This is a genomic window from Dactylosporangium sp. NPDC051484, assembly GCF_040689395.1.
Taxonomy (GTDB): Bacteria; Actinomycetota; Actinomycetes; order Mycobacteriales; family Micromonosporaceae; genus Dactylosporangium.
Map to the genome: position 1 here is coordinate 228,117 of NZ_JBFAZX010000003.1, position 115,343 is coordinate 343,459.

97 protein-coding genes and 2 pseudogenes (2 of these 99 cut by a window edge) are annotated in these 115,343 nt (G+C 72.7%); 37 read left to right on the forward strand and 62 right to left on the reverse strand.

From position 1 onward, the window contains the following. Positions 1-330: the start of a hypothetical protein gene (locus AB0367_RS07335; protein ID WP_366225334.1), read on the reverse strand. 819 nt of this gene lie to the left of the window's left edge; the window shows 330 of its 1,149 coding nt (coding positions 1-330); the start codon lies at positions 328-330; its stop codon lies beyond the left edge, outside the window. 384 nt (positions 331-714) lie between these two features. Beyond that, positions 715-2,424: a sulfate permease gene (sulP, locus tag AB0367_RS07340; RefSeq protein ID WP_366225335.1), complete on the reverse strand. Its 1,710-nt coding sequence runs from the start codon at positions 2,422-2,424 to the stop codon at positions 715-717. Positions 2,425-2,528: 104 nt separating this feature from the next. On the opposite strand from sulP, the gene AB0367_RS07345 reads away from it, so the two are divergent. Further along, on the forward strand, positions 2,529-2,921 hold the full coding sequence (locus AB0367_RS07345; protein WP_366225336.1) for a hypothetical protein: 393 nt from the start codon (positions 2,529-2,531) through the stop codon (positions 2,919-2,921). Positions 2,922-2,942: 21 nt separating this feature from the next. Here AB0367_RS07345 and AB0367_RS07350 read toward each other — a convergent pair whose 3' ends face one another. From AB0367_RS07350 to AB0367_RS07370, 5 genes and pseudogenes are all read right to left on the reverse strand, one after another. Continuing rightward, the gene (locus AB0367_RS07350; RefSeq protein ID WP_366225337.1) at positions 2,943-3,503 is read right to left on the reverse strand and encodes an alpha/beta hydrolase; all 561 of its coding nucleotides are present in this window, start codon (positions 3,501-3,503) and stop codon (positions 2,943-2,945) included. Between the two features lie 19 nt (positions 3,504-3,522). Further along, positions 3,523-3,684, reverse strand: a pseudogene (locus AB0367_RS07355) (alpha/beta fold hydrolase); the annotation flags it as partial. Positions 3,685-3,692: 8 nt separating this feature from the next. Next, on the reverse strand, positions 3,693-4,610 hold the full coding sequence (locus AB0367_RS07360) for an RNA polymerase subunit sigma-70 (protein WP_366225338.1): 918 nt from the start codon (positions 4,608-4,610) through the stop codon (positions 3,693-3,695). An 80-nt stretch (positions 4,611-4,690) separates the two neighbouring features. Next, positions 4,691-6,037 carry a hypothetical protein gene (locus tag AB0367_RS07365; RefSeq protein ID WP_366225339.1) on the reverse strand — a complete coding sequence of 449 codons (1,347 nt, stop codon included), beginning with the start codon at positions 6,035-6,037 and terminating at the stop codon, positions 4,691-4,693. 76 nt (positions 6,038-6,113) lie between these two features. Further along, on the reverse strand, positions 6,114-7,187 hold the full coding sequence (locus AB0367_RS07370; protein WP_366225340.1) for a BadF/BadG/BcrA/BcrD ATPase family protein: 1,074 nt from the start codon (positions 7,185-7,187) through the stop codon (positions 6,114-6,116). A gap of 15 nt (positions 7,188-7,202) precedes the next feature. On the opposite strand from AB0367_RS07370, the pseudogene AB0367_RS07375 reads away from it, so the two are divergent. Next, a pseudogene (locus AB0367_RS07375) lies at positions 7,203-7,294 on the forward strand (transcriptional regulator HexR); the annotation flags it as partial. A 25-nt stretch (positions 7,295-7,319) separates the two neighbouring features. Here the strand turns inward: AB0367_RS07375 and AB0367_RS07380 are convergent. Beyond that, positions 7,320-8,210 carry an EamA family transporter gene (locus AB0367_RS07380; protein ID WP_366225341.1) on the reverse strand — a complete coding sequence of 297 codons (891 nt, stop codon included), beginning with the start codon at positions 8,208-8,210 and terminating at the stop codon, positions 7,320-7,322. A gap of 53 nt (positions 8,211-8,263) precedes the next feature. On the opposite strand from AB0367_RS07380, the gene AB0367_RS07385 reads away from it, so the two are divergent. Together AB0367_RS07385 and AB0367_RS07390 are read left to right on the forward strand one after the other, a co-directional pair. Next, entirely contained in the window at positions 8,264-8,752 is a 489-nt protein-coding gene (locus AB0367_RS07385) for a MarR family transcriptional regulator (RefSeq protein ID WP_366225342.1), read from the forward strand. 36 nt (positions 8,753-8,788) lie between these two features. Continuing rightward, positions 8,789-9,877 (forward strand): hypothetical protein, encoded by a 1,089-nt coding sequence (locus tag AB0367_RS07390; protein ID WP_366225343.1) that lies wholly within the window; start codon positions 8,789-8,791, stop codon positions 9,875-9,877. A gap of 305 nt (positions 9,878-10,182) precedes the next feature. Here AB0367_RS07390 and AB0367_RS07395 read toward each other — a convergent pair whose 3' ends face one another. After that, a complete protein-coding gene (locus tag AB0367_RS07395; protein ID WP_366225344.1) occupies positions 10,183-10,353 on the reverse strand; it encodes a hypothetical protein in 171 nt (56 codons plus the stop codon). A gap of 253 nt (positions 10,354-10,606) precedes the next feature. Between AB0367_RS07395 and AB0367_RS07400 the strand changes: the two genes are divergently transcribed. Both AB0367_RS07400 and AB0367_RS07405 read left to right on the forward strand, forming a co-directional pair. After that, a complete protein-coding gene (locus AB0367_RS07400; protein WP_366225345.1) occupies positions 10,607-11,410 on the forward strand; it encodes an SGNH/GDSL hydrolase family protein in 804 nt (267 codons plus the stop codon). 223 nt (positions 11,411-11,633) lie between these two features. Continuing rightward, positions 11,634-12,944: a condensation domain-containing protein gene (locus AB0367_RS07405; protein ID WP_366225346.1), complete on the forward strand. Its 1,311-nt coding sequence runs from the start codon at positions 11,634-11,636 to the stop codon at positions 12,942-12,944. Between the two features lie 523 nt (positions 12,945-13,467). On the opposite strand, the gene AB0367_RS07410 is transcribed toward AB0367_RS07405, so the two are convergent. Continuing rightward, positions 13,468-14,586 (reverse strand): putative sulfate exporter family transporter, encoded by a 1,119-nt coding sequence (locus tag AB0367_RS07410; RefSeq protein WP_366225347.1) that lies wholly within the window; start codon positions 14,584-14,586, stop codon positions 13,468-13,470. A gap of 11 nt (positions 14,587-14,597) precedes the next feature. Between AB0367_RS07410 and AB0367_RS07415 the strand changes: the two genes are divergently transcribed. Continuing rightward, positions 14,598-15,548, forward strand: a complete 951-nt coding sequence (locus AB0367_RS07415; protein WP_366225348.1) for a LysR family transcriptional regulator — start codon at positions 14,598-14,600, stop codon at positions 15,546-15,548. On the opposite strand, the gene aceB is transcribed toward AB0367_RS07415, so the two are convergent. Both aceB and aceA read right to left on the reverse strand, forming a co-directional pair. Next, complete coding sequence (aceB, locus tag AB0367_RS07420) at positions 15,545-17,155, reverse strand: malate synthase A (RefSeq protein WP_366225349.1); 1,611 nt, start codon at positions 17,153-17,155, stop codon at positions 15,545-15,547. The genes AB0367_RS07415 and aceB overlap by 4 nt on opposite strands. Then, entirely contained in the window at positions 17,152-18,420 is a 1,269-nt protein-coding gene (gene aceA / locus AB0367_RS07425) for an isocitrate lyase (RefSeq protein WP_366225350.1), read from the reverse strand. Before aceA ends, aceB begins: the two co-directional genes overlap by 4 nt. Before the next feature lie 160 nt (positions 18,421-18,580). Here aceA and AB0367_RS07430 point away from each other — a divergent pair, with 160 nt between their 5' ends. Beyond that, entirely contained in the window at positions 18,581-20,056 is a 1,476-nt protein-coding gene (locus tag AB0367_RS07430; RefSeq protein WP_366225351.1) for a short-chain fatty acyl-CoA regulator family protein, read from the forward strand. 14 nt (positions 20,057-20,070) lie between these two features. Here AB0367_RS07430 and AB0367_RS07435 read toward each other — a convergent pair whose 3' ends face one another. Then, positions 20,071-20,454 carry a metalloregulator ArsR/SmtB family transcription factor gene (locus AB0367_RS07435; RefSeq protein ID WP_366225352.1) on the reverse strand — a complete coding sequence of 128 codons (384 nt, stop codon included), beginning with the start codon at positions 20,452-20,454 and terminating at the stop codon, positions 20,071-20,073. A gap of 383 nt (positions 20,455-20,837) precedes the next feature. On the opposite strand from AB0367_RS07435, the gene AB0367_RS07440 reads away from it, so the two are divergent. Further along, on the forward strand, positions 20,838-22,571 hold the full coding sequence (locus AB0367_RS07440) for an ABC transporter permease subunit (RefSeq protein ID WP_366225353.1): 1,734 nt from the start codon (positions 20,838-20,840) through the stop codon (positions 22,569-22,571). A 66-nt stretch (positions 22,572-22,637) separates the two neighbouring features. After that, positions 22,638-23,963, forward strand: a complete 1,326-nt coding sequence (locus AB0367_RS07445; RefSeq protein ID WP_366225354.1) for a nitrate/sulfonate/bicarbonate ABC transporter ATP-binding protein — start codon at positions 22,638-22,640, stop codon at positions 23,961-23,963. 207 nt (positions 23,964-24,170) lie between these two features. On the opposite strand, the gene AB0367_RS07450 is transcribed toward AB0367_RS07445, so the two are convergent. The 3 genes from AB0367_RS07450 to AB0367_RS07460 form a co-directional block, all read right to left on the reverse strand. After that, positions 24,171-24,986: a pyridoxal-dependent decarboxylase gene (locus AB0367_RS07450; protein ID WP_366225612.1), complete on the reverse strand. Its 816-nt coding sequence runs from the start codon at positions 24,984-24,986 to the stop codon at positions 24,171-24,173. A 121-nt stretch (positions 24,987-25,107) separates the two neighbouring features. Further along, entirely contained in the window at positions 25,108-25,422 is a 315-nt protein-coding gene (locus tag AB0367_RS07455; RefSeq protein ID WP_366225355.1) for a TraR/DksA C4-type zinc finger protein, read from the reverse strand. A 43-nt stretch (positions 25,423-25,465) separates the two neighbouring features. Beyond that, a complete protein-coding gene (locus AB0367_RS07460) occupies positions 25,466-26,254 on the reverse strand; it encodes a rod shape-determining protein (protein ID WP_366225356.1) in 789 nt (262 codons plus the stop codon). 431 nt (positions 26,255-26,685) lie between these two features. Between AB0367_RS07460 and AB0367_RS07465 the strand changes: the two genes are divergently transcribed. Together AB0367_RS07465 and AB0367_RS07470 are read left to right on the forward strand one after the other, a co-directional pair. Next, positions 26,686-27,912 (forward strand): helix-turn-helix domain-containing protein, encoded by a 1,227-nt coding sequence (locus AB0367_RS07465; RefSeq protein WP_366225357.1) that lies wholly within the window; start codon positions 26,686-26,688, stop codon positions 27,910-27,912. Next, the gene (locus AB0367_RS07470) at positions 27,909-28,091 is read left to right on the forward strand and encodes a hypothetical protein (RefSeq protein ID WP_366225358.1); all 183 of its coding nucleotides are present in this window, start codon (positions 27,909-27,911) and stop codon (positions 28,089-28,091) included. Before AB0367_RS07465 ends, AB0367_RS07470 begins: the two co-directional genes overlap by 4 nt. A gap of 169 nt (positions 28,092-28,260) precedes the next feature. On the opposite strand, the gene AB0367_RS07475 is transcribed toward AB0367_RS07470, so the two are convergent. After that, positions 28,261-29,706, reverse strand: coding sequence for a glycosyl hydrolase family 18 protein (locus tag AB0367_RS07475; RefSeq protein WP_366225359.1), 1,446 nt, complete (start codon positions 29,704-29,706; stop codon positions 28,261-28,263). 327 nt (positions 29,707-30,033) lie between these two features. Here AB0367_RS07475 and AB0367_RS07480 point away from each other — a divergent pair, with 327 nt between their 5' ends. Further along, positions 30,034-31,251 carry a ricin-type beta-trefoil lectin domain protein gene (locus tag AB0367_RS07480; protein ID WP_366225360.1) on the forward strand — a complete coding sequence of 406 codons (1,218 nt, stop codon included), beginning with the start codon at positions 30,034-30,036 and terminating at the stop codon, positions 31,249-31,251. A gap of 22 nt (positions 31,252-31,273) precedes the next feature. On the opposite strand, the gene AB0367_RS07485 is transcribed toward AB0367_RS07480, so the two are convergent. From AB0367_RS07485 to AB0367_RS07495, 3 genes are read right to left on the reverse strand one after another with little or no spacing between them, the layout of a single operon-like run. Then, the gene (locus AB0367_RS07485) at positions 31,274-31,594 is read right to left on the reverse strand and encodes a 2-phosphosulfolactate phosphatase (protein ID WP_366225361.1); all 321 of its coding nucleotides are present in this window, start codon (positions 31,592-31,594) and stop codon (positions 31,274-31,276) included. Between the two features lie 39 nt (positions 31,595-31,633). After that, complete coding sequence (locus tag AB0367_RS07490; RefSeq protein WP_366225362.1) at positions 31,634-32,569, reverse strand: alpha/beta hydrolase; 936 nt, start codon at positions 32,567-32,569, stop codon at positions 31,634-31,636. Positions 32,570-32,597: 28 nt separating this feature from the next. After that, positions 32,598-33,266 (reverse strand): GDSL-type esterase/lipase family protein, encoded by a 669-nt coding sequence (locus AB0367_RS07495; protein ID WP_366225363.1) that lies wholly within the window; start codon positions 33,264-33,266, stop codon positions 32,598-32,600. A gap of 49 nt (positions 33,267-33,315) precedes the next feature. Here AB0367_RS07495 and AB0367_RS07500 point away from each other — a divergent pair, with 49 nt between their 5' ends. The 3 genes from AB0367_RS07500 to AB0367_RS07510 are packed head-to-tail and all read left to right on the forward strand — an operon-like array spanning position 33,316 to position 36,281. Continuing rightward, a complete protein-coding gene (locus AB0367_RS07500; RefSeq protein ID WP_366225364.1) occupies positions 33,316-34,437 on the forward strand; it encodes an alpha-hydroxy acid oxidase in 1,122 nt (373 codons plus the stop codon). Beyond that, a complete protein-coding gene (locus tag AB0367_RS07505) occupies positions 34,438-35,709 on the forward strand; it encodes a PLP-dependent aminotransferase family protein (RefSeq protein WP_366225365.1) in 1,272 nt (423 codons plus the stop codon). Next, the gene (locus AB0367_RS07510; protein ID WP_366225366.1) at positions 35,706-36,281 is read left to right on the forward strand and encodes a 4'-phosphopantetheinyl transferase superfamily protein; all 576 of its coding nucleotides are present in this window, start codon (positions 35,706-35,708) and stop codon (positions 36,279-36,281) included. The genes AB0367_RS07505 and AB0367_RS07510 overlap by 4 nt, the downstream gene beginning before the upstream one ends. On the opposite strand, the gene AB0367_RS07515 is transcribed toward AB0367_RS07510, so the two are convergent. The 16 genes from AB0367_RS07515 to AB0367_RS07590 all read right to left on the reverse strand — a co-directional run bounded on the left by AB0367_RS07515 (position 36,265) and on the right by AB0367_RS07590 (position 50,897). Continuing rightward, on the reverse strand, positions 36,265-37,026 hold the full coding sequence (locus AB0367_RS07515; RefSeq protein ID WP_366225367.1) for a 2-hydroxy-acid oxidase: 762 nt from the start codon (positions 37,024-37,026) through the stop codon (positions 36,265-36,267). The two genes, AB0367_RS07510 and AB0367_RS07515, sit on opposite strands and share 17 nt — an antisense overlap. Positions 37,027-37,028: 2 nt before the next feature. Next, entirely contained in the window at positions 37,029-37,313 is a 285-nt protein-coding gene (locus tag AB0367_RS07520) for a phosphopantetheine-binding protein (protein ID WP_366225368.1), read from the reverse strand. Positions 37,314-37,341: 28 nt separating this feature from the next. Continuing rightward, a complete protein-coding gene (locus AB0367_RS07525; RefSeq protein WP_366225369.1) occupies positions 37,342-38,265 on the reverse strand; it encodes a 3-oxoacyl-[acyl-carrier-protein] synthase III C-terminal domain-containing protein in 924 nt (307 codons plus the stop codon). After that, positions 38,262-39,605 carry a condensation domain-containing protein gene (locus AB0367_RS07530; RefSeq protein WP_366225370.1) on the reverse strand — a complete coding sequence of 448 codons (1,344 nt, stop codon included), beginning with the start codon at positions 39,603-39,605 and terminating at the stop codon, positions 38,262-38,264. The genes AB0367_RS07525 and AB0367_RS07530 overlap by 4 nt, the downstream gene beginning before the upstream one ends. After that, entirely contained in the window at positions 39,598-41,229 is a 1,632-nt protein-coding gene (locus AB0367_RS07535) for a class I adenylate-forming enzyme family protein (protein WP_366225371.1), read from the reverse strand. Before AB0367_RS07535 ends, AB0367_RS07530 begins: the two co-directional genes overlap by 8 nt. 11 nt (positions 41,230-41,240) lie before the next feature. Next, positions 41,241-42,008: an SDR family oxidoreductase gene (locus AB0367_RS07540; RefSeq protein ID WP_366225372.1), complete on the reverse strand. Its 768-nt coding sequence runs from the start codon at positions 42,006-42,008 to the stop codon at positions 41,241-41,243. After that, complete coding sequence (locus tag AB0367_RS07545) at positions 42,009-42,989, reverse strand: transketolase C-terminal domain-containing protein (RefSeq protein WP_366225373.1); 981 nt, start codon at positions 42,987-42,989, stop codon at positions 42,009-42,011. It lies immediately after the preceding gene. A gap of 1 nt (position 42,990) precedes the next feature. Further along, the gene (locus tag AB0367_RS07550) at positions 42,991-43,965 is read right to left on the reverse strand and encodes a thiamine pyrophosphate-dependent dehydrogenase E1 component subunit alpha (RefSeq protein WP_366225374.1); all 975 of its coding nucleotides are present in this window, start codon (positions 43,963-43,965) and stop codon (positions 42,991-42,993) included. A 69-nt stretch (positions 43,966-44,034) separates the two neighbouring features. Continuing rightward, positions 44,035-44,952, reverse strand: a complete 918-nt coding sequence (locus AB0367_RS07555; RefSeq protein ID WP_366225613.1) for a phytanoyl-CoA dioxygenase family protein — start codon at positions 44,950-44,952, stop codon at positions 44,035-44,037. Positions 44,953-44,954: 2 nt separating this feature from the next. Then, positions 44,955-46,052: a 4-hydroxyphenylpyruvate dioxygenase gene (gene hppD, locus AB0367_RS07560; protein WP_366225375.1), complete on the reverse strand. Its 1,098-nt coding sequence runs from the start codon at positions 46,050-46,052 to the stop codon at positions 44,955-44,957. Positions 46,053-46,089: 37 nt separating this feature from the next. Further along, the gene (locus AB0367_RS07565) at positions 46,090-47,337 is read right to left on the reverse strand and encodes a beta-ketoacyl-[acyl-carrier-protein] synthase family protein (RefSeq protein WP_366225376.1); all 1,248 of its coding nucleotides are present in this window, start codon (positions 47,335-47,337) and stop codon (positions 46,090-46,092) included. Then, positions 47,334-47,852: a hypothetical protein gene (locus AB0367_RS07570; RefSeq protein ID WP_366225377.1), complete on the reverse strand. Its 519-nt coding sequence runs from the start codon at positions 47,850-47,852 to the stop codon at positions 47,334-47,336. The genes AB0367_RS07565 and AB0367_RS07570 overlap by 4 nt, the downstream gene beginning before the upstream one ends. After that, the gene (locus AB0367_RS07575) at positions 47,849-48,985 is read right to left on the reverse strand and encodes a beta-ketoacyl synthase N-terminal-like domain-containing protein (protein ID WP_366225615.1); all 1,137 of its coding nucleotides are present in this window, start codon (positions 48,983-48,985) and stop codon (positions 47,849-47,851) included. The genes AB0367_RS07570 and AB0367_RS07575 overlap by 4 nt, the downstream gene beginning before the upstream one ends. Positions 48,986-49,007: 22 nt before the next feature. Next, positions 49,008-49,205 (reverse strand): hypothetical protein, encoded by a 198-nt coding sequence (locus tag AB0367_RS07580; protein WP_366225616.1) that lies wholly within the window; start codon positions 49,203-49,205, stop codon positions 49,008-49,010. 37 nt (positions 49,206-49,242) lie between these two features. Continuing rightward, positions 49,243-49,521, reverse strand: a complete 279-nt coding sequence (locus AB0367_RS07585; protein ID WP_366225378.1) for a phosphopantetheine-binding protein — start codon at positions 49,519-49,521, stop codon at positions 49,243-49,245. Continuing rightward, the gene (locus tag AB0367_RS07590) at positions 49,518-50,897 is read right to left on the reverse strand and encodes an AMP-binding protein (RefSeq protein ID WP_366225617.1); all 1,380 of its coding nucleotides are present in this window, start codon (positions 50,895-50,897) and stop codon (positions 49,518-49,520) included. Before AB0367_RS07590 ends, AB0367_RS07585 begins: the two co-directional genes overlap by 4 nt. 773 nt (positions 50,898-51,670) lie before the next feature. Between AB0367_RS07590 and AB0367_RS07595 the strand changes: the two genes are divergently transcribed. The 5 genes from AB0367_RS07595 (at position 51,671) to AB0367_RS07615 (ending at position 55,880) form a co-directional block, all read left to right on the forward strand. Then, positions 51,671-52,588 (forward strand): methyltransferase domain-containing protein, encoded by a 918-nt coding sequence (locus AB0367_RS07595; RefSeq protein ID WP_366225379.1) that lies wholly within the window; start codon positions 51,671-51,673, stop codon positions 52,586-52,588. Between the two features lie 2 nt (positions 52,589-52,590). Beyond that, on the forward strand, positions 52,591-52,875 hold the full coding sequence (locus tag AB0367_RS07600) for a hypothetical protein (RefSeq protein WP_366225380.1): 285 nt from the start codon (positions 52,591-52,593) through the stop codon (positions 52,873-52,875). A 106-nt stretch (positions 52,876-52,981) separates the two neighbouring features. Next, the gene (locus tag AB0367_RS07605) at positions 52,982-54,136 is read left to right on the forward strand and encodes a glycosyltransferase (RefSeq protein ID WP_366225381.1); all 1,155 of its coding nucleotides are present in this window, start codon (positions 52,982-52,984) and stop codon (positions 54,134-54,136) included. 10 nt (positions 54,137-54,146) lie between these two features. Then, positions 54,147-54,911 carry an ABC transporter permease gene (locus tag AB0367_RS07610; RefSeq protein ID WP_366225382.1) on the forward strand — a complete coding sequence of 255 codons (765 nt, stop codon included), beginning with the start codon at positions 54,147-54,149 and terminating at the stop codon, positions 54,909-54,911. 15 nt (positions 54,912-54,926) lie between these two features. Then, the gene (locus AB0367_RS07615; protein ID WP_366225383.1) at positions 54,927-55,880 is read left to right on the forward strand and encodes an ATP-binding cassette domain-containing protein; all 954 of its coding nucleotides are present in this window, start codon (positions 54,927-54,929) and stop codon (positions 55,878-55,880) included. Positions 55,881-56,415: 535 nt separating this feature from the next. On the opposite strand, the gene AB0367_RS07620 is transcribed toward AB0367_RS07615, so the two are convergent. The 10 genes from AB0367_RS07620 to AB0367_RS07665 form a co-directional block, all read right to left on the reverse strand. After that, a complete protein-coding gene (locus tag AB0367_RS07620) occupies positions 56,416-57,660 on the reverse strand; it encodes a condensation domain-containing protein (protein ID WP_366225384.1) in 1,245 nt (414 codons plus the stop codon). Positions 57,661-57,724: 64 nt separating this feature from the next. Beyond that, a complete protein-coding gene (locus AB0367_RS07625; RefSeq protein ID WP_366225385.1) occupies positions 57,725-57,850 on the reverse strand; it encodes a hypothetical protein in 126 nt (41 codons plus the stop codon). A 560-nt stretch (positions 57,851-58,410) separates the two neighbouring features. Continuing rightward, on the reverse strand, positions 58,411-59,808 hold the full coding sequence (locus AB0367_RS07630) for an FAD-binding oxidoreductase (RefSeq protein WP_366225386.1): 1,398 nt from the start codon (positions 59,806-59,808) through the stop codon (positions 58,411-58,413). A gap of 12 nt (positions 59,809-59,820) precedes the next feature. Continuing rightward, a complete protein-coding gene (locus tag AB0367_RS07635; RefSeq protein ID WP_366225387.1) occupies positions 59,821-60,402 on the reverse strand; it encodes an HD domain-containing protein in 582 nt (193 codons plus the stop codon). 11 nt (positions 60,403-60,413) lie between these two features. Then, positions 60,414-61,061, reverse strand: a complete 648-nt coding sequence (locus AB0367_RS07640; protein WP_366225388.1) for a hypothetical protein — start codon at positions 61,059-61,061, stop codon at positions 60,414-60,416. A gap of 203 nt (positions 61,062-61,264) precedes the next feature. Next, positions 61,265-61,606, reverse strand: coding sequence for a hypothetical protein (locus tag AB0367_RS07645; RefSeq protein WP_366225389.1), 342 nt, complete (start codon positions 61,604-61,606; stop codon positions 61,265-61,267). 55 nt (positions 61,607-61,661) lie between these two features. Next, positions 61,662-63,689 (reverse strand): SIR2 family protein, encoded by a 2,028-nt coding sequence (locus AB0367_RS07650; RefSeq protein WP_366225390.1) that lies wholly within the window; start codon positions 63,687-63,689, stop codon positions 61,662-61,664. Further along, positions 63,690-64,958 carry a YqgE/AlgH family protein gene (locus tag AB0367_RS07655; RefSeq protein WP_366225391.1) on the reverse strand — a complete coding sequence of 423 codons (1,269 nt, stop codon included), beginning with the start codon at positions 64,956-64,958 and terminating at the stop codon, positions 63,690-63,692. Between the two features lie 3 nt (positions 64,959-64,961). After that, positions 64,962-65,318, reverse strand: coding sequence for a hypothetical protein (locus AB0367_RS07660; protein ID WP_366225392.1), 357 nt, complete (start codon positions 65,316-65,318; stop codon positions 64,962-64,964). A gap of 72 nt (positions 65,319-65,390) precedes the next feature. Next, positions 65,391-66,971 (reverse strand): CYTH and CHAD domain-containing protein, encoded by a 1,581-nt coding sequence (locus AB0367_RS07665; RefSeq protein ID WP_366225393.1) that lies wholly within the window; start codon positions 66,969-66,971, stop codon positions 65,391-65,393. Between the two features lie 161 nt (positions 66,972-67,132). On the opposite strand from AB0367_RS07665, the gene AB0367_RS07670 reads away from it, so the two are divergent. Both AB0367_RS07670 and AB0367_RS07675 read left to right on the forward strand, forming a co-directional pair. Continuing rightward, on the forward strand, positions 67,133-69,205 hold the full coding sequence (locus AB0367_RS07670) for an alkaline phosphatase family protein (RefSeq protein ID WP_366225394.1): 2,073 nt from the start codon (positions 67,133-67,135) through the stop codon (positions 69,203-69,205). Positions 69,206-69,249: 44 nt separating this feature from the next. After that, positions 69,250-70,029 (forward strand): methyltransferase domain-containing protein, encoded by a 780-nt coding sequence (locus AB0367_RS07675; RefSeq protein ID WP_366225395.1) that lies wholly within the window; start codon positions 69,250-69,252, stop codon positions 70,027-70,029. Here the strand turns inward: AB0367_RS07675 and AB0367_RS07680 are convergent. From AB0367_RS07680 to AB0367_RS07695, 4 genes are all read right to left on the reverse strand, one after another. Beyond that, positions 70,019-70,630 carry a VTT domain-containing protein gene (locus AB0367_RS07680; RefSeq protein ID WP_366225396.1) on the reverse strand — a complete coding sequence of 204 codons (612 nt, stop codon included), beginning with the start codon at positions 70,628-70,630 and terminating at the stop codon, positions 70,019-70,021. The two genes, AB0367_RS07675 and AB0367_RS07680, sit on opposite strands and share 11 nt — an antisense overlap. Beyond that, on the reverse strand, positions 70,627-71,373 hold the full coding sequence (locus tag AB0367_RS07685; protein WP_366225397.1) for an MBL fold metallo-hydrolase: 747 nt from the start codon (positions 71,371-71,373) through the stop codon (positions 70,627-70,629). The genes AB0367_RS07680 and AB0367_RS07685 overlap by 4 nt, the downstream gene beginning before the upstream one ends. Positions 71,374-71,406: 33 nt before the next feature. Next, positions 71,407-72,729, reverse strand: a complete 1,323-nt coding sequence (locus AB0367_RS07690; RefSeq protein ID WP_366225398.1) for a condensation domain-containing protein — start codon at positions 72,727-72,729, stop codon at positions 71,407-71,409. 127 nt (positions 72,730-72,856) lie between these two features. Further along, positions 72,857-73,813 (reverse strand): Lrp/AsnC family transcriptional regulator, encoded by a 957-nt coding sequence (locus tag AB0367_RS07695; RefSeq protein ID WP_366225399.1) that lies wholly within the window; start codon positions 73,811-73,813, stop codon positions 72,857-72,859. Positions 73,814-73,898: 85 nt separating this feature from the next. Between AB0367_RS07695 and AB0367_RS07700 the strand changes: the two genes are divergently transcribed. Beyond that, entirely contained in the window at positions 73,899-75,353 is a 1,455-nt protein-coding gene (locus tag AB0367_RS07700; RefSeq protein ID WP_366225400.1) for an MFS transporter, read from the forward strand. Positions 75,354-75,385: 32 nt separating this feature from the next. On the opposite strand, the gene AB0367_RS07705 is transcribed toward AB0367_RS07700, so the two are convergent. Next, positions 75,386-75,595, reverse strand: a complete 210-nt coding sequence (locus AB0367_RS07705) for a hypothetical protein (RefSeq protein ID WP_366225401.1) — start codon at positions 75,593-75,595, stop codon at positions 75,386-75,388. A 157-nt stretch (positions 75,596-75,752) separates the two neighbouring features. On the opposite strand from AB0367_RS07705, the gene AB0367_RS07710 reads away from it, so the two are divergent. Both AB0367_RS07710 and AB0367_RS07715 read left to right on the forward strand, forming a co-directional pair. Then, complete coding sequence (locus AB0367_RS07710) at positions 75,753-76,082, forward strand: helix-turn-helix domain-containing protein (protein ID WP_366225402.1); 330 nt, start codon at positions 75,753-75,755, stop codon at positions 76,080-76,082. 397 nt (positions 76,083-76,479) lie between these two features. Beyond that, positions 76,480-77,850: a DHA2 family efflux MFS transporter permease subunit gene (locus AB0367_RS07715; protein WP_366225403.1), complete on the forward strand. Its 1,371-nt coding sequence runs from the start codon at positions 76,480-76,482 to the stop codon at positions 77,848-77,850. A 147-nt stretch (positions 77,851-77,997) separates the two neighbouring features. On the opposite strand, the gene AB0367_RS07720 is transcribed toward AB0367_RS07715, so the two are convergent. The 5 genes from AB0367_RS07720 to AB0367_RS07740 all read right to left on the reverse strand — a co-directional run bounded on the left by AB0367_RS07720 (position 77,998) and on the right by AB0367_RS07740 (position 82,116). Then, a complete protein-coding gene (locus tag AB0367_RS07720; protein ID WP_366225404.1) occupies positions 77,998-78,471 on the reverse strand; it encodes a hypothetical protein in 474 nt (157 codons plus the stop codon). Between the two features lie 122 nt (positions 78,472-78,593). Continuing rightward, the gene (locus AB0367_RS07725; RefSeq protein WP_366225405.1) at positions 78,594-79,916 is read right to left on the reverse strand and encodes a hypothetical protein; all 1,323 of its coding nucleotides are present in this window, start codon (positions 79,914-79,916) and stop codon (positions 78,594-78,596) included. Next, entirely contained in the window at positions 79,913-80,713 is an 801-nt protein-coding gene (locus AB0367_RS07730) for an ABC transporter ATP-binding protein (RefSeq protein WP_366225406.1), read from the reverse strand. Before AB0367_RS07730 ends, AB0367_RS07725 begins: the two co-directional genes overlap by 4 nt. Positions 80,714-80,746: 33 nt before the next feature. Next, a complete protein-coding gene (locus AB0367_RS07735) occupies positions 80,747-81,550 on the reverse strand; it encodes a hypothetical protein (protein WP_366225407.1) in 804 nt (267 codons plus the stop codon). Continuing rightward, positions 81,547-82,116, reverse strand: coding sequence for an RNA polymerase sigma factor (locus AB0367_RS07740; protein WP_366225408.1), 570 nt, complete (start codon positions 82,114-82,116; stop codon positions 81,547-81,549). The genes AB0367_RS07735 and AB0367_RS07740 overlap by 4 nt, the downstream gene beginning before the upstream one ends. 197 nt (positions 82,117-82,313) lie before the next feature. On the opposite strand from AB0367_RS07740, the gene AB0367_RS07745 reads away from it, so the two are divergent. Further along, a complete protein-coding gene (locus tag AB0367_RS07745; RefSeq protein WP_366225409.1) occupies positions 82,314-83,372 on the forward strand; it encodes a PQQ-dependent sugar dehydrogenase in 1,059 nt (352 codons plus the stop codon). A gap of 72 nt (positions 83,373-83,444) precedes the next feature. Here the strand turns inward: AB0367_RS07745 and AB0367_RS07750 are convergent, their stop codons facing one another. Next, on the reverse strand, positions 83,445-84,215 hold the full coding sequence (locus AB0367_RS07750; RefSeq protein WP_366225618.1) for an alpha/beta hydrolase family protein: 771 nt from the start codon (positions 84,213-84,215) through the stop codon (positions 83,445-83,447). A 57-nt stretch (positions 84,216-84,272) separates the two neighbouring features. Between AB0367_RS07750 and AB0367_RS07755 the strand changes: the two genes are divergently transcribed. Further along, entirely contained in the window at positions 84,273-85,535 is a 1,263-nt protein-coding gene (locus tag AB0367_RS07755; protein ID WP_366225410.1) for an MFS transporter, read from the forward strand. Between the two features lie 111 nt (positions 85,536-85,646). Beyond that, positions 85,647-87,353 carry a tetratricopeptide repeat protein gene (locus AB0367_RS07760; protein ID WP_366225411.1) on the forward strand — a complete coding sequence of 569 codons (1,707 nt, stop codon included), beginning with the start codon at positions 85,647-85,649 and terminating at the stop codon, positions 87,351-87,353. Positions 87,354-87,427: 74 nt separating this feature from the next. On the opposite strand, the gene AB0367_RS07765 is transcribed toward AB0367_RS07760, so the two are convergent. Both AB0367_RS07765 and AB0367_RS07770 read right to left on the reverse strand, forming a co-directional pair. Further along, positions 87,428-88,579: a hypothetical protein gene (locus AB0367_RS07765; RefSeq protein WP_366225413.1), complete on the reverse strand. Its 1,152-nt coding sequence runs from the start codon at positions 88,577-88,579 to the stop codon at positions 87,428-87,430. 209 nt (positions 88,580-88,788) lie between these two features. Next, positions 88,789-91,827, reverse strand: a complete 3,039-nt coding sequence (locus tag AB0367_RS07770; protein WP_366225414.1) for an ExeM/NucH family extracellular endonuclease — start codon at positions 91,825-91,827, stop codon at positions 88,789-88,791. 472 nt (positions 91,828-92,299) lie between these two features. Between AB0367_RS07770 and AB0367_RS07775 the strand changes: the two genes are divergently transcribed. Beyond that, positions 92,300-93,895, forward strand: a complete 1,596-nt coding sequence (locus AB0367_RS07775) for an LPXTG cell wall anchor domain-containing protein (protein ID WP_366225415.1) — start codon at positions 92,300-92,302, stop codon at positions 93,893-93,895. Between the two features lie 62 nt (positions 93,896-93,957). On the opposite strand, the gene AB0367_RS07780 is transcribed toward AB0367_RS07775, so the two are convergent. Next, positions 93,958-94,932, reverse strand: a complete 975-nt coding sequence (locus tag AB0367_RS07780; RefSeq protein ID WP_366225416.1) for a PHB depolymerase family esterase — start codon at positions 94,930-94,932, stop codon at positions 93,958-93,960. Positions 94,933-95,101: 169 nt separating this feature from the next. Then, positions 95,102-96,874 (reverse strand): hypothetical protein, encoded by a 1,773-nt coding sequence (locus tag AB0367_RS07785; RefSeq protein WP_366225417.1) that lies wholly within the window; start codon positions 96,872-96,874, stop codon positions 95,102-95,104. Between the two features lie 597 nt (positions 96,875-97,471). On the opposite strand from AB0367_RS07785, the gene AB0367_RS07790 reads away from it, so the two are divergent. From AB0367_RS07790 to AB0367_RS07820, 7 genes are read left to right on the forward strand one after another with little or no spacing between them, the layout of a single operon-like run. Continuing rightward, positions 97,472-104,854, forward strand: coding sequence for an SDR family NAD(P)-dependent oxidoreductase (locus AB0367_RS07790; protein WP_366225418.1), 7,383 nt, complete (start codon positions 97,472-97,474; stop codon positions 104,852-104,854). Next, the gene (locus AB0367_RS07795; protein ID WP_366225419.1) at positions 104,851-109,578 is read left to right on the forward strand and encodes a beta-ketoacyl synthase N-terminal-like domain-containing protein; all 4,728 of its coding nucleotides are present in this window, start codon (positions 104,851-104,853) and stop codon (positions 109,576-109,578) included. Before AB0367_RS07790 ends, AB0367_RS07795 begins: the two co-directional genes overlap by 4 nt. 28 nt (positions 109,579-109,606) lie before the next feature. Continuing rightward, a complete protein-coding gene (locus AB0367_RS07800) occupies positions 109,607-109,903 on the forward strand; it encodes a phosphopantetheine-binding protein (protein ID WP_366225420.1) in 297 nt (98 codons plus the stop codon). After that, positions 109,900-110,739, forward strand: coding sequence for an alpha/beta hydrolase (locus AB0367_RS07805; RefSeq protein WP_366225421.1), 840 nt, complete (start codon positions 109,900-109,902; stop codon positions 110,737-110,739). The genes AB0367_RS07800 and AB0367_RS07805 overlap by 4 nt, the downstream gene beginning before the upstream one ends. Positions 110,740-110,747: 8 nt before the next feature. Beyond that, a complete protein-coding gene (locus tag AB0367_RS07810) occupies positions 110,748-111,764 on the forward strand; it encodes a sulfotransferase domain-containing protein (RefSeq protein ID WP_366225423.1) in 1,017 nt (338 codons plus the stop codon). Further along, positions 111,761-112,516: an SDR family NAD(P)-dependent oxidoreductase gene (locus tag AB0367_RS07815; RefSeq protein ID WP_366225424.1), complete on the forward strand. Its 756-nt coding sequence runs from the start codon at positions 111,761-111,763 to the stop codon at positions 112,514-112,516. Before AB0367_RS07810 ends, AB0367_RS07815 begins: the two co-directional genes overlap by 4 nt. A gap of 9 nt (positions 112,517-112,525) precedes the next feature. Next, positions 112,526-113,557 carry an alpha/beta hydrolase gene (locus AB0367_RS07820; RefSeq protein ID WP_366225425.1) on the forward strand — a complete coding sequence of 344 codons (1,032 nt, stop codon included), beginning with the start codon at positions 112,526-112,528 and terminating at the stop codon, positions 113,555-113,557. On the opposite strand, the gene AB0367_RS07825 is transcribed toward AB0367_RS07820, so the two are convergent. Then, a protein-coding gene (locus AB0367_RS07825) for an NAD(P)/FAD-dependent oxidoreductase (RefSeq protein WP_366225426.1) crosses the window boundary here: on the reverse strand, positions 113,454-115,343 show its 3' portion. The gene runs 9 nt beyond the window's last position; the window shows 1,890 of its 1,899 coding nt (coding positions 10-1,899); its start codon lies beyond the right edge, outside the window; its stop codon occupies positions 113,454-113,456. The two genes, AB0367_RS07820 and AB0367_RS07825, sit on opposite strands and share 104 nt — an antisense overlap.

Below are 115,343 nucleotides of genomic sequence, written 5' to 3' on the forward strand. Positions count from 1 at the left end.
ACCCCGGCGATGAGCGATCAGTTCCTCGATCAGGGTCAGTCCGGCATGGAGCACGGCCGCCGCGTGTGCGGGATGTCGACAAGCTCGCCGTCGTGCCGGTGCGGCTGAGCGGTCACCGAGACGTAGCCATGGGGCTGCGGCACGGCGGCGCAGCCGATGGCGGGATTCGGGTTCGGTCGCCCCGGTCGGCGTCGAGGCGTGGTGGTGCCGTGCACGATGTCTTGGCGGGTGGCCGTCCAGGCCGTCGACGCTGCGACGGATGCGGACGACCTGTTCGGCTTGGGAGACGTTGATTTCGGCGGCGTCGGCGGCCCGGATCTCGCGGATCACAAGTCATGGCCTGCGGTCATGACTGGACCGAGGCCGTCTGCCTGTCCGCCGAAACGGTCTTCATCGCCGCCTCCTCGCCGCAGGTAACCGCAGAACGCATCGTCGAGACCGCCGAAGCTCAGCCGCGGTCAGTCCGGCGCGATCGTGGCGTGGTCTGGCCGCCGGCACGCATGCGTCGTCCGCCTGGCGGCTGTGCGGGTGGCAGGGCCGCGGGTGGCAGGGCCGCGGGTGGCAGGGCCGGTAGGACCGCGGGTGGCAGGGACCGCGCGTGACAGGGACCGCGGGTGACAGGGACTGCGGGTGACAGGGCCCGTAGGACTGCGGGTGACAGGGCCCGTAGGACTGCGGGTGGCAGGGCCTCGGGTGAGGGTCCCGGGCGGAGCCCTACTCGTGGTCACCCTGGTCTTGGTCGCGCTGCCACTGCCGGTAGGCGGCGACGGCGGTCGGCAGGGTCGGGAAGATGCGGTCCGCGCCGACCGAGGCGGTGAGTCCGAACGCGTCGAGTTCGTCCTGTAGGTCGCGCTTGACGCGGGCCATCGCGAACACCACCCCGCGGGCGGTCAGCTCCCTGCGGACGCCGTCGAGTGCCTCCAGTGCGGTGATGTCGACCTCGACGTTGGCCTCGGCGTTGAGCACGAACCAGCGGGTCGGGGCGCTGTCGGCCGCGGCGAGCGCCCGCCGCCGGAAGTCCTCCGCGTTGGCGAAGAAGAGCGGGGAGTCGTACCGGTACACCAGCAGCCCCGGGATCGTGGTCGCCTGCGGGTAGTCGTCGATGTCGTGCATACCGGCCAGGTTGGGCACGAGCCCCTGGATGGCGTCGTGCGGCCGGGCCACCCGGCGCAGCAGGTCGGCCACGGACAGGCCGATGGCCAGCAGCACGCCGTACAGGATGTCGAACACGAGGACGCCGGCGAAGGTGGCGAGGGCGAGCAACAGCTCGCTGCGGCGGAACGCGGCCAGCCGCCGGAAGCCCGCGATGTCGATCAGCTGGACCGCGGCGTAGACCACGAGGGCGCCGAGCGCCGCGACCGGGAACATCGCGAGCAGCGGCCCGGCGAACAGCAGCACCGCGACGACCGCGACCAGCGAGACGAGCGAGCCGAGCTGGGTGCGTCCGCCGGCGGCGAAGCCGATCGCGGTACGGCTGCCGCTGCTGCTGATCGGGAAGCCCCGCAGGAAGCCGGTGGCCACGTTCGCCGCGCCGAGGGCGAGCAGTTCCTGATTGACGTCGATGCGGTAGCCGCCGCGCGCGGCGAACGAGCGCGCGGTGAGCACGGTGTCGGTGTACCCCACGACCATCACCCCGACCGCCGGCAGCACCAGGTCCGTGAGATCGCCGAGGCCGGGCAGCGACGGCTCGGGCAAGCCCTGCGGGATCGGGCCGACGACGGCGATGCCGTGCTCCCGCAGGCCGAACACGGCCACCGCCACCGTGGCGAGGAGCACGGCCAGCAGGGGTCCCGGCAGCCTCGGCCACCGCCACTTCACGACGAACAGGAAGCACAGCACGGCGAGCGAGAACAGCAGCGTCGTCGGCTGGGCCCGGCCGAACTGCCGCGCGGCGGAGAGTACCTGCTCGACGAGCGTGTCGCCGGTCACCGGTATCCCGGTCAGCTTGCCCAGCTGGCTGATGATCATGATGACCGCGACGCCGGCCAGGTAGCCCACCAGGATGGGCTTCGACAGCAGGTCCGCGAGGAAGCCCAGGCGAGCGGCCCACGCGACCAGGCACAGCAGCCCGACGACCACGGCGAGCGTGGCGGCCAGCGCCGCGTACCGCGCCGGGTCGCCGCCGGCGAGCGGGGCGATCACCGTGGCGGTCATCAGCGCGGTGGTCGACTCCGGCCCGACCGACAGGTGGCGGGAGGTGCCGAGCAGGGCATAGACGGCCAGGGGCGCGATCATCGCCCAGAGCCCCGTCACCGGCGGCAGGCCGGCCACGGTGGCGTACGCCATCACCTGCGGCACCAGGTAGGCGGCGACGGTCACGCCGGCCAGCACGTCCCCGCGCCACCAGGATCGGTGGTACCCGCGTATCGCCGCGACGCCCGGCAGCAGCGTGACCCCGCGCCGCCCCGCTGGTCCTGTGATCATCCGATCACGATAGGACCAGCGGTTTCCGCGTCGCTGGGGGTCTGCCGTTCGTGGCGTTCCAGGCGCGCGCCGGGCCGCTGTGGCGGGTCGGGCAGAATGGCGGCATGAATGATCAGCGGTACTGCCGGCTGCGCGTGATCGGCGACAACCTCGACCTCGCCGGGTCACCCGCCGCGCTGCGCGCGCTCGCCGCGGTGCTGCGCGGCGCCGGACCGGCGATCGAGGTGCCGATCCGCAACGGGGCCGTGGCGCAGGAGCGCGCCGCCGGGCCCCTCGCCATCGCCCTGCGTGGCGCGCCCACGCTGCACTTCAGCGGCGATGACGACGGCCTAGCGGCGGTGTGGGCGGCGCTGGAGGCCGTCGCGGACGAGACCGAGACCGCGCAGCCCGGCGGCACGGCGCCGCACCGGCACGTGGAGCCGGACGGCAGCCGGTCGCTCGTCGTCACGGGCGAACGCGAGGACTCGCCCGGGCTCGAGGACCCGCTCGGGCTGTAGCGCCGCCGGCGCCGATGCTCGTCATCGACGGCCGGAACGCCGTATGGGCATCATCGGGGCCGCCTCGCGCCCGGCCAGGAAGTCCCGGACCAGGGCGGTGACCCGGTCCGGGGCCTCCAGCAGCAACAGGTGCGAGGTGCCCGGCAGCACCGCCAGCCGCGCGTCGGGCAGGGCGGCCAGGAGCGTGGCCGTGTGCTCAAGGGTCACCAGGTCGTCGTCGGCGGCCACGATGAGCGTGCGGCAGCCGATCCGCGCGAGGTCTGCCGGGGTGAGGCCGGGCTCGGTCGCGACCGACTCGGCGAGTTTCGCCTGCACCACCGGCAGGTGGCCGGGGCCGTCGGGGGAGACTTCGGCGTAGCGCGCGACGACCGGCGGGGGCAGCGGCGCGTCGGCGCTGGGCGCGAACAGCAGGCCGTCGATCGCGTACGCGGTGCTGATGAGCACCAGCGTCCGCACCAGGTCGGGCCGGCGCAGCGCGGCGTGCAGGGCGACCGCGCCGCCCGCGCTGTACCCGCACAGCACCGCCGGCCCGCCGACCACGCCGGTCAGGAACTCGATCGCGTCGCCGGCCAGCACCGACATGGTGATCGGGCCCTCGACGTCGGGGGGTGCGGCCGTGGCCGCGGCGGTCGTACGCGTACACGCGGTGGGCGTCGGCGAGCGCGGCCAGACTGGTGTCGAAGTCGCGGCTGTCGCTGAAGCCGCCGTGCAGCAGCACGAGCGGGTCGCCGGAGCCGGACGCGGTGTGCCAGAAGTTCGTCATACCCGGTACTACGCCGGGGCGGCCGCCGGCTCATCGGCGTAGCGGGAGAAGACTTCCAGGAGCCGCGGCGCCTGCAGGAACGTCTGGATATGTCCGATCTTTCCGTCGAGGGCCTCGAGGACGACCACGGCGAACGGCAGGCCCTCGCGGTACTGGATGAAGGACGAACGACCGCAGCGGACCAGGGAGGCGCCCGTGCAGGCCCCGGACGCGGACATCGCGCGCAGCAGCGGCCCGCGGCCGCGCAGCCAGAACGGCAGCGGCGGCATCGACATCGTGGCGTCCTCGTGCAGCACCTCGACCAGCGCGTCGATGTCGTTGTCGGTGAACGCCCGCACGTAGCGGCGCAGCAGCCCCTCGTCGACCGGCTGGGCCCGCACCGGCGCGGCGAGACCCGCCCGCGCCCGCTGCAGCGCGCTGTTCACCGCGGCCACCGACGTCGACAGCAGCGCCGCGACCTCGGCCGCGGACCAGGCGAGCACGTCGCGCAGGATCAGCACCGCGCGCTGGCGCGGTGGCAGCAGCTGCAGCGCCGCGACGAACGCGAGCCGGACCGAGTCACGCTGCACGGCCAGCTCGGCGGGGTCGCCCCCGGGCGGCACGACGAGCCCTTCCGGCGCCGGAAAGACAAGATCAAAATCCGGATACGGTACCCCGAGAGCCGCGCCCGGCTCGGCCGCCGGAGCGAGGTCGACGGTGCGGGCGCGCCGGCGGGCGGTGCGCAGGGCGTCGAGGCACACGTTGGTGGCGATCGCGAAGAGCCAGCCGCGCAGTGGTGCCCGGCCGGGGTCGAAGCGGTCGGCGTTGCGCCACGCCCGCAGCAGCGTCTCCTGCACCGCGTCCTCGGCGTCGAACGGCGAGCCGAGCATCCGGTAGCAGTATCCGAGCAGTGCGGTGCGGTGCTCGTCGAGCTCAGCCCCCCGCACGGCGCTCCCCGGCGGCGGTGTCCAGCGCGAAGTACAGCATCGCGATCAACAGTAGGCGGACCGGGCGGATGGATCTACTGTCAGTGAGATGTGGTGGATGGTTCGGCTGACCGGCTGATCGATCCGCTACTCACCGACGCTGCTGGGGTCGCGCCGCCCTCCTCGCCCCGTTCGGCCCGCCGCCCGCGCAAGCGGCTCCGCAACACGCCCCCGCGCCGCAGGAGGCGCAGTGCCCGGGGTAGCCAGGGCGCGGTGGCCAGCAGGACCAGGACCAGGGTCAGCGGTGCCTTCCACAGCGGGCCGACGACCGCCGGTGGCCGGCCCGGCGGCGCGGCCACCCACGGCTCGGCGGTGCGCGCCCAGACCAGGAACGCGTCGCCGATCGGCAGCAGCCCGAGCGCGTAGCGCTTGGTGTGCGGGGTGTCCAGCGGCACGCCGGCCAGCTCGCCGTAGCTCGACAACGCCGCGGCCAGGGCATCGTCGCCCTCGACCCGTGCCGCGCCGATCGTCACCACCGTCGCCGACAGCGAGACGCCGAGCGGCAGCGGCCCGCTGTCGACGTCGCCGGGCCCGTCCGTGCCCAGCGGGTACTCGCGCACCGCCGGCCCGATACCCAGCGGCCGCACCACGAACAGCTCCCGGAAGCGCAGGTACTGCTGCCGGGCGAACACCGGGTCGACGTCGGCGAGGAAGCGCTGGATGACGCTCTGCGAGGTGGCCCGCGCGCCCTCCAGCGGTGTCCCGGTGCGCGGGTCGGTCACGTGTGGCAGCAGCCCGGTGGCCGGGTCGAGCCGCTCCCGGGCGCCGTCGAGCCAGCGCCGCACGGTGTCGCCGTAGCGCGCCGGCAGTAGCGCGTCGTGCAGCCGCAGCGAGGCGATCGCGACCGTCGAGTCGACCGGCCACGACTGCTCCGGATACGCCTGCAGGAACGGCGTCGCCGACGCGTCGAACGCCGCGGCGAGGTCCCGCGAATCCCGCTCGAACCGCTCGACCTCCGCCGGGTCGCGCGCCGCGGCGTCCCGCAGGCTCAGGATCCCGCCGCGCAGCCAGTTGGTCCACCCGGCGTAGAAGACCCCGTATCGCGGCGTGAGCCCGGCGCTGAACGGTGCCGTCCCCTGTGGAGCGTCCAGTTTGGACAGTGCCCACCGCGCCTCGCGCAGTGCCTCGGCCCGATCCGTGCGGTGCCGCCCGACGTCGACCCAGGCGAGCCCGTAGAGGGCGTGCAGGAAGAAGTATCCCTCGGGGAACATCGCCTGTGCCCCGTCGCCGGCCCCGCCGTCGAGCTCCGCGCGCAGGAACCCCAGCTGCCGCACCGCCGCACCGCCGGGGCCGAGGGTGGGGGAGTGAAGCCGGGCCAGCCCGCCCAGCGCGCACACCGTGACCACGGCGGCGAGGACGAGCCGCAGCACCCGCATGACCCGCCGCACGGCCGCGAGCCTACCCCACCGGCGCTACCTCAGCCGGCCGTCGGTGCGGCCGCTGGCGCACCCGGCGCTTGGGAATTCACGGGGTGCCCCGCAGCCCCGCCCGGGTCAGCCGCGCGTGCGTCGCGGCGTCCCCGGGCGCGCCGCCGACCTGCGAGATCGCCAGCCACGCCGCGCCCGCCGCGCCGTCGCGGGCCTCCACCGGCTCCCTGCCGAAGCGCTCCCGCACCCCGGCCCGGACGCGCTCCGCGACCGGCCCGGACGACAGCAGGACCGAGCCGGCGAGCACGACGGCGGGCTCGACCCCGATCTCGCCCGGGCCGGCGGGCTCGACCCTGATCTCCGGACCGGCGGGTTCGACCCCGATCTCGTCCGGGCCGGCGCGCCGGGCGACGGTCGCCAGGGCGTGCAGGAGGTGCCCGGCGGCCTCCGCCGCGAGCCCACGCGCGACCGGGTCGCCGGCCGCGGCGAGGTCGCTCACCACCGGCGCGAGCGCGCCGAGGGCGGCCGGCGGCCGGTCGAACGCGGCGCGCAGCAGGCGCTGGGCGTGCCCCTCGGGGTCCGCCGCGAGCCCGGGGCCGGCCGGCACGCCGAGCGCCGTGCTCAGTGGCTCGGCGAGGTCCGTGCGCGGCCCGCGGCCGTCCAGCGCGCGCATGACGGCGCGCAGCCCCTTCCGGCCGAGCCAGACCGCGGAGCCCTCGTCGCCGAGCAGCCAGCCGTATCCGTCGCAGCGGTGGGTGAGCACCCCGCCCGCGAACGCGGCGGCCACGGCGCCGGTGCCGGCGAGCAGGAGCAGGCCGTCGGGCGCGGGGGTGCCGGCCGCGAACCCCACCTCCAGGTCGGTCACGGCGAGCAATCGGCCGGACAGCCCGGCGGTGCGCCAGGCCTCCAGCGCGGCCGCCCGCGCCGCCTCCCGCCCGCCCGTGCCCGCGCCGGCGGCGCCGATGACGCCCAGCGCCACCCGGGCCGGGTCGGTCGCGGCGATGGCCTCGCGCAGTGCGGACGCCAGGGCCACGCCGGGCGGTGCGCCGCTGGAGTTCTGGTTCGCGCCGCCCGCCGAACCGCGCGCGAGAATGTTTCCATCGAGGTCGCTCAGCACGCAGCGGGTCGTCGTGGCGCCGGCGTCGACGCCGATGACCAGGGAATCGCGCATTCCGGACACCCGCACTCCATTGATGAACCGAGACCACGGTCATCCGATTCTGCCGGGCCGTCGGCGTGTCCGGCTATCCGGAGCTGCGCCTGCGCTCAGCGCGATCCGCACGCCCGTCCGCGTCGACCAGGGCTACGGCGCGGTGGCGGCCTTCAGCGGCGTCGGCTTGCCGATCTTGGCGCCGCCCACGCCCACGACCACCGCGGCGAGGACGAGGGCGGCCCCGGCGAGCTGGCCCACCGACAGCGCCTGGCCCAGCACCAGCCAGCCCACGCCCGCGGCCACGACCACGCTGAGCAGCCCGAGCAGCGTCACCTGGGCCGGCGGCAGCGTGGTGACGCCGCGGAACCACAGGAAGTACGCCCCGGCGGTGCCGAACAGCGAAAGGTAGGCGAACCCGGCCGCGTTGGCCCAGTCCAGGGGCGGCGGCGGCCCCTCCGCGAGCAGTGCGGCCGGGGCGAGCAGCAGCCCGCCGGCGGTGAGTTGCCAGCCGGTCAGCGCGAGCAGGGCGGTGCGCCGCTCGGTGAAGCCCTCGGGCACGCCCCAACGCGACCCGAGCACGGTGGCCAGCGACACCGACAGCATGCCGCCGGCCGCGGCGGCGAGCCCGATCGGGTCCAGTGCGGTGGCCGAGCGCAGCACGACCAGGGCGACTCCGGCCAGCCCGGCGACTCCGGCCCCGAGCACCCGTGCCGCGGGCCGCTGCTTGAGCAGGCCGAACGCCAGCCCGGAGACGACGAACGGCCCGAGTGCCCCGAGCACGGCGGCCAGCCCACCGGGCAGCCGGTATGCCGCCACGAACAGCAGGGCGAAGAACAGCCCGATGTTGAGCGTGCCGAGGACCGCGGTGCGCCACCACCAAGCGCCGCGGGGCAGCGCCCGGGCGGCGGCGACGAGCAGCAGCCCGGCGGGCAGCGCGCGCAGGGCCCCGGCCAGCAGCGGCCGGTCGGGCGGCAGCAGCTCGGTGGTCACCACGTACGTGGTCCCCCACAGCATTGGGGCGATCGCCGTAAGGTTCCTCATGTCTAAGTAGCTTACCATTAAGCTACTCACTGGCGAGGGTGTTAGGATGTGGCGTGGACGACGTCGACCGGATCGTGGCGCAGTGGGCCCGGGAGCGCCCGGAGCTGCGGACCGAGGCGATGGCGGTGTTCGGCCGGATCTACCGCCTGGCCCGGGTGATCGGGGACCGCCAGGAGAAGGTGTGTTCCGAGCTGGGCATCAACCGCGGCGAGTTCGACGTGCTGGCTGCCCTGCGTCGCGCGGGCGAGCCGTTCCAGCTCTCCCCGAAGTCGCTCAGCGCGTCGCTGATGCTCACCACCGGCGGGATGACGGGCCGGCTCGACCGCCTGGAGCGCGCCGGCCTGGTGACCCGGTCCCCGGACCCCGACGACCGTCGTGGCCTGGTCATCACCCTGACCGCACGGGGCCGCGAGATCATCGACGAGGCGGTGGTGGCCGGCCTCGACGTCCAGCGCGAGGTCTTCGAGCGCCTCCCGGAGGCCGCCCGCTCCCAGCTGGCGTCCCTGCTGCGCGACCTCCTGGCCGCGACCGAGCCCGAGTGAGCCGCCCCGCGTCACGGCGGCGCCTACTGTGTGTCCGTGAGCGTGACGGAGACGCAGTGGCTGCGGACGCGCCGGTATCTGGAGCGCAACCGGTTCGAGCTCGGCGTGGCGGCGGCCGGCGACTACGGCGATGACGAGCGGTTCTTCGGCACGCCGCTGCTGACGCGGTCGTCGTTCGTGCCGCCGGACCCGATACCGCTCGACGCGATCGAGCTGACCCTCGACGCGCGGCCGGCCGCGCGGCCCACCAGCCGGGAGTACGGGGCGGTGCTGCCGGCCGGCGAGCGGTACCGCAACTACTCGGACGCCTACCGGGAACTGGCCGTGCCCGCGCGGGTGCTCGACAACCGTGAGACCTACCGGCTGACGAGCGCAGACCTGGCCACCGCGCCGGCCCGGCTCGGCTTCGGCCTCGGCCGCTACTTCGACGGTATCGACACCGGCGAGGCCGCCGCGCACGCGTTCGCGGCCCGCCGCCGCGGCGAGGATCCGGGCCGGATCCGCGACCGCATCGCCGATCCCCGCGACCTGTCCGCCCGGCCGGTCAACATGGCGGTGAGCGCCCTGACGCTGCGGCGCGACGCCTCGACCGGCGACGCCGAGTTCTTCCTGCACTGGCGCGACCCCGAGAAGGTCGCTCACGCGGGCGGGCTGTTCCAGGTCGTGCCCTCCGGCGTGTTCCAGGCCTCCGGCGAGGACGCGTGCAACCGCGACAACGACTTCTCGCTCGCGCGCTTCCTCGCCCGCGAGTACGCCGAGGAGCTGGGCGGCCGGGCGGAGGCGTACGACAACGACGACCGCGGGATCGACTACACCGCGTGGCCGTTCGCCCGGGACTTCCTCGCCCACCTGTCCGGCGGCGCGATCCGGGCCTGGTGCGTCGGGCTCGGGGTGGACCCGCTCACGTACGCCACCGATCTGATCGCGGTGCTGGTCTTCGACGCCGGCGTGTTCGACTCGCTCTTCGGCCAGGTCGTGACCGAGAACGACGAGGGCCGGGTGCTGGCCGGCCGGCCGTTCACGGAGGCGGAGGTCGCCCGGCTGGTGGCGCGGGAGCGGATGCAGGCCGCCGGCGCTGGCCTGCTGGCCGCGGCGTGGCACCACCGCTCGTTCATCCTGGCGTGAGCGCGCGGGATGCACCTTCCGGCAGCTTGATCAACGAGCCGCGGCGAGCGGCGAGGCGCTGCCGCGCAGCACCATCGCTGACGTCCTGCGCAGACCTGCGCTGCCCCGCGCCGAGGTCCTCGCCGCGGTTGTCCGCGCCTGCGGCGGCGACCGGCAGGAAGTCGACGCCTGGCTGCGGGCGCGCGATCGGCTCGCCGCCGCGACCGCGCCGGAGCTGTCGTCCCGCGCGACGCCCGATCCGGTCGACGGCGCGGGGGCCGGGACCGGCGGGTCACGACGACGCCTGACACTCGGCCCGTTCAGCATCATCGGCGTGGTGGCCCGCTCGTGGTGGGGGTGTGGTCGCTACGGCCGGACCGGGGCGGGTCCTTGCGGACGCCGACGGCGGCCACCGTCGAGATGACCATGACCATGACCATGACCATGACCATGACCGTGCACGCGAACGGCGACGGCGTCCTCTCGGGCGCGACCATCAGCATCACGCTGACCGGCGCCGAGCCGGCGACCCGGGTTGAGCTGCCCTGCAAAGTCACCGGCCCCGAACTGAGCTGCGGCGTTGGCGTTCGGCGGCGGCCTCGCATCCACCCGTCAACTGATCGGCCGTACGTTTCGAGGGTTTCGTACCAATAGATCCCTATGAGCATTTGACGAATGTGGATCTTCCGTTCGGCATTCATAGCTTGATATCAATCTCCGGACACACATCCTCCACAACAGGAGTGCGACGTGCGGAGATCCCGACTCGTTACCCTCACCCTGAGCCTGGCGGCCGCCCTCGGCGCCACGTTCGCGGCCGCGGCGCCTGCCAACGCCGCCGCCACCGACCGCTACGTCGCCCTCGGCGACTCGTATGCCGCCGGTGTCGGCGCCGACAGCTACACCGCCGAGAGCGGCTCGTGCCAGCGCAGCACCAACGCCTACTCCGCCCTGTACAACGCCAACGTCAAGCCCGCCTCGTACCGCTCGGTCGCCTGCACCGGTGCCACGACGACCGACGTGATCAACACCCAGCTCTCGGCCCTGTCGTCGAGCACCACCCTGGTCAGCGTCACCATCGGCGGCAACGACATCGGGTTCACCAGCATCATGACCAGCTGTGTGCTCTACGGCGAGACCGACTGTGTCGCCGCCGTGCAGGCCGCCGAGAACAAGGTGCGCGGCCAGCTGCCCGCGAAGCTCGCCGACGTCTACAACGGTATCAAGGGCCGGTCGCCTTCGGCCCGCGTCGTGGTCGTCGGCTACCCGGTCTTCTACCAGCTCGGTACGGTCTGCCTCGGCCTGAGCGCGAACTCCCGCGCGAAGATCAACGAGGGTATCAACCTGCTCGACGACGTCACCAAGACGGCCGCCACGGCGGCCGGGTTCAAGTTCGCCGACGTGCGGTCGGTCTTCGTCGGCCACCAGCTCTGCAGCTTCGGCGAGAAGTGGCTGCACGCGCTCAACTACGCCAGCCTCAATATCTCCTACCACCCGACCGCCGCCGGCCAGTCCGGTGGCCTCTACCCGGTCTTCCGCTCCGCCGCCGGCTGACCGGCGCCCTTGTCCGGGCGGGTCCGGCCCGCCCGGACAAGGACTGTCAACTTCTACCCGTCCCGGCGCATCGATCGTTTGGGCGCAAACGAGGACTGTTCGGTCGGGAATGAGCCGGTCGACGCGACGGTACTATCTACGTCCGCAGGCCGACCGACCCGCCGACAGGGGGAACGGGATGATCGATACGATGCCGCCGGCCGGGTCGGCGGCGGGTGGAACCGTGACCCGGATCTCCGTCGCGTTCGCCGGCGAGGGGTCGGGGGAGGACGAGCTGTCCTGGGGCCAGCGTGAGATCTGGGAGGCGCTGGTCGCACAGCGCGGCTGGATGCCGATGGGCGGCACGCTGCCCCTGCCGCCCGGGCACGCTGTCGAGGACACCGTCGAGCGGCTGCGCTATCTGATGTCCCGATACCAGTCGATGCGCACCCGGCTGCGGTTCGCGGCGGACGGCACGCCACGGCAGGTGGTGCACGACTCCGGCGAGATCACCCTGGAGGTCGTCGAGGCCGGCCCGGCGGACCCCTACGAGGTCGCCCTGGCCGTACAGCTGCGGTATGAGCAGACCGAATACGACTTCACCAGCGAGTGGCCGATGCGGATGGCCGTGGTGCAGCGGGACGGCACGCCGACGCACCTGGTGGCCATCATGACCCACTTCGTCATGGACGGCGGCGGCGCGGCGATCATGCTGGCCGAGGAGGAGCGGCACGAGACCGCCCCGGTGCAAGGGATGCAGGCCCTGGAGCAGGTCCAATGGCAGCGCTCGCCGGCCGGGCAGCGGCTGAGCGGCGCGGCGATTCGCTACTGGGAGTCCACGCTGCGGACCATCCCGGCGCGCCGGATCGCCGGGGCGGGAGATCCGCAGACGCCGCGATACTGGCGGGGCGAGTTCAGCTCGGCAGCACTCCCGCTCGCCGTGCAGTCGATCGCGGCCCGGACGCAGGTGGACGCGACCACGGTGATGCTGACCGCCTGCGCGGTGGCGTCGGTGCGCATCTGCGGCGTCAACCCGGTAGTGACCCGGCTGGTTTCGAGCAACCGCTTCCGCCCGGGCCTGGCCGAGGTCGTGGGACCGGTGTCGCAGAGCGCGCTGTGTGCGATGGACGTGGCCGACCTGCCGTTCGACGAGGCTTTGGAGCGGGTCCGGCGGGCGTCGGTGCTGGCATACAAGCACGGGTACTACGACCGGGCCCGGCTGGAGGAGATCACCGCGGCGATCGCGCGTGAGCGGGGCCCGGAGTTCGACCTCGACTGGTTCTACAACAACCGCCGGGGCCCGGTCGACCCGAGCCCGGTCGACCCGTCGCTGGTGCTGGCGGCGCTGCCGCGCTCGGTGCTGCGCTGGACGATCAAACGCGACGAGGTTTATGCGCGGATGTTTCTCAACGTCGACGACGAGTCGGCGGAGACGGTACGACTGCGTATCGAGATCGACACCCACCATGTGTCGCCCGCGGCGGCCGAGGCGCTGCTGCGCGCCATGGAGGAGGTAGCGGTCGAGGCGGCGATCGGCGAAGTCGCCACGGCGTGACTCCGGATCGACGTGTGACTGAAGGGTCACCCGCCGTGCAGGCCGGTGGGCAGACCGCCTGGCGTCGCTTGGCACGCCCGGCGCCGCGGCGACCAGCTCCAAGGCGCCGGAGCCGAAGGACGTACTCCTGGGTTCGTTGTCGGAGTATGAGAAGGGCGTGGTCGCGGCGGAGTTCTCCGGGCTCGACGGCTCCGGGCACGCCACGATCGACGCATCCAAGAAGCAGGCGCACCTCAAGTTGACCTCCATCACCCCCGAGGTGAAGGTGACGTTGGAGGTGCTGGTGATCGAGCCGGCTCACCGAACTGCTCATCGACGTTCCGGCCGCGGGCGACAAGAAGGCACACCAGCTCAAGCTGACCGTGACCGGGTACGGGACCGTGACGGTGCCGGCCAAGCCCACCGGTAAGGCAGTGATCGAGGCTCCGGCCAACGTGTACGAGTTCCTCAACGGCTGATTCCACCGGCCCGGCGGCGCCCGCATCCAAGTGCGAGCGCCGCCGGCCGTCATCGGGACCGCGGGTCAGCCGATCAGGACGAGCCCGGTGAGCGACACGCCCGCCAGCACCACCGTGCCGAGCACCCCGGCGCTGAGCGCGCGCCAACCGCCCCGGGCGACGCTGCTCAGGTCGACCGCGGTACCGAGGGCGAACATCGCCGCGGCGAGCATGAGGCCCGACGCGGTCGCCGCGTCGTGGAGGACCGCGTCCGGCAACAGGCCGGTGCTGCGTACCGCGACCATGGCCATGAAGCCGACGACGAACCAGGGCAGGACCGGCGGGCGCGCGCCGGCGGCGTCGCGACGAGTCGCGGCGACCACGGCGACGAGCGGCGCGAGCAGCAGGACCCGGCACAGCTTCGCCACGACCGCGACGGTCAGCGCCGCCGCGCCGGCCATGCCACCGATCGCCACCACCTGGCCGACCTCGTGCACGCTCGTGCCGGCCCACAGGCCGAGCGTCGTCTCGTCCAGCCCGAGCAGCATCCCGAGCGCCGGCAGCGCGGCCAGGCAGAGCGTGCCGAGCACGGTCACCACCGCGACGGCGGTGACCACGTCCTCCTCGTCACCGTCGCTCACCTGCTTCATCGCGGCCACGGCCGAGGCGCCGCAGATGGAGACGCCGGTGGCGATCAGCAGGGCGCGCGCCGGGCTCAGGCCCAGCAGCCGCCCGCACCAGCGGGTGACCACGAAGGCGGTGCCGACGCTGAGCAGGATGACGGCGACGGCGCCGACGCCGAGCTGCCGGACGTCCGACACGGCCAGCTGCAGGCCGAGCGGGACCACCCCGGCTCGCAGCAGGGTCCGTGACGCGAACGTGAGCCCGTCCCGCAGCCGGGCGTGGTAGCCGCCGAGGCCGCGGACGAGAATGCCGAGTACGACCGCCACCACCACCGGGCTGGCCGCGCTGCCGGCGACGCGGTTGACGGCGTAGCCGGCCACCGCAGCGGCCGCCGCGGCGAGCAGACCAGGGGCCGCGGCGCGGATGTGGCGCGCCCGGTCGGTGGCCCGGCTCGTCCGGTCCTCGATGTACACCTGGCGCCCCTCTTCCCAAGTCCGCCCGAGTCCGTCTGCCGCGGGTGGTGTTCTCAGGGTGTACCCGCCGGGGCGGGGCGGGTAGCCGCCGGTCGCGCGCCACCTCATAGCCTGTGGCTATGAGTGGACTTCCCGATCTGGAGTCACTGCGGCTGCTGGTGCGGGTGGCGGAGTTGGGCAGTCTCGGCCAGGCCGCCCGGGCACTGGGGATGACCCAGCCGTCGGCGACGAAGCGACTCGCCTCGCTGGAACGCCGGGCGGGCCTGCCGCTGCTGGTGCGCACGCCCCGCGGCTCGGGGCTGACGAACGACGGCCGGGTGGTGGTGGACTGGTCCGTACGGCTGCTGGAGGCCGCCGACGAGTTCCAGGCCAGCCTGACCGCGCTCCGGGAGGCGCGGGCGGCCCAGTTGCGCGTCGCCGCGAGCATGACGGTCGCCGAGGCGCTGCTGCCGGGCTGGCTGCACAAGCTGGGGTTGCGCGAGCCGGACGTGCGGGTCGGCCTGACCGTCGTCAACTCCACGGAGGTGGCCCGGCTGCTGCTGGCCGGCGAGACCATCGACATCGGCTTCGTGGAGGGTCCGTCGGTTCCGGCCGGGCTCGGGCAGCGGCCCGTGGGCTACGACGAGCTCATCGTGGTGGTGGCTCCGCGGCATCCGTGGGCGCGCCGCCGCCGGTCGTTGCAGGCGAGCGAACTGGCCGCCACCCGGCTGGTCGTGCGGGAGGTCGGCTCCGGCACGCGGGACACGCTCGAGCTGGCCCTGCGCCGGCTCGACCCGGTGCCCGCGCAGCTGGCGCTCGGCTCCAACGCGGCGGTGAAGGGCGCGGCCATGGCGGGCAGCGCACCGGCGGTGCTCAGCCGGTACGCGGTCGAGGCCGAACTGGCCGCGGGGCAGTTGGTGGCCGTGCCCGTGGTGGACCTGTCGCTGGTGCGCACCCTGCGCGCCGTCTGGCCGCGCGGTCGTCGACTGACCGGCGCGGCCACGGCGTTGTTGCAGGTGATCGAGGTGTCGGGCGGGCCGCAGCGGGTGCGGCGGGGAGGCCGTGGTGACCGGACCGGACCTCCGGCCTAGTGACCGCCGCTTCCGGATCGGCTGGACGGCGCGAGGTGCAGGGCATACGCGTCCGTGGTGAAGAACGGCGGAAGGTACTCCCCGAGCGCGGTGCGCTCGAAGATACCGGCCGCCGCCACCGCACGGTCGCGGTCCGGCCCCTCACGTCCGGCGAGCAGCTCGGCCAGGGACTCGGCCAGCAGCGATCGGACCAGATCGTCGGTGACGCAGCCGCCGTCGGCGAGCGGCGTGCGGTGGTGCAGCCACTGCCACACCTGGCAGCGGGCGATCTCGGCGGTCGCCGCGTCCTCCATCAGGTTCCACAGCGCCACCGCGCCGGTGCCGCCGAGCCAGGCGTCGATGTACCGCAGCGCCACGGCGACGTTGGACCGCACTCCATCGGCGGTGACCTTTCCCGGGGTCTTGTTGACGGCGAGCAGGTCGGTGGCGGTGACCGTGACGTCGTCTCGAAGCCGGTCGAGCTGGTTCGGACGGTCGCCCAGGACCGCGTCGAACACGTCCCGGCACACCTCGACCAGGCCCGGGTGCGCGACCCAGGACCCGTCGAACCCGTCGCCGGCCTCGCGCTGCTTGTCCGCCCGCACCCGGGAGACGGCCGCCTCGTTGACCTCCGGCGACCGGCTCGGGATGAACGCGGCCATGCCGCCGATGGCGTGCGCGCCGCGCTTGTGGCAGGTGCGCACCAGTAGTTCGGTGTAGGCGCGCATGAACGGCACGGTCATGGTGACGTCGGCACGGTCGGGCAGGACGAAGTCCGACCACTGCCCGAAGTTCTTGATGATGCTGAAGATGTAGTCCCAGCGGCCCGCGTTCAGCCCGGCCGAGTGCTCACGCAGCTCGTACAGGATCTCCTCCATCTCGAACGCGGCGGTGATGGTCTCGATCAGCGTCGTGGCGCGGATGGTGCCCTGCGGCAGGCCCAGATACTGCTGGGCGAAGACGAAGATGTCGTTCCACAGCCGGGCCTCTCGGTGGTCCTCGAGTTTCGGCAGGTAGAAGTACGGCCCGGAACCGGCGTCGAGCTGCCGCTTTCCGCAGTGGAAGAGATACAGGCCGAAGTCGACCAGGCTGGCCGAGATCGGCCGTCCGTCCACCGAGATCCACTTCTCCGCCAGATGCCAGCCGCGCGGCCGTACGACGATCGTGGCCAGGTCGCCGCCGAGGACGTAGTGCTTACCGCGCTCGTCGGTGAAGTCGATCCGCCGATCCAGCGCGTCGATCAGGTTGAGCTGGCCTGCGATGATGTTGTGCCAGGTCGGTGCGGTGGCATCCTCGAAGTCGGCCAGCCACACCCGCGCGCCGGAGTTGAGGGCGTTGACGGTCATCTTGCGGTCGGTCGGGCCGGTGATCTCGACCCGCCGGTCGGTCAGCCCGGGTGCTGGTGGCGCCACCCGCCAGGTGGGATCCTCGCGGATCCGGGCGGTCTCCGGTAGGAATTCGGGCAGCTGACCGGCGGCGAACCGGGCGCGGCGGGCCCGCCGGGTGTCCAGCAGCGCCACCCGCCGGGCGGCGAAGCGATCGTCGAGGGCGACCAGGAAGTCCAGCGCCTCGGGAGTGAGGACCTCGTCGTACCGTTCGGCCAGCGGACCGATGATCTTGTACCTCATCCGAACTGCTCCGTCTCCGTGGACCCGCGAAGGGCGGTCGTCTCGGCCGCCGGGTTGAGCACGGTGCTGATCAGGTCGAAGTAGCCCGTGCCGACCTCGCGCTGATGCTTGACCGCGGTGTAGCCGTCGGCCTCAGCGGCGAACTCGCGCTCCTGCAGCGCGACGTAGGCGGGCATGCCGTCGGCGGCATAGCCGCGGGCCAGGTCGAACATCGAGTAGTTGAGGGAGTGGAAGCCGGCCAGGGTGATGAACTGGAACTTGTACCCCATGTGCCCGAGCTCCCGCTGGAACTTCTCGATGGTCGCGTCGTCGAGGTGCTTGCGCCAGTTGAACGACGGGGAGCAGTTGTAGGCGAGCATCTGGTCCGGGTACCGCTGCTTGATCGCGTCGGCGAACCGGCGGGCGACCTCGAGGTCCGGCGTGCTGGTCTCCATCCAGAGCAGGTCCGCGGACGGCGCGTAGGCCAGACCGCGGGCGATGCACGCCTCGACACCGTTGCGGAACCGGTAGAACCCGTCGGCGGTGCGCTCACCGGTGACGAACGGCTGATCCCGCTCGTCGACGTCGGTGGTCAGCAGCACCGCGGCCTGCGCGTCGGTACGGGCGATGATCAGCGACGGCACGCCGGCCACGTCGGCGGCCAGCCGGGCCGCCTGCAGGGTCCGGATGTGCTGACCGGTCGGGATGAGCACCTTGCCGCCGAGGTGGCCGCACTTCTTCTCGGAGGCGAGCTGGTCCTCCCAGTGCACCCCGGCCGCGCCCGCCACGATCATCGCGGTCATCAGCTCGTACGCGTTGAGCACGCCACCGAACCCGGCCTCGGCGTCGGCGACGATCGGGGCCAGCCAGTCGATCTGCTGGTCGGCGCCCTCGGCCGTGCTGATCTGCCCGGCGCGGATCAGGGCGTTGTTGATCCGGCGGACGACCGCGGGCACCGAGTTGGCGGGATACAGGCTCTGGTCGGGGTAGGTATTGCCAGAGAGGTTGGCATCCGCGGCGACCTGCCAGCCGGAGAGGTAGATGGCTTTGAGACCGGCGCGGACCATCTGCACGGCCTGGTTGCCGGTGAGCGCGCCGAGCGCGTGGATGTAGTCCTCGTCGTGCAGCAGCCGCCACAGGCGCTCAGCGCCGTGCCGCGCCAGGGTGTGCTCCTCCTGGATCGCACCACGCAGCCGCACCACGTCCTGCGGAGTGTAGCTGCGATGCACCCCCTGCCATCGCGGGTCGGTCTGCCATTGCTGCCGCAAGCGCTCCGCTGCGTCCATCGTGTGCCCCCTCGATCGCTGGTGGTTACACCCCCACGGTCACACGGTCACGATCGGCCGGTCGAGAGACGCAAACAGCCAAGTCCTGCGAAGTTGTGCAGCCAGTTCGCTAATTTGCGAAGCCCTGGATTGACATCGGTGTTATATCTGGACTCAGCGGATGCAACTGGAGGTGGGAGCGATCGCCAAAATCTTCGCCGGCGCGCGCCTGCGGCGGCTGCGGGAGCAACGCGGACTGAGCCAGACGGACCTCGCCCGCCACCTGAGCATCTCGCCCAGCTATCTCAACCAGATCGAGCATGACATCCGGCCGCTGACCGCGCCGGTGCTCATCCGGGTCACTGAGCTCTTCGGCGTCGAGCCGACCGTCTTCGCTCCCCACGACACTCTGCACCTGGTTGCCGGCCTGCGGGAGGCGCTCGCCGGCACGAGCGGCATCGCGGATCTCACCGAGTTCGCCTCCCGGCTGCCGGAACTCGCCGAATCGGTGATCGAGCTGCACCGCCGGTATCGTCAGGTCGCCGATCAGCTCACCGAGCTCGTCGGCGACCGCGGCCAGCTGGGCCGCAGCCCGCACGACCAGGTGACCGATTTCTTCTACCGGCGGCAGAACTACGTGCCGCACCTGGACGAGGCGGCCGAGGCGCTCGCGGCGCGCATGCGGCTGCGCCGCGGCGAGGTCCGCGCCGGACTCGAGGAACGGCTGGTCGGGCGGCACGGCGTGCGGGTCTCGCCCGAGGACGCCGAATCGCTGGGCGGCGACCTGCATCGGTATCAGCCGTTCAGCCGGACACTGCACCTGTCCACGTCCCTGCGTGCCGGACAGGAAGCGATGCGGATGGCCGCGCAGCTGGCCCTGCTGGAGTACGCGGACGTGATCGACGAGCTCGTCGAGGAGGAGCACTTCGACGACGTGCAGACGCAGATCCTCACCCGGGTCGGCCTTGCGAACTACTTCGCCGCCGCGCTGATCCTGCCGTACGAGCAGTTCCTGAGCGCCGCGGAAGCCCGCCGGTACGACATCGATCTGCTCACCGAGCACTTCGCGATGGGCTGGGAGACGGTCTGCCACCGCCTCAGCACGCTGCAACGCCCACGGGCGCGCGGCGTGCCGTTCTCCTTCGTCCGCGTCGACCGGGCCGGCAACATGTCCAAGCGCCAGTCGGCCACCGGCTTCCCGTTCTCCCGCACCGGTGGCACCTGTCCACTGTGGAACGTCTACGAGGCGTTCAGCTCTCCCGGCCGCGCGGTGACCCAGATCGCGGCGATGCCCGACGGGCAGCGATACCTGTGGATCGCCCGCACGGTCACCCGGCACCACGGCGGCTACGGCCAGCCCGGCAAGGTCTACGCGATCGCGCTCGGTTGCGAGATCAAGCACGCCGGCCGCCTGGTCTACTCGACCGGCATGGACCTGCACGACGCCGAGGCCGCCATGCCGATCGGGCCCGGCTGCAAGACCTGCGAACGGTCGAACTGCCCGCAGCGAGCCGCCGCACCGATCAGCCGGCAGCTCGATCTGGACGAGAACCGCAGCACCTTCATCCCGTACCCGTTGAAGGGCCCACCGGCGGGACGACCGGAGGCGAAATCGGAGACGGGCAGGTCAGCGGGGCCGCCGGCGCCGGCGGCATAGCCGCCGCGAGCCGGTCACGTCTCGGCGGTACGCGGGCGGCTACCCGCCGGCCTGGCCCGCGACAGCCCGGTCCGCCGCGCCGCCGTCGCCGGCGCGGCCGCCACCGGGGTCGCCGCCCGCGGCAGGTCCAGCTCGCCCGACACGTGTCCGCCCACCACGACGAGCTGGTCCAGCAGGTCCGCCAGGTGCGGCGTCGCGGCGCGGTAGAAGATCCGGGTGCCGTCACGGCGGGAGTCGACGATGCCCGCCTCGCGCAGCCTCGCCAGATGCTGTGACACCGCGGCCACGTTCGCGCCGATCAACTCGGCCAGTTCACCCACCGAGTGCTCACGTGCGGCCAATGCCCACACCAGCCGTAGCCGGGTCGGCTCGGCCAGCGCCCGCAGCACATCCATCATCGGCCCGAATTGTTCTTGCCCCACCACGCGACAAAACCTAGCGCCGTCGGATCGTCACGTCATCCGTACCGGCTCGCGATGGCATACTTGCGTGTTGACGCAAGTATGTGGCACACTCCATGACGGCCCTTGCTGGATCGGCTGGAGGAGGTGACTGGACATGCGCAGTTGTGACCCTCCCTCCAGTCGTCGTCCCCGGCCGCGAAGCGCCGTCTGACATTCGGCGCACCGCCGGGGATGCCCTCGACCTGACGTGACCGCGTCCGTTATCGCGCCGTCATGTCGTCACGTCGCGTGCTGGTCGGGCGGGCTGCCCGATTTCGCCGCCTCCGGGCGGTCTCCGGTGTTTGAATCCTCCCCATAGGGGGCTGTTCATGCTGTCCATGAAGCGCAAACCACGCGCGGCGTCGACGCTGCCGTGGCTGCGTACCCAGTTCGGCTGGGTCGACTGGGTCGTCGCCGCCGCGGTGCTGGTGCTGTTCTACGTGGTGTTCCGGATCGCCGAGGGCACCACGGTGTCGTTCACCCCCGAGCACGTGGCTCTGGACACCGACCCGGCCCGGCTGCCCTACTACGCCGGGCGGAGCCTGCTGCGCATGTTCGTCGCGCTCGGCGTCTCGACCGTCTTCACGTTCGTCTACGCGTATGCGGCGGCCCGGTCGCGGCGGCTGGAGAAGATCCTCATCCCCGCGCTGGACATTCTGCAGTCGGTGCCGGTGCTGGCCTTCCTCACCGTCGCGATCGGCGCGTTCATCGCCCTGTTCCCGCACTCGTTCATCGGCCTGGAGTTCGCCTCCATCTTCGCGATCTTCACGTCGCAGGCGTGGAACATGACGTTCAGCTTCTACCACTCGCTGATCACCCTCCCGCGTGAGCTCGACGAGCTGTCACGCAGCCTGCGGCTGACCCGGTGGATGCGCTTCTGGAAGATCGAAGTCCCCAACGGAGCCATCGGCCTGATCTGGAACGGCATGATGTCCTTCGGCGGCGGATGGTTCTTCCTGGTCGCCTCCGAGGCGGTCACCGTGGCCAACTTCGAGTACACCCTGCCCGGCGTGGGCGCCTACGCGGGGGCCGCGATCGTGCGGGGTGACCTGCGCGACGTGTTCCTGGCCATCGTCACCATGGCGATCATGGTGATCGGCGTCAACTTCTTCTTCTGGCGGCCGATGACCGCGTGGGCGGAGAAGTTCAAGCAGGAGCAGTCCGAGGCCACCGAGGTCCAGCGTTCCGTGGTACTGAACTTCCTGCGCCGCTCCCACTGGCCCCAGATCCTCGCCCCGGCCCGGCGCGCGATCACCGGCTGGTTCGCGCGGGCAGGGCGTGTCTTCGGCACCGACGACCGGCCGCTGCAGGTCAGCGACACCCGCCGCCGTGCCGGCGACATCGGCTTCGCCGCCGTGACGATCGCGTTGATCGGCTGGGGCCTGTACAGCCTGCTGCGCTACCTGCGCACCACTGCCGGACTCGGCGTGTTCCTGGAACCGTTCCTGCTCGGCCTGCTCACCTTCGGCCGGGTGATCGTGCTCGTGGCGATCGCCACGGTCGTCTGGGTGCCGATCGGCGTGCGCATCGGGTCAAGCCCCCGGCTGGCCCGCATCGCTCAGCCCGTCGTGCAGATCCTCGCCTCGTTCCCGGCCAACTTCCTGTTCCCCCTCGCGACGTGGCTGTTCGTCCGGACCGGCCTGACCATCGACGTCGGGGGCATCCTGCTGATGGGCCTGGGCGCGCAGTGGTACATCCTGTTCAACTCGATCGCGGGGGCCATGGCCATCCCCACCGATCTGCGTGAGGCCATGGACAACCTGGGCGTACACGGCTGGCAGCGATGGCGGCGGTTGATCATCCCGGCGATCTTCCCGTACTACGTCACCGGCGGCATCACCGCCTCCGGCGGCGCCTGGAACGCCAGCATCGTGGCGGAGGTCGTCGGCTTCGGCGGCACCACGCTGACCGCGCACGGCCTCGGCGCCTACATCGCGCAGGCCACCGAAGCCGGTCACTACCCGCAGCTCATCGCCGGCATCGCCGTGATGTCGCTGTATGTGGTCGGGCTCAACCGGCTGTTCTGGCGCCGGCTGTACCGGCTGGCCGAAGCCCGCTACTCGCTGGCGTAGACAGCCCGGAGCGATCCCGACCCGTCCCAGACTTGAAGCCGCAGAGCTGTGAAGGACGCGACCACCATGACGACGCAGAAGACGAACGAGGTGCTGCTGGCCACCGACCGGCTGACCAAGTCCTACGCCGGGGCCGACGGGGAACTGCCGGTGCTCGCCGGCATCGATCTGCAGATCCGCGCGGGCGAGATCGTCGGCCTGCTCGGGCGGTCCGGCTCGGGCAAGTCCACGCTGCTGCGCTGCCTGGCCGGTCTCATCCCGCCCAGCGCGGGCACGGTCAGTTACAAGGGCGCCATGCTGACGGGCTCCAATCCCGGCACGGCCATGGTGTTTCAGACCTTCGCGCTGCTGCCCTGGCTGACCGTGCAACAGAACGTCGAGCTCGGCCTGGAGGCACGCGGCGTGCCCGAGGCCGAACGGGCCCGGGCCGCGTTGAAGGCCATCGACCTCATCGGCCTGGACGGCTTCGAATCCGCCTACCCCAAGGAGCTGTCCGGCGGTATGCGCCAGCGCGTCGGCTTCGCCCGGGCCCTGGTCGTCGAGCCGGACGTCCTGCTCATGGACGAGCCGTTCTCCGCACTCGACGTCCTGACCGCCGAGAACCTGCGCGGCGAGCTGCTCGAGCTGTGGTCCTCCGGCCAGTTTCCCACCAAGGCCGTCGTCGTGGTGACCCACAACATCGAAGAGGCCGTCATGCTGGCCGACCGCGTGATCGTTCTCGGCTCCCGGCCCGGCGTCATCAAGGCCGAGTACCGCGTGGACCTGGCCCGGCCGCGCGCCCGCGACGGCAAGGAGTTCGACGATCTCGTCTCCACCATCTACGCCACCATGACCGGACGCGAGCGCGAGCTCACGCCGGCCGCACCCGCGACGCGGCGCACCCCCGCCAACACGCCACTGCCGCCGGCCAGCGTCGACGGGCTGTCCGGCCTGGCCGAGATCCTGGCCAAGCACGACGAGCCGGTCGACCTGGCCGATCTGGCCGACGAACTCGGCCTGGACGTCGACGACCTGTTCCCGCTCGTCGACGCCCTGGACCTGCTCGGATTCGTCGTGCTCGACGCCGAAGGCGTCGCGCTCACCGACGTGGGCACCGAGTTCGCCGGCGCCGACGTGCAGACCAGCAAGGAGATCTTCGCCGCCACCGCCAGCGAGATTCCCCTCGTGCGCACCATGCTCACGAGCCTGCAACGAACCGACGGCGGAACCCTGCGGCTCGGGTTCTTCCGCGACCTGCTCGCCCACCACTACACCAGCGAACAAGTCGCACAACAGCTCGACGTGGCCACCGACTGGGGCCGCTACGCGGAGCTGTACTCCTACAACGCCATCGACGAGGAATACGAACTCGACCCCGCCCAGCGAACCGTCCGCCGGCCAGCGCCGGAGTAGGGTTTGTCGTAGGTGACTGAGGTGGTACTCACCGGCGTCCTCGTCCTCGCCGTGCTCTCGCTCGCTTGCGTCGTGGCGTCACTGTTCGTTGCCTCGCGCCTGGCCCGGGATCGCGCCAAGCGCATGAGGCATGACCAGCGACGCCACCACAAGCCATACCGGGGCGCACACGAGAGGCGAGCCGGCCGGCATTGAGGTCAACCCCGCTCAGACGGGTCGCGCGGCTCCGGCGCCGGATGTCCGCCGCAGCTGCCGAGCCAGCTCGCCGACGCGGTCGGCGACCGCGTCGATGTCGGCAAGCCCGGTGCGGTAGTTCGTGACGCAGGCCCGCAGCCCGTGGCGGCCGTCGAGCAGGGCCGGGCCGAGCAGCGCGGTGCCTTCGCCGGCAAGCGTGGCGAGGGCGGCGGTGTGCTCGGCCTCGGTCGCCCCCTTCATCCGGAAGCAGACCGCGGTCAGCGTGACGGGCGCCATCAGCTCGAGGTTCGGGTCCGCCTCGACGCGCTGCCCGAGGTGGTCGGCGAGCCGCAGCAGGTGGTCGACGACGGTGCGGTACGCGCCGACGCCGAAGGCCTGCAGGGCGCTCCACACCTTCAGCGCCTTGAAGCCGCGCGACAGCTGCGGGCCGTAGTCCATGTAGTCGACCATCAGCGGGTCCTCCTCGACGGTGAGGTAGGCCGACTTGAACGCGTAGGCCCGCGCGAGCCTGGTGCGGTCCCGCACCAGCAGGCAGCCGGCCTCCAGCGGGGCGAACAGCAGCTTGTGCGGGTCCAGCGCGATCGAGTCGGCGCGCCGGCAGGCGTCGAGGGCCGCGCGGCGGCGGTCGGCGAGCACGAACAGGCCACCGTACGCGCCGTCGACGTGCAGCCACAGTCCCTCACGCTCGCACAGGTCGGCGATGGGGCCGATCGGGTCGATGGCCCCGGACATGACCGTGCCGGCGGTGGCGACGACGCAGAACGGCTCCCGGCCCGCGGCGCCGTCGCCCGCACCAACTCGCAGTTCACCATGAAGGTCGTCAAACAGGCCGTCGGCCTCGGCGAATAATCGCCCGCAACAGCATGACGCCGGTCGCCGTCGACGCGATCACCGCGGCGGGTGGGTGCGGGTGCCCTGGTCCACCCACCCGCCGGGACTCCTCCGTCGCTTAGCCGCGTGCCTGGCAGGGAACGCAGCGCCGGGCGCGGGGGAGGATCGCCAGCCGGGCCGCGGGGATGACGCCGGAACAGCGCTCGCAGCGGCCGTAGGTGCCCTCGGCGATCCGGGCGAGCGCGGCCGTGGTGTCGGCGACGGCTTGGCTGGCGGCGGTGATGCGCTCGGTGACGGTCTGCGGATCCTCGCCGGCGTCCGCCGGGTCGGCGCCGGCGGCCGTCAAGGTGGAGAGCTCATCGGTGTGCAGCTGTAGCTGGGCCTCCAGCAGCTGCCGCAGTTCATCGATCTCAGGGTCGACGTTGACACTCATCGGGTACTCCATCGGATTGGGGAAGCATGCGGACAACGGGCGATCAGCCGCGCAGGACGGCGCTGCGCAAAGCGGCCAGCGCGGCCAGCCCGGCTCCTCGCACGGCGACCAGGTGCGGTGCCGCGGGCCGGCGCACCGGCACGTCCACGGCGGCGGCGATGCTGGCGGCCAGCCGTGGCCGGTTCGCGCCGCCGCCAACGAGCAGCAACCCGCCGCGCGCCGCGGCCGCGGCGGCCTGCCGGTGCTGCGGTGCCCGGCGCAGCCGCCCGAGAAGGTCGACGACCGCCGCGACCATCGTTGCCTCGGCGCCCGGTCCGGTCACGTCGTCGATGCCCACCTCATGGCGTGCCGCGTCGAGCACACCGCCGCCGGCGAGCACCGCCGCCTCGGTGACCTGGGCGCCCAGATCGACGACCAGCAGCGGGCCGGGCGCCGCGCCCGCACCGATGGCGGCGGCCCGGATCGAGTCGATGAACAGCAGTCGGCCCGGGGCGAGCGCGGCGTTGAGCGTCTGGCGAAGGGCCTGCTGCTCGTTCTCGCCGGTGCGGACGGGGCGGCAGGCGACCACGGTGGCGCCGGACGGTACCGGCCGGTCGTACCCTCCGAAGAGCGTGGCCAGCATCGACCGCGCGGCGGCCGGGTCGGTGATCCGCCCGCGTCGCACCACCGCCCGCGTTCCCGTGGCGAGGTCGCGGCTGCGCGCGTGCACCAGCGGCCGGCCCGAGGTCCAGATCCGTGTGTACGCGCCGCCGATGTCCACGCCGACCGCCGTGGGCTCCACCGCGGCGTCCGCGGCGGGCCCCGGCGCAGGGGCGATCACGTCGGTGAACACGATGTCTCCTTTCGGCTGGGTACAGAGGGTGAGTTCGGCCGGGCAGCCCCGAGAACAGGGCCGTGCCGCAGGCCAGGCGCATCGCCTGAGGGGCCGCGAAGCAGATGGCTACGTCAGCCCGTGAATGCCCGGGGCGCACGTCGGCTGCACCGACGGCGCTCTACCGGGCCGGCATCCGGCGGTGACGCCATGCCGACGGTGTCGCGCCAGGTCGGCTTCGTGCCAGTCGTCATCGTCACCGCCTTCTTCCCTCTCGTCGCCGGGTGAATCTCCAGGGTCGGCCGAGGACCGGCGGTCCGCATCGGCGGTGACCGGCAACCTGGTCGTATGGTGGTTGCCGGTCACCGGCAATCACGATTCGCGTGAGACGGTGCGCCGAGCAGGGTTCGGCGCACCGGTGCGCGGCCGGGGCGGCAATGGAGGTGGAGAGCGTGGCGGGTGGTGAGATGCGGCGTCGCCGGGCCGGGGCGGTCGGCCCGGAGGGCTGGCTGCAGGCGGTGGGGCAGGCCGCCAGCCGTGACGCCGGCGCGCCCGCCGAACTGCTGGGCGACTACCTGCAGCTGCTGGCCGAGGCGGCGGTCACCGGCCGCCGGCCTCGCCGCGCCGACCTGGACGCGGTCGGCGAGCTGGGCCGTCGCGCCGCGAGGCAGGGTGTCTCGGCCGGCCGGGCGGTGCAGCTGTACCTGTCCGCGGCGCGGCGCTTGTGGCAGGACCTGCCCGCAGTGGTGCGCTCCGACGACAGCGAGGTGGTCCGGGCCGCCGCCGCGGCGGTGCTGCAGGCCGTCGACGAGGCGGTGGCCACCCTCGCCGAGGGCTACGCCCAGGCCCGCCGGGACCTCGTTCGCCGCGAGGAGGCGCTGCGTCGGGAACTGGTCGACGACCTGCTGCGCGGCGACTCCGACCCCGGTGCGCTGGTGCAGCGGGCCGAGCCGTTCGGCGTCGACCCGGCCCGTGGCCACCAGGTCGCCCTCGCCGCCCCGGGCCGGCGGCTGCCCGACACGCAGGCGACGATCAACGCGCTGGAGGCGGTCATCTTCGACCGGCTCGGCGACCGCGACGTACTGGTCGCCACGAAGGACGGCTTGCTGGTGGTGATCGCCCCCGCGGAGCCCGTCCCGGCCGGTCCGGCGGCCGGCGATCCGCGACAAGACCTCGGACACCTGGTGCACACCCAACTAAGCCGCCCACGGTACGGCCGGCCCTGGCAGGTGAGCGTCGGCCGCGCCCATCCCGGCCTCTACGGCATCGCCCGCTCCTACGAGGAGGCCCGCGAAGCACTGGCCATGGTGAAACGGCTGCGCCTGGACGTGCCGGTCGCCAACGCCCACGACCTGTTGGTCCACCGGGTGCTGCTGCGCGACCAGCCGGCCATCGTCGACCTGGTCGGCGCCGTGCTCGGCCCGCTGACCGGCGCCCGCGGCGGCGCCGAGCCGCTCCTGAACACCCTGCGGGCGTACTTCGCCACCGGCGAGGTCGCGACCGAGGCGGCGAAACAGCTGCAGATTTCGGTCCGGACGGTCACCTATCGGCTGGCCCGGATCAGGACGCTGACCGGATACGACCCCGCCGACCCGGACCACCGCTTCACCCTGCAGGCCGCGGTTCGCGGCGCCGCGGCCCTGAACTGGCCCGCCAACCCGCTGCCGACGATCACGTGACCGGTCCGTCCCACCTTCCCGGTTGCATCAGGTGGATCGGCTGGTTCATTTTCGAGGTGCGCTACGCCGCCACGACCGGCCGGCCGTTCCGCCAGTACGGCCCGGCCGGCGCGGCGGCACAGCGACGCCCGCCGCTCGTGGACGGCCGGCAGGGCCTGGCCCACCACGGCCATGCTTGAGGCGGCCGAACGCTCGGCCCGGGACGCGGCGGCGGCGCCCACCACCCTGGCCCCGGTCACCGCGACAGGCTGACCAGCGTTCGGATCAGGTGCCCGTCGTGGCGAGCGTCCAGCCGCCGAAATGAGGCGGCGGCCGTCCGGGTAGGACGGCCGCCGCTGGGAGCATTCGTTACGGGAGGGTCCAGCGCTGGTTGGCGCTGGCGAAGCAGTCCCAGATCTGCAGACGTGCGCCGTCGGCAGAGCTGTTGTCGGTGACGTCCAGGCACTTGTTCGACACCGGGTTACGCAGCGTGCTGTTGGCGGTGTTGTACTGCCAAACCTGCGCGGCGGTGCCGTTGCAGTCCCAGAGCTGGATCTTCGTGCCGTTCGCCGTGCCGGCCGACGTGATGTCCAAGCACTTGCCCAGGGCGCGCAGCGTGCTGTCCGACGCCACCGTCCAGTTCTGTGCGGTGGTGCCGTTGCAGGTGTACAGCTGGATCGCTGCCCCGTTCGCCGTCGACGCTCCGGCCACGTCGACGCACTTGCCGGCCAGGCCAGTGATGCGGCCCGTGCGGCCGGTCGGCGGCTGACCGGTCGGCGGCTGCGAGGTCGGCGGGGTCGTGCCGCCCGTCGCCGTGGTGTAGATCGCGTTCACCAGCGAGTTGGCGCCGGTGGCGTCCTGGGACATCTCCCAGTACATGATGCCGCCGGCGTTCGCCATGGCCCACTGGGTCTTGCGGCGCACCGTCGGCAGGCCGTTGTAGCACTCGTTGGAGCCGTTGATCGTGACGCAGTCCCGGTTGGCGTTGGCCGGGTCGCGGGCGACCAGGTCGGCATACGTGAGGTAGCCGGGACGTGAGTAGAAGGGCACGCCGATGACGGCCTTGCTCGCGGGCAGGCCGCGACCCTTCCAGAAGTTGACCGCGTTGACGGACCAGTCGTAGTTCGAGTGCGGGCTGCCGCCGTCGTACGTCATGATGTTGAGCCAGTCGACGTAGCCGAAGACGGCCGGCTGGACGCCGTTGGCGGTGCCGCCCTCGGAGACCACGGCGGCGGTGAGCAGCTTGCCCCGGCTGTGCATCGCGGTGCTCAGCTGGGACATCAGCGCCGTGTAGTTGTTACCGGAGGCACCCGGGTCCGGGTACTCCCAGTCGATGTCGACGCCGTCGAGGTTGTACTGGTTGACGAAGTTGACGACGTTGTTGACGAACGCCGTCCGCGCGGTGGCGTTGGCGGCCAGGCTCTCGAACGCGGAGTCGTTGCCGTCGTTCCAGCCGCCGATCGAGATCGACACCTTGACGCCCTGGGCGTGGCCCTGCGACACGATCGACTGCAGCTTCGCCGCGTTGTCCAGCCCCTGCAGGCTGCCGTTGGCGTTGGGCAGGATGAACGCGTAGTTGATGTGGGTCAGCTTGCTGTACTGGATGGAGTTGGCGCTGCCGGCCCACGACGGCATGTAGCCGATGCTCTTGAAGTTGTTGGGCAGTACGGCCGCGTTGGCGGCGGGCTGGACGGCCAGGGTGACGGCCGCGCCGGCGGCGACCGTCACGGCCGCGACGGCCGCGGCGGTGAAGGCCGACCGGCGCGCCCGGTGATGTCCGGGTCGGGCGGACCCGGACTCCGACTGGGGGGACATGATGCTCCTTCGGGTGGGGTCGACCGGCGTGGCGGGCAGGGTGGGCGGGCCCGCCGTCGACTCCGCCATGTCCGGCGGGTCGTCCTGTGCGCCGGTGCGATGACAGGTGCTGAGACGATAGGAAAGTTAACTATTAGTTGTCAATGCACCGCGACCTGCGGCTGTGGCTTAATTTAAGTCCCGTATTGACTCCGCGCCAGCCCCGCAATAGCCTCCTATAGATCTGTTAAGGAACCTCACAGATCCCTTGGCGCCCCGGACCCTGCCGCCTCAGGGTCCGTGTGTGCGCTCCGCCCCAGAAGGGACCCGCCCATGGGAGGTATTCAGATGCGAAGACTCAAGTCGTTGGCGTCCGCCGCGCTGGTCGCGTCGATGGTCGCTACCGGCCTTGTTGTCGTGTCAGCGCAAAGCGCCGCGCAGGCCGCGGTCGTGTGGAGCGAGGAGTTCAACGGCGCGTCGGGCCAAGGCGTCGACACGTCGAGGTGGAACTTCGACACCGGCGGTGGCGGCTTCGGCAACCAGGAGCTCGAGTACTACAACAGCGGCACCAGCAACGTCTACCAGGACGGCCAGGGTCACCTGGTGATCGAGGCGCGCCGGGAAAGCGGTGGGCGCAGCTGCTGGTACGGCACCTGCCAGTGGACGTCCGGCCGGATCCACACCGCCGGCAAGTTCACCCAGCAGTATGGTCACGTCGAGGCGAGGATTCAGGTCCCGAAGGGAAACGGTCTCTGGCCGGCCTTCTGGATGCTCGGCGGCGGCACCTGGCCGAACGGCGGCGAGATCGACATCATGGAGAACGTCGGGCGCGACCCGAACACCGTGTTTGGCACGATCCACGGCCCGGGCTACTCGGGCGGCAACGCGGTGGGCGGCACCCGTAACATCGGCCAGGCCCTCGGCAACGCCTACCACGTCTTCGCGATCGACTGGTCCCCGAACCTCATCATCTGGACCCTGGACGGCTCGGAGTACTTCCGCGCGACCCCGGCCAGCGTTCGCGGCAACAGCTGGGTGTTCGACCACCCCTTCTACATCATTCTGAACCTCGCGGTCGGCGGCAACTTCCCCGGCAGCCCGGACGGCAGCACGCCGTCGGTCAACCGCATGCTCATCGACTACGTCCGCGTCAGCACGGCCGACAACCCGCCGCCGGCCGGCGGCGGCAACGCACTGCGCGGGGCCGAAAGCGGTCGCTGCATCGATGTGCCCGGCGCCAATGCCGCGGACGGGGTTCGGCTGTCGGTCTACGACTGCAACGGCACGGGTGCGCAGCAGTGGACGATCGGGTCGGACGGCACCGTCCGCGCGCTCGGCAAGTGCATGGACGCCGCCGCGGCCGGCACCGCGAACGGCACGGCGATACAGCTGTACACGTGCAACGGCACCAACGCCCAGAAGTTCACTCTTTCGGCGGCCGGCGAACTGAGGAACACCGCCGCCAACAAGTGTGTCGACGTGGCCAACCACGGCACCGCGAACGGTTCGCAACTGCAGTTGTGGGACTGCTCCGGCGGCGCGAACCAGCGCTGGACCAGGGTCTGATCGCGTCACGGTTGTGATCCCGTCATCCCCCGGTTCGCATGCGGACCGGGGGATGACGGCATCCGCCCTTCAGCACGGCACCCGTGCGAGCGCGACGTGATCCTGGCGGATCTCGCCGACCATGGCGAATTCGGACCGATCGACGTCGCAGCAAAAGGGACCCACCGGTCTCGCCGACCAGGAGGCGATCCGGGTACCGCCGCCGGAGATCTCGACCGACCTCGACCGACGGCGCGCAGACGATTTCCGTCGCGCCGCGCTCAAAGGCAATCGCTGCCGTGGTGAAGGCACGAATGACATCGATGGCGATGACGACAGTGCCGGACGGGACCTTGGCATCCATACCTACGATCGCCACGGGACACGACTCTTCACCGGTGGGTCACACCTCGAACCACGTCCGCAGCTGCTTCGCGGCCTGGTCGAGGGCGGACTTGCCCGCGTCCAGGGTGCCCGACATGGCGAAGAACCCGTGGATCATGCCCTCGTAGCGGGTCACGGTGACGGGAACGCCGTCCTCGGCGAGCCGGGCCGCGTAGCGTTCGCCCTGGTCGCGCAGCGGGTCGTATTCGGCGGTGATGACCAGCGCCGGCGGCAGGCCCACCAGGGACTCGGCCCGCAGCGGCGAGGCGAGCGGGTTGCGGGCGTCGTCGGGGTCGGTGAGGTAGTGCGAGCGATACCACGCGACCGAGTGATGGTTGAACAGGTAGGGGTCGTCGTTGGTGCGCATCGACTCGTCGTCGGCGGCCTGGTCGGTGTTGGGGTAGACGAGCAGCTGGCCGGCCAGGCGCGGGCCGCCGGTCCGCTGCGCCATCAGGGTCACTCCGGCCGCCAGGTTGCCGCCGGCGCTGTCGCCGCCGACGGCGATCCGCCCCGGGTCGGCGCCCAGCGCCTCCGCGTTGCCGGCGACCCACTCGGTGGCCGCCCAGCAGTCCTCGATCGCGGCCGGGAACGGGTGCTCGGGCGCGAGCCGGTAGCCGGGCACGGCCACGATGCAGCCGGTCGCGTTGGCGAGGTTGCGGGCGATGCCGTCGGCGGTGTCGATGGTGCCGAGCACCCAGCCGCCGCCGTAGAAATACATGAGCACGGGCAGCGCCGGCTCGGCGCTGGGCCGGTAGACGCGCAGCGGCAGCTTGCCGTCGGGGCCGGGCAGCCAGTGGTCGGTGACCTCGTGCACCTTCTCGGGGCTGCCGCCGGCGGCCCGGATCGAGGCGAGGTCGGCCGCGCGGGCCTCCTCGAGGCTCATCGTATACAGCGGGGCGACCCGGTCACGCTCCTTGCGGTCGCGCATCGCCTGCACCTGCGGGTCGAACGGCATCGAAGCATCCCCCTTTGTCAGTGTCAGCCTACAGCTCGGCGCTCAGCCGCTGGATCACGGCCGCAGCGGCGATCCTATGGCTGTGCGCGTTTCCGTGCAGCCCATCCTCACCCGTGAGGGCCTCCCCGGCGCCGATCGCCGGGTGATCCGACAGATCGACGTGGACGGTGCCCAGCGCCGCGGCGAGCGCGTTGGTGCGCCGCGCGAGCAGCGCCATCCGCCGCGCGAAGCCCGGTCCCAGCCAGGCGGGCAGCCGCGGATACTCGCGCATCACGAACACCGAGACCGTGATCACGCGCGCCCCGGCCTCCTGCAGCGGCCGGATGATCCCGGCCAGTTCGGCGTCGACGGCGTCGGCGCGCGCCTCGTATCCGGGCCGCATCGCGTCGTTGGCGCCGCAGATCACGAGCGCGAGGTCGGGCGCGAACGCGAGCGCCGGTGCGAGCTGCGTGGCGCGGACCTCGGCGGCGCGCAGGTTGCGCCGGCCCAGATTGAGAAACGCCAGGCCCGGCTCCGCGCCGACCGACCCGGACCGGGCGGCGGCGAGCTCGTCGCGCACCAGCTCGGCGAAGCCGCCCGGCTCCTGCACGACGCTGTCGCCGAGCATGGCGTAGCGGCGCCACGGATGGCCGGCGAGCGGCCCGCCGACGGCGCAGTGAAGCGCATATTCCGTTGCCATGTAGGCCTTTCGGCTCATGCGGAAGGCGAGAGGGTACCGATAGGCTAGCGCCTATGGTGGTCCTGCGGTGACACAACTGGAGACCAGACCGATCCTCCTCACCGCATCGGACTTCCGCCGTCATGCGGAAGGGCTCGTCGAGCCGGGCGTGTGGGACTTCATCGAAGGCGGCGCCGAGGACGAGCGCACACTCGCGGCCAACCTGCGCGCCTTCGACCGGGTCCGGCTGCGCCCGCGCGTGCTCGCCGGCGTCTCGGACGTCGACACCTCGGTCTCACTTTTCGGCACGCGCTATGCCACGCCGATCGGGGTCGCGCCGACCGCCTACCAGCGGCTCATCGACGCCGAGGGCGAGGTCGCCACGGCGCGGGGCGCGGGCGCGGCCGGCGCGCTGTTCGTCGCGGCCATGTTCGCCAGCCGCACGATCGAGGACATCGCCGAGGCGTCCTCGACCGGGCCATGGCTGCAGCTGTACTGGCTGCGCCGCCGCGACGTGATGCGGTCCCTGGCGCAGCGCGCGGAGCAGGCCGGCTTCGGCGCCATCATGCTCACCGTCGACGTGCCGCGGATGGGCCGGCGCTGGCGCGACATGCGAAACGGCTTCGCGATCGGCGGCGGCGTCGCCGCGGTCAACATCGACCCGGCCGTGATGGCCTCGGCGCACGAGCGCGACGCCGGGAGCTCCGCCCTCGCCCGGCACGCCAGCGACTCCTTCGACTCCTCGCTGACCTGGGGCGACCTCGCCTGGCTGCGCGGCTGCACCCGGTTGCCGCTGGTGCTCAAGGGCATCCTGACCGCCGAGGACGCGGCCCTGGCGGTCGAGCACGGCGCCGACGCGATCGTGGTGTCCAACCACGGCGGGCGCCAGCTCGACGGCGCGGTGGCGAGCCTCGACGCCCTCACTGAGGTCGTCGACGCGGTCGGCGGCGCCTGCCCGGTGCTGTTCGACGGCGGGGTGCGCCGCGGCGCCGACGTCCTCGCCGCGCTCGCTCTCGGCGCGCACATGGTGCTGCTCGGCCGCCCGCCGCTGTGGGGGCTGGCCGCCGGGGGAGCGGACGGTGTGGCGGGCGTGCTGTGCACCGCCACGCAGGAGCTGGCCCACGCGATGGCGCTGGCCGGGCGGCCGACGCTGGCCGCGCTGGACCGCACCGCGCTTCGGACGACGTCGTTGACGGGAGGCGATGCCTGAATGGTGACGTTGTCGCGCGAGGAGTTGCACGTGTCGGTCGTCGACCCCGTGTCGGCGTCGATGAACTTCCTCAATGAGATCGCCGGGCGGTTTCCGGCCGCCATCTCGCTGGCCGCGGGGCGCCCGTTCGACGAGTTCCACTCGGTCGGCGACATCGACAAGCACATCCAGGCGTATCTCACGCACCTGCGCGAGCGCGGGCTGACCCAGGCCCAGAGCCGGCAGCTGCTGACCCAGTATGGCCGCACCAACGGCCACGTCGGCGACCTCATCGCCCGGATGCTCGACGTGGACGAGAACATCCAGGTCCCCGCGGCCGCGGTGATGGTGACCACCGGCTGCCAGGAGGCGATGGTCATCGCCCTGCGCGGCCTGTGCGCCGGCCCCGACGACGTGGTGCTGGCCGCCGAGCCGTGCTACGTCGGGCTCACCGGTGCTGCGCGCATCCTCGGCGTCGAGGTCGTCGGCGTGCCCGAGTCCGCCGACGGGCTGCGCCCCGAGACGGTGCGCGAGGTCGCCGCCGCCACCCGGGCGCGTGGCAAGCGGCCCCGCGCGCTGTACCTCGTGCCGAACTTCGCCAACCCGTCCGGGGTGTCGCTGCCGGTCCCGGTGCGCCGGGCGCTGCTGGCCGCCGCCGCCGACGAGGACCTGCTGATCCTCGAGGACGACCCCTACGGCCTGTTCGGCCTCGACGACGAGCCCCGCCCCACGCTCAAGTCGCTCGACGCCGACCAGCGGGTCATCTACCTCGGCTCGTTCGCCAAGTCGTACTTCCCCGGCGCCCGCGTCGGCTACCTCGTCGCCGACCAGCCCGTCGTCGACGCCGCCGGCCGGCAAACCCTGCTCGCCGAGGAACTGTCCACGGTCAAGAGCATGCTGACCGTCAACACCTCGGCGCTCTCCCAGGCCGTCGTCGGCGGCATGCTCATCGACTGCGGGTTCAGCCTGCGCACGGCCAACCAGGCGAAGATCGCGTTCTACCGGCACAACCTCGCCAGGCTGCTGGCCGCGCTGCACCGGCACTTCGACGGCACCCCCGTGCGCTGGAACCGCCCCAGCGGCGGCTTCTTCGTCGTCGTCGACGTGCCCGTGGACGCGAGCGAGGAGCTGCTGGAGGTCTCCGCCCGTGAGCACGGCGTGCTGTGGACGCCGATGCGCTTCTTCTACGTCGGCGGCGGCGGGACGCACGCGATCCGGCTGTCGTGCAGCGCCCTGGAGCCGGAGCGGATCGACGAGGGCGTGCGCCGCCTGGCCGGCCTGCTGTCGCGGTGAGCACGGTCGACGTCTGGCACGTCGACACCCGCGAGGTCGACACCGGCGAGCTGCCCGGTGGGGCGGACCGAGCCCGGTTCGCCGCGCGCGTGGCCCTGCGCCGCATCGTGACGCGGCGCCTGGGCGGCCGTGAGGGGTGCTGGGTCCGCGGCCCGAACGGCAAACCCGCCCTCGACGGGGAGCGCCTGCAGTTCAACCTCTCCCACGCCGGCGATCTCGCGCTGATCGCCGTCACGGACGATCGGCCCGTCGGCGTCGACCTGCAGGACCTGGTGCCCGGGCTAGACTTCGCGGCCATGGCCCGCCGCTTCTTCCCGCCGGCCGAGGCGGACCTGGTGGCACGGCGGGGTGCGGGGGAGTTCGCGCGGCTGTGGGCCCGCAAGGAGGCCGTGGTGAAGGCGGCCGGCGACCGGCTCACCCGCGGCCTGTCCCTGCCGGTGGCCGGCGACCCGCCGCCGCCCGTCGAGCACGACGGCGTCGTCTACGCCGTGGCCGACCTCGCGGCGCCGGACGGCTTCCGGGCCGCGGTCGCCCTCGCCGGCCCGGCGCCGTTCGTCATCCGAACGAGCTGACGCACAGGTATCGCAGCGCCGGGTCGTAGTCGGCGAGCACCACGGGACCCTCGACCGACGCCAGCGCCTCCCAGACGCCGGTCATCGGCTGCGCGGGGTCGGCGCGCACGATCGTGTCGGCCTTCGCGTCCAGATCGGCCAGGTGGCCGCCGAGCACCAGCGTCGCCGGGCCGACGTCGCCCAGCAGCCCGGCGATGTCCTGCGGCTCGACGCCGGGGAGGATCCGCGGCACCGCGGCCTGCAGGGTGGACGGTCCGAGGTGGACGGCGACGGCGCAGTGCGCGGCCGGCACCTCCACCGGCACGCCCGGGTCGTACGGCAGCGACGCCTGCTCCACGACGATCAGCAGCCCGCGCGGGTACGTGCCGGACCGGGCGTAGTCGTGCAGCAGCCGCAGCGCCGTGTGCGCGCCGGCGCGGCCCTGGTCCGACACCGCGAACGACATCGGGTCGCCCGGGCAGAGGTGGCTGAGGTACGTCGCCGTCGCCCGCCCGGGCGCGATGTCGGGGATGTCGTAGGCGAGGACCAGCGCGTCCACCGGCTCGTCCGGCAACAGCGTGGCCGCCATCTCGGCGTACGACTGCCCGTCGCCCATCCCGTCGGCGGGGCCCAGGCCGTACGGCTCCAGCAGGTCGGTCAGGTACGTCGCCAGCCGCGCGGCGTGCGCGGTGTCGACGGCCTGCGCGGCCGGCCCCTCGAAGCGCCGCGCCACCGCGCGGCGCAGGCCCCATGGCGCCCCTGGCACCGTCACTCCTCCGGCAGCAGGTTGCCGGCGACGTAGCTGGCGAGGGTGCCGACCGTCTCGAAGTCGTCGCGGCCCAGGTCCTCGACGCTGATCTCCCGCTCCAGGCGGTCCTCCAGCTCCAGCACCAGTTCCAGGCCGGTGGTCGAGCTCATCCCGAGGTCGTCCATCAGCGTCGTGCTCTCGGAAGCGTCGGGCACCTCCCGCTTGAGCACGCGGGGGAGCAGGGCGCAGATGGTTTCCACGACGTGCTCGCGCAGCGCCGGGTCGATGGTCGCGGTGTCGGACACGGTAGATCCTCCGGATTTCAGTGCTGAGTCAGTGCTCGAAGACCATGGCGGAGAACGTGGCGCCGCGCCCGGCCCCGGCGGCGGCGATGACGTAGCGGTCCCCGGGCCGCAGCAGTCCGCGCTCGATCGCGGTCCGGTGGTTGATGAACGCGTCGGCGCAGAATACGTGGCCGTAATCGGCGACGTGGTCGAGCAGCACCCGCTCGAGCGGGAAGTCGATCCGCTTGCAGGTGCGCTGCCACGCGATGTTGTTGACGTTGTGCGGCAGGATCACCGCCACGTCCTGCAGCGCGATTCCGGCCTCGGCGACCGCGGCGGTGACCGCCTCGCCGAGCGCGTCGTGATAGATGCGCTGGAACTCCGAGGCCACCTCCTCCTGATCGCCGTCGAACTCGCCGCGCAGCCGCGCCACGTAGGACAGCAGCCGGTCGCGCCCGCCCGCGGCGGACACGAGGCACGCGGCGGCGCCCTCGCCGAACATCGAGGTCTCCGGCACGAACCGCGTCTCGCCGGTGAACGCCTTCTCCCCGGCCAGCACCACGGCGAGACCGTCGTCGCCGTCCGCGGCGAGCAGCCGCCCGGCCAGGTCGATCGCCAGCAGCCCGGACGCACACGCCTGCTGCCCGATCGCGAACGCCTGCGCGTGCCCGAGCCCGGCTTCGGCCAGCACCTCGTGCAGCGGGTTGTGCGGATACGGCACGACCACCGGGAAGCTGCGCGCATACAGCACGTACCGCACCCGCGCCGCCAGTTCCGGCGTCAGCGCCAGGTCGGCGAGCGCCAGGCGCAGCAGGCCGGTCAGCGGCTGTTCGGACCGCGCCGCCGAGCCGATCTTGTGGTAGCGGCGGAACACGCGCACCTGCATCGGGCTCAGGTCGAACGCGTCCGCGTAGGACTCGATCGGGACCCGGTCGGCTGGCACGAACGTGCCCACCGCGGCCATTGAGGTCATACGTCCTCGCTCTCCAGAAGCCGGATCGCCTCTTGTACCGCGCGTGCCTCCACCGAGCGCACCAGCGCCTCGGCGCCCGCCGGGGCGAGCCGGCTCGCGTCGGTGAAGACGGTCAGCAAAAACCCCTCCGGCACGTCGTCCACGTCGACGCTGAGCGGGTCGAACGGGTCGTCCTGCGCCACCGTCCAGCGGAAGGCTCCCGGCGGCGCGGCGCGCAGCTCGCCGGCCGTGGGCAGCGGCCCGGCGAAGCCCTGCCGAGTGCCGACGCGGCGGTCATTGAACCACACGCCCGCCTCCGGGTCGACACCCATGCGCGCGAAGAGCCCGGCCACCGCGTCCGGGTCGAGGTACGCGTACTTGTAGGCGGCCATCGCGCTCGCGCCGACCCGTCGCAGGGCCTCGGCGAACGGCTCCCCGGCCACGTCCACCGCGCAGATCCCGCGCTGGGCGACCATCGCCACCACCGTGGCGAACCCGCGCCGGAACCGGTTGCTCACCATGGGCCGCAGCACCGCATCCCCGTCATCGGCGCAGGCCGCCTGGGCGAGCAGCGTCATGAGCACCTGCGAGGAGTCCGCGTCGGCGCGCTCGGACAGCACGTGCAGGGCCGCCGGCAGCGCCTGGGTCGTCAGCTCGCCCCGGTAGAACCGCGGACCGTCCACATCGGATGCCGGCCGAGCCGCCGGCAGCCGGTGCAGGGTCCGCTCCCAGTGCCGCAGCGCGGACCCGCTCTGCCGCAGCCCGGCCGGGCCGCCCTGCCAGTGGGCCTGCTCCAGCGGCGGCATGCCGGTGTCCGGCGCCGCGGCGCCCCGGTCGGCGATCTCGGTCAGGAAGATCCGCCCGCCGAGCCCGTCGGTGACCAGGTGGGTCATCACCGTGGACAGGTGCGTCGGCGCGCCGCGGTGGCGGACCACGCCCATGCGCACCGGCCACTCCTCGACGAAGTCGTACGCGCGGGCCCGGTCCCGGGCGTCGAGCGCGACGACGAACGCCTCCGGGTCGGCGTCGTCCGGGCAGTCGTACACGTCCAGGCCGATCGTGCCGCGGTCGGCGACGCTCTGCAGTGGCCGGCCGTCGTCGGTGAAGCGCAGCCGGGTGCGCATCGGCTGGTACCGCGCCATGATCCAGCGCAGTTCGTCGGCCACGCCGGCGAGGGTGGTGCCCGGGGCAAGCCGCGACCAGCCGCCGATGGGCAGCCAGGAGCGCTGCCGCAGCATCGTCAGCCAGATCTCGCGCTGGCCCCAGGAAAGCTCCCCGAGCCCCGCACCCTCGCCGGCGAAGCGCACCGGGATGCGCGCGGCCGGCCGGAGCTCGAGGGGCGGCGCCTTGAGGCTAGGCATTCGCCATCGCGGCGAGGTGCCGCTGGCGCATGAGGAACTTGCGTACCTTGCCGGTCGGGCCGAGCACAATGTCGTCGTCGGAGAAGACGACGACCCGCCGCAGCGTCGCCCCGGCGGCCGGGGTGAGCGCGCCGCGGACCTTCTCGGTGTGGTCCAGCGACGGGTCGGCGCCCGTGTGCAGGGACAGCAGCACATCGGTGACGACCTTGCCCTCGGCGGTGCGCGCCGACACGACCGTGCAGTCGCGCACGTCGGGCACCGCCCGCAGGATCCGCTCCTCCGACATGGCGGTGTAGAGCCACTCGCCGCCGCCGAGGTCGACGGAGTCCACGGCCCGGTCGACGTGGTAGTAGTAGCCCTCCTCGTCGCGGTACATGAGGTCGCCCGTGAGGTAGTAGCCGGCGAGGCGGTTGCGGTAGGTGTTGACGTGGTCGTTCCAGTAGCCGGGGGCGAGCGTCGGCGACTTGAGGCCGAAGTGCCCGACGGCGCCGACCGGCACCTCCTGGCCGGTCTCGGTGTCCAGCAGCGCGACGTCGGCGAAGACGTGCGGGACGCCGACGCAGCGGCCGTAGCGCTCGGTGTCGTTGCGGTGCGTGATGTGGAAGGCGGAGTGGCCCATCTCGGTGGAGCCGAGCCCGTCGACGAAGCTGGAGCCCTTGACTCGGGTCACGCCCTCGCGGGTGACCACGTTGCGGCTGCCCACGTTCACCAGGTTGCGGATGTGCGGCTCGTGCGCGCAGTCGCCGGTGTTGAACCACAGCGACACCGAGTCCAGCTCGTGCGCGTCGAGGTCGAAGCGGGCAAGCTCCGCCCAGGTGACCGCGAAGCCGAAGACGCCGGTGGGCTTCCACTGCTCGATCGCGTCCAGCACCGCCGCGCCGTCGCTCTGCCGGGACAGGAACAGCAGCTCCGAGCGGTTGCTCAGGGCGTGGTTGATGGTCATGATGCCGGCCGCGTGCGGCGCGGGCAGCGCGCTGAGGATGCGCTCGGTGCCCTGCGCGCGGGGGCCGCTGAGCCGGATCCGCCGGGTGGCGTGGAACAGGCTGGCGTGCGAGTGCACGACCGCGGTCGGCATGCGGGTGGTGCCCGAGGAGTGGGTGATGGCGATCGGGTCGTCGGGGTGGTGCCGGAACGCGACCGGGGCCGCGGCCGGGTCGCCGGAGCCGGTCTCGGCCACGTCGTGCACGGGGATGCCGCCGAGGTCCTGCCCGTCCAGCCGGTCGCGGTGCTCGGCGTCGGCGAGCAGGGCGACCCCGCGCAGCTTGCGGATGTACTCGGCGGCGATCTCGCCCGGGATGTTCGGGTTCATCAGCGCCGGGATGGCGCCGAGCCAGGTCAGGCCCATCCAGTTGAGGAAGCAGTCCGCGGCGTTGGTGACGTAGACGGCCACCGGGTCGCGGCGGCGGATGCCGGCGGCATGCAGCCACGCGGCCCGCGCGGCGGCCCGGGTGTAGAGCTCGCCGAGCGTCAGGCCCTGCCACGCCGGGATGCCGTCGACCGGGGTGTCGAACGTCATGCCGGGACCGTCCAGCGGGGCACCGTGCTCGATGAGCTTGTGCAGCACGTTGCCGGCACCGACGCTCGGGTCGCCGGCCAGCGCCGCCCGGATGCTCGTTGACGCCATGGTCTGTCTCCTTATTTCGCCGACATGAAGGGCTTCAAGATGATCTCGGTGCCGTCGGCGCGCAGGCCGGCCGGCACGTCGGGAAACTCGTAGCGCTGCGCGGGCCGGCCGGGCACCAGCGCCCAGGCCTCGCCGGTGCCGGAGCCGGTGACGACCGTCTGGACGGCGGCGGCGACCTCGTCCGGGCTCAGCATCGGGATCTTCTGCTTGCGCAGCAGGCGGCCGGTGATACCGAGGAACGGGGTGTCGGTGAAGCCGGGGCAGAGCGCGTTGATGCGCACGCCGCGCGGGGTCAGCGACGTCGACATCGCCCGCACGTAGGCGACGGCGGCGGCCTTGGTCAGCGCGTACACCGGGTTGGCCTGTTCCGGCCCGAGCGCGGCGAGCGAGGCGAGCACGACGACCTGACCGCCGGCCGGCAGGGCCGGCAGCGCGGCGTCGACGCCGAACACCACCCCGTCGAGATTCACCCCGAGGGCGCGGCGGTACCGGGCGGGGTCGATGCCGGGGTCGGGCGGCACGTCGGACTGGATACCGGCGCCGAGCACGAGGATGTCCAGCGACCCGTGCGCGGCGACCGCGTGCGCCACCATGGCGGCGTTGTCCGCCGGGTCGGCGACGTCGGCGCGCACCGCGGTGCCGCCGACCTCCTTCGCGACCCGCTCCGCGCCCTCGGCGTCAAGGTCGGCGACGACGACGGTGTGCCCGAGCGCGGCGAGCCGCGCGCAGATCGCCGCGCCGATCCCGCCGCCACCCCCGGTGACCAGTGCGACGCTCATTCAGCCCTCCTGACCCAGCTTGGCGACGTCCTCGACCGCGGCGCGGATCTGGGCACGGCTGGGCTGCAGCGCCAGGTCCAGGTCGCGGGCGAAGGGCAGCACCGCGGCGTCCGGGCGGGTGACCCGCCGCGGCGGCGCGATGAGCCGCATGCCCTCCGCGGCGGAGGCGAGGATCTCCCCGGCGATGCCGCAGGAGCGGTTCGAGTCGTCCACGACCACGAGCCGGCCGGTGCGCTCCAGCGACGCGGCCAGCCCGGCCCAGTCGAACGGGTGCAGGGTCCGCGGGTCGAAGACCTCCACGGAGACGGTGCCGGCGAGCTCCTCGGCGACGGCGAGCGCGTCGTGGACGAGGTGGCCGACGGCGACCACGGTCACGTCGTCGCCACTGCGGTGCACCCGGCCGACACCGAGCGGGATCGGGGCGAGCGAGGCGAGGTCGACGTCGGCGCGCACCCCCACCGCGCCGGCCGGGGCGAACACCACGACCGGGTCGTCGTCGCGGATCGCGGAGACGAGCAGCCCGTAGGCGTCGGCGGGGGTGGACGGCACGACGGTCTTCACGCCGACGTGGGCGAAGAGGCTGTACGGGTGGTCGGAGTGCTGCCCGGCCCACCCGCCCCGGGAGCCGGAGCTCGGCAGCAGGTAGGTGACCGGCACGGCGGCCTGCCCGCCGGTCATCAGCGAGAACTTGTGCGCCTGGTTGGCGATCTGCTCGAAGGCCAGGAACAGCAGCGCCGGGATCTGGAACTCGATCAGGGGCCGCTGTCCGCACAGCGCCGCGCCGGTGGCGAAGCTCGTGAACGCCTGCTCCGAGATCGGCATGTCCACGACCCGTTCGGAACCGAACTTCTTGTGCAGGCCGGTGGTCACGTTGCTGACCGCGACGCGCACGTCCTCGCCGAACACGCACACCGCGGGATCGCGCTCCATCTCCGCGGCGATGGCCCGGTTGAGCGCCTTGAGGTACGACAGGATCGTCATGTCACGCCCCCGCTCTGGCCCGCAGGCCGTCCGCGTACAGGTGGTCGAGCGCACCGGCCGGGTCCGGGTGCGGGCTCTGCCGGGCGAAGTCGACCGCCTGGTCCAGCGTCGACTCGATCTCGGCGTCGATGCGGGCCCGCTCGTCCGGCGCGACCCGCGCGCCCTGGATCTCCACCGGGTCCCGGGACGTGCCGGCCGACACCTCATCGTCGGTGCGGTAGCGCGGCCGGGCCGCGTGCTCCCAGGTGTGGTGGGCGTCGAAGCGGTACGCGACGCACTCCACCAGCGACGGCCCGCCGCCGGAGCGGGCGCGCTCGACGGCCGTCGCGGTCTCGTGCAGTACCGCCTCCGGGTCCGAACCGTCCACGGTGGACGCCGGGATGCCGAACGCGTGCGCGCGCCCGGTGATGGTGCCGGCGACCGCCTCCGACACCCGGGTGGTGGTGGCGAACCCGTTGTTCTCGCACACGAACACGACCGGGAGCCGCCACAGCGCCGCCAGGTTGAAGGTCTCCAGCACCACGCCCTGGCTGACCGCGCCGTCGCCGAAGTAGGTGACGGCGACGCGGTCCAGGCCGGCCCGGCGCGCGGCCCAGGCCGCGCCCGTGGCGATCGGCACGGCGGCGCCGACGATCGCGTTTGCGCCGAGGATGCCCAGCGAGAAGTCGGCGGCGTGCATCGAGCCGCCGCGGCCGCGGTTGAGCCCGGTCGCCCGGCCGGCCAGTTCGGCCATCGCGCGGGCCGGGTCCGCGCCCTTGGCCAGCACGTGGCCGTGGCCGCGGTGGGTGCTGGTGATGACGTCGCCGGTCCGCAGCGCGGCGCAGGTGCCGGCCGCGATGGCCTCCTGGCCGACGTACGGATGGATGCCGCCGACGATCGTGCCGTCGCGGACGAGCTCGATGGCCCGCTCCTCGAAGCGGCGGATCAGGCGGACCGTCCGGTACAGCCCGGCGGCGTCCACCCGTACTTGCGTCACGTCACGTCCCCCTTACGCCGCAACGGCTTCGACGCCGGTGCGGGCCTTGATCTCTGCATGTGACTTCGCTCAGCGCTCGGTGTCGCGCCACAACACGGGGCAGAACTCGGGGTCCGCGTAGTCCGGCCGGCCGTCGGCCGTACGGCGCACGAGCACGTCGTGGTTGTAGGTCACGACGTCCCCGGTGGACAGCTCGAAGCGGCGGTACTCGTTCGTGCCCGGCTGGAGGTGGAACGAGATCGCCCGGCGCGGGCCGTCGCTGACGTTGGCGCCGCTGCCGTGGTACGTGCGGCAGTGGTGGAAGCTCATGTGCCCCTTGGGGATGATCATCGGGATCTTGTTGATCTCGGCCCCGTTGTGCGCCGCGTTCTGCTCGAGCATGACCTCCAGGTCGTCCCAGCTGCGCTGGGCGAAGTGCCGGGTGGTCGTGTCGTCGGCGCCGATCTCGACCCAGCGGTTGCTGCCGTCGACCATCGTGATGGTGCCCAGCTCGACGCCGCAGTCGTGGAAGGGGATGAACGCGGTGAGCATGTCGTCGGACGTGCTCGTCTGCCAGTAGTGCCGGTCGAAGTGCCAGGGCACGAGGTTGGAGGGCTCGCCGGCGATCGGCGGCTTGTAGATGAGCGTCGACTGGAAGATGCGGATCTCCGCCGCCTGCGCCAGCCGGGCCGCGACCGCGCCGATGAGCGGCTTGCGCAGGATACGCGCGATGTCGTCGCTCTCGTAGTGGATGTAGTCGTTGTGCCGCTGCACCGGCCCGTGCTCCGGCTGCCAGTAGGCCAGCCGCGGCGGGTGCGCGGGTAGGGTCCGCGAACGCTCGCCGGCGTAGAAGCGCTCGCTGGCCGCCGTCAGCTCGTCGACTTCCTCATCGGTGAAGAGCTTGCGGGTGAGGTACCACCCGTTGCGCGCGTACGCCTCGACCTCCTCGTCGGTGGGCAGCAACGCCAGTTCCTGCTCCGTCAACACGAAGTCCTGGGTCACCGGAATGGTCACAGTGCGTTCCCTTCAGAATGAGTGATGTCGCGCACCGCAGCCAGCTCTCGCTCCTTCGCCGCGTACAGCGCGGGGATGTTGCTCGTGCCGAACGTCCGCGCGCCGTGGCGGTCGATGAGTTCGTTGAAGTACGTGCGCCGGATGTGCGTCGACTTCGCGAAGATCTGGTACATCTGGCCCCAGTGGTCGCGGTCGACGAGGATGCCGAGCGGCCGCAGTTCGTCGACGGGCACGTCCACGTCTCCGAGGCGGGCCGAGAGCATGTCGTAGTAGCTGCCCGGGGTCTGCGCGAACTCGACGCCCCGGGCGCTGAGCGCCTGCACCGCGGCGACGATGTCGTGGGTGCTGAAGGCGACGTGCTGCACGCCGGCGCCCTCGTGCCAGGCGAGGAAGTCGTCGATCTGCCCGGCGCGGCGGCTGATGTCCGGCTGGATGAGCGTGAACGTCACGCCACCGGACGGGCTCTGCACCACCTTGGACTGCATGCCCTGGTCGCCGACCTCGATGTACTCCTGGAAGATCATTTCGAAGCCGAACGCCCGCTGGTAGTAGGCGACGGCCGTGTCGAGCTCCCCGGCCGGCAGGCACACCGCGGCGTGGTCGATCGTGTGCAGCAGGTCCCCGGCGTCCGGCCCCTCCGGCGCCATCGACGTGTCGAGCAGGCCCGGCAGGAACTGCGCCTCGCCGTCGCGCTGCACGAGCCGGTGCGTCACGTCGCCGAAGCCGGACACCTCGGCCACGACGACCGACGCGCCGCCGTGCGCGATGCGCCGCGGCGCCTCGACCGGGGTCGCGCCGGCCGCGACCGCCTCGGCGAAGGTCGCCTCCGCGTCGGTGCAGCCGAACGCGACGACCGCGATGCCGTCACCGTGCTGTGCCACGTACCGGCTGGCCCGGTGCCCGCTGCTGAGGCCGGAGGTGAGCAGGATCCGGATGTCACGCTGCCCCAGCAGCACGCTGCGCTGGCCGGCCAGGCCGGTCTCCGGGCCGCCCTGCCCGTAGACGTGGAAGCCGTACGATGCGCACAGCTGTTCGGCCGCCACGCGCGCGTCGCCGACGTACAACTCGATGTGGTCCGTGTCGAGGATCTGCATTGCCTGCTTCCCTTTCGGGGTTTGTGGTTCGGGCGGATCAGGCCTTGGCCCACGGCGAGCTCGGCGGGCCGAGCACGAGGCTCACGTTGTGGCCACCGAAGCCGAAGGAGTTCGACAGCGCGTGGGTCACCGGCGCTTGCCGGGGCTCGCGCAGGTGGTCCAGGTCGCAGGCCGGGTCGGGCTCGTCGAGGTTGTGCGTCGGTGGCAGCACCCCGCGGCGCAGCGCCTCCACCGTCACCGCGGCCTCGGCCACCCCGGAGGCGCCGAGCATGTGCCCGGTGACGCCCTTGGTGGAGCTGACCGGCGGCGCCTGGGGCCCGAACACGGAGCGGATCGCGAGCGCCTCGGCGACGTCGCCGAGCTTCGTGGAGGTGCCGTGCGCGTTGACGTAGCCGATGTCGGCCGGGGTGAGCCCGGCGTCGGCTACGGCGCGGCGCATGCACTCGGCGGCGGCGGAGCCGTCGGGACGGGGCGTCGTCGGGTGGTGCGCGTCGTTGGTCGCGCCCCAGCCGAGCAGGTCGGCGTGGCGGGCGGCGCGGCGGGCGTCGGCGTGCTCGGGCCGCTCCAGGACGAACACGCCGGCGCCCTCGCCGAGCACCAGGCCGTTGCGGCGCCGGTCGAAGGGCCGGCTCGCCTCGGTCGGGTCGGCCCAGCCGCGGGCCAGCGCGCGTGCGTTGCCGAACGTGTTGGCGAGCGTGGGGAACAGCGGCGCCTCGCTGCACCCGCAGACCACGACGTCGGCCTCGCCGGCGCGCAGCAGCCGCAGCCCCTCGCCGATCGACTGGGCACCGGCGGCGCAGGCGGTGCCGACCGAGGAGCTGAAGCCCTGCAGGCCGTACTTCATGGCGACCCGGGCCGCGCCCATGTTCGGCAGCATCCCGGGCAGCAGGTAGGGGCTGACGCCGGCCCGGCCCTTCTTCTCGCGCTGCACCGCCTGGGCGTCGAGCGTGGCGAGGCCGCCGGTGCCGGACAGGATCACCGCGACCCGGTACGGGTCCACGTCCCGGCCGACCTCGATCCCGGCGTCGGCGAGCGCGATCTCGGCGGCCCGCAGCGCCATCACGATGTACCGGTCGACGAGGCGCGCGTCCGGCCCGGGCAGCACCTCGAGCGGGTCGATCGGCGGGCCGAACGCGGCCACGTCGACCGAGCCGGCGAGGGGGTGGTCCGCCGGCGGGCTGGACAGCCCGGAACGGCCCTCGCACATGGCGTCGAAGACCTCGGCGCCGGTACTCCCGACCGGCGTCACCAGACCGATACCGGTGACCGCCGCGTGAGCGTTCATGATGCGCCTCCGTGTGCGACGAGCACCGCGGCCGCGGTCTCGCCGGTTTCGTCATGGTCGAGTTCGATGAGCAGCACCCGGCCGGCGTCGCCGTCGGCGAGCAGCCCCCGGGTCACGTCCAGCCCTGACGCGGCGTCGCACACGCAGGCGACCGGACCGGTCAGCGCGTGGCGTGCCGCGACGTGGCCGAGCACGGCGTTGGGCACGGACTGGAAGAAGAACAGCGGCCCGACCCGGGCGCCGGTGTCGACGGCCCGCGCGACGTGCGCCGCGCTCTCGACGTCGCCGAGGTCGCTGACCAGCACGATGGCGGTGCCCGCGCCGTCGCCGTCCGGGTGAGCGCTCTCCGGCAACTCCGCGAGACAGCGGCCGGCGACGGCCGCGACGATCGGGTTGAAGTTCGAGTGGACGAAGCCGGCCAGCCGCGGCGGTTCGGTGTCGCCGGGACCGGGCCATCCCGCGGCGGCGAGCACGTCCAGCCCGGCCGCCGTCGCGCGTGCCCCTAACCCGCTCATGCTTCCGCGCCCAGCAACAGCGCGGTGTTGGCGCCGCCGAAGGCGGCGTTCAGCGTCAGCGCGTAGGCGGGCGCGGCGGTCCGCGCGCCGTCGAGCACGAGGTTGAGCGTGCACTGCTCGTCGGGGGCGAGGTAGCCGGCGTTGACCGGCAGCCGCCCGCCGCGCAGCGCGTGCAGCGTCACCGCGAGCTCCAGCACGCCCGAGGCCTCCAGGGCCTGGCCGTGCAGGGCTTTCGTGGACGACACCGGCACGTCGGCGGCGTGCCCGCCCAGCGCCGTGTGCAGCGCCTGGGCCTCCGCCGCGTCACTCTGCGCGGTGCCGGAGCCGTGTGCGTTGACGTAGCCGACCTCTTGCGGCCCGATCCCGCCGCGGCGCAGTGCCGCGGCGATCGCCCGAGCCATCCCGCGCCCCTGCGGGTGCGGCTGGCACGGGTGGTGGGCGTCCCCGGCCCGGCCCCAGCCGGCCAGGGTCGCCAACGGCGCGACGGTGCGCTCGCGGGCCGCGGCGGCCGACTCGAGGACCACGGCACCGGCGCCGTCGCCGAGCAGCAGGCCGCGCCGGTGCGCGCTGAACGGGCGGATCGCCCCGTCAGCGGCGAACGCGCGGCCGGCGTCGAAGAGCGCGAACTGGTCGGCGTCGACGAGGTAGCCCCCGGCGACGACGACCCGCGCGGCCTCCCCACGGGTGATGATCCCGGCCGCGTCGGCGATCGCGGTGCTCGCCGCGACGCAGGCGGAGGTGTACGCGCGGGGCGCGCCGAGCCCGGTGTTCGTGGCGAGGGCGGCCACGAACGCGGCGCCGCCGTGGCGGGGCCGGTCCGCGGGCGCCGAGCGGGCCAGTCGCGGGTCGCCGTGCATCGCCAGGAACAGCGGCGTGGCGGCCCGCTCGGCCGTGCTCAGCTTCGCCTCGTCGCACGCCTCGTCGACGAGCGCGGCCAGCTCGGCGGCGAGGTCCGGCGAGCCCGGCAGGGTCGCGGCCACGCCGACCCGCCGGCCGGTCACGTCGAAGCGGTCGACGGGCGCGAACGCCGGCACGCCGGCGTCCAGCCCGGCGGCGAGCGCGCCCATGCCCCGGCCGAACGCGCTGAGCACGGCAACGCCGGTGATCAGCACGTCCGCGGTACCCCGGGTCATCACGTTCATCACGACCTCACCGTTAGCCTGTCTCGACCTTCAGCCCGGCCAGCACCTCGACGGCACCGCCGACGGTGGACATCCCGGCCAGTTCCTCGTCGGACAGGTCGAGCGCGGCGCCGTAGTGCTGCTCCAGCTGGTGGATCAGCCACGCCAGCTCCAGCGAGTCGATCCCCTCGGCGACGTCCTCGGGCCGCCGGTCACCGTAGGTGGCCAGCATGGCGACGACCTCGTCGCGGGACGGTGCAGCGGTCACGTCAGCTGCCCGTGGTCGCCGCGGCGGCCCGGCGCTCGGCGACGGCGGCGATGAACTCGCCGACCGTCATGCCGGCGAGCTTCTCGGCCTCGTCGTCGTCGAAGCGCACCCCGAAGCGGTCCTCGACGCGCACCGCGAGCTCGGCCAGCGACAGCGACTCCAGGTCGGCGCCGGCCGGGCCGAGCGCCGTGTCGTCGTCGACGTCGTCGGTGCTGTAGTTCATCTCGGTCAGCGAGTCCAGCAGGAACTGGCGGATCTCGGTGGTGGTCTCGTCGCTCATATCTGGGCGTTTCCTTCCTTCACGGACGCCGCGACCAGCAGGGCGCGGTCGCGGACGAGCTTGCCGGTGGCCGTGCGGGGCAGCTGCTCGACGGCGCGCAGCACGCGCGGGCGCTTGAAGGCGGCCAGCCGCTGCGCGAGCAGCGCCTGTACCTGCTCCACGGTGGTGTCGTCGCGCAGCATCACGTAGGCCTCAATTGCCTTGTCGTACGTCACGACCGCGGACGCCACCCCGGGCAGCGCCGCGAGGGTGTGCTCGACCTCGGTGAGGTCGACCTTGAGCCCGCCGACGGAGACCTGCGAGTCGTTGCGGCCGTGGATGCGGAACCGGCCGGTGGCGGGGTCGACCGTGCCGGCGTCGCGGGTGTGCAGCCAGCCGTCGGCCCAGCGGGTCGGGTCGACCAGGCCCAGGTACGGCGACTCGGCCAGCGACACCAGCAGCTCGCCGCCCTCCTCGCGCACCTGGAGGCCGGGCGCGGGGGTGAGGGCGGGGCGGTGCTCGCCGAAGAGGTCGGTCGCGATGACCCCGACCTCGGTCATGCCGTACATGTTGCCCAGGCGGATGCCGAAGCGGTCCGTGAACGTCTCGTGCACCTCGGCGCGCACCAGCTCGCCGCCGGTGGTCATCCCGGTCAGCTGCGGCAGGTGCGGCGGCCGCGGCCCGGAGGAGAGCAGATCGATGTGGAAGGGCACGCCGAGCAGCGTGGTCGGCTCGGGTCCGGCCGCGACGGCGGCGAGGATCCCGTCGGCCGTCATCCGCGCCGGCACGATCAGCTGCGCGCCGGCGTGCAGCCCGTACAGCAGGCCGCCGACGAGCCCGAGCACGTGCACCATCGAGGCCAGGCAGACGATGCGCTCGCCCGGCTGGGGCACGCCGGCGCCGATGGCCACGTATCGCTCCAGTTCCGCGACGAGGTTGGCCGCGGTGCGCGCGATGACCTTCGACGGACCGGTCGAGCCGGAGCTGAGCTGCACCAGCGCGTGCGGGGTGCCGGCCGGGCGGCCGGGGTAGGTGGTGACCTGCTCCTGCACGTCCTGGAACCCGCGCAGCGGCCCGCCGGTGGCGTGCTTGGCGGACACCACCGCCTGCGGGGCCAGCCGCTGCAGGGCCGCGTCGATCTCGAACGGGGTGAGCCGGTGATCCAGCAGGGCGGCCCGCGCGCCGAGGCGCCAGCAGGCGAGCAGGTTGGCGACGAAGGCCAGCGAAGGGGCCAGGCACAGCGCCACGGAGTCGCCCGGGCCGTTTCGGCCGATGCCGGCCTCGGCCAGCACCGCCTGCTTCTGCTCGACGAGGCGACGCAGCTCCGCGCGGGTCACGGGGGCGTCGAAGACGAGCGCCGGCCGGTCGGCGGGACGGCCGGCGGCATCCGCCAGCAGCACCTCGTCGACCCAGCTCGGGTCGAGGGCCGGTGCGGTCAACGGACAACCCCCTAATTCCTTGTGCGGGCGCGCCACATCGGCGGACCGGGGGCGCCGTCACCGCCGCACGGCGGAGCGGCGCGCCAGGGCCCGCTTCCGGGCACGCGCGCAGGGTCGTACGCACCGACCGGACCGGCCGACTCTGGCCGTCGATCAGCGTGCACAACCCCCGAATGAACACACTGCGAAGGGCCGAGGGGCTGTGGCGCCTGGTTCGGCCAACGTTGCCCGAACACTAGTACCCAGCTGCTTAACGCAGGAATAGGCACCTCGACTAGGCATAGACCTTACGCAATCGGACCCGTTTTACAAGGGTGGGCAACCTGAGCATGCGACAGGATGTCCGTTCTGTCATACGACCTCCCGGGAAAAATCGTTTGGATCGATACCGTCGGCATTTCGGTGAAAGCCGAGGTCAGGCCGGGTCACGGCCACATGTGAGCCCTGCACAATCGGGCATTCGCCGCAGGTCGGGACGCTATGGGTCGAGATCCCCGCTACCGTCAGCAACGGGGCGTCGAACGGTCGTTAGGTTGTTGCACTGCGGATATACCGACTGCGCGGGTATCCGGTTGAACACAGTGTGCCGGTCGCGCACACGTGAGAGCGCGTTCAGCAAACTTCGTCGGGTCATTGACAAGGCTCGGCGCAGGGTTCATACAATGGCCGGGCTCGCCGCCTTTCCGGCCGCGTACCCATTCTCGGTGCTGCCCATTCGGAGATTTGCGACTGTGAAAGCCGATACCGGTTCTGCATACCCGTCCGCGCCCGCTGGGCAGGGGCTCAACGCCGCGGTTGAGCGCTATTACGACACCACGCTGGACCTGTACGAAGACCTGTGGGGCGAGCACGTCCACCACGGCTTCTGGGACGCCGGCGAGAGCCCCGGCAGCGACGAGGAGCGGCACGCCGCGACCGACCGGCTGGTGCGCGAGCTCGTCGAGTTCGCGGGCATCCCGTCCGGCGCGCACCTGCTCGACGTCGGCTGCGGCATCGGCGGCCCCGCGCTGTACCTCGCCGGGCCCCACGGCTGCAGCGTCGAGGGCGTCACGCTCAGCGCCGCGCAGGCCGCGCGCGCCAACGAGAAGGCGGCCGCCGCCGGCCTCGGCGAGCGGGCGCGGTTCCACCAGCGCGACGCGCTGGACAACGGCTTCCCGGACGCGTCGTTCGACGCGCTGTGGGCCGTCGAGAGCCTCATGCACATCGCCGACCGCGCCGCGTTCTTCGCCGAGGCCATGCGGCTGCTGCGCCCGGGCGGCGTGCTCGCCATCGCCACCTGGTCGGTGCGCGACGGCGAGCTCAGCCCCGAGGAGCACCGCGTCGTCGACCAGATCCTGCGCCACCAGGTGATGCCCAGCTTCTCCTCGCTGGAGGAGCACGAGCGGCTGGCCCGCGCGGCCGGCTTCGACGACGTGTCCATCGTGGACTGGAGCGCCAACGTGGCCAACTCCTGGGAGCCAACCTTCGCGCAGGTGCGCGAGCTGGACAACGGCCGCGCCATGATGCGCGACCTGGCCCGCGACCGCGGCGTCGACGTGCTCGGCTTCTTCTACGCGGGACCGCTGATGCTCAAGGGCTTCAGCACCGGCGCGGTGACGTATGGCGCGGTCCGCGCGGTGAAGCCCGCGGCGTTACCGGCCGGAGACTGAGCATGACGACGCCGACGCCGACGCAGCTGGCGGTCGCCGAGCTGCTGCGCCAGGTGACCGGCGAGGACGCGGAGTGGTTGGCCGGCATCGGCCCGCAGACCCGGCTCGATGGCGACCTGTTCCTCGACAGCATCGAGCTCGTCGCGCTCGGCGAGGGACTGGCCGCCCGGTTCGGGTCCGGCGTCGACCTCGCCGGGTGGGTGTCCGGGCTGGACCTGGAGGCGCTGCTGACCCTGAGCGTCGCGGACGTCGCGTCCTATGTGGACGTCTGCGGTGGTACACCATGACCGGTCCGCGGCGAAGCGGCGTCTGGTCCGGGTCGATCAGCGGGGCCGCTTGTCGCAAGCGCGGGTTCGACTCATGCCGCTGCCGCGGTGAAGCGGAGGTTCCGGCATGAGTCGGTTCTTGTTCCTGTCCCTGCCCCTGACCGGGCACGTCAATCCGATGGCGGCGGTCGCCACGGCCCTGCGACGCCGGGGCCACGAGGTGCTGTGGGCCGGATCCGAGTCGTTCCTGCGGCCGCTGGTCGGGGAGGACGAGCGGATCCACCCGATCCCGCTGCGGGCGCATCGGGGGCAGGCCGAGCGCGGGCTCGACGCGACCCGCTCGCGGTGGGAGGGCTACATCGTCCCGCACGCCAAGAGCACCCGCAAGGGCGTCGAGGCCGCCGTCGCGGACTTCGCCCCGGACGTGCTCGTCGTCGACCAGCACGCGATCGCCGGCGCGATCGTCGCGCAGGCGCACGGGCTGCGGTGGGTCTCCGTCGCTCCCACCACCATGGAGCTGACCCGCCCGTTCCGCCGCGCGCTGCCCCGCGTCGAGGCGTGGATCGGCGAGCAGATGGCGGGTGCGTGGAGCGCCGCCGGCATGCCCGGGGCACCGCCGCACGACCTGCGCTTCTCCCCGCACGGCGTCATCGCGTTCACCGCCGGCGCGCTCGCCGGTGACCCGGCCGACCTGCCGTCCGATGTGGGCCTCGTCGGCCCGGCGATCGCCGCCCGCGCGCCCGATCCGGACTTCCCGTTCGACTGGCTCGACCCGGGCCGCCGGCACGTGCTGGTCACCATGGGCACGCTGTCGATGGACCTGGCGAAGGGCTTTTACCAGCGCGTCGCCGAGGCCCTCGCGCCGCTGGGCGACCGGCTGCAGGCCATCGTCGTCGCCCCCGACGGCACCCTCACCGAACCGGCCGGCCACGTGCTCGTGCGCCGCCGCGTGCCGGTGCTGGACCTGCTGCCGCACCTGCACGCGGTCGTCGCGCACGGCGGTCTCAACACCCTCTCTGAAGCGCTGGTGCACGGCGTGCCGCTCGTCGTCGCGCCGATCAAGGGCGATCAGGCGCTCAACGCCAACGCCGTGCAGGCCGCCGGCGCCGGGCTGCGGGTCTCCTTCGACCACACCCGCCCGGACGCGTTGCGGGCCGCCCTGCTGCGCCTGCTCGACGAGCCGGCCTACGCCGCGGCCGCCCGGGCGGAGGGCGACCGGCTCACGGCAGGCGGGGGAGCCGAAGCGGCCGCGGACATCCTCGAGGCACACCACAACGATTGAGGCGATACGAGTGAAAGTACTTCGCGACACCTGGCTCATCTTCCAGCGTCACATCCTGCTCATGGTCCGCTCGCCGCTGTGGGTCTTCCTCGGCATCGCGCAGCCGGTGGTGTACCTCGTCCTGTTCGCCCCGCTGCTCAAGCCGGCCCTGCAGTCGATGGGCGCCACGTCGATGCTCGACGCCTACCGCGTCTACGTCCCGGGCATGCTCGTCGCCCTCGCCATCGGCGGCGGCCTCTACGTCGGCTTCGGCCTGCTCGGCGACCTCGCCAACGGCGTCATCGAACGCTCCCGGGTCACCACGGTCAGCCGGGTCGCGCTGCTGCTCGGCCGGGCGCTGCGCGACGTGGTCACGGTCGTCGTGCAGTCGCTGGTCATCACCGTGCTGTCGCTGCCGTTCGGCCTCATCACGAACATCGGCAACATCCTGCTGGGCTACGCGATCCTGGCGCTGATCAGCCTGGCGGCGGCGGCCATCTCGTACGGCATCGCCATCAAGGTGAACAACCCCAACGTGCTCGGTCAGGTCATCAACAACGTGGCCCAGCCGCTGATGCTGCTCTCCGGCACCCTGCTGCCGCTCGCGCTCGCCCCGCTGTGGCTGCGCACCATCGCCGACTACAACCCGTTCAACTGGGCCGTCACCGGCATGCGGGCTCTCTACGCCGGCAACCCCGGCGACACGCACGTGTGGGGCAGCCTCGTGTTCTGCGGCGCGGTCGTCATCGCGGCGGTCGCCTGGTCGGCCAGCCTCTTCGCGCGCTCGGTCAAGTAGGTTAGGGGACACTTGATGATCAAGACCAAGGGGCTCAAGAAGTCCTACAAGACCCGGCAGAAGCGGAAGACCACCAGCGTCGACGCCGTGAAGGGCATCGACCTGGACGTCGCCGAGGGCGAGATCTTCGGCTTCCTCGGCCCCAACGGCGCCGGCAAGACCACGACCCTGCGCATGCTCGCCACGCTCATCCCGGTCGACGAGGGCGAGGCCACCATCGCCGGTGCGAACCTGCGCACCGACCAGGCCCAGGTGCGGCGCAGCATCGGCTTCGTGGCGCAGGGCGGCGGTACCACCGACGACGTCACCGCCCGCGAGGAGCTGATCCTGCAGGCCCGTATGTACGGCTTGAGCCGCACCGAGGCCGCCACGCGTGCGGAGGAGGCGATCGCCGCCTTCGACCTCACCGAGTTCGCCGACCGCAAGTGCAAGACGTACTCCGGCGGCCAGCGCCGCCGCGTCGACATCGCCCTCGGCATCATCCACCGCCCGAAGGTGCTGTTCCTCGACGAGCCGACCACGGGCCTGGACCCGCAGAGCCGCGCCCACATGTGGGACGAGATCCGCCGGCTGCGGGCCAACGGCATGACGGTCTTCATCACCACGCACTACCTCGACGAGGCCGACGCGCTCTGCGACCGCATCGCCATCGTCGACCACGGCGAGATCGTCGCCGAGGGCACGCCCGACGAGCTCAAGCGCGAGATCTCCGGCGACGTGGTGACCGTCGGCGTCGGCGAGCTCTCGGAGAAGGCCGCCGAGGTGCTCAAGGACCAGCCCTTCGCCCGCGGCGTCGAGGTTCGTGACGACGGCGAGCTGCGCCTCAACGTCGACGCCGGTGACACCGCGATCCCGCAGATCATGCGCACTCTCGAAGGCGCCGGGGTGCCGCTGTCCACGATCGAGCTGCACCGCCCGACTCTCGACGACGTGTTCCTCACCAAGACCGGCCGCTCGCTGCGCGACTGAGGCTGATGTGCGGCGGGGCTCGGCTTTTACGGCCCTGCCTCGCCGCACCTCGCTCGGTGGGGCGGCTCAGGTGCCGTCTGCCGGTGCCGGCCGTGACGACCGGGTGCGCGGTGTGTGCTCTGCGGGCCCGGGGTGACCTCGTCGCCCGTCATGCGTGACACGCGAGGGAGCGCGGCCGCGGCTCTCGGTGCGTTGACGAAATATCGGATAAGTCCGGACGCGTCCGCGTCTGGACTTATCCGCGTCCCCGGCGGCCGGTCCGAACCGCGCCCGGCGTGAGACCGTGCGCGCCCGGCTGCCGGGCCGATTGAAAGGCGACTTCCGCGCATTCGCATGCACGCGAGGATGCCTGGCCGTCCATTCAGCCGCACTCGAATCGACGGCCGAAGGAAGCATCGCCCTCGCCTGTGCCGAAGTCAACCACCAGTATTTCAATGAACTGGAGGCCCGAAGCCCTTGCGGGGCAAAGGGTCCGGGCGCCCTATCCGCAACCCTGCGGTCGCGCGGATTGCTTCGGCGAATTTCCGGGCGGCAATCAAATGGGCGGCGAATCGACACCGATCGAGGACAGTTCGCCCGCGATCGCGTGCAGAAACGCCGCCACGCGCGGGTGGTCCCAGCCGGGGCGGTTCACACGCAGGATCAGGTCGAGAGACGTCAGGCCCCGGGCGATCATGTAGAAGCCGGGGCCGGTCGCGCGGGCCGGGTCGTACCACTCCACCGTCGCCGGCGCCGGGGTGTCCCCGGACGGGAAGCCGGGCGGGGCCAGGATCGGGTTGTAGTAGTAGCCGGGGTCGGCGTCGGCATGCTCCGCGCGGATCGCCACGATCGCGTCAGGCGAGCAGACACCGTTCTTCAGCGCGTTGAACGACTTCCAGTGCGTCTTGCCCGCCGCGGCGTCGAACGGCTCGGCGGGGTCGAGGTCCAGCAGCAGCGGTGCCCACTGGTTCAGGCTCGTCACCACCCCCGCGTGCCGCTCGTCGTAGCGGTTGGCCGACATCGGGAAGAACAGGTGCGCTCCCTCGCCGGTCGCCGCGCACAGCGCCCGGTGGTACGCCGCGAGGAGCACGCTGGCCAGGCTCACGCCGATCTTGGCGGCGGCGTCGTGGGCGTCCGGCATGGGCAGGCCGGTGTGCAGCGTGGCGCCGACCCGCTCGGGTTCGCGGGCGCCGTCCGCGAGCCGGGGCGCCGCCGCGAGCGTGCGCCGCCAGTACCGCTCGGCGGTGCGCAGCCGCCCGCCGCCGTCGGCCTGCTGCTCCAGCGCCATCTCCAGCGGCCCCGGGGCCGGTGGCAGCTGCTCGCCGCCGAGCAGGCGCAGGAAGTCATCCCGCATCACGAGCGCCGCGGCGCCGTCGGCGGCCATGTGGTTGACGATGACCAGCACCTGAGCCGGCCGCCCGGCGTCGAGCAGCAGCCAGGCCCGCCAGGGCAGCTCGCGGGTGACGTCGATGGAGCGCTGCAGCTCCCGCTGCTCGAGTTCGGCCCGCTCGGCGGCGTCGGCGCTACCCTGCCGGATCCGCTCGAGGATCTCCGCCGCCCCGTCCTCGGACGGCCACTGGCGCGGCATCCCGGCGTCGTCCACGACGAACCGGGTGCGCAGGGATCCGTGGCGCAGCGCGAGCCGGGCCAGCGCGCGCCAGACGGCCGGCTCGTCCGCCGGTGTGTCCACGGGCAGGTCCCAGACGAAGGTGAGGTTCGCCTCCCAGGTCCGCCCGGCCGGCATCTTCTCGATGTCGCGCCAGACCGACAGCTGGCCGACGGTGGCCGGATAGGTCTTCACGCCGCCTCCACGGTGCACGCCAGGTCGGGTGCGGGCGGCCGGGGGAGGCCGCCCGCGGGGTGGATCAGCCCGAGACGACCTTGCGGCCCGAGACGACGCTGCGGCCTGAGACGACGCTGCGGCCTGAGACCACGCTGCGCCCCGAGACCACGCTGCGGCCCGAGACGACCTTGTGCTTCGTGTCCGACATGTTCACCTCCTGGGACGGGCGCGCACACCGGCGGCGCCGGCCCGCGCGCATGCGGCGGCGGCGATTCCCACCGACGTATCGGAGGTAATCGCGGCACACCAGAAAAGACAACCATTCACTGAAGCGACCATTTTCGATGGCCTAAACAAAGCATCGCCCGACTTTCAGACCGTGTCAACCGGCACGTCGTGGCTTCGTCACTATTCAATGATTTCGGCGGGAATCGGGCATACCGTTCGGGACTTGACGATAAATGAGCTGGGAAAATCCCGGATCTTCTCGTGTTGCCCGGCAGGCCATAGGCTTCGGGACGGATGCCCGCGAGTGTGCCCTACGGCTCGCGATCGCAACCCTTTCCCGTACCCTTTGAATTGTCATCCCGTTGGTGAACGTCAATGTCGGCCGGTATCGTGACCCACACCCGTGACGGGGCGCGGAGCCGGGCCGCGTTGCCGTGCGGGGAGGGGCGACGACACGGCGCAGCCGGGCGCCCGCGCCGGCGCCCGACATCACCCCAGCCGGCGTCGAGCGCTTCGCCCGCGAGCCGGAGGCCGTCGTGGTTACGGCAGCTTGATCGACTGCGGCGTGTGGAAGACGTCGCCCGGGTCGTACGCCTGCTTGACCGCCTGCAGCCGCGGGTAGTTCGCGCCGTAGTACGCCGCGGGCCAGTCCCGCAGGTCACGGTCGGCGTAGTTCTGGTACACCTCGCCGGTCAGATGCGGACGGAGCGCCTCGGTGAAGTCGTCGATCCACGTCACGTTGGCCTCGGTCTCCTCGTCGCCGGACCACTGCGCGAGGATCGAGACGTAGTGCAGCGCCGAGCGGTGCACGAACGCCGTCGCGTCGGCGGGCACGCGGGCGATCGCGCCGCCGCCGAGCAGGTCGAAGCGCACCATCGAGAAGCCCGACGGCGCCTGCCGGAAGCGCTCCACGAGCACCTCGAACGCGTCCTCGTCGAACCCCGTCTCCGAGAAGTACCCCCCGAGCCACTTCGACTGCAACCCGTACACGATCTCCTCGCCCAAGACCGTCATCATGTCGAGGTAGCTCGTCTCGCCGATGGTGCTGAACAGCGGCTCGCCGAGCGCGTGGATCGGGGCGAAGGCCTCCTCGGCCTCGGCGGGCGGCCCGACGTACATGCCGTACATGGCGATGACCGGATCGCCGTCCGGGTAGGGCTCGGTGGTCAGCACCAGGCACAGCGCGAGCCGGTCGTCGGTGCGGCCGGCGTAGAGGTCGCGGTAGGCGCGGAAGATGTCCTGGGCCCGCTCGTACGGCCAGGCGATGATCCCGCCCACGACCGTCTTCGGCAGCGGGTTGAGCCGGTACGTGAGGCTCGTCACCACGCCGAACCCGGCCCCGCCCGCGCCGCGCAGCGCCCAGAACAGGTCCGGGTGCTCGGTCTCGCTGGCCCGCAGCAGGTTGCCCTCCGCGTCGACCAGCTCGGCCTCGAGGATGTGGTCGCAGCCGAGGCCGTAGGTGCGCCCGAGCGGCCCGTACCCACCGCCGAGGCTGTAGCCGGCGTTGCTCACCGTCGGACACTCGCCGCCGGGGCCGGCCAGCCCGTATTCCAGGCCGTCGGGCCCGGTGAAGGAGTGCCCGGCGTAGGTGATCTGGTCGACGTCGCGCCAGCCGATGCCGGGGCCGACCTTCACGGTGCCGCCGGCAGGATCGAACACCACGTCGCGCATGGTGCCGACGTCGACGACCACGCCACCCTCCACAAGGGACAGCCCGCTGGCGTGGTGCCCGCCGCCGCGCACCGACAGCGGCAGCCCGTTGGCACGCGCGAACCGGATCGCGGCGGCCACGTCGCCGGCGTCCGCGCACCGCGCGATCAGCGCCGGCCGGGTCCGGACCCGGGTGTTGAACAGAACCCGCGCGCTCTCGTAGTCGGGGTCGTAGGGCGTGATGAGCGAGCCGTGGAAGGACGAAAGCGCCGAGAGGTCAAGCCGCACCGAACGATCTTGTCACCGCCGCGGATCAACGGCAAGCGCCGTGAACTGCTCGACCAGGCGGCGCAGGCGGGCCACGACCGGCCGGTCGCCGAGACGGCGCTCGAGCACGCCGAGGACCTCCCGGTAGTTCCACAGCAGCTCGTCCGCGGTGCGCGCGCTGTGCTCGAACAACATCGGGCCGAATCGGTGCAGATCGTCCACCAGGGATTGCAGGCTGCACACCTTGTCGGCGGCGATGACGAGCAGCGACTCCGGGCCGGCCTGCGAGCTCATCCGGCCCAGGTGCTCCCGCTTACGCTCCCACCAGGTCAGGTGCGGCCGCCGCGCGGCGTCCGCGTCGGTGCAGTCGTCGACGATTCGGTACACCTCGTCGCCGAACGCCTCGCGCAGCGCCCCGCGCTCGGTCGGCTGGTCCTCGAGCACGTCGTGCAGCAGCGCGCCGATCGCGGCCGTCTCGCCCCCGCCCTCCTCGAGCACGATCGCGCACGTCGCGAGGAGGTGGGAGACGTACGGCGTGCCGGTGTTGTGCCGGACCTGCCCGCCGTGGTGCCGCGCCGCGAACGCGAGCGCCTCCTCGAACCGTGGCGACAGCACCGGCACGCCTCCTACGCGATCATGGCCGCCATGTCCGCGAGCTGGCGGACCACCTCGGCGCGGTCCAGGCGGCGGCCCAGTTGCAGGCCGCCGCGCGGCGGTGGCTCGCCGGGCTGGTAGTAGACCTGCGAGCGGAGCCGTTCCCGGGGTCCACGCAGGACCAGTGTGGCGCACGCCTGCCGCCGGTCGGTGACGGCCTGATGCACGATGGTGGATGTCGTGACGTACTGGCCGTCGAGCGGCGCCCGCTCGACGAGCCGGAACGGACGTAACGCTATCGCTCCGGAATAGCTGACATGGGCGATTCTCCCGCCGGCGTACGGCCGGTAGGTGAAGCGTCGCCACTGGGTGCTCTCCGCCGTCCCGATCGGCGCCTCGTCGAGCTCGATGAAGTGCTGGCGACCGCCGAGCAGGATCGAGCTGAACGGGAACCGGTGGTCGTGCGGCCGGGAGACGTCCTCGCCGGCGCGCGGTTCGGCCGGCCAGTAGTGCAGGGTGAGCCGGCTGCCGTCGCCGTACTCCGCGGCGACGATCTTCGTGAACCCGTTCACGTGCCGGTAGGGCGCCCCGGCCGGCGGGCGCCCGGCGCGCACGTCGGCGGCGAGCCGATCGAGCAGCCCGGCGATGTCGAGACGGTGCGGGAGCAGCGTGTCGCCCACGGCGCGTCCTTCGCAGCTTGTCGCGGTAACCACCCGGAAAGTACATATACAGCCTCCCGCGCACCGGTAGTGCGGCGGGGTGTCATGACCGAGTGAAACCTCCGCACCGCCGCCGAGGCCCTACCGGCCCGGGGTGAACCGCAACGGGTCAGGTCATGGCGCCGGCGTGAGAGACCGGACCGCGGGCGGTGAGCGCCGGGCCGTCAGCGGCGGGTGAACCGCTCGGCGGCGTCGACCACGCACTTGAGCGTGTCCCCGGTCGCGTCGCGCAGCAGCCGGGCGGGTGAGCGCCCTTCGACCCCGGCCGCCCCGATCTCCCGCAGCCATCCCGCGGCCGCCCCGAGCCGGTTGGCCCGCGCGAACGCATCGGCCACCTCGACGGCGCCGTGCAGCCGCCCGGCCATCTCGGCCCGCCGGTGACGATCGGCACGCCAACGGTTGAACTCGCTCACGGTGGCGGCGCCGGCGATGTACGCGGTCAGCTCCTCGCCCAGCAGCGCCACGCAGCGGTCGATGCCGCTCGTCGACAGGACCCCCACGGTCATACTGGAGACGCTACCCGCGCCCGCCCGGCCCGGCGAGCCCACCAACGTGCCACGCTCAGGACGCCGCGGGCAGGTAGAACGCCGAGACGTCCTCGGCCAGCAGGTCGAGGACGGGCACGCCGCGCTCGAGGGCGGCGGCGAACGCCGCCCAGGAGTCCAGGCGATACCCGCCCGCCTCCGGGAAGTCGGCGCCGGTCAGGTAGCGCGGCAGCAGGAAGGCGTTCTGGACCAGCCAGTGGACGTAGCCGCCCTCCTCGCCCCAGCCCGGCAGGCCCCGCGTCGAGGTCAGGTAGGCGCGCAGCTCCGCCGCGGTGGTCCAGCGGACCATGCGTGACTCGTTCGTGAGGTGCTTGATGTAGGGGTTGTAGAGCAGCGTGCCGCCCAGGCCGAAGTGCTCCCGGAACTGCTCCCACAGCAGGCGCTCGTCGCCGCCCGCGTAGGCCACGACCTCGGCGGCCGGCTCGGTCTCCAGGAGGTGGTGCAGGTAGGACCATGTGGTGAGCGGGGTGAGCAGGCGGTTGGCGTCCTTGCTGAGCAGGGTCTGCACGATCGCGCCGGCGTTGCGCTCCAGGTCGTGCAGGGCGAGGTGCGGCACGACCTTGATCGCGGCCAGGACGCTGTACAGCGAGGGGTTGCGCTCGCCGTAGAAGATGCGCGCCACCGACCACGGGTCGGTCGGGCGTAGCAGCGACTCCGCGGAGCGGGCCGGCAGCGAGTCGACGTAGTCCTGCAGCGACGCCACCTGCGGCGCGGCGGCAGGGTCGACGCGGTGCATCCAGCGACGCAGGTCGGCGACGTAGGCGGCCATGAGCTCGTCGCGGCCGGTGACGCCGAAGTCGTCGAGGCAGATCGCCACGCGCACGCCGCGGGCGCTGAGCGCGGCGGCGGTGAGGGCCTGCACGGCGTTGATGAGCGACGCGCGGGCGCGCAGCCGGACCGGCCAGAAGAGCAGGCGGGGCCGCTGTGGCTCGTTGGCCCAGTCCACGCCCCAGCCGTAGCGGCGTTCGAGCTGGCGCAGCAGGGGGAGCACGCCCTCCGGGGCGGTGTTGCCGGGCTGGGAGAACAGCTCGCGCTCCCACTCCAGGTGCCGCACCCGGCGGCGCGGGTCCACGCGCGGGCCGGCCGGCGGGACCTCGAGCCGGTCGGCGAGGCCGTTGAACAGCCGGTCGCCGTCGATGTCGGTGTAGAACGTGACGAGCCCGGCCAGCCGGTCGGGCAGCCGAAGCGGGGCGGCGTCGTGCAGCGCCCACAACACCCGCACCGGGCGGGCCGCGCCGACCGCGCGCAGGGCGCCGGTGACGACGTCGTCCCAGCCGGCGTACCCCACGACGAGCACCACGTCGCCGGTGATGAGCTCGGCCAGGGCCTGGGACGTGGCCTCCGGCACGGTCGCGTCGGGGGCGGGGTCGTGCAGCAGCGGCGAGCGGGTCTCCTCGCTGACCGGGCGCCAGAACCCGTGCAGGTGGAACACCTGGACGGCGCCGTCGCCCTCGGGCCGGCGGTCCGGGCGCCCGCCGGGGGAGACCGGGATGCTGACCGCCTGCCGGCCGGTGTGCCGGACCGCGACCTCGAAGAGCGGGTCGAAGTTGGTGGTGAGCAGGCCGTTGCCGAACTCCTCGGGGCGCCCGGCCAGCAGCCGGCCCACGGCGCGTATCCCGGCCGGCAGCTCCCACCAGTCCAGGCTGTTCTCGACCCGTTCGCCGAGGCGCAGGTCGACGCGCTGCCAGATGCCGTGCGTGGCGAGGGGAGAGGAGGCAAGGTCAGGCACGCGGTAGCCGGCCAGGACCGCCTGCTGCGCCACGACGTCGAACTCGCCGGGGGAGCGGCGGGCGGTGAAGACGCGCCGGTACGCGAGGTACACCTCGATCGGCAGCGCGTGCGGCGGCAGCGACTCCCGGGCCTGGCGCAGCGCCTGGGTCAGCTCACCGTCGTCGCCGAGCCCGGCGGCGTAGCGCTCGGCCAGCTCGATGAGCCCCTCCAGTCCGGGCACCGCGGGCATGGTCATCCCGGAGCCCAGCATCAGGGTGATCGTCCCTCCGTGGCGGATGGCGGAGACGATCTCGTCGATCAACCTGCCCTCCATCTACTCCCCTCCGGCCCGGGCGTGCAGGGTCGTCCACAGCTCGCGCGGCCGGCTCGACAGCGCCTCGCGCACCTCGGCGTCGCTGAGCAGCAGCAGCCCCCCGTCGATGTCGGCCTCCAGCTGCTCGGGTCCCCAGCCGAGGTAGCCGCAGAACAGCCGCAGCCCGGCGATCACCGGGGCGAGCGGCTCCGGGTCGGCGGACAGCGCGATCACGCCGAGCCGGTCGCGGACCGGCCGGAAGCGCAGCGGCGGTTCCGCGTCGGGGCGCAACCGGGCGACGGCGATGAACCCCTCGTCGCGGCTCAGCGGGCCCGCGTCGAACAGCACCGCCGGCGTGGTCAGCAGCCGTCGCCAGCCCTGCGGGATGTCGGCCGGCAGCGGGTCGGTGGTCGGCCGGTTGATCCGCACGCCGACGGCGCCGCGGGCGCGGTCGTGGCGCAGGATCAGTACCGCCGCCTGGCGCAGGTCGCGGTCCTCGACGGCGGCGGTGGCGACCACGATCCGGCCGACGAGGTCGCGGTGGTGCCGCGCGGCGTTGCGCACCAACGGCAGCTCGTCGCCGGCCGAGCGCAGCTCGGGCAGCTCGAACCCGCGCTCGCGCAGCCGGTTGGTGACCTCCCGCCAGACGGTGCGCACGTCCAGCACCGCGGGCCGGTCGGCCAGGCCGCCGCGCAGCACCCGCAGCAGCTCGCCGGTGAAGGCCGTGTACGGCTCGCCGGGCGGGGCCTGTGCGGTGCGGTTGCGCGGCGCCGAGACCAGCAGGCATGTCTCGTCGGTGCCGGCCTGGTCGGCGACCACCCGCGTGCCGGTCTCGTCGGCGGCGAGGTGGCCGGTGGCCCGGCCCGAGTAGCAGCAGTCCAGGATCACCAGCCGGCGCCGCGCCCGGCTGCCGGCCACCGCCCGGCGGATGTGCTCGAAGGGCAGGCCGGCCTCGTATGGTACCGCCGGATCCGTGTCCCGAAGACCCAGCACCAGGCTTGCGTCGACCGGGTCGACCAGGCCGTGGCCGGCGAAGTAGACGACGAGCATCCCCTCCGCGGTGGTCTCGTCGGCGGCCCGCCGCAGCACCCGGCCGACCTCCCGGGCGTCGTCGGGGTCGGCCAGCACGGTGCAGTGCTCGGGCGCCAGCCCCCACAGGTCGGGGTCTTGCAGCGCCCCGGCGAGCCCGTTGAGGTTCCGGGTGATCGCCGGCACCTCCGGCAGCGACCCGTATCGCGCCACACCGACGAGCACTGCCCGCGACCCGCGCGGGTCGGCCAGCTCCGCCACGGCTCAGCCGTCGAGCGCCCGGGCCGCTGCGGCGACGGCCGCCGGGTCGGCGGACTCGATGCGCACCGACACGCCGTCGGGGCCGGTCCGGGTCAGCACGACCGCCGGCGCGGACGGCCGGGTGCGCCGCCAGTTGGACACCGCCAGCAGCAACTGCCCGACCGACAGCGTGGTGCCGAGCACGAGGCTGATGATCTCGACGGCGGCGCCGAGCTCGCCGGGCCGGTCGGCCGCCGGCAGCCCGATCTCGGATCGCGCGATGTCGTGCTCGCCGGTCAGCCACTGTCGCAGGCTGAGCAGGGTGTCGATGTCGGGTGCCGGACCGTCGCCGAGCGCTTCGAGGTGAATCTGCAGCTGCACTGGTCAACCCGGGGTGTGGAGGGAGCGGACTTCGAACCCTATCGAACCCGCGCACCTCCTGTCACCCGGTGCTCACCCGAACAGAGCCCGCTCCGCGCGCCGGGCCCGGCGGCTGGTCGCGGGCAGCGCGCTCAGGGCCTGCCGGCCGTGCTCGTCGGTGCGGGCGTGCAGCAGGCCGTAGGTGAAGGCGTTCTCCCCGGCCGCGTGGGCGCGTAGCGCGTAGCCGCGCAGCAGGTCGCAGGTGACCAGCGCGTCCTGGTGGGCGCCGAGCACGTCCTGCATCCCGGTGAGCCGGCCGGCGAGCCTCGTGGCGCGCTTGCCGGCCAGCGGGACCACCAGCTCCACCGCGTACCTGGCCCGCTTGTAGGCCTTGCGCGCCGCGTGCAGCCGCTCGTCGGCGGTCGGCTCGCCCGGCGCCGGCGGCCGCTCGGCGGCACGGGCCCGCGCGCGGCCGGCCGAGGCGAGGCGGGCGTCAGCGCGGCGCACGGCCCGGCGGGCGCAGCGCATCAGCGCCTTGGCCGGGCCGGCTCCTGCGCAGCGCGCCGGGCCGGCCTTGGCGAGGCGGCGCGAGATGCGGCGGGGGCTCGTCATCGGCTCGGCCGTGCGTGCCACGAGCGCGTCGATGTCGCCCAGCAGCGTGGTGTACCGCCGGCTGTCCAGGCCCACGGTGAGCGCCTCGCGCGCCTCGGCGGCCCGCTTGGCCAGCAGCGAGGTGATGCGCGCCGGCACCGGGCCGACGACCAGTTCGGCCGGCTCGTCGGCGACGAGGCCGGCCAGGCGCTCGGCCATCACGTCGCAGTCGCGGACCTCGCCGAGCAGGCCGGTGACCCACTTGATCTCGTCGTGCAGGGCGTCGAGGTCCCCGGACAGGACCGGGGCGAACGAGCGCAGGGTGGAGCGCAGCCGCCGGGTCGCCACGCGCATCTTGTGCACCGCCTCGGCGTCGCCGTCGCGCACGTGCGGGTCCTGCTCGACGAGCGCGTCGCGCTGCGTGGCCAGGTATGCGGCCAGCACGCGGTGGGCCTTGGAACCGCGCGGGCGGGAGCGCTGCGGCGCCGGGTAGTCCCGGCCGAGGGCCTCGGCGAGCTTCGACGGGCTCTTCGCCGGGCGGGCGCCGGCCTCGCGCAGCGCCGCGTCGAGCCGGTCGAGGGCCTCGCTGGGGCCGTCGACGAGCTCGATCTCCAGCTCGTGCCACTTGCGGGCGGCGCCGCCGCGCAGCGACTCGGTGCGCACCCGGTCGTCGGCGACGAGCGCGACGGTGCTGCCGTCGGCGGCGCGCAGGGCCCGCTCCACGCGATGCGTGCGGATCCGCGCCACGGGGATCAGCTCCTCGCCGCGGGTGAGCGCGCGGACCTGGTCGGCCACCGCGCGCGGCGGGGTGTGGTGCCGGCTCGTCGCCGGAACCTGCAGCTCGCTGCGCTCCCCGCCGGCCGGGCGCTTGAGGTGCCACCCGGCATCGTTGCCGCCGCTGCGGCGGCGCAGCGTCACCCGGCCCCGGGCCAGGCGCAGGCTCTCGGTGTCGTAGTACACGGCGTCGAGCCGCTGGTCATCGGGCTCGCCGACGGTCGCGACGCCCCCGATCCCGGTCAGGTCGGGTAGCGCGAAGCCGCCCGGCAGCCGGTACTTGCGTTCCACCTCGAGCTTTCCGTCCACGATCCCTATTCTCGCAGCTCGACGCGCATCCGGCCGAGCTCGCCGACGCTTCTCGGCGCGGTTCGGCGCCCGTCTTGTGCCGGTCTGATCGGATGCGGTGCGACCGGGGTCACTCCGACCGGTTATCGGGCCGCGGCCCCCGGCGGCCGTAACCTGGGGACGTGGGGGTCGTCAGGCAGCGGGTGCGTTTCGCGATCCGGCTGCTGCGGGACTGGCGGCTCACGATCGCGTGGGGCAAGTCGCTGCTGCGCTCCGGCGTGACCAGCTTCATCGTCCTGGCCGTCACCTTCTGGCTGCTGCCCGGCGTGCACGCCAGTGGCCCGGCGGCCCTCGTCGAGCTCACGATCCTGCTCGCGCTCATCGGCACGCTGATGCGCCTGGCGCTGCTGGGCATCGCGGTCGTCGTCGGTGGCGTGGGCGTGCTCGCCCTGGGCGTGGTCATCCAGGCCGTCGTGATGTTCGCCGCGCTGCGCCTGGGCAAGGGGGTCAGCGTCGACTCGTTCGCCGACGCCTGGGTCGCGAGCTGGCTCGCCGCCGCACTCACCGCGCTGGTCAACTGGCTCGCCGACGCCGGCAGCGAGGACGTCTTCCTCGGCCAGGCGCTGCGGCAGATGGCACGGCGGCACCGCGGCGTCCCCGCCACCGAGCCCGGCCTGCTCATCGTCCAGATCGACGGCCTCTCGGCGCCGCTGCTGTCGTGGGCGGTCAAGGCCGGCAACCTGCCCAACCTCGGCAAGTGGCTACGCACCGGCACGCACGCGATGGTGCCCTGGCACACCGGCATGCCGGCGACCACCCCGGCCAGCCAGGCCGGCATCATGCACGGCGACTTCGCGCAGATCCCGGCGTTTCGGTGGTATGAGAAGGATGGCGCCCGGCTGGTCGTGACCAACCGCCCGCGCGACGCCGCCGACGTGCAGGCGCGCATCTCCAACGGCCGAGGCCTGCTCGCCGACGGCGGGGTGAGCATCAGCAACATGTTCTCGGGAGATGCTCCAACCAGCCTGCTGACGTTCAGCAACTCGGCGCTGCCCGGCCGCTCCGCCCGCGGCTATCTCGCCTTCGTGGCCAGCCCCTACGGCTTCGCCCGCGCGATCGTGCTGTCGCTCGGCGAGATGCTCAAGGAGATCCAGCAGGCGCGCCGGCAGCGGTTCCGCGACGTGTACCCCAGAGTGCCGCGCACGGCCGCCTACGTGGCCCTGCGCGCGGTCACCAACGTCCTGCTGCGCGACCTCAACGTCTCGCTCATCGCCGAGCAGATGAGCCGCGGCGCGCCGGTCGTCTACTGCGACTTCGTCGACTACGACGAGGTCGCGCACCACGCCGGGCCGCTGCGCCCCGAGGCCCTGCAGACTCTCGAAGGGCTCGACCGGGTGCTGGGCACCCTGCACAAGCTGGCAAGGGTGGCCGGCCGCGACTACCGGATCGTCGTGCTCTCCGACCACGGGCAGAGCCAGGGTGCGACGTTCAGCCAGCGGCACGGTGTGACGCTCGAACGCCTCGTGGCCGACCTGGCCGGCAACGGCGGCGAGGCCGCGACGACGGTGACCGGTGGCCCCGACGACGAGGACTGGGGCCGGGCCAACACGCTGCTCGCCGGGGTGTCGAACCAGACCCGCTCGTGCGGGCCGGTAACGCACCGCCCGCGCGGCGAGGTGGTCACGGTCGCCTCGGGGAACCTGGCCATGCTGTACCTCACCGACGTGCCCGGCCGCGCCGACCTGGCCACCGTCGAGGCGCTGCGCCCCGGCCTCGTCGACGGCCTGGCCAAGCACCCCGGCATCGGCCTGGTCGTCGCCGAAGGCCCGCACGGCCCGGTCGCCATCGGCCCGGCCGGCCGGCACGTGCTGCGCGACGGGCGCGTCGAGGGCGAGGACCCGCTGGTGCCCTACGGCCCGTCCGCCGCCGCCGACCTGCTCGCCCACCAGGCCATGGCGCACGTCGGCGACCTGGTGGTGCTCAGCCGGATCGACCCCGGCACCGAGGAGGTCGCCGCGTTCGAGGAGCTCGTCGGCTCGCACGGCGGGATCGGCGGCTGGCAGACCGAGGCGGTGCTGGTCCACCCGGCCGACTGGTCGCTGCTGTCGGCCGAGCCCCGCGGCCCGGTCGCGATCCACCACCAGCTGGTCGCCTGGCTCGACGAACTCGGGCTGCGCGCGCCGCAGCGGCGGCCCGAGGCGCTCCGGCCGCTTGACCAGGACACTCCCTTGTCCAGCAGGGTTCGAGGTGTTTAGATCATCTGACTTTTCGTCCCCGTGCCTCAGGAGGACCCGGTCAGATGGCTGACGACGCCTTACGGCCCTGGAATTGGGAGGACCCGCAGGAACTCGAGACCACGGTCGACGGGTTCACCGAGGACCTCGCCCGCGTCGGGAAGCTGTCGCCGGAGCTGAGCGCGACGGTGCTGGACCGCTCGCACTTCGACCAGCTCGGCCTGACCGGTCTCGAGTTCGCCGCGTTCAAGAGCGCTCACCCGCAGGCCCTGGGCACCGACCTCGTCTCACTGACCGCGGTGGACGGCACCCGCTCCGGGCCCGGGCAGGTCTACCGGGTCGACGACGCGGCCTATTTCTTCGAGATGGACATCACCCGGCCGCTGCCGGTCACCGACGACACCGTCGACTGGGTCTACGCCGAGCACCTCATCGAGCACGTGACACTGCGCGCCGGCATCGCCTGGCTGACCGAGGTCCGGCGCATCCTGCGCCCCGGCGGCCTGCTCCGGATCACCACGCCCGACCTGCGGGTGTACGCCGAGAGCTACGTCAACGGCGACGGCTTCTTCGGCAAGCACCGCCGGCGCATGAACCGCGCGCTGAGCGGGATCGCGCCCGCCATGCCGGAGCGCGGGGCGTTCATGTTCAACCAGCTCTTCTACGTCTACGGCCACCGCTGGCTCTACGACCTCGGGGAACTGCGCCACGCGCTGACGTCGGCCGGCTTCGCCGAGGACGCGATCGTCGTGCGGGCCTTCCGCGAGGGTGCCCGCCCCGACGTCGCCGACCTCGACCAGGTGCTGCGCAACGACGAGACCATCTACGTCGAGGTCACGGCGTGACGTCGGCCCCGCTGCCGTTGCCGACGCCGGCCCGGCTCTGCCGGCGTCGCTCGACCCACCCGGCGATCTGACCGGCGGCGAGGACGATCACGATCGCGGCGACCACGCCCTGCCACGGCTGCGGGAACACGTTGCGGCTGAGCAGGCCGATCGCGGAGTACGTGGCGGCCCACAGCGCGCACGCGGCGATGTTGGAGACGATGAAGCTGCGCCAGGACAGCCCCACGATCGCCGCCGTGAGCAGCACCGGGATCCGGCCGCCGGGCACCAGCCGGGACACCAGCAGGGCGGTCACCGGCCGCCGCCGCAGCCGCTCCCGCACCGCGCCGGCGAGCCGCCACGGCTGGCGCAGCAGCCGCAGCCGCCGGGTGAGCGCCTCGCCGCCCGCGCGGCAGGCGGCGAAGGTGGCGGCGTCGCCGAGGTACGCCCCGAGCCCGCCCACGGCGACGACGACGGGCACCGCGAGCGGGTTGTAGTGCGCGGCCAGGACGGCGGTCCCGCTGACCGCCGCGCCGGTCGGCAGCACCGGCAGCGTCGAGCCGATCGCCACCACCGCGAAGGTCACCGCGAGTGCGGCGACCAGCCCCTCGAACGTGATCACGAAAGCGTCAGGCTCTCGCCGGGCGCGAGCACGCGCACGTCGGTCGCCGGCGAGGTCGTGCGGGTGTGCGCGGCGAACTCGTCGCCGGGCCGCACGAACCGGTCCGGCCGTACCCTGCGACAGCCGACCGGCCACAGGGTGCCCCAGTGGATCGGCACCGCCGCCGCCGGCCCGACGAGCCGCATCGCCTGAGCGGCGCCGGCCGGGTCGAGGTGGCCGGGCCCGAGCGTCCAGCCCCAGCCCCACACCGGTACCAGCGCCAGGTCGACCGGCCCGATCTCCTTCATCTCGTCGAACAGCCCGGTGTCGCCGCCGAACCACGCCGACCGCTCGCCGCCGACCACGTAGCCGAGCGCCACCGCGCGGATGCGGGACTTCGGCGTGCGCCCGCCGTCGTGCGCGGCCGGCACCGCCCGCACCGTCAGCGCGCCGACCGAGGTCTCCTCCCCGGCGCGCAGCTCGGTGAAGTCGCGCTCGCCGAGGCGGGCGCGCAGGAAGGCGGCCGCCCCGCGGGGCACGATGAGCCGGGTGGCGCGCGGCAGCATCCGCAGCGACGGCAGGTCGCAGTGGTCGGAGTGCAGGTGCGACACGACGACCGCGTCCGGCGGGTGGGCCAGCAGCGGGCGAGGCCCGCGCCGCCGGTACAGGTGCGCCAGCCGGTTGCGCAGCACCGGATCGGTCAGGATCGTGACCCCGCGCTCACGGAGCGCCACGGTCGCATGGCCCCACCAGGTGACTTCCATGCAGCCATCTTCCCCTGCGGACGGATGCGCACGTCAGACGGTCGGCGCCCCCGGGTCGAGGGCGGCGGCGACGGTGAAGTCCTCCATCTGCCACAGCAGTCGGCGCAGGTCCTCGATCGGCAGATAGGCGGTGTCGACCTCGGTGGTGATCTGGACCGTGCCCGGGACGTCGTCGATGTTGATCATCAGTTTCTCGTTGAAGAACGACATCGAGGTCTCCGAGACCAGCTCGGTGGCGGGCCGCGCGGCCAGGGTCGCGGCCTCGTCCGGCGCCTCGGCGGGCGGCCGGACGCTGATCCGCCGGTCGTTGTAGAACACCGCCAGGTCGATCGGCTCGCCGCGCTCCTTGCCGATGCGATCGATGAGCGCCAAGCGGGTGCCGGGGTCGTAGTAGGCGTACTTCGACGCGCTCATCGACGCCTGGCGGGCCTGGGACACCGCCTCGGCCGCAGTGATGCCCCGCGCGTCGAGGACCACCAGGCCGTTCTGGGCGAGCGGGGAGACCACGTCGGCCAGGCCGGGGCGGAACCGGTTGCTCACGATGACCTGCGAGGCGAGCGGGCCGCCGCCGACGACGCGGGCGAAGGCGACGCCGTACGCGGCCAGCAGCACCGGCGCGGCGTCGACCGACAACTCGGCGGCCAGTCGCTCGCTCGCCAGGTACATCGCGGGGGAGCGCCACACCACCTGGCGGAACCGCGCGCCCTCCGGCTCGGCGTACCCGGCGAAGCGCTGGGGCTCGATCACGCGCAGCTGCGCCTCCCAGTACCGCATCGCGTTGTCGGTGTGCCGCCCGGCGGCGCGCTGCGTGGCGGCCAGCTCCAGCGGGCCCGTCGCCGGGTGCGGGCCGATCGTGTCACGCTCGGCCAGCTCGCGGACCATCGTGGCCAGCCCGCTGCCGTCCGCGGCGATGTGGCAGATCATGACGACCACGTGCGTGACCGGGCCGCCCTCGCCGGCGCGGACCACGGCCATGCGGATCGGCCACTCGTGCGCATAGTCGAAGTTGCGCGCCTTCCAGCCCGCGTACACCTCGGCGGCGAGCGCCCCGGCGGCGTCGGCGGACGCGGCCGTGTGCACCTCCAGGAAGGCCTCGCCCGAGCCGAGGACCTCCTGGGTCGTCGCGCCGCCGGGGGCGATGCGCAGCAGGCTGCGCATCGCGGGGTACCGGCTCATGAAGAACCGCAGCTCGCCGGCGAAGTCCTCGACGGTACGCGCGTCGAGGACCGGCACGACGCCGCCCATGCTCATCGACGTGTCCACCTCGACCATGGCCCGCCAGACCTGTTGCTGACCCCAGGTCAGTTCGCCACGCCCGGCGCCGTCGCCGGTGAAGGGTACCGTGATGCGTTCCATGGGAGGTGATCGTGCCACGATCATCGACAAAGGCAAGCAGACGTATGGTTCAGGACGCGTGCCGCACGGCCGAACCCGCCTGCGCGGCCGGCAGACGCATCGTGGATGGATCGCCCTGGGCCTGGGACTAGGGGAGCAGCGCGCCGACCTGTTTGACGTGCCGAAGCGACGGCACCGACTCCAGCCGGTCCACCCCCGGCAGCGGCCCGACCCGATGCGTGACGTATTCGTACAACCCCGCCATGTCGTGGCAGATCACCGTGGCCACGAGGTTGGTGTCGCCCGTCGTCGCGGCGGCGAAGACCACCTCGGGGTGCGTGGCCATCGCCCGGCCCACCGCCTCCAGGTGCGCCGGGGCGACGCTGAGCCACAAGAGGAACCGTGCTCTGTACCCGACCAGCGACGGGTCCACCTCCACGTCGAAGAACACCGCGCCCGTCGTGCACAGGTGCTCCAGCCGGCGGCGGACCGTCGACTCGGACCAGCCGGTCGCCGTGGCCAGTTGCGGGTAGCCGAGCCGCCCGTCGCGGCTCAGCGCGGCCAGTAGTGGCCGGTCGGCGTCGCTCAGTGCCGGCACCGCGTCCGGGGGCGCAGGCGCCGGCCGCAGCCGGTTCGTCTGTTCGGCCGTCAGCCGGGTCATCCGCGTGTCACCCTCGGCCCCGCCGGTGAACTGGTGCATCAGGCAGTGTGCGCGCACCGACACCACCCGCGGGGTGCGCGGCAGCTTCTGCAGCAGCAGCGCGTCGCGGTCGGCGGTGCCCGGGTTCTGCACGACGCAGGTCACCTCCGTGCCGCCCGAGGCGAGCGTCACCCACGTCGTGTCGGGCCGGCGGGCGAGGGCCTCGGCGATCGCGGCCGCGCTGTCGGGCGTGGTCTGCAGCCGGATGAGCCACCTGTCGTATCCGAGCCGCGCCCCGTCGGGCAGCCCCGCGACACGCAGGCCGGCCTCGACGCGCAGCCGCCGATATCGCCGGGCGACCGTCTGGTCGGAGACCCCCAGCACCTCGGCGAGCGTGCTGAACGGCACCCGCCCGTCCATCCGCAGCCCGTCGACGATACTCAGGTCGAGCGTGTCGAGTTCCACCACTACACCCTATCGCCTGTCGGAATCCGCCAGATTGACCAGCCGTGAGTACCGGAAACCGGGCGCCCGACCCACATTCGACGGCATGCGAAAGTGGTCCGCCCTGATCGCCGTGTCCATCGGCACCTTCATGCTCCTCGTCGACGTCACGATCGTGACCGTCGCCCTGCCCGCCATCGCCCGCGACCTGGACGCCACCCTCGGCGGCCTGCAGTGGGTCCTCGACGGCTATGCCCTGGCGCTCGCCGCCGTGCTCCTGGCCTCCGGCGCGCTGGCCGACCGGCGTGGCCGCCGCCGCGTCTACCTCGTCGGTACCGTCGTCTTCGCCCTCGCCTCGCTGCTGTGCGCGGCCGCCCCCAACGCCGAGTTCCTGGTCGCCGCCCGCTTCCTGCAGGGTCTCGGCGGCGCCGCGATGCTGGCCACGACGGTGGCGATCCTCAGCGTCGCCTACACCGGCCGCGACCGCGGCGTGGCCTTCGGCATCTGGGGCGCCGTCAACGGCGCCGCCGCCGCGGCCGGCCCGATCGCCGGCGGCCTGCTCACCGAGCACCTGGGCTGGCGCTGGATCTTCCTGGTCAACCTCCCGGTCAGCGTCCTGGCCCTGTGGTTCACGCTCCGCGGCGTCACCGAGTCCCGCGGCCGCGCCGACGCCCGCCTGGACCTCCCCGGCACCGTCACCTTCACCATCAGCGCCGCCGCCGTGACGTTCGCCCTCATCCGCGGCGGCGACGCCGGCTGGACCTCCGCGTCGACCCTGATCTCGTTCGGCGTCGCCGCCGCGGCCCTGGTCGCCTTCGTCGCCGTCGAGCGCCGCACCGCCCACCCCATGCTCGACCTGCGGCTGTTCTCCCTGGCGCGGCCGTCTTTCGCCGTGCTCATGACGGCCGCCGTACTCGCACAGGCCGCCGCGTTCGCCTACCTTCCCTTCACCACCGTCTGGCTGCAGCAGTTCCTGGGCAGGGGCCCGGTGGACGCCGGTCTCCTGGGCGCCCTACCGATGTCCGCGGCCTCCTTCGTCGCCGGCTTCGCCGGCGGCCGCCTCTTCCAGCGGATCGCCCCGCGCTGGACGATCGGCCTCGGCCTCATCCTCATCGCAGCCGGCGCCTTCCTGCAGGCCCGCCTCACGCCCACCAGCACCGGCACCGCCCTGATTCCCGGCCTCGTGGTCGTAGGCCTGGGCGTGGCCGCGGTCCTGCCGACAATGGCCTCGGCCTCCCTGGCCGCCGTCCCCCACGAACGCAGCGGCATGGCCGGCGGCGCGATGAACACGTTCCGCCAACTCGGCTTCGCGCTCGGCGTGGCGGTCTTCGGCTCGATCTTCACCAACCGCCTGACCTCCCACCACCCAACCACCCCGGCCTCCGCAAACGCCGCCGCCGCGGACGCGGTGAACCACGTGCTGACCGTGGCCGGCTGGATAGCCCTGGCCGGCGCCGCACTGGTGCTGCTGCTGGTCCGCACGGGCCGCCCCGCCTGGGAAGCCCAGCCGGCCACCACCACGAAGCCCGCCCCCACCTCCGCGGTGCACGAAGCCGCGTAGCCGGCACGGGGCCGCCCGCTGGGAGGCGGCCCTCACGGTGTGGGCGGATGCGCTGCGTCCGGCGGGCGCTGACCCCGCTGGTCGTACAGCACGTCGGCGTGCGGCGCAAGCGGTACACCATCCCCGGCTTCGGCATCCGTGATCTCCTCCGGCAGCCAGGGGCCGTCGCGGTCGCGGACCTGGCGCAGGACCCAGGCCGCCGCGGCCTCGCCCAGTTCGCGATACGTCGCAGCATCGGCCATGGGCGAATCGTAGCCGCGGCCACAGGTGTTGCATCCCGTCTCGACGTCGATGTATGGGGTGCGCCCTTCGTCGTGTGCGTAAGGTGCCCGGCTACCGGGGGAGAAGGTTATTGTTCGATAGTCCCGAACGATCGAATTGTGTGCTACGGTCATCGACATGAGGCCGCTGCCCGAGCCGGCATCCGAGGAACTGTCCCTCGCGTCGGTGCTGTATGCGCTTGGCGATCCGGTGCGTCTGGAGCTGGTGTCGCGCGTCTTCGCCAGCCCCGGGATGATCTGTTCGGACGCCGACCTGGAAGTGCCGAAGTCGACACTGACCAATCACTGGCGCATCCTGCGTGAGGCGGGTGTGGTCAGGATGGCCGTCGACGGCCGCTGTCGTCGCATCTGGCTGCGCACCGACGTGCTCAGCACTCAGTTCCCGGGCCTGCTCGACGTCGTCCTGCGCCTCGGTGGGAACGAATCCATACCCACCGCCGTGCACTGACGGCGACGCGTAACGCTCCTGCCTACCCACAAGGCTTGACGGGGGTCTTGCCATGGATTTCGCAGTGATCTCAGCCGCGTCGCGACGGACATCGATGACGCACACCTCGCCGCGAACTACCGCAGTGCCCGCGATCCCCGGCTGAACCCGGAGCGGGCTTCCTACCTGGCCCGACCGGTGGGTGAACCGCTGCTGCACCGGGACTCCGCTCTGCTCAGCTCTCGTCGGGCTACCCGCTTCCCGCGAGCGCCCGGCCGAGAGCCTGCGTCAATGCCGCGCGGCTGGAACCTCAGCTCCCGCTCATGGCGGGATTCATCGATCTCGGAAGTGCCCGAAGGGGTTAGCTGTGTCCGTAGAAGCTCGATCAAACCGATCGGTCGTGCTCGCCATGGCCTGCGTGGGGCAGTTCATGGTGCTGCTCGACAGCACCATCGTGGGCGCGGCGCTCCCCGACATGCAGAATCGACTGCATACCGATTTGCCCGGACTGCAATGGATCGTGGACGCGTACGTCCTGCTGGTCGCGATGCTGTTGCTGTCCGGCGGCGTCTTCGCCGACCGCTTCGGCCGCAAGCGGATCTACCTGTCCGGCGTGGTCGTGTTCACTCTCGCGTCCGTGGTGTGCGCCGTCGCGCCCTCGCTCGGCTGGCTGATCACCGGGCGCGTGCTGCAGGGCATCGGAGCCGCGGCCCTGAGCCCGGGCTCGCTGGCCCTGCTCGCCGCCGCCTATCCCGTTGCGCAGGAGCGGGTCAAGGCGATCGGCCTATGGGCCGGTATCAGCGGAATCGGCCTGGCAGCCGGACCGCTGGCTGGCGGCATCCTGGTGAATGCCTTCGACTGGCGTGCCATCTTCCTGGTCAACGTGCCTATCGGCGTAGTGCTGGTCCTGGTGGCCCTGCCCACCCTGGGCGAGTCCCGCAACACCAACGCCCCGGCCATCGACGTCCCCGGAACGATCCTTTCCATCCTGGGTGTCGGGGCGCTGACCTACGGGCTGATCGAAGGCGGTGCCAAGGGCTGGACCTCGGGGATCATCCTGGGCAGCTTCGCCGCCGCGGTAGTGATCACCATCGCGTTCCTCGCGGTCGAAGGACGTACGCCGACGCCGATGATGCCGCTGCGGCTGTTCCGGAACCCATTGTTCACGGTGGCCAACTCAGCCATGGTCATGGTCGGTTTCGGGCTCATGGGCTCGGTCTTCTTCTTCTCGCAGTTCTTCGTCACCGTACAGGGCGCCTCGGTCCTGGTGGCCGGCCTGCAGACCCTGCCCACCTCGCTCGGCATGGCGATCGTCAGCCCGTACGCGGGCCGGCTGGCGGCCAAGTACGGCTTCCGGGTCGTGGTCACCAGCGGCCTGGTGCTTGCCGGGCTGGGGCTGCTGACCCTGGGCGTCGTCCACGCGGACACCGGCTACGTGAACGTCTGGTGGCGACTGGCGATCATCGGCGCCGGCTTCGCCCTGACCATGTCGCCGCTGACCGGTGCGGCCATCCAGTCGGTCAACCCGCAGGAGGGCGGTCTCGCGTCGGGCATCAGCAGCACCACACGGCAGATCGGGGCCGTGCTCGGCGTGGCGGTGCTCGGTGCCATCGTCACCGCCCGGGAGTCCAGCGGCGCGTCCTTCGGAGCCGGCCTCGACAGCGCCTTCCTCACCGCCGGGGCCGCCTGCCTGCTCACCGCCGTCGGCACCGGCCTGTGGCTGGTGAAGTCCAGGCCCGCAGCAGTGGCTGCCCCGCAGCCGCAACCGCAGACGCAGACCATCGACTGACCCCTGTGCCGATGCATCACGACGAGATGTAGTCCGGACGTGTTCCTGCCGATCTGCGGGACGCGGCGAGTGACCAGCCGCCGGCCCCGGAGGAGCGGCGGCCGGACCGCGACCACAGTCGGAGCACATCCGGGTCGACCACCTTTTTCAGAGGGCGGCCTCGGCGCGTGCGTGCCTGGCCGGGCCGGCCACCGCGTATGCGATCAGGCCGCCGCAAGCCAGCGTCGCGGCCGTCACCGCGGCCGGCACGTTGCCCGGCGCCTGGGACTGCCAGGTCAGAATCTGCCCGAGCATGTGCCCGGCCGCTGGATAGATCGTCGCGGCAAGCGTCCAGCCCAGCGGTACGAACCAGGCCCGGCCCGCGCCGAGCAGCGGCGCGCTCAGCGCGGTCAGACCGAGCAGGCCGGCAGCGTCCCTGATCACCAACGCGGCCGGCCCGAAGCCGGTTGGGGTGAGCTGGGTCAGCAACGGTAGGCCGGCCACCACGGCCACGGCGGCGAGCAGATGGGCGACCCGGCGCGGCGCCCAGGGCAGTGCGGCGGTCCGGTCCAGCTCCTCGTCGGGGCCGCCCAGGGTGGCGGTGAGCACCCCGGTCAGCAGCAGGACGGTGAGTACGACCATCCAGAGGCCTGGGGCGCTATCGCTGATGGCAGTGCCGAGCACCCACATCACCGCAATGCCTGCGGCGGCTGCGGCCAGAGCCGCAGGAACCCGGCGCGACCGAAGATAGAGTGTCAGCCACCTCATGTGTCGCTCAGCATCCCCTCGAGGTCGGCGCATCGCAGGGCGCCCTCGCGCACTGCCGCGACCCGGGCCAGCGCCCGCGCCTCGGGCAGCTTCAGCAGTCCCTGCCACAGTTGGCGGACGTGGTCGTTCCGCCGGTCGTCGTCGACGCGGGGTTCGTCCGGTGGTTCGGTGCCGACCAGCCAGTACGTGGCCGCCCGTAGGACCGACGAGTCCAGCCCGCCGGGGCACCGGCCCACATTGGCCAGCACCCGGCCGACGATCCGCGGCACGAGGTCGTTCGGGAAGGCCAGGTGGCCGCGGTCGTCGACCGTGATGGTCATCAGCGCGACCCCGGCCGGATCGGGGCCTAGCTCGGGCACACCGCTACCCCAGGTGGTGGTGGTGTCCTCGTACGCCTCGGCCGGCGGCTGCGGCAACCGCGCAAGCAAGGCGAGCGCCTGCCGCGCCTGGGGCGTGACCTCGGGCAGCAGGGCGGAGTGGACCCGGGCAACGCAGACCTTCGGGGCATCGGTCGTGCAGACGAGTTCCCGCGCGACCGGGTCGATGGCATGTGCGACGGAGCGGTCGTGCGGCACCACCGTGATCGCCACGGCCACGCCGAGCACCAGCGGCAGCGACGCCGCTAGCCGCGCCCGGCGGCCCTCGACCCCGTGCAAGATGTACACGGCGACAACAAGCGCCACCAGCCACACCGTCTGGGCGGCGGTGAGCCGGCCGGACACCGTCTCGTAGTCGCTGAACCGGCTCATCCCGTACATCGGGGAGAACAGCATGCCCAGCCACTGCTGGCCGCGGATTGCCGCGGGGAACCCCATCAGCCAGCCGATGCCGGCGCACGCGAGCACCGGACCGGCGGCGATCGACGGCCACAGGCGACCGACCGCGACACCCAGCCAGGCCGCCGCCGCCACGGTGAGGGCGCCGACGGTCACCACGGCGAATGCCGCTGCGGGCAGATACCGGGCGGTGCCGGCGATCCACGGCGCGGTCACCGCCAGGACCGCCAGGTAGCCGCCGATCACGGCGAGGCCGAGCGCGCCGAGGACCGGTAGGACCCGCTGCAGGCGTGGCCGGGGTGTGCTCTCGAGGAGTTCGGACAGGCCGGCCCGGGATTCCCGGCGGCTCTGCCAGGCTCCGGCCGCCAGCGCCAGCGGGGCCATCAGCATGAGGTACTCCCGCTCGATCATTGCCAGCGCCATCCAGCCGGACGACCAGCGCTGCGGGCCGACATAACACATGACCACACCGGCAAGCAGCAGGATCAAGCCGGCCCAGAGGGCGGCGGAGCGGCGCAGTTCGATGCGCAGTATGCGGCTCATCGGCCCGCCTCCGCCCGGTGGCGGCGCAGCAGGGCGGAATAGCCCCGCTCGGCCGGGCTGTCCCCGGCGTCGCTGGAACCGCCCTCAGCGATCAGCGAGGCGGTGGCGCCCCGGTGTACCAGCCGCCCCTCATTGAGCAGGACGACGTCGGTGCATGCGGCCACCACGTCCTCGACCAGGTGGGTGGAGACCAGGACGCAGCTGTCGACGCCGAGGTCGCGCAGCAGTTCGCGGAAGTCCAGGCGCTGCTCGGGGTCGAGGCCGACGGTGGGCTCGTCGAGCAGCAGCAGTTCCGGGTCGTTCACGATCGCCTGGGCGATGCCGGCCCGGCGCAGCATGCCGCCGGACAGCGTCTTCATCCGCGTATCGGCCTTGGCGGTAAGCCCGACCCGGTCGATCGCCCGCTGCACCGCGGCCGGCACCTCGGATCTGGGCATCTCCTTGAGCCAGGCCACGTATTCCACGAACTCGCGCACCGTGAATCGCGGGTAGAACCCGAAATGCTGCGGCAGATAGCCCAGGGCGCGGCGCACCCGCCGCAGTTCGGCGCGGCCGTGGACAGGCGCGCCGAGTACGGTCAACGTGCCGCCGGCCGGTCTCACCACGGTGGCCAGGGCGCGCATCAGCGTGGTCTTGCCCGCGCCGTTGGGCCCGAGCAGGGCGTGCACGCCGGTGCCGAGTGCCAGGTCGAGTCCGTCGACGGCCAGGTGGGTGCCGGCCTTCACCTGCAGGCCGTCGGCATGCACGATCCAGGGATAAGCGGTGGGGGCCGTCTCGGCCGCGCGCACCATATGCATGGTGATGCCTTTCGTCGCAGGAACTGGGAACGCTCAGTAATGGCTGGTCAGTCGGCGGAAGTCGTCGGCGCGGCGCACCGCGGCGCCGGCCAGCACCGCGGTGGCCAGCGCCCAGACGGCGGCGCTGCCGGGCCGCAGCACGACCGGCAGGTCCTCAGTGATCAAGGTCGGCACGACCACGGCCAGGGTCCACAGCGCGCCGAGGCCGGCGGCGGCGCGTGGCACGCCGATCAGCGCGCCGAACGCGAGGGTGCCGGCGGTGAACGCCAAGCACGGCAGCAGCATCAGCGCCAGCGACGTCCCGGTACCGGCACCGATCAGGGCGAGCACCGGAACGATCACGGCGAGCACCCCCAGCGTGCGCCGCAGCAACATGGTCAGGCCGGCCACGGGGGTACTGGATATCAGTTCCCCGGCCGGGTCGAGGCGACGGCTCCAGGCGGCTGCCACCGCGGGCAGCGGAGCGACCGGGGCGAGCAGCAGCACTAGCGACGGCAGATCGGGCAGCAGCCGGGTCAGCACCGACGCGCAGAGCAGCACCGCGACAGTCATGGTGGCCCACGGCGCCAGCGCGACGACCAGCCAGCGGCGCCGCGGCGCCGCCCAGCGGCGGGCACGCTGGACCGGGGCAGGCCCGGCGGCGATCTCCCGGTCGAGTGCGGCAGCAACCCGGTCGAGCAGGACGAGGGTGTCCCCGGCGGCCCGGTCGGCCAGCCGGGCGCGGCACTGCTCGCATGCCTCCAGGTGGATCTCGACCGACCAGACAGCGGCCTCGTCCAAGCCTCGGCCGCCGGCGGCATACTCCGCGATCGCGGCGGAGCTCGGGTGAATGGTCATGACAGCGCCTCCCGCAGGGCGATCCGGGCCCGCCGCGCGCGGGACCTCACCGTGTTCTCCGGCACGCCGAGCAGCACGGCCGTCTCGCGGGCGCTGAGCCCGTCGAGCGCCATGGCGCGCAACACCTCGCGCATCTCGGGCGGCAGCGCCAGCAGCGCCCGCTCGAGGTCCTGGCCGACCCGGCCGGCCATCACCTCGTCCTCGGCTGCCGGAACAACCGCCTCGGCGAGCGGCACGGCCGACACCTGCGGCTGCCGGGCCCGCCTCCGGAACGCGTCGACCAGCCGGTTGGCGGCGATCGTCCAGAGCCAGCCGACCGCGCTGCCGGAGGTGGCAGTGCCGACGAAACTCCCAGCCGCCCGCCAGACCGCGAGATAGGTCTCCTGCATCACGTCGGCGACCACGTCGTCGTCGGCGCACCGTCGGCGCAGTCGCAAGGCGAGCCAAGGCGACGTACGCCGGTACAACTCGTCGAAGGCCCGCCGGTCGCCCGCCGCCGTACGGCGCACGAGTTCCGCCTCGTCGACCGCGTCCAAACTTCGTCCCACATCAGGCAAGACGACCATCCTGTCCGATCCGGTGCATCGCCGAGAGTGTCCCGCGTCACAGGCGGCGGATCACGCGTGCGGGCTCATCGGGTGACGAGCTGCTCGATCCGGGCCGCCACGTCGCGGGGGGCTGGGTAGCGTCACCCCGCCGGGCGTCCGGATCATTTCCGGCGGGTGGGGCGGCGTTTGGTCGCATCCGGAATCGTGGTGGGGTGGTGAGCCTCCGTTGGTGGACCGTCGTCGCAGCGGTCGCCGTCTCGGCTTCCATCGGCGTTTCGGCGGCAGCCGTCTGGCTCGGCGTTGGTGTTGCCGGGCCGCCGAAGAACGACCTCCGGCCAGGTGAGGTCCGCACGCTGGTCACCGGCCTGCAGATCCCGTGGGGCCTCGCCTTCCTCCCGGACGGCTCGGCCTTGGTCACGGAACGGAACACCGCACGGGTCCTGGCGGTGAGCAAGCGCGGTGCGGTCAAGGAAGTCCAACGGTTCGCCGACGTGCACGCGACCGGCGAAGGGGGTCTGCTCGGCATCGCGGTGTCGCCGTCGTACCGGACCGACCAATGGGTGTACGCGTACTATTCGACCGCGGTCGACAACCGCATCGTCCGGTTCCACCTCGGCGGCACCCCCGTTCCGGTGCTCACCGGCATCCCACACGCCGACCAGCACAACGGAGGCCGGCTCGCGTTCGGCCCGGACGGGATGCTGTACGCCAGTACCGGCGACACCGCCAACGGCGAGAACGCCCAGAACCGTCACACCCTCGCCGGCAAGATCCTCCGCATCACCCCCGACGGCAAGCCGGGGCCCGGCAATCCGTTCGGCAACAGCGCCGTCTTCAGCCTGGGCCATCGCAACGTGGAGGGTCTCGCCTTCGACCCTCACGGCACGCTGTACGCATCTGAGTTGGGCTTGGAGCGCTTCGACGAACTCAACCGCATCGAGGCCGGAAAGAACTACGGCTGGCCGGTGGTTGAGGGCAAGGGCAGCGGCACCCGGTTCGCGAACCCGATCGACGTCTGGGCACCCGAATACGCATCGCCGAGCGGCATCGCGGTCGCCGGTGGCCACGTGTACGTGGCATGCCTGCGCGGCAAGCGACTGTGGAAGGTCAGGCTGAACGGACAGCAGCCACAGGCGCTGCTCGCCGGCTCGTACGGGCGGCTACGCACCGTCGCCTCCGCGCCCGACGGGACGCTGTGGGTGATGACGTCCAATCGGGACGGCAGCGGCGCACCGATCAGCACCGATGATCGCATCCTGCAACTGCTGCCGTAGGCCCGTTACTCCTCTGCGCCCGGCCGGCCCGGGCGCCGGCATCGATGTCCACTCGATGCGCCAGCGTCCGGATCACGGCAGCGGGAGCCAGGCGAGGACGTCGCGGATCTTGTCGTCCCAGAAGGCCCAGTCGTGCACTCCGGGGGAGAAGTCCGTCGTCAGCGGGATGCCGCGCTCGGCACACGCGTCGCGGAACCGCACGTTCGACGAATACAGGACGTCTTCGGTGCCGCAGGTGACATACAGCGGGGGCGGTTCGGCGACCTTGCCGAGCAGGTGCAACAGGTCGTCGTCGGTCCCCTCGATGGCCGGCGGGTCGCCGAAGATGCGCTGCCACATCCGCGGGTCCTCGGGCCTGTTCAGGACGCGCATCCGGTCGGCGAGATCGAGCACGCCGGAGAGGCTGGCGGCGGCGCCGAACCTGTCGGGGTGGCGCAGCGCGAGCTTGAACGCGCCATACCCACCCATGGAAAGGCCGGCGACGAACGTCTTCGCCGGGTCGTCGGAGAGCCGGAAGAAGCTGCGCGCCACACGCGGCAGTTCCTCGGCCACGAACGTCCAATACGGACGGCCCCACGCCTCGTCGGTGTAGAAGCTGCGCTGCACCTGCGGCATGACCACGGCGAGGCCCATCTCGGCCACGTATCGCTCGAGCGCGGTGCGGCGCGTCCAGATCGTGTCGTCGTCGCTGAGGCCGTGCAGGAGATAGAGGGTCGGGAACTCGCCGGTGCGACCGCTGCCTGCCATGCCGATCTGCCCGGTCGTCGATTCCGGCAGCAGCACGGTCATCGACGTGCCGAACCCGAGTGTGTCGGAGAAGAAGTCGCAGCGGACGAGTGCCATGCTCATGATCCCATCGTTCGACAGTTGGTCGGAAACATTCTCGGATATGGAGCGGTCATGCTCGATCACCGACGTGCCAACCTGGCCCTGGCCGCCCTGTCCATCGCGACGTTCACGTTCGTCACCACGGAGGTCCTGCCCGTCGGGCTGCTCACCCTCATGGCCGACGACCTACACCGGTCCAGATCACAGGTCGGCCTGTTGATGACGGGCTATGCCGTGGTGGTCATGCTCACGTCGCTGCCCCTGGCCCGGATCACCCAGCGGGTCCCGCGCCGCCTCCTGCTCGGCGTGACACTCGGCGTGTTCTCCGCCGGGACGCTGGTCACCGCGCTCGCCGCCGACTACGGCGTGCTGCTCGCCGTGCGACTCGTCGTCGGACTCACCCAGGCGCTGTTCTGGTCCGTCGTCGGCTCCACCGCCACCGGCCTGTTCCCGCCGTCGCGGCGCGGCCGCACCGTGGCGCGCATGTCCATGGGTGCCGCCCTCGCCCCGGTGCTGGGCGTGCCCATCGGCACGTGGCTGGGCCAGCAGGCCGGCTGGCGCTTCGCGTTCCTGGTCATGGCGGTGCTCGGCGTCATCACGTGCGCCGCCGTGGTGACCCTGCTTCCGGGCGGCAGCACTGCTCAGTCCGAGGCCGCCGCGCGCGGTAGCGCTCCCGACACGCGGCGATACCTCCTGCTTGTGCTCTGCACCGCGATCGCTGTGACCGGCGCGGTCACCGCACAGACGTATGTGACGCCCTTTCTGCTGGACGTCACCGGCTTCGCGCCCGCGACGCTCGGCCCACTCCTGCTCGTGACCGGCACAGCCGGATTCTTCGGCACCGTCGTGGTCGGCCGATTTCTTGATCGGTACCCCTGGCTCGCCCTCGTCATCCCGATGGCGCTCACCGTCGTGGCCCTGCTGGCCCTGTACCTCCTCGGCACCCTGCGGCCCGCCGCGATCGCCGCCCTGGCCCTGAACGGCTTCGCGTTCAGCGCCATGGCCGCGGCCATCCAGAACCGCACACTGCAGGTCGCGCCCGGCAGCACCGACCTCGCCTCGGCCGGCACGGGCTCCGCCTTCAACGTCGGCATCGCCAGCGGCTCCTTTCTCGGCGGCCTCATCATCGACCGAGCCGGCGTCCACGCCGTCACCCTCGCGGGTGCCCTCATCACAGCGGCCGCCGTGGCCCTGCTGCTGACCGAGCCCCGCCTGGCCCGGGCCACGAAACGGGATGACGGCGACGAAGCCGCACATCGTGGGCGGCCGGGCGAAGCGATCAATGTCATCGACCGGACGGTGGTGCCTCCCGCCCGGTGCGCGGGTCAGCCGTGATCCGGGCGGCCCACCGAGCAGCGAGATGTGCCGGCTCGCATCGGCGCGTAACACTGTTCTCGAGACCCGGCTCGGCGCGGGGCTGATCCGGGTGCTTCGGGGGAGAGCGGCGTGCAGATCATCGAGCACAGTGTCATCGGCACCCGGTCGGCCGTGCTGCGGTTGCGTCGTCCGGGTGCCGAGTTGCAGTTCGTCGTGTTCCCGATGTTGCATGTGTCCAGCCCACGGTTCTACGCCGACGTGACCGAACGGTTGCGGCGCTGCGACCTGCTCGTGGTCGAGGGCGTCGGCGGGCGCTCGACGCTGGGCCGGGCGATCACCCTGACATACCGGTTGATGCCGGCCAACAAGCGCTCGCACCTGGTGGTCGACAACATCGCGTACGGGTCGCTCGGCGTGCCGTTGATCAACCCGGATGTCACCGTGGACGAGTTCACGCAGAGCTGGCGAACTCTCCCCTGGCGAGCGCGGATCGTCCTGTGGTGCGTCATGCCGTTCGTGGCCGTGATGCAGTTCTTCGGTGGCCGTCGGCATCTGCTCGGGCCGGAAGTGGAGCTGAGCGACCTTCCGGACACCCAGCAGGAGACGTTCGACGATCACGAGCTGGCGCAGCAGTTGGACGACGTGTTCAGCGGCACGCGGGACGAGCGGCTCCTCGCGGCGTTGTCGGCCATCGACCGGGAACGGTCGGCCGAGCGCATCGACGTGGCTGTCGTCTACGGTGCCGGCCACACGACGGCGATTGTGCACGGCCTGCTCAAGCGGCACGGTTACCGCCCGCGCACGGCCGAGTGGCTGACGGTCGTGGAGCCGGAAGAGCACCCGGTCGCCACGGCGCGGCGGAGGGCAGATCGTCGCCGCGAGAAGGCCGCCGCCAGGTCTGCGACCGCGGGCACGGGCCCGGCAAGCGCGTCGTCTCCCCACGCCCGTTCAGGCGGGCCAGACGGCGCTGGTGGCGCCGAGTCGGCCGCACCGCGGCCGGCCCGGGCGGTGCCGGCGAGCGCCGTGCCGGCCCCGGACGAGCCGGCGGACGCGCGCGCGGAGGCGATCCGGGTCGCGCTGACGCGCCGGATGGCGAGCGCCGACCCGGACGCGTATCAGCCGAAGCTGGCCGAAACGCTGGATGCACTGGCGCGGCGGTTGAGCCAGCTGGGCCGGCACGAGGAGGCCCTGCGCGCCGCCGACGAAGCGGTCGACGTCTACGACGAGCTCGAGGATCGGCACCCGGGCATGTACCGGTCGGCGCTGGGGGCAGCGACCAGCGACTTCGCGTTGCAGCTCGACCGTCTCGGCCGGTATGCCGACGCCCTCGCCGTCGACCAGCAGGCGGTGGAGATTCTTCGTGGCCTGGACCGGAACAACCCGGGTGGCCGAGCCGATGGGCTCGGCCACGCGTTGACGAACCTGTCCGTCAGCCTGGCGCAGGCCGACCGTGACGACGAGGCGCTGCAGGCCGCGCAGGAGGCGGTGGAGCTGTACCAGGCGGCACGCAAGCAGGCCGCGGGCAGCCGGACGACGGCGTACAGCCGGGCGCTGGTCATCCTCGCGGCGAGCCTTGAGACGCTCGGCCGGCACGGCGAAGCGCTGGACGTGGCCAAACGGGCCGCCAACGTCTGCCACGAATCCGGTTCGACCGGCTCGGCGGAACGCGCACAACAACTCGCCGCGGCGCTGCGTTCGGTGTCGGAGATCTGCGGTCGGCTCGGGCAGCACGACGAGGCGGCGGCCGCGACCGCGGAGGCCGAGGCGGCGCGCGTCGAGGCGGACTCGCTGACCGGACGGCCGGGCGGGCCGGCCGGCACGAGCGGACTGACGTAGCGCGGGCATCGGTCAGGTGCCGGCGCGGGCCGTGCGGTGCACGCTGGTGCGGGTGAAGCGAGTGGCGAGCATGTTCAGCTGCCGGGGCTGGCGGCCGGCAGTGCGTCGCCGACGGCGGTGCACTGTTGCCGGAAGGGGCGATCGCGCCAGAGGCATACGTGCAGCCGCACCGGGCGGCCGGCCAGGGTGGTCGCGACCGCCGCGGTGTGCACGTCGTCGCGGGCAGTCGCCGGGAAGGTGACGGCGCAGTCGTGCCACGTGTCGCCGGTGTCGAACCGCCAGCGCACGCTGGCTCCGCCGGATGCCGGGCGGTCGGCGGCGGAGCCGGCGCTGGCCCAGTAGTAGGTGCGGCCGTGCTGATCGGCCCGCCATACGGACCCGTGCACTTCGTCGAAGTCGAGCGCCGGAGCCATCGGTACCGGCCGACCGCCGAGCGGTGCGGTGCGGACGCCGTCGGCCTGGCAGGTGTTCGACGGGCCCGAGAGCGCAACCGGGACGACGACGAGGGCGCCGGCGGCGGCGATCAGCACCGCCGCCACGGCGGCCAGCCGTCGCCGGTGCCGCCGGCCGTGGCCTCGGGGGCGGGCGGTCGCACCGACGGGCGTGCGCCGGCCGCGGGGGCGCCGAGGTCCGCCGGAGGCCGCTCCTGGGCCCGGCGAAGCTGCCGGGGGAGCCGGCGCGGGGAGCGCGGGTGGAGGCGGCGTCGTGGGCGAGGGCGCGGCGGTGGTCGGCCGCGGCGAAGCTGCCGGGGGAGCAGGCGCGGCTGGGGTTGAGGGAGCTGAGGGGGCCGAGGGCAGGGCGGTGAGACCTGCCGGAACAGAAGGAACGGCGGCCCGGTCGGCGGCCTCCGCGCGGGCGATCAGCTTGGCTATCCGGGCGCTCGCCGAGCGCAGGCGGGCAGTCTCCCGGGCGGTGAGTTTGCGGCCCGCGACGATGGCGCAGGCCTGAGCCACGGCGACGACCAGCACCGGATCGGTGACGAGCCCGCGGTGCCCGGCGAACAGTGCCGCGATCGTGGTGCGATCGGCGGTGACGCCCGGGGCCAGGCGGTGGGAGCGCACGACCTCGGCCAGTTGGCGGCGCGTGCTCTTGGCGCGGCCTTCCGTCCGCGGCCCGCCCCGTGGGCGTTCGCGGCCGGCGCGGGCGGCGGCCGCCGTCAGGACCGCGACGAGCGACTCGACGGCCTCGTCGACCGCCTGCCACCACGGCGTCACCGCATCCGCCAATTCAGCCGCCCCAACAGCAGTAGCGATCGGATGCCGGCAAGGCGACCCGACATCGGAAGATCAGATTGTGGCGCGAACGCATCCGCGAACGTTCGCCGGGGGCTGCGGCGCCGTGAGACAGGCGATACGACGGGCGGGCGGCGGCTGCCCGAATGACGACCGGGGCCGCCTTCGCGCGGAAGGCGGCCCCGGCTCGCACTGCCGTCGGATCAGCCGACGACCTTCCACGGGCCGTAGGGCTGGCCGGGGACCTGGTTGCGGGTCCACCACTGGGCGACGTACTTCTTGCCCTGGTAGACGACCGTGTCGCCGGTGTTGAAGATGCGCGACGCGGTCCAGACGGCCGTACCGTCCGGGGCCGTCGTGATCTGCTGCCACGGGCCGTAAGGGTCACCCGGGGTCTGGTTCTGGGTCCACCAACTCGCCAGCCAGGTCGAACCCTGGTAGGAGACCGTGTCGCCGGTGTTGTACGCCTTCGCGGCGCTCCAGGCGGGCGCGACCGGCGTCACCGGCGCGTTCAGCCCGACGACGACCGGGTTGTGGTCCGAGGCGGAGAACGGCTCGCCGCCGTTGAACAGCAGTGTGGTGTTGTAGTTGTAGCGGCTGTAGCCGTAGGCCACCGCCTCCTGGGCGTTGATCTGCCACACGTCCGCCCCGGTGACCAGCGCGCGGGCGGCGGCGTTGGCCAGCACGTGGTCGAGGGAGCCCTGCAGACCGTTGTAGCCGTACGTGTACTCCGACGGGGAGAGGGTGGAGCCCAGGTCGGTGTAGCCCTTGTCGTAGAGCACCCGCATCGGGTCCTCGTGCGTGTAGGCGTTGAAGTCGCCGACCAGGAAGATCCGGTCCGTGCCCAGGCCCGCCGCCACCTGTGCGGCGAAGGCGGTCGTGTCCTGCGCCTGACGGACGCGGGTCGCGTTGAACGAGCCCTGGTTCACCGCCGGCGAGGACGTGTCCTCGGTGTCGCCGTCGTACAGCGGGGTCCCGCTGCCCTTCGACTTCCAGTGGTTGGCCACGACCAGGAACGCGTCGGCGTCGGTCGCGCCGGCCTTCTTGAAGCCCTGGGCCAGCGGCTGGCGGGCGATCGAGAACGGCTGGCCGGGGCCCGAGTCGCCGGTGAGCACCGTCGACGCCCCGACGAGCGCGACCTCAGCCGGCTTGTAGATGAACGCGGTGCGGATCACGTCCTGCTGGGTGAGCGGCGGCAGCTTGTCGTCGGCCGGGGTGGGCGCGTACGCCCACACGTTTGAGCCGGCGGCGGCGTTGAGCGCGTCGACGAGGCCGGCGAGCGCGGTGTCCCGCGGCTGGCCGAACTTCGCGGAGTTCTCGACCTCCTCCAGCGACACGACGCTCGCACCGAGCCGGTTGATGCCGGTGACGATCTTCGCTTGCTGCCGCTGGAAGTTGGCGTCGTTGGCGGCGCCGCGCGGGCCGGCGGTGTTGCCGGGGCCGCTGCAGGTCTTCACGGTGATGCGGTTGCCGGCCCGGTCGGTGTAGTAGGTGCAGGTACCCAGACCCTTGGCGACATACGCCTCCCCGGTCGTCGGGAAGTAGTTCTGGACGTTGAAGGTCGCTAGGCGGACGTTGCCGCCCACGGTGGCCGGCTGCTGGTTCAGGGCCCGGGTGTCGCTGAAGGTCGCGACCGCGTGGCCATCGTCGGTCACCTGCTGGGCCGGCTGAAGGTTCCACAGCGAGAACCGGTAGTCGAGGATCAGCGGCTGGCGGAAGGTGACCTTCGAACCGACGCGGACGGGGTTGTTCTGCGTGAGCCACGGCAGCGGCACACCGGTGTACGCGCTGCTGCTGTAGTTCCAGCTCGCGCCGTCGTCCAGGGTCACCGTCCGGGCGGCGTTCTCGGCGACCACGGCCTGCGCCGCGGCACTTCCAGGAGCGCCGGCGTCGGTGGGCTGGCGCAGTGGGCCGTCACCCGCGGCGAGGGTGAAGGAGCCGTACCAGTTCGCGTTGTAGTTGTCCGCCACGGTGAAGTCGCCCTGGGGCGCGAGCAGCTCGCCCTCGTGCGACTCCTTCTGCGCGTCCGTCGCGAGGTGGGACCACGGGATCACGAGCGGCTTGACGGAGGGCAGCGCGTTGGCGAGCTTCGTGACCGCCGGGAAGGTGATCTCGGTCTCGCCCTGGAACTCCGCGACAGTTCCGGTGACCTGGACGCTGTCGCCGATGCTGACCTGGCTCGCCGCGGCCGAGCCGTAGACGAAGATCGCGTCGGAGGCGCCCGGCGTGGCGTCGTCCGCCTCGGTGCCGCCGGCGCCGCCGGTCTGTATGAAGAAGCCGTTGAACCCGCCGGTGGTGTAGACAGCGGTCACGACGCCTTCGGTCGTCACGGTCTTGTCGACGTACGGCGACGTGTCGGTGTTCGTGCCCTGGATCTCGGCGATCGGCAGGACCTTCGACTCGGACGCGACGTTGAAGTCGAAGGACGCCGAGGCGCTCGCGCCGGTCGAGTCGGTCGCGGTGACCGTCACCGAGGAGACACCGGCGGCGGCCGGGGTGCCCGAGACGACCCCGGACGAGGAGATCGCCAGGCCCGTGGGCAGCCCGGTGGCCGTCCACGTGTACGGCGCGGTGCCGCCCGAGGCGCTGAGGGTCAGCAGCGCGATCGAGGTGCCGGCCGCCGCGTTCTGGGTGCCGGGGTTCGTCACCGTGACGGCCGCCGTGCCGCCGTCGGACGCCGCGTTCTGCGGCGTCGGGGTGGCGGTGCGGAAGTCGGCGGCGTTGTTGTCCGTGTCTGTGCCGGCCGCGTCGCGCTGGTAGCTCAGGACGAGCGAGTTGCCCGTCGCGGCGGTCCCCTCCGGGGAGTTGCTGGTTCCCCAGCCGATCTTGTCGATGACGGATGTGTCGGTGGGCAGCACGCCGGCGGTGCTGGCCGCGATGAACAGCGTGCCACCGCCCGCGCCCGGGTTGATGCTGCCGCCGGTGTTCAGGTCGGGCGTGGGCAGCGATTCGCCGCCGGTGCCGTTGCTCGGCAGCTGGATGAGGAAGTGGCCGCGCGCGGCCACCGCCCCCGACAGCGCGAACACCTGCGCGCCGCTCGGCACGACGGTGCTCGTGGGCGCGCGGTACTGCAGGGTGCTGCCGGTGAGTGAGACGGACTTCGACGTCGGGTTGTAGAGCTCGATGAACTTGTTGAGGAAGCTCGCGCCGGACGAGCCGCCATTGACGTACGCCTCACTGATGACCAGACCCGTCCCGGCGGGACTGGCGAATGCCGGGACGGCGTGCAACTGACAGGCCAAGCCGGCCGTGGTTAAGGACAAGGCGACGGTTACCCGCCGGACGAGCGCACGGGACATGGGCCCGGACCTCCAGGTGTCGTGGTTCGGCCTCGATGACCAGCGGCCGACTTACGGACGCTAGGCGTCCGACTTCGACCTGTCGGCGGACGAATGCTGAACAGCGTGTGACACGCTAAGGCACCTTCGCGGAACTGATCCCCCTGCCATTGACCCGCGCGACGATTTGTCCGAGTTCTCCCGGGAGCAACCGGATCGCCGGCCGGGTCGGCAACCTGAGCGAATTCTCACACCGGCGACTGTGTCCACAGTGGACTCAGTAGTTGACGAGACGTCTCACCCGGGTGAAACGGGGGTGAGATATCGACGAGTCGGCTTGCGGGTCGAAACACGCCCAACCAGGGTGGACGCCAGCGACCGTCAATGTGAGGCAACGAACGCAGAGTGAAGGAGACCTCGGGTCTTGAGGACATACATGGAACGACCTCCCCGCCGCGCAGCCCGCCGGTTCGCCGTGGCACTCGCCGCCGTGGCGCTCGCATTCGCGGCCGCGCCGGCCGGGTCCGCTCGCGCGGAAGAGGCGCCGCGGTTCACCGTATCGGCGGTCAGCGAGATCGCCATCGGTAGCGACGGCATCGGCAAGACCATCTTCTACGCAGCCACCGCCGTCAATGCCGCGAACCCGCGGTTCACCATCGATGTTTCGCAGGTCGCCGCGTTCGCCACCTTGACGCCCATCGACGACGACATCTGTGCGGTGGCCGGCGGCAAGGTCACCTGTGCGCTGCCCGGCGGCTCGTACGACAACTTCCTGGTGTCCTTCATCTTGGCGCCCGCCGGCGGCGCCAAGGTCGGCGCGAAGGGCACGCTCAGCCTCGTCGCGAAGGCCGGCAACACCGCCGAGGCGGCGGCGGTCACCAAGGTCACCGTCGCCGATGGTTTCGACCTCGTCGCCATCGACGGGAGCGACGGCGAGCAGCCCGCGAAGCCGGGCGACGACGTATGGATCCCCGCGACGTATGTCAACGAGGGCAACCGGGACGCCGATGACTCCGCGTTCACGTTCTGGTTCGACTCGGCCTTCGTCCCCGACGAGTACGACGGCTGTACGTACACGGACTGGAAGTCCGGTGTCGAGGTCACCTGCCCGCTCGGCGAGTCGCTCAAGCCGGGCGAGGGCGCCACGTTCGTGACCGAGGGCGGGAGCGGTCAAACCCCCGGCTTCCACGCGAAGATCACCGCTGACGCGGCGCGCTACCACCGGGTGGGCTTCACCGCCGACCCGTCGGCCGGCGGCCTGGAGCTCGCTCAGTCGCTGCGCTCCAAGGTCAGCTCGAAGAAGGCGACCGGCGGCCGGAAGTTCTCCGCCGTGGCCAAGGCCAAGCCGCCGGCCCGGGCGCGGTCGGTCGAGATCAACGACTACGACAACTACGCCGACACCGAGTTCAAGGTCGCCAACACCATCGACATCGCCGGCATCGGCGCGACCGCGGCCGGCGCGGCCGGCGACGTGGTCAAGGTCAAGATCGGCACCAAGAACGTGGGCAAGGGCACCGTCGACGCGCACTACGCCGGTGGCGATCCGTCATGGCGGTACTACCTCGTGGTGCCCGACGGCGCCGAGGTCGTCGCCGTGCCGGACGAGTGCGACGGGCTGTGGCGGGAGAACGACGCCACCCACGCCGGCCACGTCGCCGGCAAACGCTTCTACGAATGCGCCAACCGGGACGAACTGTTCTCGCCGGGCGCGTCGGCCACCGTCGAGTTCGGCATCAAGATCACGCAGGTGATCGCCAACGCGACCGGCACCGTGTCGTTCCAGCACCCGCTGCTGCCGGAAGTCGTGTCGAAGGACGACAACCCGGCCAACGATCTCGCCGAGGTCGTCCTCAACCCGGCGGGCAGTGGCGGCGGCTCCGGCGGTGGCGGCGCGCTGCCGCTGACCGGCGCCCAGACCGGCCTCGTCATCACGGTCGGCGCGGCCCTGCTCGCCGCGGGCGCGGTCCTGTTCGTCCTGACGCGTCGCCGGCCGGTGGTGCTTGTCACGCCGCGGGACGGCGGGGCGCAGTAGGCCGAGCCGTGTGCCTCGGAGGGCGGCGTCACGCCCTCCGAGGCACCGCGGCGTGCCGGGACTCACCCTTTGCGCGGGTGGGCGCTGAAGAAGCGCCAGATCGAGTCGGTGGCGTCCACCGCCTTCGACGGCGGGGGCAGCCCGAGCAGGCGCTCCACCGCCGGTTGCGACGCACCCCCCGGCCACTGGTGCCCGGCGCCGGCGACGGTGATGAGTTCGACGTCGCGCCCGTCAGGGCAGTGGGCCGTCGACGTGGTGACCTCTCCCGTCGTCCGGGTCTGCGCGGCGGCACACCGCGCGATCTTCCGCCACCTGTCGATCTGGTCGGGCACGGGTCCGCCGTCGATCTTGACCGGAATCAGTCCCTCGCCGCCGTTGTTCATTTTCCCCGGCCGGCCGTCGTACGGGACCACATCGTCGCCGGTGCCGTGGACGTGGATCACGGAGATCGGACGTGGCGACGGGCACTGCCCGAGCAGCTTTCCCGCCACCACCCCGATCGCGGCGAACCTGGTGGTCTCACAGGCCAGCCGGTAGGCGAGCATCCCGCCGTTGGACATGCCGGTCGCGTAGATCCTGGCCGGGTCGACCGGCAACGCATCGGAGACGGTGGTCACCATGGCGTCGATGAACGCCACGTCGTTGACGCCGTCGTGGGCTCCCGGTCCGCAGCAGTCGTCGCTCACGACCCAGGTTCGCAAGAGCCCATCCGGATACGCGACCACGAACCCCTGGCGGTCCGCCATGGCATTCCAGCCGTACGCCATCTCCGCCTGGCGGCCGTCGCCGAAGGCGCCGTGCAGCATCACCACCAACGGCACCGGCTTCGACATCGACAGCTTGGCCGGCCGGTACAGACGGAACGTGCGCTTCTTGCCGCCGACGGTGATGCTGTGCTCGGACGAGCCCGCGGCGACGGCCGGGCTCTTGGGCTTGGGCGCGACCGCCGCGGACCTGGCCGAAGCCGTCGGCGTGGCCGTCCCCCGCCCCTGCGAACGCGCCGCGTCGCAGCCGATCAGCACGACGAGAACGCTCACAGCCGCCACCGCCCACGCGGTACGCCTGAAGGACGCCGCACTGCTGGATCGCCGGTTCATGAGACCTCCGCCTCTCTTGGCACCTCGCGACTCCTCGCCGGGTCCCGCCGGCCGGTCGGCGCCGTGCATCGACCGGTCGGCGGGACGGGACTCGGCTCGCGGAAGCGCGTCAGCTCCCCGAGCGCACGCGGTACGACTTCGTCCGGATGTCGGGCGAGGTCCGGATGTCGGGCGAGGTCCGGAGCCGGATCAGCTCCCAGCCGCCCTCGGGGACCTTGTCGGTCTTGTCGGTGCGCAGGTTCATCGGGTTGGCCATACCCAGGTAGATGGCCGATCCGTCGGCGACCATGGTGCGGATTCCGTAGTTGAGGTAGTTACCGAGCCCGGTGGTGTCCACCGCCGTGGCCGCTCGCTGCGGGTCGGTGAACGCCCACAGGTCGCTGCCGTACGACTTGGGATCCGGGGTGCCGAGCGCGGCCTGCACCCCGGGCCGGGCCGCCGCCGGCGAGTACCTGCTGATGTAGCCCCAGTCCATGGTGCCGACGTACAGCGCGCCCCCGGTCACCACCATCGACCAGGTGTAGGTGTTGTAGGCGTTGCCGAATCCCGACGCGCCGAACTTGGGCTTGTACCCGGTCGAGACGAGCCGCCAGGCGCCCGCGCCACCGCCCGCCTTCGGGTCGTACGCGGGCAGCTGCGACTCCCCGTACAGCAGATCGACCGACGCGCGGCTCTTGTCGAGGTCACCGGCGCGGAAGATGCTCGCCGTGCGCTGCGTGTTCTTCACCGCGAGCGCGCCCTGCTGCTGGTTCGCCGGCTTGTAGCGGCTCACGAACGTCTGCGTGGCCTTCAGCGGCACGTGCATCGTTCCCCAGTACAGGTACCCGCCGTAGGAGGCGAGCGCGCCGAGGCCGTACGTCCTGGCCACGGTCGGGTCCGGCTCGTAGCTGTTCACGCTCCACACCTGCTTCCAGGCGTTGGCGTCGGCCTCGGTCAGGCCGGGCCGCCCGTCCGCCAGGCGCGGGCTCGTCCATACCGCGGCCGAGTTCGCCTTGGTGTACCCGCCGGCGCTGGGCCAGGTGGTGACGGCGATCCGGCCCTGGTGCACGACGAGGTCCGCGACCTGCGCCGGCAGATTGGCCACCACCGTGTACTTGAACGGGTTGGACTTGTCGCTGGAGAAGCGCAGCACCGCGCCCCCGGCGATGCCGTCGGGCCCCAGGCCGACGCCGGCGTAGAGAACCCCGTCGGCCACGACGAAGTGCCGGATGTTGCCGTACTGGTTGATGCTGGTCGACCCCAGGTATCGGCCCGAGGCGCTGTCGAAGGCGAAGAGGTTGATGCCGAGCAGGCTCGGTCCTGCGAGCAGCACCACGCCGTTGTTCGAGCCGGCCGCACGGATCCCGACGGTGGTGTTGATCCGCTGGCTGTCGGTGCTGGACGCCTTGTTGATGTCGCCGGTCTTGTCGGTCAGCTGCCTCGACGACGTCTGGTAGAGGTACACCTTCGGCGGGCGCCAGTCACCCAGCGGCGCCGCCAGGCCCTTGGTGTTCTTGCTCAGCTGGCTGGAGCCGTACTCGCACGCGTAGTCGTCGTTCTGGACCGGCGCGCTCTGCCCGAGGCTCGTGCCCAGCGTGAGGCACTGGACGTTGGCACCGGTGCCGAACCAGACCCGGTCGCCCGACTTGGTCAGGCCCCACACGTAGGACTGGTTCACCTTCGCCTGCCCGCTCTTGCAGGGCGGCCCCGCAGGGTAGGGCTGACCGGGCCCGGCGAAGCACTCGTCCGGTGCGGCCTTCGCCAGCAGTTCCGGTCTCGAGCTCACCCGTGCCGTGTCGGCTCGGACGGCGCCGCTGGCGGCCGGGGTGGCGACCAACACCGGGATGACCGCCAGGACGGCGGCGGGTAGCAGAGATCGGGCGAAGAACCGGATCCTGTGCATGGTTGTCCTCTCTTCAGGTACTGGCTCGTCGGCGGCAGGCGCCGCGGACGGTTCGGGAAGGCTGGCTGACGAGACAAGGGACCCACCGACGGGCAGGGCATCCACAGGCTCGTGTCGAAGACGGGTACGGCGAAGACCGATGTGTCCGCACCCTGGGCCGAGCGGGCGGCGCAGCCTGCCACATACGCCTGTGCACAGGTTGCGAGTCCGGCTGGGACGGCCAGCGATCCGGACGGCCTGTGCCATGCGTGCATGTCAGCCCAAGGCGTCTACCTCCAGGTTTGTATCAGACGGCCGTCGTGCGAACGGGACGATCGGCGAAGAGAGTTCTGAATTTCCGGGGACGGACGCGACCGCCGTGTTGTACGAATGATGGGTCGCGGCCATCGCATGCTGGAAGGTGCCGCGGACGGGCCGGCTACGGACGCCGGCGGGCGCGCACGCCATACGTGAGCATGTTTCTCCGGCCGGACTGCCGGAATCTCGCTATGTCGCAACACCTGATTGACTCGGCGCGCGGGGCTGCGTCGTCGGGCCAGTGTGCGCCTGTGCCGTCCCACGCTTCCGGCACACCTGAGGCAAATCAACGGGAGCCTGATGAGTACTGCAATCGGCGGCAACGATCTGGTTGTCGCCATCAATCCGTGCGGCGCGGTGGAGCCTGGTCCGCGGATCGTGGCGGCCACCGGTGCCGGTGGCGGGATCGGCGTGCTCGATCTGGCCGGGGGAGACCGCCGCACGATGCGGGCGCTGGAGAAGGCGGCGTCGTGGTCGGCGGCGCCGATCGGGGTGCGGGTGCCGGCGGGATGCTCGGCCACGATGGCCGACGTGGAGCGCGCCGCGAAAGACCGGGTGAGCCTGGTGGTACTGCCGGCGAACGGCGGGTGGCCGCTGAGTGAGGCGGTGCGGCGGCATCGGGTGCTGGTGGAGGTGACCAGCCGTGCGGAGGCGCTCGCGGCGGCCGCGGCCGGTGCGCACGGGCTGATCGCGCGCGGCTGCGAGGCGGGCGGCGCCTGCGCCGAGCTGAGCACGTTCGTGTTGCTGCAGCAGCTGCTGGGCGATGAGGCGCTGGCCCTGCCGGTGTGGGCAGCCGGGGGCATCGGGCCGCGCACGGCGGCCGCATCCGTGGTCGGCGGGGCGGCCGGAGTGGTGCTGGACAGCCAGCTCGCGCTGATGCCGGAGTCGGACCTGCCGGACGACGTGCGGGCCGTGATCGGGCGGATGGACGGCTCGGAGACGGTGCTGCGCGAAGGCGTGCGCGGCCTGCGCCGTGACGGCCGGCCGGACGGCACCGGCGAGCTGCTGCCGGTAGGCCAGGACGGCTGGTTGGCGGCGCAGTTCCGCAAGCGTTGGGGGAACACGACCCAGGCGATACGCGGCATCCGCACGGCGATCGAGGCCGCGGCCGGCGACGCCGAGGCGGGCGCGACGCTGGCGCCCGGCGCGTCGCTGGCGCGGGAGCTTGGCGTGCGCATCCCGGTGGCGCAGGGGCCGATGACGCGGGTCAGCGACCTCGCCGGCTTCGCGGAGGCGGTGGCCGACGACGGCGCGTTGCCGTTCATCGCGCTCGCGCTGGCCACCGGCGAACAGTCCCGGCGGATGCTGCGGGAGACCGCGCAGCGACTGGGGGAGCGTCCGTGGGGGGTCGGCGTGCTCGGCTTCGCTCCGGAGGATGTGCGGGCGGCCCAGCTGGCGGCGGTGATGGAGGTCCGGCCGCGAGTCGTGATCATCGCGGGTGGCCGGCCGGCGCAGGCGAAGGCCCTTGAAGCGGACGGCATCGACGCGTTCCTGCACGTTCCGTCGCCGGGGTTGTTGCGGCAGTTCCTGCGGGCCGGGGCACGGCGGTTCGTGTTCGAGGGCGCCGAGTGCGGCGGGCACGTCGGGCCGCGCACGAGCTTCGCGTTGTGGGAGGCGCAGGCGCTGGCGTTGGAGGAGTACCTCGACGACGCGCCGGCCGGGACCGCCGAGCGGGTGCAGGTGTTCTTCGCCGGCGGTATCCACGATGCGCGCTCGGCGGCGATGGTGGCGGCGATGGCCGGGCCGCTGACGCGCCGCGGTGTGCGGGTGGGGGTGCTGATGGGCACCGCGTACCTGTTCACGCGGGAGGCGGTCGAGCGCGGGGCGATCCAGCCGCTGTTCCAGCGTGAGGCGATCGGGGCGAGCGTCACGGCGTTGCTGGAGACGGCGCCGGGGCACGTGACACGGTGCCTGCACACGCCGTACGTCGACGACTTCCACCGGATGCGGCAGGAACTCGCCGCGGCGGGGGTGGCGGGCCGGCAGGTGTGGGAGCAGCTGGAGATGCTCAACGTCGGCCGGCTCCGGATCGCCAGCAAGGGCAAGCGGCGCCAGGGCGACGCGCTGGTCGCCGTGGACGAGGCGGGCCAGCGCGCCGAGGGAATGTTCATGGCGGGCCAGGTCGCCGTGCTGCGCGACACGCAGACCACCGTCGCCGCCCTGCACGCCGATGTGACCACGGGGGCGCGGCATTTCCACGCCGTCCGGGTCGCAGCCCTTACGGCAACGCCCAAACCGGACGCCACGGCGGCCGAGCGGGAGTCCTCGACGCCCCTGGACATCGCCGTCGTCGGCATGTCGTGCGTCTTTCCCGGCGCACCGGACCTGGCCTCCTTCTGGCAGACGATCCTCGACGGCCGCGACGCGATCACCGAGGTGCCCGCCCAGCGCTGGTCTGCGGACACCTACTACGCGCCCCAGGTGGAGCCGGGACAGACGGGCCGGATCAGCGTGTCGAAGTGGGGCGGCTTCATCGAGCCGGTGCCGTTCGACGCGATCGGCTACGGCATTCCCCCGGCGGCGCTGGCCAGTATCGACCCGGCCCAGCTGCTGGCCCTGGAGGCGGCACGGCGGGCGTTGGCCGACGCCGGCTACCACCACGACTCGCCCGGGGCCGACCACGCACGCACCGGGGTCGTGTTCGGTGCCGAGGCGGGCAGCGACCTGAGCAACGGCAAGGTGCTCCGCACGTCACTGCCCGCCTATCTGGATGACGTGCCGGCGGCGCTGGCGGAGCAGCTGCCCGCGGTCACCGAGGACTCGTTTCCCGGCGTACTGACGAACGTGATCGCCGGGCGGGTGGCCAACCGGCTGGATCTGGGCGGGCCCAACTTCGCCGTGGACGCCGCCTGCGCCTCCGCGCTGGCCGCGATGGACGCCGCCTGCAAGGAGCTGACCACCGGCGGCAGCGACCTGATGATCTGCGGCGCGGTGGACCTGCACAACGGCATCCACGACTACCTCATGTTCAGCTCGGCGCATGCGCTGTCGCCGACCGGGCGATGTCGCTCCTTCGACTCCACCGGCGACGGGATCGCGCTGGGCGAGGGAGTCGCGTGTGTCGTGCTCAAGCGGCTCGCCGACGCGCGGCGCGACGGTGACCGCGTCTACGCGGTGATCAAGGGGCTGGGCGCGGCCAGCGACGGGCGGGCGCTGGGACTGACCGCGCCGCGTGCCGAGGGCCAGCGCCGGGCGCTGGACCGGGCGTACGCGCAGAGCGGCGTCTCCCCTCGGCAGGTGGGCCTGATCGAGGCGCACGGCACCGGCACCGTGGTCGGTGATCGTACCGAGCTGCAGACGCTGACCCGGTTGTTCGCCGAGGCGGGCGCGCAGCCGGGCGGTTGCGCGCTCGGTTCCGTCAAGTCGCAGATCGGGCACACCAAGTGCGCCGCCGGACTCGCCGGGGTGATCAAGGCCGCGATGGCGCTGTACACCGGGGTACGGCCGCCGACGGTCAACCTGACCCGCCCGAATCCGGTCTGGGACGCGGGAACCAGCCCGTTCGCCTTCTACACCGAGGCCCGCCCGTGGGCGGCACCGGCGCAGCGGCGCATCGCCGGGGTGAGCGCGTTCGGTTTCGGCGGCACCAACTTCCACGTGGTGCTCGCCGCGCACCCGCACACGCCCGAACCGCGCCACGCCCGCGACGAATGGCCGGCCGAGTTGTTCTGTTTCCGCGGCCGGGATCGGGCGGCCGCGCACCAGGCGGTGGGCAGGCTCGCCGGCCTGCTGGACACCGCCGACCGATACGGCCGGCCGTGGCGGCTGCGCGACCTGGCCGCCACCGCCGACGCGCAGACCGACCCGCGCTCCGGCCCCGTCCAGGTCGCCGTCGTCGCCCGCGACACCGGCGAGCTCGCCCGGCTCCTGCGTCGCGCGCTCGCCGGCGAGCACGACCCGGGACGGGGGCTGATCCAGCCCCCGCCGGGCACAGCCACGGGCAAGGTGGCGTTCCTGTTCCCGGGGCAGGGCAGCCAACGACCCGGGGCACTGGCCGAGCTGTTCGTCAGCTTTCCCGAGCTGCGGGAGTACCTCGAACTCGGGCAGGAGTGGGCGGACCTGCTGTTCCCACCGGCCGCGTTCGACGCGGCCGCCGAACGTGAGCAGCAGCAGCGCCTGCTCGACACCCGGGTGGCCCAGCCCGTGCTCGGCATCGGAGGGCTCGCCGTCGGCCACCTGCTGCGCCGGCTCGACATCCGTCCCGACCTCGCCGCGGGACACAGCTACGGCGAACTCGTCGCGCTGTGCGTGGCCGGCGCCTATGAACCCTCGACGCTGCTGCGGCTCAGCCGGCGCCGTGCCGAGGCGATCCTCGACGCCGCCGGTGACGATCCGGGCACCATGGCGGCGGTCAGCGCCACCGCCGAGCGGATCGTCAAGGTCCTGGACGACGCCGGCCTCGCCGGCCAGGTCGTCCTGGCCAACCAGAACTCTCCCACCCAGCAGGTCATCTCCGGCCCCACCCCCGCGATGCGGTCGGCGATCAGCGCGTTGCAGGCCGCCGGCCTGACGACACACCGGCTCAATGTCGCCTGCGCCTTCCACAGCCCGCTCGTCGCCGGCGCCGTGGAGCGCTTCGCGCGGGTGCTCGCCGCCGAACCGGTCGCCGCACCGGACGTCGCGGTCTGGTCCAACCGCACCGCCGCCGCCTATCCCGCGAACGCCGATGCGGTGCGGCACGAGCTCGCCGCCCAGGTCGGCGCGCCGGTTCGCTTCGCCGAGCAGATCGAGGCCATGTACGCGGCCGGCGCCCGAACGTTCATCGAGACCGGCCCCGGGCAGGTGCTCACGCGCCTCGTCCAGGCCATCCTCGGCGATCGGCCACACCTCGCGGTCGCCTGCGACCGCGGCACCGGCGAAGGGCTGCGCGACCTGCTCACCGCGGTGGCACAGCTGGCCTGCACCGGCGTACCGGTGCGGACCGGCTGGCTGTTCCACGGCCGCGACACCGCCGAGGCCACCCAGGCAGCACCGGACGACCGTCCGTTTTGGACAGTGGACGGCCACCTCGTCCGCGACCGCGACGGCAACAGCATCCCCGGTGGGTTGACGCCCTCACGACGCATCAAGGAGTTGTCCATGACCGCAACCATCGAACCCTCCGCCGACGGCCGCGACAACCGGGCCGGGCGACAGGGCCAGGACGAGATGCTCGCCGAGTTCCTGCGGACGAACCGCGAGCTGATCGCCTCCCAGCGCGACGTCATGCTCGCCTACCTCGGCCACGACATGGACGGCGGATCCGCGGTGTCGCCGGTTCCGCCAGCACCCGTCAGTCCGCCGATACCGGCCGCGCCGATACCGGCCGCGCCGATACCGGCCGCGCCGAGCTCGATCTCGCCGGCGCCGATGCCGGTCGCGGCGGCGGTGTTCACGCCGTCTCCCAACGGGAGCGCCGCCGCCGCGCCGGGCACGACGACGCTGGTGGCGCCGGCGCCGAAGCACGACTTCCACGGCGTGGTGCTGGCGGTGCTCAGCGAGCGGACGGGCTACCCGGTCGACCTGATCGACCTGGACCTCGACGTGGAGGCCGACCTGAGCATCGACTCCATCAAGCGGGCGGAGGTGGCCGGGGAGGTGGCGGCCCGGCTCGGGTTGTCGGGGCAGGGCGACGAGTCGGAGCTGGAGGAGCTGGTCAAGGCCCGGACCGTGCGCGCCATGGTCGGCTGGCTGACCGCCAGGGTGAACGACGCGCTGACCTCGCCGGGGACGAACGGCGCCGCTGTCGCGGCGCCGCCGGGCGGCGTGCCGCTGCCCCGGATCGGCAGGGCCGCACCTGCGGCACCCGTCGCCGTGCCGGCCGCATCGGACCATCAGGGTCCAGACTTCCAGGGTGCGGTGCTGGCGGTGCTCAGCGAGCGGACGGGCTACCCGGTTGACCTGATCGACCTGGACCTGGACCTGGAGGCCGACCTGAGCATCGACTCCATCAAGCGGGCGGAGGTGGCCGGGGAGGTGGCGGCCCGGCTCGGGTTGTCGGCCGAGGGTAACGAGTCGGAGCTGGAGGAGCTGGTCAAGGCCCGGTCCGTGCGTGCCATGGTGGGCTGGCTCACGACCCAGGTGGACGCGGCAGGGGCGGAAACGGCCCCGTCGCCGTCCTCGGCCCCGGCGATACCCGTGCAGGCCCGCACCGCGCCGGCCGCGGCGCAACCCGCAGCGCTCGAGCCGGTCCCCGCGCGGACCGCGGCCGGCGGTGAGGCACCGATCGGCGGTGACCCGCGGCCGGGCGTCGCGCCGGCGCGCCTGCTCCCGGCCCTGGCTCCCATCACCGACGCGCCGGTCCGGCCGGTGACGGCGCTCGCCGGCGCCACGCTGGTCGTCACCGGGCCCAGCCCGGCGGCCGCGCGCGTGGTCGAGCTGCTGGGCCGGTATGGGGCGACCGTGCGCACCGGCCTGCTCGCCGAGCCGGGCACCGTCGAGGGGGCGGACGGGCTGCTCCTGCTCGACGGGCTGGCCGGTGGACACACGCCGCTGCTGCCCGGCGCGTTCGGGCCGATCAAACAGGTCCTGGCGGGCGGCCCGCGCTGGGTGCTGGCGGTCGCCGACGCCAACGCCGGTGCCGTCGCGGACGGGCTCGGCGGCCTGTTCCGCACCATTGCCCGGGAGTACCCGTCGACCACCGCGCGGGTGGCCGTCGTGGACGGCGCGCAACCCGCGGAGCGACTCGCCGAGCAGATCGTCGACGAGCTGCTCGCCGGGGGCGACGCGGCGGTGGTGGACCGCAGCGATGGCCCGCGCCGCGCTCGCGAGCTGGTGCCGGCGAGCCTCGGGCCGCTCGCGGCCGGTGGCGCCGGTCCGGCCGGCGACGGCGTGGCCGAGGCCCGGGCAGCCGGCCTGGACCGCGACTCGGTGGTGGTGCTGGTGGGCGGCGCGCGGGGCATCACCTCCTGGTTCGCCCGCGCCCTCGCCTCGGCCGCCGGGTGCCGCATCGAGCTGGTCGGCCGGACCCCGCTGCCGGAGGGGCCGGCGGATCCGATGCTGGCGGCGGCCACGGACGAGGTTTCACTGCGGGCGGCGCTCGCGCGCCAGGGTGCCGGCTCGCCGGCCGAGATCGCCCGCAGGGCCCAGGCGATCCTGGCCGGCCGGGAGGTCGACGCCACCGTGCGGGAGCTCGGTGCGCTGGGGGCCAGGGTGCGCTACCACAGTGTCGACGTACGCGACGCGCAGGCGACCGGCCGGCTCATCGCGGCGATCCATGGCGAGTACGGCCGCGTCGACGGGCTGGTGTACGCCGCCGGGGTGATCGAGGACAAGCTGATCGCCGACAAGGACCCGCGGTCGTTCACCCGGGTCTTCGACACCAAGGTGCTGGGTGCCCAGGCGGTGCTGGACGCGTTGGACGGCCTGCGACTCGCCCCGAGGTTCGTGGTGTTCTTCGGCAGCGTCGCGGCGACGTACGGCAACCGCGGTCAGGCCGACTACGCGGCGGCCAACGACGCTCTGGAGGCGATCGGCACCCGCTGGGCGACCCGCTCCGGCAACCGGTGCCTGACCGTCCACTGGGGACCGTGGGCGCCGGCCGAGGGCCACAGCGGCATGGTCAGCGCGGAGCTGGGCCGCGAGTACGCCCGGCGCGGCATCGCGCTCATCGACCCCGAGGAGGGCGCGCTGAGCCTGCTGGGCGAGCTGGCCTGGGGCGATCCGGCGGTCACCTCCGTCGTCTACACCGCGTCGGGCTGGTGACCGCGTTGCACGCCGATCAGACGGCCATCGTGGGGATGGCGGCGCTGCTGCCCGGCGCGGGCGACCTGGACGGCTACTGGCGCAACCTGGTCGAGGGGGCCGACGCGATCAGCGAGATGCCGTCGAACCGGGTGGACCCGCAGTTCTACGACCCGGCGCAGGCGCACCGTCCGGACCGGCTGTACTGCCGGCGGGGCGGGTTCGTGGACGGCCTGGCCACCTTCGATCCGGTGCGGTTCGGCATCATGCCGGCGTCGATCTGCGACATCGAACCGGATCAGCTCATCACGCTGCGGGTGGCCGCGGCCGCCATCGACGACGCGGGTGGCGTGGACCGGCTGCCCGCCGGCGACCGGGTCGGGGTGATCCTCGGCCGGGGCGGTTTCCTCAGCCCGGGCCAGGTCCGCTACTACCAGCGGATCCGGATGTCCAACCAGGTGATCCAGGTGCTCGGCGAGCTGATCCCGGACCTGCCGGAAAGCCGGCTCGAGGCGATCCGGCAGCGGTTCGTCGAGCGGCTCGGCGAGCATCATCCGGAGGGCGCGATCGGGGTGGTGCCGAACCTGGCCGCCTCCCGGGTCGCCAACCGGCTCGACCTGCGCGGCCCCGCGTACACGGTGGACGCCGCCTGCGCCTCGTCGCTGGTCGCGGTGGACCAGGCGATCGCCGAACTCAACCGAGGGCGGCTCGACGTGGTGCTCGCCGGGGGCGTCCATCACGTGCACGACGTCGGCTTCTGGGCCGTCTTCAACCAGCTCGGCGCGCTGTCCCGGCGCGGCGAGATCCGGCCGTTCGACCGTGCGGCGGACGGGCTGCTGATCGGCGAGGGCACCGGCATCGTCGTACTCAAGCGGATGGCCGACGCGCTGCGCGACGGCGATCGGATCTACGCGGTGATCCGAGGCAGCGGGGTGTCCAGCGACGGTCGCGCCGCGAGCATGGTCAACCCGGCCGCCGCCGGGCAGGCACTGGCGATCCGCAGTGCCTGGGCGGCCGCCGGCCTCGACCCGGCCGCGCCGGACGCGCTGGGCATGCTGGAGGCGCACGGCACCGCCACGCCGACCGGTGACGCCGCCGAACTGGACACCCTCGCCGAGGTGTTCGGCCCGCACGCCGGAGGCCCGAAGCCGGTGATCGGCTCGGTCAAGTCGATGATCGGGCACGCCATGCCCGCGGCCGGCATCGCCGGGCTGATCAAGGCGGCCCTGGCCGTGTACCGCGGCGTGCTGCTGCCCACCCTGCACTGCGACGACCCGCGCCCGGAGCTGGCGCACACCCGCTTCGCCCCGATCGGCTCGGCCCGGCCGTGGGAGAGCGACGGGCCGCGCCGCGCCGGCGTCAACGCGTTCGGTTTCGGCGGCATCAACGCCCACGTGATCCTGGAGGAGACGCCGGACGCACTGGCGGCCCGCCGCGGCGGCACGGGCGCGGCCGGGCCGGTGACCGGGTCCGCGACGCCGCCCGCGGCGGAGGCGGCCGTGCGAGCCGGGGCGGCGCTCGGCGTCGAGCAGCCCGACGAGGTGCTGTGGCTGGCAGCGTCCGACCCGGCCGCGCTGGCCCGCCTGCTCGACACGGACGACAACACCCTGCGCACCCTTGGCGCCGCCAGGGCCCGGCAGGCCGGCGGCGCCCACGAACAGGGCGAGGACGAGCGCTGCCGGCTCGGCATCGTCGACCCCGACGCCAAGCGCCTCGCCACCGCCCGCCTCGCCGTCGCCAGGGGGCAGTCCTGGCGCGGCGCCCGCGACATCTGGTTCAGCCCGGCCCCGCTGCTCGGCGGCGAGGCCACGCCGGCCGGGGCCGGCCGGATCGCCTTCGTGTTCCCAGGCATCGAGGCGGAGTTCAGCCCGCGCACCGCGGACGTCGCGGCGCACTTCGGCCTGCCCGACCGGCAGTGGTCCGCCGCCGACCTGGGCCGCCACGGCGCCGGGCTGATCGAGCTGGGCAAGCTGCTCACCGACGCCCTGAGTCGCGTCGGGATCACCCCGGACGCGGTCGCCGGGTACAGCCTCGGCGAGTGGACTGCGGCGGTCACCGGCGGGCAGCTGAGCGCCTTCTCCGTTGACGAGGTCGTCGCCGAGCTCAACGCGGCGTCGGTCGAGGTGCCCGGCCACGCGTTCGCCGTCGTCGGCGCCGCCGCCCAGCGCATCGGCCCGTGGCTCGCGCGTTACCCGGGGGTGGTCCTGTCCCACGACAACGCGCCCGAGCAGTGCATCGTCAACGGACCCGAGAGCGACATCGACCGGCTTGTCGAGGCACTGCGCGGCAAGGGCCTCGTCTGCCAGAAGCTGCCGTTCCGCTCCGCCTTCCACACCCCGCTGTTCGCGTCCGGGCTGGAGTCGATCGGCGCCGCCCTACACCGCTGGGAGGTTCAAGCCCCGCGGGTACCGGTCTGGTCGACCACCCTCAAGGCACCGTTCCCCGGCGATCCGGCCGGCATCCGGGAGATCTCGGTGCGGCACATGCTCGAACCGGTCTGGTTCCGGGAGACCGTCCAGGCCATGTACGACGCCGGGTTCCGCGTGTTCCTGCAGGTCGGCGTCGGGCAGCTCGCCTCGGTCATCGACGACAACCTGCGCGAGCGCGACCACCTCGCCATGCCGGTGAACGTCGCCCACCGCAGCGGCCTGCACCAGCTGCGCCGCGTGGCCACCGCGCTGTGGGTCGAGGGCGCCGCGCCGGACCTGCGTGCCCTCGGCACGACCGGCACGGGCCACGCGCGAGCCGGTGCCCCCGCTGCCGCACGATCCGCCCGCCGCGGGCCGATCGTGCGGCTCGAGCTCGGCGTACCGCTGGTCCACCTCGGTGACGGAGCCGACGATCTGCTCGGCATGCCCGCACGCGCCGCCGAGCCGGCGATCGCCCGGGCCGCCGCGGCGGGCGGTGGATCGGACACGGTCGATGGCGTGCGGACGGCCGCCGTGGCGACGCACACCGCCGTGGCAACGCATGCCACCGTGGCGACGCAAGCCACCGTGCCGGCGCCGAGGTCGCCGGCCCTGGCGGCCTTGCACAAGCTCGCCGGGCAGTCCAGCGCCGCCGCGGAGCTCGCCTCGCTCCTGGGCGGCGCGACCGGCGGCGTGGTCGCGGGCGGCGCGGAATCCGGCGGCGGCACCGAGCCGACCCAGCCGACCCAGCCGACCCCGACGTCACCGCCGCCGGATGCCCACCGTACGGTCCTGCGGGTCGCCCTCGACACGATGCCGTACCTGCGCGACCACTGTTTCTTCGCCCAGCCCGACGACTGGCCCCATCCGGAAGATCGATGGCCCGTGGTGCCGGCCACCACCGTCATGCAGCACATGATGGATGCCGCCCAGCAGGCGGCCCCCGGCTCGCGAGTGCTCGCCGTGCGCGACGCGCGGTTCAACCGCTGGTGCGTCGCCGCGCCGCCACAGGACGTCGAGATCACCGTGAAACCCGCGGGACCCGGCCTGTTCTCGGTGGCCTTCGGTGGCTACGCCCGCTCCACGATCGAGGTGGGGCCCGACTACCCGGCCGAGCGTCCGCAGGTGTGGCGGCACGACCCGGCGACGGAGCGGCCCCCGCTGATCAGTGCCGAGCAGATGTACGCCGAGCGGTTCGTGTTCCACGGACCCCGGTTCCGGGGCGTGAGCGAGGTCCACGCCGTCGGCGACACGCACGTCCGTGGCGTCCTGACCGCTCTGCCCCAGCCCGGGGCCCTGCTCGACAACGCGTCCCAGCTCATGGGCAACTGGCTCTTCACGACGCAGCCGTACGGGGCGCTGCCGGTGGGGATCGGGCACGCACGGTTCTTCGGACCGTCACCGGCCCCGGGCACGGCGGTCGACTGCGTCGTGCGGGTGCGCTCGCTCGAGGCCGCGCAACTCGTCTTCGAATCGCAGCTCGCCGTCGACGGCGAGGTATGGGCGCAGCTCGAGGGGTGCGTCCACCGGCGGTTCTTCAGCCACCCCGAGATTCGGCCCGCCGAGCGCATCCCGCAGCGCCACCCGATGTCGCTGCGGCAGCCGGAGGGGTGGACCGTGGCGTTCGATCGCTGGCCCGACCTGGTCTCCCGCGGACTGGCCGCCCGCGGCATCCTCGGCGCCCGTGGCGTGGCCGAATACGAGCGGCAGCCGGCCAAGGCGCGCAAGCAGTGGCTGCTGGGCCGGATCGCGGTCAACGACGCCGTGCGCTCTCAACTGTGGGACGACGGCCACACCGACGTCTACCCGATCGAGCTGACGGTCAGCAACGACCCGAACGGGCGGCCCCGGGTGCACCCGCGCCCCGGCCGCGGCTATCGGGAGTGTGACGTCTCACTCGCCCACGTCGCCGACATCGCCGTCGCGATCGCCAAGCCCCGCACGCCCGGCGCACCGGCCGACGCCGCCGGCGTGGGCATCGACGTCACCGAGATCACCGACCATCCGGACAGCACGATCACGTTCGCGCTGTCCGACTCCGAACGGCGGCTGCTCGACTCGAAGGTGGCCACCGGCGAGGACCGGTGGCTGTGGTTCGCCCGCTTCTGGGCCGCGAAGGAGGCCGCCGCCAAGGCGGAGGGCAGCGGCCTGGCCGGCGACCCCCGGCGGTTCAAACTGGTGGCCGCCACCCCGGCCGCGCTGACCGTGGAGGTCGCCGGCCGTGTCTACCTGGTCGCCCACCGAGAAGTCGCCAACCCCGAGGGCCTGCCCCCACGGCGCTACGTCGTCGGCTGGACCTGGGGACCGCAGCCCGTCCATCCAACCGGCCGCCCGTAGCGGCACGTACAACGAGAAGGGACATGACATGCCTGCTGACCAAGCCGCGATCCTCGCCGAGGTCGCCGAGATGCTGCACGCGATCCGCGACCACGCCGGAGTCGACGGTGAGATCACGATGTCGACCAGGTTCGAGGACGACCTGGAGATGGAGAGCATCGACGTGGTCTCCCTCGCCGGCCGCCTGCAGGTCCGCTACGGCGACACGGTCAACTTCGCCCAGTTCATCGCCGGCCTCGACCTGGACTCGGTACGACATCTGAGGGTCGGTCAACTCGTCGACTACATCGCCGCCGCGCTCGACGAGGTGGGTACGCCGGCATGAGCGAGGTGCTGGCCAACGGCCTGTCCATCCACGTGGAGCAGCTCGCCCCGCCCGAACGCGCATCCGGCGTGCGCGGCATCGCCCCGACCGCCGTGCTGATCCACGGTTTGGCCCTGGACACGTTGGCCAGCTGGTACCTCACCCTGGCCACCCCGCTCGCCGCCGCCGGCCTCAACGTGGTCATGTACGACCTGCGCGGGCACGGACACACCGAACGCCCCCCGGAGGGCTACACGCTGGACGACTTCGTCGACGACCTGGAGGCGCTGCTGGCCGCGCTCGACATCACCGGCCCGGTCCTTCTGCTCGGCAACTCGTTCGGCGGCACGATCGCGTTCGGCTACGCGGCACGCCACCCCGAGCGGGTCGCGGCCATCGCCACCGTCGAGTCTGTGCCGCCCACCGCGACGTGGCTCGAGCGGATGCCCGGGTGGCTCGACAGGGCCGCCGCGTATCTGCCGGGCGGCCACGCGCTCGCCGAGGTCGATCCCGGACGAGGGGAGCGCACCGGCCGCCTGGCAAGGGCCGCTCGCGAGGTGCTCGCCTCCACGAGCCTCAGGCGCGACGTGCCGGCCAGCCGGCTGCCGGCCGAGGAGCGCATCGCCGCAATCGGGTGCCCGGTTCTGTGCGTGTACGGGGGCGAGTCGCGCGTGGGCGCGCTGGCCCCCGACGTGCGCCGGCTGCTGCCGCACGCGCGGATCGCCACCGTGCCCGGCCAGCGGCACACCGTCCTCGTCGACCGGCCGAACTCCATCCGCGACATCGTCATGCCCTGGCTGCACCAGGCGTGCGGCCTCCACTCCCACGATCGCCGACTGGCATACACCGATCAATAGGACTTGCGATGGACTCAGGAATCCAGGACCACGCCATCATCATCAACACCGGCCGGTGCGGATCGACGCTGCTGTCCGACCTGCTCGCCGAGCAGCCCGAGACCCTCTCGGTCCAGGAGTTCTTCGGGTGGGTGGCACCGCGGGCCGCCGGCCGGGAGGTGCTGACCGGCGCGGCGTACTGGTCGACATTGAGCAACCCCAGCGCCCACCTCGCCACGCTCTTCCGGGTCGGGCTCACGCCGCCCGAGGTGCGCTACCCGGTGAACGGCCGCTGGGCCGGCAACCTCACCGAACTGCCGCAGATCCTCGCGATCACGCTGCCGAAGATCTCGTCCGATCCCGACGGCCTCTTCGACACCCTCGCCGAGCTCGTGCCCGGGTTTCCGGCCCAGCCGCTGGCGCGGCACCACCGGATGCTCCTGGACCTGCTCACCTCGCTCACCGGCCGGCGGCGCTGGGTCGAGCGCTCCGGCGGTTCCAGCAACATCGCCCCGTACCTGCTGAAGAGTTTTCCCGACGCGAAGATCGTCTATCTGAAGCGCGACTGGATGGACACCGCGCGATCGATGAGCCGGCACTCCTGCTTCCAGCTCATGCAGCTGTGCGTGGAGTCCGTCGGCCGGTACGGGCTCGACCCGTTCAGGGTGGCCACCGGTCAGCGGGTGCCCGAAGAGGTGGAGCGCTACCTGCCCGGCCGGCTGACCGCCGAGATGCTTCGCGAGCGCGGAAACGACGTGCGGCGCTACCGGGGGCTGTGCGCGTTCCTCGCCAGCCAGGCCGAGCAGGCCATCGCCGACGCGCGGCCGCGGGAACTGCTGACCATGGCGTACGAGGACCTCGTGGACGACCCGCGCAAGCAGCTCGGGCGGCTGGGCGAGTTCCTGGGATTCGAGGACTGGCAGTCGTGGGCGCACCGCGTCGCCGGGTCGGTGCGGGCGCGCCCGAGAGAGCGCGAGGCGCCGGCCGTCACCGTGGCGCGTCCGGCCGGTGTGCCGCGCCGGCACGAGGACAGGAGCAGAACATGACCGGCTTCACCGACACGACGGATCTGGACTTCGCGGGCCGGGTCGCTCTGGTCACGGGGGCCGGCTCGGGCATCGGCGCGGCCTGCGCGTCGCTGCTGGCCGGTCGCGGTGCCAGCGTCCTGGTCGCCGACCTCGACCTCGACGCGGCGACCCGCGTCGCCGAGGCCATCGGCAAGGCGGCCCTGCCCCACCGGGTGGACGTGTCCGACCCGCGGGCGTGTGAGGCGATGGTCGCCGAAGCGGTGGAGTCCTTCGGCCGTCTCGACGTGGCCGTGAACAACGCCGGCATCGGCGGGCCGCGGGCGCTCACCGGCGAATATCCGCTCGACGGCTGGGACCGCGTGATCGCGGTCAACCTCAGCGGGGTGTTCTACTCGATGCGGGCGGAGATCCCGGCCATGCTGCACAACGGCCGCGGTTCGATCGTCAACATGGCCTCGATCATGGGATCGGTCGGCTTCGCACGGTCGGTGGCGTACGTGTCGGCGAAGCACGGCGTGGTCGGTATGACCAAGAGCGCCGCCCTGGAGTACGCCAGGCAGGCGATCCGGGTCAACAGCGTCGGACCGGGCTTCATCCAGACGCCGTTGCTGGCCGAAGAGGGCGCCTCCGGCGTCGCCTTCCTGCACCCCACCTGCCGGCTGGGCCGGCCCGAAGAGGTCGCCGAGCTGGTCGCGTTCCTCGCCTCCGATCGCGCGTCCAACACCACCGGTTCGTATTTCGCCACCGACGGCGGCTTCACGGCGCAGTAGGAGGTGAGCGTGCCGGCGAATCACCCCGACCTGGTCGTGTCCGATCGACCGTCGGTGAAGGCGGCGCTGGTGCGGGCGATGCTGCGGCGGGCGGCGCCGGGGCTTGCGGGCACGGTGGCGCAACGGCGGGCCGCCTACGACAGGGCGGCCGAGGCGTTCGCGGCGGCGCCGGCCGAAGCGGAGACGTCCCCGGTCGGGGCGGCGCCAGGGACCTGGATCCGTCCTCCCGCCGCGGGCCGGCCCGTTCTGCTCTATCTGCACGGCGGCTTCTACTGCATCGGTTCGGCCCGGTCACACCTGCACCTCGCGGGCCTGCTGGCGGACCTCGCCGGGGCCGCCTGCCTGGTCCTGGACTACCGCAGAGGACCCGAGCACCCGTTCCCCGCCGCCGTCGACGACGCCCTCGCCGCGATGGAGACGATCCGTGCCGTCGCGCCGCTCAGCCCGGTCGTCATCGCCGGGGACTCGGCGGGCGGGGGCCTGGCCGTGTCGGTGGCGACGCGCCTGCGCGACGACGGGGCCCGCGCACCCGACCTGCTCGTCCTGCTCTCACCCTGGGCCGACCTGACCTGCTCCTCGCGCAGCCACCGGGAGCTGGCGTCGGCGGACCCGGTGCTGGCCACCGAGGATCTCCTGGCGATGGCCGCGCGGTACGCCGGCGGCGCCGATCCCCGGCGGCCGGAACTCTCGCCCGTCTTCGGCGATCTCGCCGGCCTGCCGCCGGTGCTGGTCCAGGTCGGCGGCCAGGAGGTGCTGCTCGACGACGCGCTGATGCTCGTCGAGGGCATCCGGGCCGCCGGCGGGCGCGCCATCCTGCACCACTGGCCGCACATGTTCCACGCCTGGCAGTGGTACCACCCCGTCCTGCCGGAGGGGGTCCGGGCGCTGCACGACGCCGGGCAGGTCATCCGTGCCGTCACGGCAGGTGCCGGGCCGCCTACCGAAGGTGCAGATACTCCGCCGGATCGAACCGACGGGTGCGCCGCCAGTACTCCTGCGCCGGGAACGGCCAGTTCTGCGCCGAACGGCCCGCCCGGTTGATGAACCAGCCGCCGACCTTCGAGAAGCCCCAGGCGCGCTCCGCGTTGGCCGCGTCGAGCTCTACGTTGAAGGCGTCGCAGATCTCGCGGCGCACCTCGACCGCCCGGTGCGGTGCGCCGAGCAGGTGCCGGATCGCGTCGAGCAGGTAGGTGACGCCGCACTCGGACATGTAGATGATGCTGCCGCCGTGCCCGGCGAGGTTGGTGTTCGGTCCGTAGAGGCAGAACAGGTTGGGGAACCCGGGCACGGTCAGGCCGAGGTACGCGCGGGCGTCGCCGTTCCACGACCGGTGCAGGTCGACGCCGCCGCGGCCGGTGACCGTCATCGGGGCGAGGAACTGCGACGCGGCGAAGCCGGTACCGTAGACGATCACGTCGGCGGGATGCTCGGCGCCGTCCTGGGTCCGGATCCCCTTCGGCGTGATCCGCTCGATCCGCTCGCTCACCAGCCGGACGTTCTCGCGCTTGAGCGTGGCGATCCAGCTGCCGTTGTCGCGCAGGACCCGCTTGGCGCCGACGGGGTAGGCGGGTATCACGAACGGCTCCAGGTCGGGGCGCCCGGCGAGCTGGCCCCGCATGTGGCCGGTCAGCGTCGCGCGCAGGACCTCGTTGACCGCCGAGATCGCCCGCTCCGTCGGCGGGTGGTCCCGGTCGACGACCCAGCCATCGAGCACGCGGTGCAGTCCCGGTGCCAGCAGCCAGAAGCGCTGCCAGGCGGCGTAGTACGGCAGATGCTCGTGCAGCCAGCGCAGCCCGTCGGCGACCGGCTGGTGGTAGTTCGGCGTGGGGCGCAGCCACGGCGGCGTGCGCTGGAAGATGCGCAGCTCGCCCGCCGTCTTCGCGATGTGCGGGATGAACTGGACGGCACTCGCGCCGGTGCCGACGACCGCGACCCGCCGCCCGGCGAGCTCGACCGAGTGGTCCCAGCGTGCGGAATGAAACGCCGGGCCGGCGAACTCGTCGCGGCCCGGGATGTCGGGCACGAGCGGCCGGTTGAGCTGCCCGACGGCGGCGACCAGCACGGTGCTGGTGGCCGTGCGCTCACCGTCGGGCGTGTCCAGGGTCAGCCGCCATCGGCCCGCCGGCTCGTCCCAGGCGGCGGCGCGCACCCCGGTGTCGAAGCGGATGTGCTCGTACAGGCCGTGCTGCTTGGCGAAGTCCGTGAAGTACTGCCGCAGACCATCCTGGGTGCTGAAGTGCTGCGGCCAGTCCGTGCGCTGCGCGAACGAGTAGCTGTACAGGTGGCTGGCCACGTCGACCCGGCATCCCGGGTATGTGTTCTCCAGCCACGTGCCGCCGACGTCGCCGTTCTTCTCGTAGACGACGACCGGCACGCCGGCCTGCTTCAGCCGGTGCGCGGCGAGCAGTCCGCTCATGCCGGCACCGATGACGGCCACCTCGACGTCCCGCGCGCCGGGCAGGTCGTAGCGGTTCCAGCCGGGTGCCTTGGCATCCGCGCCGGACGGCACGATCTCCTCGGCCAGCAGCGGTACCAGGTCCGCGGTGTCCATGCCCAGCGCCCAGCTGGTGATCCGGTGCAGGGTCCGCGCGTCCAGTGGCGGCACCGGCGCCCCTTCGCGCAACCGCGCCAGCACGCCGGCCGCGAGCGTCCGGGCCTCTTCGCGTTGCCCGGCGGTCAGCCCGCCCTGCGGCAGGAACAGCCAGCCGTCGGTGCGCAGGTCGTCGCGCAGGATCGAGGTGTCGCCGGTCAGGTGCGCCACCGTCATCAGCAGGGCGGGCACCTCGGCATCGCGAAGGTGGCGGCGCAGTTGCGCGTCATCGACATT

Bases quoted from the DNA above. Each gene is read 5' to 3' on its own strand.
- AB0367_RS07540 (WP_366225372.1), bottom strand. From the start codon at position 42,008: ATGAGCGTCGCACTGGTCACCGGGGGTGGCGGCGGGATCGGCGCGGCG.
- AB0367_RS07480 (WP_366225360.1), top strand. From the start codon at position 30,034: ATGCGAAGACTCAAGTCGTTGGCGTCCGCCGCGCTGGTCGCGTCGATG.
- AB0367_RS07445 (WP_366225354.1), top strand. From the start codon at position 22,638: ATGACGACGCAGAAGACGAACGAGGTGCTGCTGGCCACCGACCGGCTG.
- AB0367_RS07350 (WP_366225337.1), bottom strand. From the start codon at position 3,503: ATGTCGGTGCTGGCCGGCGACGCGATCGAGTTCCTGACCGGCGTGGTC.
- AB0367_RS07435 (WP_366225352.1), bottom strand. From the start codon at position 20,454: ATGATGGATGTGCTGCGGGCGCTGGCCGAGCCGACCCGGCTACGGCTG.
- AB0367_RS07585 (WP_366225378.1), bottom strand. From the start codon at position 49,521: ATGAGCGACGAGACCACCACCGAGATCCGCCAGTTCCTGCTGGACTCG.
- AB0367_RS07645 (WP_366225389.1), bottom strand. From the start codon at position 61,606: ATGACCGTGGGGGTCCTGTCGACGAGCGGCATCGACCGCTGCGTGGCG.
- AB0367_RS07790 (WP_366225418.1), top strand. From the start codon at position 97,472: ATGAGTACTGCAATCGGCGGCAACGATCTGGTTGTCGCCATCAATCCG.
- aceA (WP_366225350.1), bottom strand. From the start codon at position 18,420: ATGGACGCAGCGGAGCGCTTGCGGCAGCAATGGCAGACCGACCCGCGA.
- AB0367_RS07725 (WP_366225405.1), bottom strand. From the start codon at position 79,916: ATGAGCCGCATACTGCGCATCGAACTGCGCCGCTCCGCCGCCCTCTGG.
- AB0367_RS07805 (WP_366225421.1), top strand. From the start codon at position 109,900: ATGAGCGAGGTGCTGGCCAACGGCCTGTCCATCCACGTGGAGCAGCTC.
- AB0367_RS07565 (WP_366225376.1), bottom strand. From the start codon at position 47,337: ATGAACGCTCACGCGGCGGTCACCGGTATCGGTCTGGTGACGCCGGTC.
- AB0367_RS07750 (WP_366225618.1), bottom strand. From the start codon at position 84,215: ATGGCACTCGTCCGCTGCGACTTCTTCTCCGACACACTCGGGTTCGGC.
- AB0367_RS07575 (WP_366225615.1), bottom strand. From the start codon at position 48,985: ATGACCCGGGGTACCGCGGACGTGCTGATCACCGGCGTTGCCGTGCTC.
- AB0367_RS07690 (WP_366225398.1), bottom strand. From the start codon at position 72,729: ATGGAACGCATCACGGTACCCTTCACCGGCGACGGCGCCGGGCGTGGC.
- AB0367_RS07395 (WP_366225344.1), bottom strand. From the start codon at position 10,353: ATGGTCGCGCCCGAGAGGACGCCGTCGCCGTTCGCGTGCACGGTCATG.
- AB0367_RS07720 (WP_366225404.1), bottom strand. From the start codon at position 78,471: ATGGTCGTACTCACCGTCCTGCTGCTGACCGGGGTGCTCACCGCCACC.
- AB0367_RS07495 (WP_366225363.1), bottom strand. From the start codon at position 33,266: ATGAGCCGAAAGGCCTACATGGCAACGGAATATGCGCTTCACTGCGCC.
- AB0367_RS07815 (WP_366225424.1), top strand. From the start codon at position 111,761: ATGACCGGCTTCACCGACACGACGGATCTGGACTTCGCGGGCCGGGTC.
- AB0367_RS07535 (WP_366225371.1), bottom strand. From the start codon at position 41,229: ATGGCGTCAACGAGCATCCGGGCGGCGCTGGCCGGCGACCCGAGCGTC.
- AB0367_RS07625 (WP_366225385.1), bottom strand. From the start codon at position 57,850: ATGTCGGACACGAAGCACAAGGTCGTCTCGGGCCGCAGCGTGGTCTCG.
- AB0367_RS07580 (WP_366225616.1), bottom strand. From the start codon at position 49,205: ATGCTGGCCACCTACGGTGACCGGCGGCCCGAGGACGTCGCCGAGGGG.
- AB0367_RS07455 (WP_366225355.1), bottom strand. From the start codon at position 25,422: ATGAGTGTCAACGTCGACCCTGAGATCGATGAACTGCGGCAGCTGCTG.
- AB0367_RS07485 (WP_366225361.1), bottom strand. From the start codon at position 31,594: ATGGATGCCAAGGTCCCGTCCGGCACTGTCGTCATCGCCATCGATGTC.
- AB0367_RS07755 (WP_366225410.1), top strand. From the start codon at position 84,273: ATGCTCGATCACCGACGTGCCAACCTGGCCCTGGCCGCCCTGTCCATC.
- AB0367_RS07775 (WP_366225415.1), top strand. From the start codon at position 92,300: ATGGAACGACCTCCCCGCCGCGCAGCCCGCCGGTTCGCCGTGGCACTC.
- AB0367_RS07530 (WP_366225370.1), bottom strand. From the start codon at position 39,605: ATGCCTAGCCTCAAGGCGCCGCCCCTCGAGCTCCGGCCGGCCGCGCGC.
- AB0367_RS07440 (WP_366225353.1), top strand. From the start codon at position 20,838: ATGAAGCGCAAACCACGCGCGGCGTCGACGCTGCCGTGGCTGCGTACC.
- AB0367_RS07710 (WP_366225402.1), top strand. From the start codon at position 75,753: ATGAGGCCGCTGCCCGAGCCGGCATCCGAGGAACTGTCCCTCGCGTCG.
- AB0367_RS07605 (WP_366225381.1), top strand. From the start codon at position 52,982: ATGAGTCGGTTCTTGTTCCTGTCCCTGCCCCTGACCGGGCACGTCAAT.
- AB0367_RS07345 (WP_366225336.1), top strand. From the start codon at position 2,529: ATGAATGATCAGCGGTACTGCCGGCTGCGCGTGATCGGCGACAACCTC.
- AB0367_RS07410 (WP_366225347.1), bottom strand. From the start codon at position 14,586: ATGAGGTGGCGCGCGACCGGCGGCTACCCGCCCCGCCCCGGCGGGTAC.
- AB0367_RS07430 (WP_366225351.1), top strand. From the start codon at position 18,581: ATGCAACTGGAGGTGGGAGCGATCGCCAAAATCTTCGCCGGCGCGCGC.
- AB0367_RS07475 (WP_366225359.1), bottom strand. From the start codon at position 29,706: ATGTCCCCCCAGTCGGAGTCCGGGTCCGCCCGACCCGGACATCACCGG.
- AB0367_RS07705 (WP_366225401.1), bottom strand. From the start codon at position 75,595: ATGGCCGATGCTGCGACGTATCGCGAACTGGGCGAGGCCGCGGCGGCC.
- AB0367_RS07615 (WP_366225383.1), top strand. From the start codon at position 54,927: ATGATCAAGACCAAGGGGCTCAAGAAGTCCTACAAGACCCGGCAGAAG.
- AB0367_RS07570 (WP_366225377.1), bottom strand. From the start codon at position 47,852: ATGAGCGGGTTAGGGGCACGCGCGACGGCGGCCGGGCTGGACGTGCTC.
- AB0367_RS07600 (WP_366225380.1), top strand. From the start codon at position 52,591: ATGACGACGCCGACGCCGACGCAGCTGGCGGTCGCCGAGCTGCTGCGC.
- hppD (WP_366225375.1), bottom strand. From the start codon at position 46,052: ATGCAGATCCTCGACACGGACCACATCGAGTTGTACGTCGGCGACGCG.
- AB0367_RS07740 (WP_366225408.1), bottom strand. From the start codon at position 82,116: ATGGTCGTCTTGCCTGATGTGGGACGAAGTTTGGACGCGGTCGACGAG.
- AB0367_RS07525 (WP_366225369.1), bottom strand. From the start codon at position 38,265: ATGACCTCAATGGCCGCGGTGGGCACGTTCGTGCCAGCCGACCGGGTC.
- AB0367_RS07735 (WP_366225407.1), bottom strand. From the start codon at position 81,550: ATGACCATTCACCCGAGCTCCGCCGCGATCGCGGAGTATGCCGCCGGC.
- AB0367_RS07700 (WP_366225400.1), top strand. From the start codon at position 73,899: ATGCGAAAGTGGTCCGCCCTGATCGCCGTGTCCATCGGCACCTTCATG.
- AB0367_RS07675 (WP_366225395.1), top strand. From the start codon at position 69,250: ATGGCTGACGACGCCTTACGGCCCTGGAATTGGGAGGACCCGCAGGAA.
- AB0367_RS07505 (WP_366225365.1), top strand. From the start codon at position 34,438: ATGGTGACGTTGTCGCGCGAGGAGTTGCACGTGTCGGTCGTCGACCCC.
- AB0367_RS07685 (WP_366225397.1), bottom strand. From the start codon at position 71,373: ATGGAAGTCACCTGGTGGGGCCATGCGACCGTGGCGCTCCGTGAGCGC.
- AB0367_RS07730 (WP_366225406.1), bottom strand. From the start codon at position 80,713: ATGCATATGGTGCGCGCGGCCGAGACGGCCCCCACCGCTTATCCCTGG.
- AB0367_RS07650 (WP_366225390.1), bottom strand. From the start codon at position 63,689: ATGGAGGGCAGGTTGATCGACGAGATCGTCTCCGCCATCCGCCACGGA.
- AB0367_RS07785 (WP_366225417.1), bottom strand. From the start codon at position 96,874: ATGCACAGGATCCGGTTCTTCGCCCGATCTCTGCTACCCGCCGCCGTC.
- AB0367_RS07370 (WP_366225340.1), bottom strand. From the start codon at position 7,187: ATGCGCGATTCCCTGGTCATCGGCGTCGACGCCGGCGCCACGACGACC.
- AB0367_RS07415 (WP_366225348.1), top strand. From the start codon at position 14,598: ATGAGTGGACTTCCCGATCTGGAGTCACTGCGGCTGCTGGTGCGGGTG.
- AB0367_RS07810 (WP_366225423.1), top strand. From the start codon at position 110,748: ATGGACTCAGGAATCCAGGACCACGCCATCATCATCAACACCGGCCGG.
- AB0367_RS07380 (WP_366225341.1), bottom strand. From the start codon at position 8,210: ATGAGGAACCTTACGGCGATCGCCCCAATGCTGTGGGGGACCACGTAC.
- aceB (WP_366225349.1), bottom strand. From the start codon at position 17,155: ATGAGGTACAAGATCATCGGTCCGCTGGCCGAACGGTACGACGAGGTC.
- sulP (WP_366225335.1), bottom strand. From the start codon at position 2,424: ATGATCACAGGACCAGCGGGGCGGCGCGGGGTCACGCTGCTGCCGGGC.
- AB0367_RS07800 (WP_366225420.1), top strand. From the start codon at position 109,607: ATGCCTGCTGACCAAGCCGCGATCCTCGCCGAGGTCGCCGAGATGCTG.
- AB0367_RS07490 (WP_366225362.1), bottom strand. From the start codon at position 32,569: ATGCCGTTCGACCCGCAGGTGCAGGCGATGCGCGACCGCAAGGAGCGT.
- AB0367_RS07545 (WP_366225373.1), bottom strand. From the start codon at position 42,989: ATGACGATCCTGTCGTACCTCAAGGCGCTCAACCGGGCCATCGCCGCG.